The organism is Ruegeria sp. SCSIO 43209 (assembly GCF_019904295.1).
GTDB lineage: Bacteria > Pseudomonadota > Alphaproteobacteria > Rhodobacterales > Rhodobacteraceae > Ruegeria.
In genome coordinates, this window is sequence record NZ_CP065359.1 from 1 (window position 1) to 113635 (window position 113635).

112 protein-coding genes, 2 tRNA genes and 2 pseudogenes (1 of these 116 cut by a window edge) are annotated in these 113635 nt (G+C 55.4%); 73 read left to right on the forward strand and 43 right to left on the reverse strand.

The features are described from left to right. Nucleotides 1-40: 40 nt before the first annotated feature. From dnaA to recF, 3 genes are all read left to right on the forward strand, one after another. Nucleotides 41-1423 (forward strand): chromosomal replication initiator protein DnaA, encoded by a 1383-nt coding sequence (gene dnaA / locus I5192_RS00005; protein WP_223117463.1) that lies wholly within the window; start codon nt 41-43, stop codon nt 1421-1423. Between the two features lie 225 nt (nt 1424-1648). Then, the gene (dnaN, locus tag I5192_RS00010) at nt 1649-2770 is read left to right on the forward strand and encodes a DNA polymerase III subunit beta (RefSeq protein WP_010442547.1); all 1122 of its coding nucleotides are present in this window, start codon (nt 1649-1651) and stop codon (nt 2768-2770) included. A gap of 39 nt (nt 2771-2809) precedes the next feature. Next, nucleotides 2810-3907 (forward strand): DNA replication/repair protein RecF, encoded by a 1098-nt coding sequence (gene recF, locus I5192_RS00015; protein ID WP_170515653.1) that lies wholly within the window; start codon nt 2810-2812, stop codon nt 3905-3907. Here the strand turns inward: recF and I5192_RS00020 are convergent. Then, nucleotides 3904-4470, reverse strand: a complete 567-nt coding sequence (locus tag I5192_RS00020; RefSeq protein ID WP_170423365.1) for a carboxymuconolactone decarboxylase family protein — start codon at nt 4468-4470, stop codon at nt 3904-3906. The genes recF and I5192_RS00020 overlap by 4 nt on opposite strands. Nucleotides 4471-4569: 99 nt before the next feature. On the opposite strand from I5192_RS00020, the gene I5192_RS00025 reads away from it, so the two are divergent. The 3 genes from I5192_RS00025 to I5192_RS00035 all read left to right on the forward strand — a co-directional run bounded on the left by I5192_RS00025 (nt 4570) and on the right by I5192_RS00035 (nt 9104). Next, the gene (locus I5192_RS00025) at nt 4570-5142 is read left to right on the forward strand and encodes a TetR/AcrR family transcriptional regulator (RefSeq protein WP_170395383.1); all 573 of its coding nucleotides are present in this window, start codon (nt 4570-4572) and stop codon (nt 5140-5142) included. A gap of 102 nt (nt 5143-5244) precedes the next feature. Further along, nucleotides 5245-7662, forward strand: coding sequence for a DNA topoisomerase (ATP-hydrolyzing) subunit B (gene gyrB / locus I5192_RS00030; RefSeq protein WP_223117464.1), 2418 nt, complete (start codon nt 5245-5247; stop codon nt 7660-7662). Nucleotides 7663-8915: 1253 nt separating this feature from the next. Then, complete coding sequence (locus tag I5192_RS00035) at nt 8916-9104, forward strand: hypothetical protein (protein ID WP_223117465.1); 189 nt, start codon at nt 8916-8918, stop codon at nt 9102-9104. A gap of 248 nt (nt 9105-9352) precedes the next feature. Here the strand turns inward: I5192_RS00035 and I5192_RS00040 are convergent, their stop codons facing one another. After that, nucleotides 9353-10852, reverse strand: a complete 1500-nt coding sequence (locus I5192_RS00040; RefSeq protein WP_223117466.1) for a ShlB/FhaC/HecB family hemolysin secretion/activation protein — start codon at nt 10850-10852, stop codon at nt 9353-9355. A 169-nt stretch (nt 10853-11021) separates the two neighbouring features. Continuing rightward, nucleotides 11022-11321 carry a hypothetical protein gene (locus I5192_RS00045; protein WP_170513675.1) on the reverse strand — a complete coding sequence of 100 codons (300 nt, stop codon included), beginning with the start codon at nt 11319-11321 and terminating at the stop codon, nt 11022-11024. A gap of 563 nt (nt 11322-11884) precedes the next feature. On the opposite strand from I5192_RS00045, the gene I5192_RS00050 reads away from it, so the two are divergent. The 5 genes from I5192_RS00050 (at nt 11885) to I5192_RS00070 (ending at nt 18805) form a co-directional block, all read left to right on the forward strand. Then, a complete protein-coding gene (locus tag I5192_RS00050) occupies nt 11885-12406 on the forward strand; it encodes a DUF805 domain-containing protein (RefSeq protein ID WP_255611998.1) in 522 nt (173 codons plus the stop codon). Between the two features lie 74 nt (nt 12407-12480). After that, the gene (locus tag I5192_RS00055) at nt 12481-13251 is read left to right on the forward strand and encodes a hypothetical protein (RefSeq protein WP_223117467.1); all 771 of its coding nucleotides are present in this window, start codon (nt 12481-12483) and stop codon (nt 13249-13251) included. Between the two features lie 698 nt (nt 13252-13949). Beyond that, a protein-coding gene (locus I5192_RS00060) for an IS3 family transposase (RefSeq protein WP_369924169.1) occupies nt 13950-15076 on the forward strand; the annotation gives its coding sequence in 2 pieces (ribosomal slippage) (nt 13950-14196 and nt 14196-15076; 1128 coding nt in all). Nucleotides 15077-15780: 704 nt separating this feature from the next. Next, the gene (locus tag I5192_RS00065; protein ID WP_223117468.1) at nt 15781-17670 is read left to right on the forward strand and encodes an SLC13 family permease; all 1890 of its coding nucleotides are present in this window, start codon (nt 15781-15783) and stop codon (nt 17668-17670) included. A 229-nt stretch (nt 17671-17899) separates the two neighbouring features. Further along, entirely contained in the window at nt 17900-18805 is a 906-nt protein-coding gene (locus tag I5192_RS00070; protein ID WP_170626252.1) for a haloalkane dehalogenase, read from the forward strand. Between the two features lie 32 nt (nt 18806-18837). On the opposite strand, the gene I5192_RS00075 is transcribed toward I5192_RS00070, so the two are convergent. Next, nucleotides 18838-19725, reverse strand: coding sequence for a LysR family transcriptional regulator (locus I5192_RS00075; RefSeq protein ID WP_223117469.1), 888 nt, complete (start codon nt 19723-19725; stop codon nt 18838-18840). Nucleotides 19726-19829: 104 nt separating this feature from the next. On the opposite strand from I5192_RS00075, the gene I5192_RS00080 reads away from it, so the two are divergent. The 8 genes from I5192_RS00080 (at nt 19830) to I5192_RS00115 (ending at nt 25125) form a co-directional block, all read left to right on the forward strand. After that, nucleotides 19830-20120 carry a putative quinol monooxygenase gene (locus I5192_RS00080; protein ID WP_170408604.1) on the forward strand — a complete coding sequence of 97 codons (291 nt, stop codon included), beginning with the start codon at nt 19830-19832 and terminating at the stop codon, nt 20118-20120. Nucleotides 20121-20146: 26 nt separating this feature from the next. Continuing rightward, on the forward strand, nt 20147-21160 hold the full coding sequence (locus tag I5192_RS00085; protein WP_170408725.1) for a zinc-binding alcohol dehydrogenase family protein: 1014 nt from the start codon (nt 20147-20149) through the stop codon (nt 21158-21160). Next, the gene (locus I5192_RS00090) at nt 21161-21541 is read left to right on the forward strand and encodes a VOC family protein (RefSeq protein ID WP_223117470.1); all 381 of its coding nucleotides are present in this window, start codon (nt 21161-21163) and stop codon (nt 21539-21541) included. Nucleotides 21542-21686: 145 nt separating this feature from the next. Beyond that, nucleotides 21687-22070, forward strand: coding sequence for a nuclear transport factor 2 family protein (locus I5192_RS00095; protein WP_223118240.1), 384 nt, complete (start codon nt 21687-21689; stop codon nt 22068-22070). Between the two features lie 136 nt (nt 22071-22206). Beyond that, nucleotides 22207-22710: an aggregation factor core gene (locus tag I5192_RS00100; RefSeq protein WP_223117471.1), complete on the forward strand. Its 504-nt coding sequence runs from the start codon at nt 22207-22209 to the stop codon at nt 22708-22710. Between the two features lie 13 nt (nt 22711-22723). Continuing rightward, the gene (locus tag I5192_RS00105; RefSeq protein WP_223117472.1) at nt 22724-23176 is read left to right on the forward strand and encodes a TspO/MBR family protein; all 453 of its coding nucleotides are present in this window, start codon (nt 22724-22726) and stop codon (nt 23174-23176) included. Nucleotides 23177-23187: 11 nt separating this feature from the next. Then, nucleotides 23188-23742 (forward strand): CIA30 family protein, encoded by a 555-nt coding sequence (locus tag I5192_RS00110; RefSeq protein WP_170733513.1) that lies wholly within the window; start codon nt 23188-23190, stop codon nt 23740-23742. Nucleotides 23743-23952: 210 nt separating this feature from the next. Continuing rightward, nucleotides 23953-25125: an adenylate/guanylate cyclase domain-containing protein gene (locus I5192_RS00115; RefSeq protein WP_170567650.1), complete on the forward strand. Its 1173-nt coding sequence runs from the start codon at nt 23953-23955 to the stop codon at nt 25123-25125. A 351-nt stretch (nt 25126-25476) separates the two neighbouring features. Here the strand turns inward: I5192_RS00115 and I5192_RS00120 are convergent, their stop codons facing one another. Then, entirely contained in the window at nt 25477-27009 is a 1533-nt protein-coding gene (locus tag I5192_RS00120; RefSeq protein ID WP_223117473.1) for a phospholipase D family protein, read from the reverse strand. A 335-nt stretch (nt 27010-27344) separates the two neighbouring features. Here I5192_RS00120 and I5192_RS00125 point away from each other — a divergent pair, with 335 nt between their 5' ends. After that, nucleotides 27345-28112, forward strand: coding sequence for a hypothetical protein (locus I5192_RS00125; protein ID WP_255611999.1), 768 nt, complete (start codon nt 27345-27347; stop codon nt 28110-28112). A gap of 37 nt (nt 28113-28149) precedes the next feature. Here I5192_RS00125 and I5192_RS00130 read toward each other — a convergent pair whose 3' ends face one another. From I5192_RS00130 to I5192_RS00150, 5 genes are all read right to left on the reverse strand, one after another. Further along, on the reverse strand, nt 28150-28599 hold the full coding sequence (locus I5192_RS00130; protein ID WP_223117474.1) for a MarR family winged helix-turn-helix transcriptional regulator: 450 nt from the start codon (nt 28597-28599) through the stop codon (nt 28150-28152). Next, entirely contained in the window at nt 28589-29689 is a 1101-nt protein-coding gene (locus tag I5192_RS00135) for a nitroreductase family protein (RefSeq protein WP_223117475.1), read from the reverse strand. Before I5192_RS00135 ends, I5192_RS00130 begins: the two co-directional genes overlap by 11 nt. Before the next feature lie 215 nt (nt 29690-29904). Beyond that, nucleotides 29905-30582: a GntR family transcriptional regulator gene (locus I5192_RS00140; protein ID WP_170395106.1), complete on the reverse strand. Its 678-nt coding sequence runs from the start codon at nt 30580-30582 to the stop codon at nt 29905-29907. After that, nucleotides 30579-31610: a Gfo/Idh/MocA family protein gene (locus tag I5192_RS00145; protein WP_170408442.1), complete on the reverse strand. Its 1032-nt coding sequence runs from the start codon at nt 31608-31610 to the stop codon at nt 30579-30581. The genes I5192_RS00140 and I5192_RS00145 overlap by 4 nt, the downstream gene beginning before the upstream one ends. Continuing rightward, nucleotides 31607-32695, reverse strand: coding sequence for an isocitrate/isopropylmalate dehydrogenase family protein (locus I5192_RS00150; protein WP_223117476.1), 1089 nt, complete (start codon nt 32693-32695; stop codon nt 31607-31609). Before I5192_RS00150 ends, I5192_RS00145 begins: the two co-directional genes overlap by 4 nt. A 135-nt stretch (nt 32696-32830) precedes the next feature. On the opposite strand from I5192_RS00150, the gene I5192_RS00155 reads away from it, so the two are divergent. The 9 genes and pseudogenes from I5192_RS00155 to I5192_RS00190 all read left to right on the forward strand — a co-directional run bounded on the left by I5192_RS00155 (nt 32831) and on the right by I5192_RS00190 (nt 40940). After that, nucleotides 32831-33838, forward strand: a complete 1008-nt coding sequence (locus I5192_RS00155) for a tripartite tricarboxylate transporter substrate binding protein (RefSeq protein WP_170513339.1) — start codon at nt 32831-32833, stop codon at nt 33836-33838. A gap of 56 nt (nt 33839-33894) precedes the next feature. Continuing rightward, nucleotides 33895-34644 (forward strand): hypothetical protein, encoded by a 750-nt coding sequence (locus I5192_RS00160; protein ID WP_223117477.1) that lies wholly within the window; start codon nt 33895-33897, stop codon nt 34642-34644. A 4-nt stretch (nt 34645-34648) separates the two neighbouring features. Then, nucleotides 34649-36160 (forward strand): tripartite tricarboxylate transporter permease, encoded by a 1512-nt coding sequence (locus I5192_RS00165; RefSeq protein WP_170465851.1) that lies wholly within the window; start codon nt 34649-34651, stop codon nt 36158-36160. After that, nucleotides 36160-36447 carry a putative quinol monooxygenase gene (locus I5192_RS00170; protein WP_223117478.1) on the forward strand — a complete coding sequence of 96 codons (288 nt, stop codon included), beginning with the start codon at nt 36160-36162 and terminating at the stop codon, nt 36445-36447. The genes I5192_RS00165 and I5192_RS00170 overlap by 1 nt, the downstream gene beginning before the upstream one ends. Beyond that, nucleotides 36444-37244: an N-acyl homoserine lactonase family protein gene (locus I5192_RS00175; protein ID WP_223117479.1), complete on the forward strand. Its 801-nt coding sequence runs from the start codon at nt 36444-36446 to the stop codon at nt 37242-37244. Before I5192_RS00170 ends, I5192_RS00175 begins: the two co-directional genes overlap by 4 nt. Continuing rightward, on the forward strand, nt 37238-38515 hold the full coding sequence (gene otnK, locus I5192_RS00180) for a 3-oxo-tetronate kinase (protein WP_223117480.1): 1278 nt from the start codon (nt 37238-37240) through the stop codon (nt 38513-38515). Before I5192_RS00175 ends, otnK begins: the two co-directional genes overlap by 7 nt. Then, entirely contained in the window at nt 38512-39153 is a 642-nt protein-coding gene (otnC, locus tag I5192_RS00185; RefSeq protein ID WP_223117481.1) for a 3-oxo-tetronate 4-phosphate decarboxylase, read from the forward strand. The genes otnK and otnC overlap by 4 nt, the downstream gene beginning before the upstream one ends. Before the next feature lie 438 nt (nt 39154-39591). Then, nucleotides 39592-39711: pseudogene (locus I5192_RS22720) on the forward strand (hemolysin); the annotation flags it as partial. A 197-nt stretch (nt 39712-39908) separates the two neighbouring features. Continuing rightward, nucleotides 39909-40940: a GlxA family transcriptional regulator gene (locus I5192_RS00190; RefSeq protein WP_170408434.1), complete on the forward strand. Its 1032-nt coding sequence runs from the start codon at nt 39909-39911 to the stop codon at nt 40938-40940. Here I5192_RS00190 and I5192_RS00195 read toward each other — a convergent pair. The 10 genes from I5192_RS00195 to I5192_RS00240 all read right to left on the reverse strand — a co-directional run bounded on the left by I5192_RS00195 (nt 40918) and on the right by I5192_RS00240 (nt 52732). Next, nucleotides 40918-41850, reverse strand: a complete 933-nt coding sequence (locus tag I5192_RS00195; protein WP_223117482.1) for a 3-hydroxyacyl-CoA dehydrogenase NAD-binding domain-containing protein — start codon at nt 41848-41850, stop codon at nt 40918-40920. The genes I5192_RS00190 and I5192_RS00195 overlap by 23 nt on opposite strands. Next, nucleotides 41850-42590, reverse strand: a complete 741-nt coding sequence (locus I5192_RS00200; RefSeq protein ID WP_223117483.1) for an SDR family NAD(P)-dependent oxidoreductase — start codon at nt 42588-42590, stop codon at nt 41850-41852. The genes I5192_RS00195 and I5192_RS00200 overlap by 1 nt, the downstream gene beginning before the upstream one ends. Then, nucleotides 42590-44008: an aminobutyraldehyde dehydrogenase gene (locus I5192_RS00205; RefSeq protein ID WP_223117484.1), complete on the reverse strand. Its 1419-nt coding sequence runs from the start codon at nt 44006-44008 to the stop codon at nt 42590-42592. Before I5192_RS00205 ends, I5192_RS00200 begins: the two co-directional genes overlap by 1 nt. 10 nt (nt 44009-44018) lie before the next feature. Further along, a complete protein-coding gene (locus I5192_RS00210; protein WP_223117485.1) occupies nt 44019-44951 on the reverse strand; it encodes a 3-keto-5-aminohexanoate cleavage protein in 933 nt (310 codons plus the stop codon). Then, complete coding sequence (locus tag I5192_RS00215; RefSeq protein ID WP_255612000.1) at nt 44951-45718, reverse strand: SDR family NAD(P)-dependent oxidoreductase; 768 nt, start codon at nt 45716-45718, stop codon at nt 44951-44953. The genes I5192_RS00210 and I5192_RS00215 overlap by 1 nt, the downstream gene beginning before the upstream one ends. A gap of 32 nt (nt 45719-45750) precedes the next feature. Next, nucleotides 45751-47277 carry a choline-sulfatase gene (gene betC / locus I5192_RS00220; protein WP_223117486.1) on the reverse strand — a complete coding sequence of 509 codons (1527 nt, stop codon included), beginning with the start codon at nt 47275-47277 and terminating at the stop codon, nt 45751-45753. Further along, the gene (locus tag I5192_RS00225) at nt 47274-48395 is read right to left on the reverse strand and encodes an SRPBCC family protein (protein ID WP_223117487.1); all 1122 of its coding nucleotides are present in this window, start codon (nt 48393-48395) and stop codon (nt 47274-47276) included. The genes betC and I5192_RS00225 overlap by 4 nt, the downstream gene beginning before the upstream one ends. A 335-nt stretch (nt 48396-48730) precedes the next feature. Further along, entirely contained in the window at nt 48731-49630 is a 900-nt protein-coding gene (locus I5192_RS00230) for a hypothetical protein (protein WP_223117488.1), read from the reverse strand. A gap of 169 nt (nt 49631-49799) precedes the next feature. Beyond that, the gene (locus I5192_RS00235) at nt 49800-51413 is read right to left on the reverse strand and encodes a mechanosensitive ion channel family protein (protein WP_223117489.1); all 1614 of its coding nucleotides are present in this window, start codon (nt 51411-51413) and stop codon (nt 49800-49802) included. Next, entirely contained in the window at nt 51410-52732 is a 1323-nt protein-coding gene (locus I5192_RS00240; RefSeq protein ID WP_170567857.1) for a mechanosensitive ion channel family protein, read from the reverse strand. Before I5192_RS00240 ends, I5192_RS00235 begins: the two co-directional genes overlap by 4 nt. Nucleotides 52733-53694: 962 nt before the next feature. Between I5192_RS00240 and I5192_RS00245 the strand changes: the two genes are divergently transcribed. Further along, complete coding sequence (locus I5192_RS00245; RefSeq protein ID WP_223117490.1) at nt 53695-53847, forward strand: hypothetical protein; 153 nt, start codon at nt 53695-53697, stop codon at nt 53845-53847. Between the two features lie 144 nt (nt 53848-53991). Further along, nucleotides 53992-54222, forward strand: a complete 231-nt coding sequence (locus tag I5192_RS00250) for a hypothetical protein (RefSeq protein ID WP_223117491.1) — start codon at nt 53992-53994, stop codon at nt 54220-54222. A gap of 431 nt (nt 54223-54653) precedes the next feature. On the opposite strand, the pseudogene I5192_RS22400 reads toward I5192_RS00250, so the two are convergent. The 5 genes and pseudogenes from I5192_RS22400 to I5192_RS00275 all read right to left on the reverse strand — a co-directional run. Beyond that, nucleotides 54654-54830 (reverse strand): annotated as a pseudogene (locus tag I5192_RS22400) (integrase); the annotation flags it as partial. Between the two features lie 56 nt (nt 54831-54886). Further along, entirely contained in the window at nt 54887-55663 is a 777-nt protein-coding gene (locus tag I5192_RS00260; RefSeq protein ID WP_223117493.1) for a nuclease-related domain-containing protein, read from the reverse strand. A gap of 234 nt (nt 55664-55897) precedes the next feature. After that, nucleotides 55898-56335, reverse strand: coding sequence for a helix-turn-helix domain-containing protein (locus I5192_RS22725; RefSeq protein WP_370644341.1), 438 nt, complete (start codon nt 56333-56335; stop codon nt 55898-55900). A gap of 62 nt (nt 56336-56397) precedes the next feature. Further along, nucleotides 56398-56473: transfer RNA gene (locus tag I5192_RS00270), tRNA-Ala, on the reverse strand. A gap of 137 nt (nt 56474-56610) precedes the next feature. Next, nucleotides 56611-56934, reverse strand: coding sequence for a TIGR02300 family protein (locus I5192_RS00275; protein WP_170395552.1), 324 nt, complete (start codon nt 56932-56934; stop codon nt 56611-56613). Nucleotides 56935-57034: 100 nt separating this feature from the next. Between I5192_RS00275 and I5192_RS00280 the strand changes: the two genes are divergently transcribed. From I5192_RS00280 to I5192_RS00290, 3 genes are all read left to right on the forward strand, one after another. Then, entirely contained in the window at nt 57035-57727 is a 693-nt protein-coding gene (locus tag I5192_RS00280) for a M48 family metallopeptidase (protein ID WP_255612001.1), read from the forward strand. 30 nt (nt 57728-57757) lie between these two features. Continuing rightward, nucleotides 57758-58405 carry a GntR family transcriptional regulator gene (locus tag I5192_RS00285; protein ID WP_170395556.1) on the forward strand — a complete coding sequence of 216 codons (648 nt, stop codon included), beginning with the start codon at nt 57758-57760 and terminating at the stop codon, nt 58403-58405. Nucleotides 58406-58516: 111 nt separating this feature from the next. Then, nucleotides 58517-59647, forward strand: a complete 1131-nt coding sequence (locus I5192_RS00290; RefSeq protein ID WP_223117494.1) for a lytic murein transglycosylase — start codon at nt 58517-58519, stop codon at nt 59645-59647. Between the two features lie 4 nt (nt 59648-59651). Here the strand turns inward: I5192_RS00290 and I5192_RS00295 are convergent, their stop codons facing one another. Continuing rightward, nucleotides 59652-60614 carry an acetyl-CoA carboxylase carboxyltransferase subunit alpha gene (locus tag I5192_RS00295; RefSeq protein WP_170395560.1) on the reverse strand — a complete coding sequence of 321 codons (963 nt, stop codon included), beginning with the start codon at nt 60612-60614 and terminating at the stop codon, nt 59652-59654. Between I5192_RS00295 and I5192_RS00300 the strand changes: the two genes are divergently transcribed. Continuing rightward, nucleotides 60613-61569 (forward strand): GyrI-like domain-containing protein, encoded by a 957-nt coding sequence (locus I5192_RS00300; protein ID WP_255612002.1) that lies wholly within the window; start codon nt 60613-60615, stop codon nt 61567-61569. The genes I5192_RS00295 and I5192_RS00300 overlap by 2 nt on opposite strands. 1 nt (nt 61570) lies before the next feature. On the opposite strand, the gene I5192_RS00305 is transcribed toward I5192_RS00300, so the two are convergent. Further along, nucleotides 61571-62167, reverse strand: a complete 597-nt coding sequence (locus tag I5192_RS00305) for a LysE family translocator (RefSeq protein ID WP_170423576.1) — start codon at nt 62165-62167, stop codon at nt 61571-61573. A gap of 72 nt (nt 62168-62239) precedes the next feature. On the opposite strand from I5192_RS00305, the gene I5192_RS00310 reads away from it, so the two are divergent. Both I5192_RS00310 and I5192_RS00315 read left to right on the forward strand, forming a co-directional pair. Continuing rightward, nucleotides 62240-62692 (forward strand): Lrp/AsnC family transcriptional regulator, encoded by a 453-nt coding sequence (locus I5192_RS00310; RefSeq protein ID WP_170513733.1) that lies wholly within the window; start codon nt 62240-62242, stop codon nt 62690-62692. A gap of 118 nt (nt 62693-62810) precedes the next feature. After that, the gene (locus I5192_RS00315) at nt 62811-63389 is read left to right on the forward strand and encodes a PA14 domain-containing protein (RefSeq protein WP_170395568.1); all 579 of its coding nucleotides are present in this window, start codon (nt 62811-62813) and stop codon (nt 63387-63389) included. A gap of 39 nt (nt 63390-63428) precedes the next feature. On the opposite strand, the gene I5192_RS00320 is transcribed toward I5192_RS00315, so the two are convergent. Continuing rightward, complete coding sequence (locus I5192_RS00320) at nt 63429-64391, reverse strand: L-malyl-CoA/beta-methylmalyl-CoA lyase (protein WP_223117495.1); 963 nt, start codon at nt 64389-64391, stop codon at nt 63429-63431. A 295-nt stretch (nt 64392-64686) separates the two neighbouring features. On the opposite strand from I5192_RS00320, the gene dgcN reads away from it, so the two are divergent. From dgcN to I5192_RS00335, 3 genes are all read left to right on the forward strand, one after another. Continuing rightward, a complete protein-coding gene (gene dgcN, locus I5192_RS00325) occupies nt 64687-65688 on the forward strand; it encodes an N-acetyltransferase DgcN (protein WP_170395572.1) in 1002 nt (333 codons plus the stop codon). 68 nt (nt 65689-65756) lie between these two features. Continuing rightward, a complete protein-coding gene (gene dgcA / locus I5192_RS00330; RefSeq protein ID WP_170733527.1) occupies nt 65757-66722 on the forward strand; it encodes an N-acetyl-D-Glu racemase DgcA in 966 nt (321 codons plus the stop codon). A 10-nt stretch (nt 66723-66732) separates the two neighbouring features. After that, the gene (locus tag I5192_RS00335; protein WP_170512705.1) at nt 66733-67593 is read left to right on the forward strand and encodes a D-amino-acid transaminase; all 861 of its coding nucleotides are present in this window, start codon (nt 66733-66735) and stop codon (nt 67591-67593) included. Nucleotides 67594-67637: 44 nt separating this feature from the next. On the opposite strand, the gene I5192_RS00340 is transcribed toward I5192_RS00335, so the two are convergent. The 3 genes from I5192_RS00340 to I5192_RS00350 form a co-directional block, all read right to left on the reverse strand. After that, a complete protein-coding gene (locus I5192_RS00340) occupies nt 67638-67952 on the reverse strand; it encodes a DUF1244 domain-containing protein (protein ID WP_170395578.1) in 315 nt (104 codons plus the stop codon). Between the two features lie 114 nt (nt 67953-68066). Next, entirely contained in the window at nt 68067-68306 is a 240-nt protein-coding gene (locus I5192_RS00345; RefSeq protein WP_170395580.1) for a DUF6868 family protein, read from the reverse strand. Between the two features lie 87 nt (nt 68307-68393). Continuing rightward, nucleotides 68394-69131 carry an N-formylglutamate amidohydrolase gene (locus I5192_RS00350; protein ID WP_223117496.1) on the reverse strand — a complete coding sequence of 246 codons (738 nt, stop codon included), beginning with the start codon at nt 69129-69131 and terminating at the stop codon, nt 68394-68396. 118 nt (nt 69132-69249) lie between these two features. Here I5192_RS00350 and pyk point away from each other — a divergent pair, with 118 nt between their 5' ends. From pyk to rplT, 5 genes are all read left to right on the forward strand, one after another. Then, the gene (pyk, locus tag I5192_RS00355; RefSeq protein ID WP_223117497.1) at nt 69250-70695 is read left to right on the forward strand and encodes a pyruvate kinase; all 1446 of its coding nucleotides are present in this window, start codon (nt 69250-69252) and stop codon (nt 70693-70695) included. A gap of 243 nt (nt 70696-70938) precedes the next feature. Continuing rightward, nucleotides 70939-71376, forward strand: coding sequence for a universal stress protein (locus I5192_RS00360; protein WP_170395586.1), 438 nt, complete (start codon nt 70939-70941; stop codon nt 71374-71376). Nucleotides 71377-71390: 14 nt separating this feature from the next. Beyond that, complete coding sequence (locus tag I5192_RS00365; protein ID WP_170465878.1) at nt 71391-72941, forward strand: sodium:alanine symporter family protein; 1551 nt, start codon at nt 71391-71393, stop codon at nt 72939-72941. 182 nt (nt 72942-73123) lie between these two features. Beyond that, nucleotides 73124-73324: a 50S ribosomal protein L35 gene (gene rpmI / locus I5192_RS00370; RefSeq protein ID WP_010443552.1), complete on the forward strand. Its 201-nt coding sequence runs from the start codon at nt 73124-73126 to the stop codon at nt 73322-73324. Nucleotides 73325-73338: 14 nt separating this feature from the next. Then, complete coding sequence (gene rplT, locus I5192_RS00375) at nt 73339-73704, forward strand: 50S ribosomal protein L20 (RefSeq protein WP_008756009.1); 366 nt, start codon at nt 73339-73341, stop codon at nt 73702-73704. A 331-nt stretch (nt 73705-74035) separates the two neighbouring features. Here the strand turns inward: rplT and I5192_RS00380 are convergent. Beyond that, a tRNA-Ser gene (locus I5192_RS00380) sits at nt 74036-74125 on the reverse strand. A 304-nt stretch (nt 74126-74429) separates the two neighbouring features. Here I5192_RS00380 and I5192_RS00385 point away from each other — a divergent pair. Next, nucleotides 74430-75386, forward strand: coding sequence for a FecR domain-containing protein (locus I5192_RS00385; protein WP_255612003.1), 957 nt, complete (start codon nt 74430-74432; stop codon nt 75384-75386). 21 nt (nt 75387-75407) lie between these two features. Further along, nucleotides 75408-77669: a CHASE2 domain-containing protein gene (locus I5192_RS00390; RefSeq protein ID WP_223117498.1), complete on the forward strand. Its 2262-nt coding sequence runs from the start codon at nt 75408-75410 to the stop codon at nt 77667-77669. A 220-nt stretch (nt 77670-77889) separates the two neighbouring features. Here I5192_RS00390 and hemC read toward each other — a convergent pair whose 3' ends face one another. Beyond that, on the reverse strand, nt 77890-78846 hold the full coding sequence (hemC, locus tag I5192_RS00395) for a hydroxymethylbilane synthase (RefSeq protein WP_223117499.1): 957 nt from the start codon (nt 78844-78846) through the stop codon (nt 77890-77892). Between the two features lie 107 nt (nt 78847-78953). Here hemC and hemE point away from each other — a divergent pair, with 107 nt between their 5' ends. Further along, on the forward strand, nt 78954-79988 hold the full coding sequence (gene hemE / locus I5192_RS00400) for a uroporphyrinogen decarboxylase (protein ID WP_223118246.1): 1035 nt from the start codon (nt 78954-78956) through the stop codon (nt 79986-79988). A gap of 58 nt (nt 79989-80046) precedes the next feature. Here the strand turns inward: hemE and I5192_RS00405 are convergent, their stop codons facing one another. Next, complete coding sequence (locus tag I5192_RS00405) at nt 80047-81141, reverse strand: CaiB/BaiF CoA-transferase family protein (RefSeq protein WP_223117500.1); 1095 nt, start codon at nt 81139-81141, stop codon at nt 80047-80049. A 155-nt stretch (nt 81142-81296) separates the two neighbouring features. On the opposite strand from I5192_RS00405, the gene I5192_RS00410 reads away from it, so the two are divergent. The 7 genes from I5192_RS00410 to uvrC all read left to right on the forward strand — a co-directional run bounded on the left by I5192_RS00410 (nt 81297) and on the right by uvrC (nt 88590). After that, complete coding sequence (locus I5192_RS00410) at nt 81297-81812, forward strand: CoxG family protein (RefSeq protein WP_170423597.1); 516 nt, start codon at nt 81297-81299, stop codon at nt 81810-81812. 91 nt (nt 81813-81903) lie between these two features. Next, entirely contained in the window at nt 81904-82833 is a 930-nt protein-coding gene (locus I5192_RS00415; RefSeq protein ID WP_170395599.1) for an ABC transporter ATP-binding protein, read from the forward strand. Beyond that, nucleotides 82830-83591 carry an ABC transporter permease gene (locus I5192_RS00420; protein ID WP_010443573.1) on the forward strand — a complete coding sequence of 254 codons (762 nt, stop codon included), beginning with the start codon at nt 82830-82832 and terminating at the stop codon, nt 83589-83591. Before I5192_RS00415 ends, I5192_RS00420 begins: the two co-directional genes overlap by 4 nt. Nucleotides 83592-83695: 104 nt before the next feature. Next, nucleotides 83696-84493 (forward strand): S49 family peptidase, encoded by a 798-nt coding sequence (locus tag I5192_RS00425; RefSeq protein ID WP_170423599.1) that lies wholly within the window; start codon nt 83696-83698, stop codon nt 84491-84493. A 168-nt stretch (nt 84494-84661) separates the two neighbouring features. Next, nucleotides 84662-85624, forward strand: coding sequence for a calcium/sodium antiporter (locus tag I5192_RS00430; RefSeq protein WP_170395605.1), 963 nt, complete (start codon nt 84662-84664; stop codon nt 85622-85624). 21 nt (nt 85625-85645) lie between these two features. Continuing rightward, nucleotides 85646-86425 (forward strand): SDR family oxidoreductase, encoded by a 780-nt coding sequence (locus I5192_RS00435; protein WP_223117501.1) that lies wholly within the window; start codon nt 85646-85648, stop codon nt 86423-86425. A 290-nt stretch (nt 86426-86715) separates the two neighbouring features. Beyond that, entirely contained in the window at nt 86716-88590 is a 1875-nt protein-coding gene (gene uvrC / locus I5192_RS00440) for an excinuclease ABC subunit UvrC (RefSeq protein ID WP_223117502.1), read from the forward strand. Here the strand turns inward: uvrC and I5192_RS00445 are convergent. After that, a complete protein-coding gene (locus I5192_RS00445; protein ID WP_223117503.1) occupies nt 88587-89471 on the reverse strand; it encodes a DMT family transporter in 885 nt (294 codons plus the stop codon). The two genes, uvrC and I5192_RS00445, sit on opposite strands and share 4 nt — an antisense overlap. A 190-nt stretch (nt 89472-89661) precedes the next feature. On the opposite strand from I5192_RS00445, the gene pgsA reads away from it, so the two are divergent. The 3 genes from pgsA to I5192_RS00460 are packed head-to-tail and all read left to right on the forward strand — an operon-like array spanning nt 89662 to nt 91024. After that, complete coding sequence (gene pgsA / locus I5192_RS00450) at nt 89662-90330, forward strand: CDP-diacylglycerol--glycerol-3-phosphate 3-phosphatidyltransferase (protein ID WP_170395613.1); 669 nt, start codon at nt 89662-89664, stop codon at nt 90328-90330. Nucleotides 90331-90333: 3 nt separating this feature from the next. Beyond that, on the forward strand, nt 90334-90579 hold the full coding sequence (gene moaD / locus I5192_RS00455) for a molybdopterin converting factor subunit 1 (RefSeq protein ID WP_170395615.1): 246 nt from the start codon (nt 90334-90336) through the stop codon (nt 90577-90579). Nucleotide 90580: 1 nt separating this feature from the next. Continuing rightward, nucleotides 90581-91024 carry a molybdenum cofactor biosynthesis protein MoaE gene (locus I5192_RS00460; protein ID WP_223117504.1) on the forward strand — a complete coding sequence of 148 codons (444 nt, stop codon included), beginning with the start codon at nt 90581-90583 and terminating at the stop codon, nt 91022-91024. Nucleotides 91025-91029: 5 nt separating this feature from the next. Here I5192_RS00460 and I5192_RS00465 read toward each other — a convergent pair whose 3' ends face one another. The 3 genes from I5192_RS00465 to ubiA all read right to left on the reverse strand — a co-directional run bounded on the left by I5192_RS00465 (nt 91030) and on the right by ubiA (nt 94304). Further along, the gene (locus I5192_RS00465; protein WP_170395619.1) at nt 91030-91350 is read right to left on the reverse strand and encodes a hypothetical protein; all 321 of its coding nucleotides are present in this window, start codon (nt 91348-91350) and stop codon (nt 91030-91032) included. A 1-nt stretch (nt 91351) separates the two neighbouring features. After that, the gene (locus I5192_RS00470; protein ID WP_170818560.1) at nt 91352-93274 is read right to left on the reverse strand and encodes an OmpA family protein; all 1923 of its coding nucleotides are present in this window, start codon (nt 93272-93274) and stop codon (nt 91352-91354) included. A 67-nt stretch (nt 93275-93341) separates the two neighbouring features. Beyond that, nucleotides 93342-94304 carry a 4-hydroxybenzoate octaprenyltransferase gene (ubiA, locus tag I5192_RS00475; protein WP_223117505.1) on the reverse strand — a complete coding sequence of 321 codons (963 nt, stop codon included), beginning with the start codon at nt 94302-94304 and terminating at the stop codon, nt 93342-93344. Nucleotides 94305-94316: 12 nt separating this feature from the next. Between ubiA and I5192_RS00480 the strand changes: the two genes are divergently transcribed. From I5192_RS00480 to I5192_RS00520, 9 genes are all read left to right on the forward strand, one after another. After that, nucleotides 94317-95042 carry a 16S rRNA (uracil(1498)-N(3))-methyltransferase gene (locus I5192_RS00480; protein ID WP_223117506.1) on the forward strand — a complete coding sequence of 242 codons (726 nt, stop codon included), beginning with the start codon at nt 94317-94319 and terminating at the stop codon, nt 95040-95042. Next, nucleotides 95039-95887 (forward strand): GNAT family N-acetyltransferase, encoded by an 849-nt coding sequence (locus I5192_RS00485; protein WP_223117507.1) that lies wholly within the window; start codon nt 95039-95041, stop codon nt 95885-95887. Before I5192_RS00480 ends, I5192_RS00485 begins: the two co-directional genes overlap by 4 nt. Further along, the gene (locus I5192_RS00490) at nt 95884-96411 is read left to right on the forward strand and encodes a hypothetical protein (protein ID WP_170408404.1); all 528 of its coding nucleotides are present in this window, start codon (nt 95884-95886) and stop codon (nt 96409-96411) included. Before I5192_RS00485 ends, I5192_RS00490 begins: the two co-directional genes overlap by 4 nt. 67 nt (nt 96412-96478) lie before the next feature. Further along, entirely contained in the window at nt 96479-97849 is a 1371-nt protein-coding gene (locus I5192_RS00495) for a glutamate--cysteine ligase (RefSeq protein ID WP_170408403.1), read from the forward strand. Between the two features lie 70 nt (nt 97850-97919). After that, nucleotides 97920-98993, forward strand: coding sequence for a phenylalanine--tRNA ligase subunit alpha (gene pheS / locus I5192_RS00500; protein WP_010443591.1), 1074 nt, complete (start codon nt 97920-97922; stop codon nt 98991-98993). Further along, nucleotides 98990-99562 (forward strand): hypothetical protein, encoded by a 573-nt coding sequence (locus I5192_RS00505; RefSeq protein ID WP_170802325.1) that lies wholly within the window; start codon nt 98990-98992, stop codon nt 99560-99562. Before pheS ends, I5192_RS00505 begins: the two co-directional genes overlap by 4 nt. Nucleotides 99563-99857: 295 nt before the next feature. Next, a complete protein-coding gene (locus I5192_RS00510) occupies nt 99858-100661 on the forward strand; it encodes a PHB depolymerase family esterase (protein ID WP_170513226.1) in 804 nt (267 codons plus the stop codon). 78 nt (nt 100662-100739) lie between these two features. Next, entirely contained in the window at nt 100740-103136 is a 2397-nt protein-coding gene (gene pheT, locus I5192_RS00515; RefSeq protein ID WP_223117508.1) for a phenylalanine--tRNA ligase subunit beta, read from the forward strand. A gap of 80 nt (nt 103137-103216) precedes the next feature. Beyond that, the gene (locus tag I5192_RS00520; protein WP_170423625.1) at nt 103217-103663 is read left to right on the forward strand and encodes a YtoQ family protein; all 447 of its coding nucleotides are present in this window, start codon (nt 103217-103219) and stop codon (nt 103661-103663) included. A 51-nt stretch (nt 103664-103714) separates the two neighbouring features. On the opposite strand, the gene I5192_RS00525 is transcribed toward I5192_RS00520, so the two are convergent. Beyond that, nucleotides 103715-104413 carry a glutathione S-transferase family protein gene (locus tag I5192_RS00525; RefSeq protein ID WP_223117509.1) on the reverse strand — a complete coding sequence of 233 codons (699 nt, stop codon included), beginning with the start codon at nt 104411-104413 and terminating at the stop codon, nt 103715-103717. A gap of 223 nt (nt 104414-104636) precedes the next feature. Between I5192_RS00525 and I5192_RS00530 the strand changes: the two genes are divergently transcribed. Then, entirely contained in the window at nt 104637-105443 is an 807-nt protein-coding gene (locus I5192_RS00530; protein ID WP_170423629.1) for a mechanosensitive ion channel family protein, read from the forward strand. A gap of 187 nt (nt 105444-105630) precedes the next feature. Here the strand turns inward: I5192_RS00530 and ald are convergent, their stop codons facing one another. Continuing rightward, entirely contained in the window at nt 105631-106746 is a 1116-nt protein-coding gene (gene ald, locus I5192_RS00535; RefSeq protein WP_223117510.1) for an alanine dehydrogenase, read from the reverse strand. A gap of 135 nt (nt 106747-106881) precedes the next feature. Here ald and I5192_RS00540 point away from each other — a divergent pair, with 135 nt between their 5' ends. Both I5192_RS00540 and ppk2 read left to right on the forward strand, forming a co-directional pair. After that, nucleotides 106882-107340, forward strand: coding sequence for an Lrp/AsnC family transcriptional regulator (locus I5192_RS00540; RefSeq protein WP_170395646.1), 459 nt, complete (start codon nt 106882-106884; stop codon nt 107338-107340). 150 nt (nt 107341-107490) lie between these two features. Next, entirely contained in the window at nt 107491-108429 is a 939-nt protein-coding gene (ppk2, locus tag I5192_RS00545; protein WP_170395648.1) for a polyphosphate kinase 2, read from the forward strand. 51 nt (nt 108430-108480) lie between these two features. Here ppk2 and I5192_RS00550 read toward each other — a convergent pair whose 3' ends face one another. Continuing rightward, complete coding sequence (locus tag I5192_RS00550) at nt 108481-109716, reverse strand: CAP domain-containing protein (RefSeq protein ID WP_223117511.1); 1236 nt, start codon at nt 109714-109716, stop codon at nt 108481-108483. A gap of 296 nt (nt 109717-110012) precedes the next feature. Continuing rightward, on the reverse strand, nt 110013-110219 hold the full coding sequence (gene rpsU / locus I5192_RS00555) for a 30S ribosomal protein S21 (RefSeq protein WP_005614280.1): 207 nt from the start codon (nt 110217-110219) through the stop codon (nt 110013-110015). 111 nt (nt 110220-110330) lie between these two features. Between rpsU and I5192_RS00560 the strand changes: the two genes are divergently transcribed. Further along, nucleotides 110331-111023 carry a COQ9 family protein gene (locus I5192_RS00560; RefSeq protein ID WP_223117512.1) on the forward strand — a complete coding sequence of 231 codons (693 nt, stop codon included), beginning with the start codon at nt 110331-110333 and terminating at the stop codon, nt 111021-111023. 72 nt (nt 111024-111095) lie between these two features. Further along, nucleotides 111096-112082: an NAD(P)H-quinone oxidoreductase gene (locus I5192_RS00565; protein WP_223117513.1), complete on the forward strand. Its 987-nt coding sequence runs from the start codon at nt 111096-111098 to the stop codon at nt 112080-112082. A gap of 15 nt (nt 112083-112097) precedes the next feature. Here the strand turns inward: I5192_RS00565 and I5192_RS00570 are convergent, their stop codons facing one another. Then, on the reverse strand, nt 112098-112955 hold the full coding sequence (locus I5192_RS00570; RefSeq protein ID WP_170408392.1) for a DUF2189 domain-containing protein: 858 nt from the start codon (nt 112953-112955) through the stop codon (nt 112098-112100). A gap of 214 nt (nt 112956-113169) precedes the next feature. Between I5192_RS00570 and I5192_RS00575 the strand changes: the two genes are divergently transcribed. Further along, nucleotides 113170-113635, forward strand: partial view of a quinone oxidoreductase gene (locus tag I5192_RS00575; protein ID WP_223117514.1) — the 5' portion only. The gene runs 518 nt beyond the window's last position; the window shows 466 of its 984 coding nt (coding positions 1-466); it begins with the start codon at nt 113170-113172; its stop codon lies off the right edge, out of view.

The following is a 113635-nucleotide window of genomic DNA, read 5'->3' on the forward strand; positions in this document are numbered from 1 at the left end:
GCCTTAAGGCCAATAATGAATGGGATGCGTGAGGCGCCGAATGACACAAGAGAAATGGGGACAACTGCGTAGCAAATTGATGAAGGCGGTTGGGAAGAACAATTTTACCACCTGGATTGAACCCTTGGAGTTTCAGGAGTTGCAGGATGGTGTAGCGGTGTTCTCGGTGCCGACCAACTTCATGGGCAACTATGTCAGTCAGAATTTTGCGGACCTTATTCTCTATGAGTTGAACACATCGGGCGAAAAGGTTCAGCGCTTGGCATTTCGCACAGCGGCCAATTCGTCAGCCCGTCCCACATTGGTGGAAGAGCCCAAGCCGTCTCCCGCGCCAGAAACCCGGCCCGCTGTTACAGATACAGCCAACGATGCGCTTGAAGCACTACAGGCTGCGCCACTGGATCCACGGTTTACCTTTGATAGCTTTGTTGTTGGCAAACCCAACGAACTTGCACATGCCGCAGCTCGCCGCGTATCCGAGGGCGGCCCGGTAACTTTCAATCCGCTTGTTCTTTACGGTGGTGTTGGACTGGGTAAAACCCACCTGATGCACGCGATTGCGTGGGAGTTGAAAACCAAGCACCCCGAGTTGAATGTGCTTTATCTGTCAGCGGAACAGTTCATGTATCGCTTTGTGCAGGCTTTGCGTGAGCGCCGCATGATGGATTTCAAGCACTTGTTCCGTTCGGTCGATGTGCTGATGGTCGATGACGTGCAGTTCATCGCTGGCAAGGATTCGACGCAGGAAGAATTTTTCCACACGTTCAACGCGCTGGTGGATCAGAACAAGCAGATCATCATCTCGGCCGACCGCGCGCCGGGCGAGATCAAGGACCTTGAAGACCGCGTAAAGTCACGCCTGCAATGTGGCCTTGTCGTCGATCTTCATCCCACAGACTACGAATTGCGTCTGGGAATCCTGCAGAACAAAGTGCAGCAGTACAGCAGCACTTATCCCGATCTGACCATTGCTGATGGTGTATTGGAGTTCCTTGCACACCGCATCTCGACCAATGTGCGCGTGCTGGAAGGGGCGCTGACCCGCCTTTTTGCCTTTGCCTCGCTGGTCGGGCGCGAGATCGATATGGAGCTGACGCAGGATTGTCTGGCCGATGTACTGCGCGCCTCCGAGCGCAAGATCACCGTCGAAGAGATCCAGCGAAAGGTCTCGGATTATTACAACATCCGCCTCAGCGATATCATCGGCCCTAAACGCCTGCGGTCCTATGCGCGTCCGCGTCAGGTGGCGATGTATCTGTGCAAGCAACTGACCAGTCGGTCGCTACCTGAGATTGGCCGTCGATTTGGCGGGCGTGACCACACCACGGTCATGCATGGCGTGAAGCGCATCGAAGAGCTGAAGTTGACCGATGGCCAGATTGCCGAAGATGTTGAGATGCTGCGCCGGGCCTTGGAAGCCTAAACCGCACTGAATCCTTGAAAAACACCCCGGACTATTGCGTTCGGGGTGTTTTCTTGTGCGCTATTGTCCACGGTTGAGAATGATCTGGTGTGTTTCACGCGCGCTGCTCTTGACCACCGAGGCAATCCGACCCAGAAATCCGTAAAAAATCCTTGTGCCTCAGGGCTGAGACGCTAACGTGCCAGTCCCGCCTATTTCGGCACGCAAGTCAAAGGAACAGAGGGTATGAAGATCAGCATCGAACGCGGCACCCTTCTCAAGGCCGTTTCGCAGGCCCAGTCAGTTGTCGAACGTCGCAACACGATTCCCATACTTGCCAACGTGCTGATCGAGGCCGAAGGCGATCAGGCGCTGTTTCGTGCCACCGATCTGGACATCGAAGTGGTCGACAAGGCCCCCGCGCAAGTCGAGAAAGCGGGCGCTACGACTGTTGCGGCCACAACGCTACATGAGATCGTACGCAAGCTGCCCGATGGGGCGCTGGTGACCCTGACCGCAGATAGTGCAGCTGGGCGGTTGACCGTGGAAGCGGGGCGCTCGAATTTTTCTCTGGCGACGCTGCCGAAAGAAGATTTCCCGGTTATGGCGTCTTCAGAATACCAATCGAACTTTACGGCGTCGGCGGCATTGTTGCGCCGGCTGTTCGATAAATCGAAGTTTGCCATTTCCACGGAAGAGACGAGATATTATTTGAACGGCGTTTACATGCACGTTGCGGATGGTTCCGAGGGCGGCAAGGTATTGCGTTGCGTGGCGACTGATGGTCACCGCTTGGCACGGATCGATGCGGATCTGCCGGATGGTGCAGCGGATATGCCGGGCGTGATCGTGCCCCGCAAAACCGTGGGCGAACTGCGCAAGCTGCTGGATGATGACGAGATGGACATCGCCGTCTCGGTCAGCGAAACCAAGGTGCGGTTTGCAACACCTGACATCACGCTCACCTCGAAAGTGATCGACGGAACGTTCCCGGATTACACACGCGTCATCCCGCAAGGCAACACGCGCAAGTTAGAAGTGGACGCGGCTGAATTCGCGCAGGCCGTGGATCGTGTGGCGACAGTTTCGTCCGAACGGTCGCGGGCCGTCAAACTGCAGTTGGATGCGGATAAGCTGGTTCTGTCAGTGAATGCACCCGACAGTGGTGCGGCTGAGGAAGAGCTGGCAGTTGCTTACGGGGATGAGCGCCTGGAGATCGGGTTCAACGCCAAATACCTGCTCGAAATCGCGTCTCAGGTGGATCGTGAAAATGCGGTGTTTATGTTCAACTCGGCGGGTGATCCGACACTGATGCGCGAAGGCAACGACCAAAGCGCAGTATACGTCGTAATGCCGATGCGCGTCTGATTGCCTCGACTGGGTGATCTCTAACGAAAGAGAGGGGTCATGGGATTGGCCCTGACCGAGCTTACGGTCTCGCATTTTCGGTCTCATAAGCTGGCGCGCCTGTCGTTGGACGGACGGCCAGTGGCGATCCATGGGCCAAACGGGGCCGGTAAGACCAACATCCTGGAAGCGGTTTCTCTGTTCTCACCCGGGCGCGGGATGCGGCGGGCAAGCGCCGCTGAGATGACACGGCGCCCCGAGGCGCTGGGGTGGAAGCTGATTGGGCTATTGAATGCGCAAGGACAGAATTTCGAGATTGAAACCTGGTCCGAAGGTGGTGCGGCGCGGCAGGTGCGGATTGATGAGAAGACCTCAAGCCAGATTGAATTGGGAAAGCTGGCGCGGGTAGTTTGGTTAATCCCATCGATGGACCGTCTCTGGATCGAAGGGGCTGAAGGGCGACGGCGTTTCCTCGACCGGATCGCGTTGAGTTTTGATCCGGCACATGCCGAGGCATCTCTGACCTATGAAAAAGCGATGCGCGAGCGGAACCGGTTGCTGAAAGAACAAGTTCGCGATGCCCATTGGTACGCGGCGCTGGAAGGGCAGATGGCCGAGATGGGGCATCGCATCCACGCCGCGCGGTTGAGTGCGTTGGAGTATCTGCGCTCAGCACAGGATAAAGCTGAGACTGCCTTTCCGTCAGCGGATCTTGAATTGGTTCAAACCGAAGGTGCAATGCCTGAGACGGCGGAAGACTTGCGAGAAGCTTTGGATGAAAGCCGGTTTCGCGATCTGGCCGCCGGGCGGACTTTGGTCGGCCCGCATCGATCAGACCTGTATGGTGTATATTCCGCCAAGGGCGTTCCTGCCAAAGATTGCTCGACCGGTGAGCAGAAAGCACTGCTGGTATCGCTGATCCTATCAAACGCGCGAGCGTTGGCGGAGATGGTTGGAGCACCTCCTATTGTATTGCTGGATGAGGTGGCCGCGCATCTGGATGCGGGTCGGCGCGCTGCGTTGTATGATGAGATTTGTGCGCTGGGCGCACAGGCCTGGATGACGGGCACCGGGCCTGAGCTATTTGCGGAATTGGGGGATCGAGCCCAAACGCTGGTCGTTACCGAAGGCGACGAGGGCTCGGTCGTCAGCGTTTAGGCAGGCTCGCCGACTTTGCGTTCCCAAAGGAAGCCGCGCATCACTTCGTCGACCGGGGTTTTGGCCATGTGGTTGACGTAGTTCGACATGGTTTTTTGTGCCAGACCCAGTACGACATCCAGGACCGCACGGTGGGAATAGCCAGCGTCAAAGAAGGCCTGCAGCTGTTCTTCAGTCGGGTTTCCACGGGTTTCCATCACTTGCAGGGTAAAGGTGCGTAGCGCTTCCAGCTTGGCCGTGGGCAGCGGAGTTTCGTTGCGCAGCGCCTCGGTGATCTCGTCAGAGACTTTCATCATCTTTGCGATGCCGGTATGCGCAGGCACGCAGTAATGGCATTCGTTTTCGACATTGATGGTTTGCCAGACAACGGTTTTTTCGTCGTTGTTGAAATCGGTCTGCAGAAACAGGCCGTGCAGAACCTGATAGCCTTCCAGATGCTGGGGGCTTTCGGCCATTACTTTATGAAGACCGGGCAGGCGGCCGAATGCAGCCTGAGATTTCTCAAGCAGCGGCTTGGACCCTTCCGGGGCGGTTTCTAGGTCGTGAGACGGGAAATTGGCCATGTCAAAACTCCTGTTTCTGGCGCGATGAGTCGTATTTAGGGTTTCTTGAGCGATCACTCAAGTATATATTTGAGCGAACGTTCAAGAATTGGTGAAACGATGCCCCGCAAACCCTCATATGACCGAGACGCGCTTATCGCGCAGGCGCGAGATATTTTCTGGCGTCACGGTTGGGCGGGGACGTCGCTTAAGGATCTCGAGCGAGAGCTGAAGCTGAAACCGGGCAGCTTCTACGCGGCGTTCGGGTCGAAAGATGCGCTCTACGCCCTGGCGTTAGAGCGGTATACTCAGGAAGGGGTTGCCAATATGAAGGCTTTGGCGCAGGAATTGGGCCCGCTTGGTGCTCTTAAGGTGCAACCTCGTCGTGTGATCGAGGCGTCGGAGCTGCCAACAAAAGCCTGCATGTTGGCGAAGACTTATGCGGAATTGCAAGCCAAAGACCATGATTTGGCTGATCAGGCGCAAACCCACATGGCTGACATGAAAGCTTGTTTTGCGGACCTCTTTCGCAGCGCGCAGAAGGCCGGAGAAATCGCGCCAAGTCATGACCCGGATCGCTTGGCGGCGCGCTATCAATCCGACCTTCTGGGGTTGCGATTGTCAGCCGAACGGGACGATGTGAACGCGGCAGAAATTGCCGAGGATATTGCAGCAGACCTTGATCGGCTTTGATCCGCAAATTAAGCGGATCAGAACCACAAAATATGGGGGGAGCACGTGACAATCCCCACCAGAAAACGTATAAGTTACCAAAATAATATAGGTACTAACGGCATGTCCGAAGACGCACAGGCACCCCAAGAATACGGCGCTGATTCCATCAAAGTTCTCAAAGGCTTAGAGGCAGTTCGCAAACGTCCCGGTATGTATATCGGGGATACGGATGATGGTTCGGGTCTGCACCATATGGTGTACGAGGTTGTCGATAACGGAATTGACGAGGCACTGGCCGGTCATGCCGACCATGTGACTGTAAAAATTCACGCGGATTCCAGCGTTTCGGTCAGCGACAATGGACGTGGAATCCCGGTGGATATACACCCCGAGGAAGGCGTTTCAGCGGCTGAAGTCATCATGACCCAACTGCACGCTGGCGGTAAGTTCGACAGCAACTCGTACAAGGTGTCAGGCGGTCTGCATGGAGTGGGCGTCTCGGTGGTGAATGCGCTATCCGATTGGCTGGAACTGCGCATTTGGCGGGCCGGCAAGGAACATGTGGCGCGTTTTGAAGGTGGAGAGACGGCGGAACATCTGAAAGTCGTTGGCGAGTGTGGCGATCGCACGGGAACCGAGGTACGATTTCTGGCCTCGACCAACACGTTTTCGAACCTCGAATACTCGTTTGAGACGCTGGAAAAGCGCTTGCGCGAGCTGGCTTTCCTGAACTCAGGCGTGCGGATTATTCTGATCGACGAACGCCCTGCTGAGCGGCTGGAAACCGAACTGTTCTACGAGGGTGGCGTCAAAGAGTTTGTCAAATATCTCGACCGGTCCAAGACACCGGCGATGCCCGAACCGATTTATATCAAGGGCGAGCGTGACGATATCGGCGTGGAAATCGCGATGTGGTGGAATGACAGTTATCATGAGACCGTGCTGCCCTTCACCAACAACATCCCGCAGCGCGATGGCGGCACCCATGTGGCTGGCTTCCGTGGTGCACTGACCCGGACGATCAACAACTATGCTCAGTCCAGCGGGATCGCGAAGAAGGAAAAGGTCAGCTTTACCGGTGACGATGCACGCGAAGGCCTGACCTGCGTGTTGTCTGTGAAAGTGCCCGACCCGAAATTCTCGTCCCAGACCAAGGACAAGCTGGTCAGCTCTGAGGTGCGCCCGGCGGTCGAAGGTCTGATGAACGAGAAGCTGGCTGAATGGTTCGAAGAGAACCCGAGTGAGGCTAAGGGGATTGTCGGTAAGATCATCGAGGCAGCTTTAGCGCGCGAGGCCGCCCGTAAAGCTCGCGAACTGACCCGCCGCAAGACTGCGATGGATGTGAACTATCTGGCTGGTAAGCTCAAGGATTGCTCTGAAAAAGATCCGTCCAAGACCGAAGTTTTCCTGGTCGAGGGGGACTCGGCTGGTGGTTCTGCCCAGACCGGTCGGGATCGGCTGACACAAGCTGTTCTGCCTTTGCGTGGCAAAATCTTGAACGTGGAACGGGCGCGGTTTGACCGGATGTTGTCGAGCCAAGAGATCGGTAACCTCGTGATGGCGCTTGGCACCGGCATTGGCCGCGACGAATTCAACATCGAAAAACTGCGTTACCACAAAATCGTCATTATGACGGACGCAGATGTTGACGGCGCGCATATCCGCACCCTCTTGTTGACCTTCTTCTACCGGCAAATGCCAGAGTTGATCGAGGGCGGGTATCTCTACATCGCTCAACCACCACTATACAAGGTTTCTCGCGGTAAATCAGAGGTTTACTTGAAGGACCAGGCCGCGCTGGATGATTATTTGATCAATCAGGGCGTCGAAGGTGCAGTACTTAAATTAGGCTCGGGCGAGGAAATCATCGGCCAGGACCTGACCCGCGTAGTGGATGAAGCGCGCCAGCTGAAGCGAGTGCTGGACGCCTTCCCAACGCATTATCCGCGCCATATTCTGGAGCAGGCTGCTGTAGCCGGTGCCTTCGTGCCCGGCGCTGTTGATTCCGATTTGCAGGGCGTGGCCGACAAGGTCGCGGCGCGCCTTGACTTGATTGCACTGGAATACGAACGCGGCTGGCAAGGCCGCATCACACAGGATCACGGCATCCGCCTCGCGCGCATCCTGCGCGGTGTGGAAGAAGTGCGCACACTGGACGGCCCCATGTTGCGCTCGGGTGAGGCCCGTAAAACCGGCAGTTTCACCCAAAGCCTGCAAGAGGTCTACAACACCCCCGCAACGTTGGTGCGTCGCGATCGGGGTCAAGTCATACACGGCCCGCTCGACCTGCTGCGCGCGATTCTGGAGGAGGGCGAAAAGGGCTTGTCGCTGCAACGCTACAAAGGTTTGGGAGAGATGAACCCCGATCAACTCTGGGAAACAACGCTGGACCCGGACGCACGGACCCTGTTGCAAGTACGCGTGGATGATATGGTCGAGGCCGATGATCTGTTCACCAAGCTCATGGGCGATGTGGTAGAGCCGCGTCGTGAATTCATTCAAAAGAATGCTCTTAGTGTGGAGAATTTGGATTTTTGAGCGGTTGTAGGTTTGCGCATAACACTTCGCACACCCCATAAATTTGCGCAGTTCGCCCACAGTTTTGCGCTGCGCGATTGTCGGCATTGGCGACGAATTCAATCAGTTTTGGCCTAGTCGTTGTGGTTTCGACCCTTTGCATTTCTCAATCCCGCAAAGGGCCACTCTAAGGAAACTTGGATTCTCGCGAAGGTCTGCGATGCGCAGAAAGCTGACATTGCAAAGTTGCCGTTCAAAGTTTCGCTTGCCCGACCTGACCGTCCCAGATGGTCGGAGGCTCTTCTTGGAAGTGCGGCACTTTAGATTGTTGGCCTAATTGAGGCAAATTTAGGTACAGAGCATTTTTGGGCTACGTCAGCCAACGTAAACGCCAGGGAATATGGGCAATACGAAATCCAATTATCCAGATGACAATTGACGAACTATTGGTCGACTAATCTCATTGTCCGAGTAAAACCTACCATGCGAGCTTCAGCGCTGCTTTCGTTTGACCGAAATAATGCATCCAGAATGTTTTGGATGCCTTGCAGGCACATCCCTTGCCATAGCGTCCACGTTTCCGAGGTGCCGCAACGCTCCGTTGTTCAGCAATACGCCTCGCCCAGCATCAAACCGGCGCTGTCCAAATCCGCTGGCAACGCATTCCCAGTCTTCCTTGGCCGCCGCGTTGCGGAATCTCGGTAGGTCGTGCGGGTCATGTCGTCCAGGTGTTGCTGCGACGTGATCGTGTTTCTTCGCATTACTTTGGTGGGTTAAATGGTGGGTCACTTGTGTTGTGCTGGGTTGCTGGACACCACCGGTTGTCGGCCTCGGCTTGGGGCGCATGATTGTCACGACGCCTTGAGGTTTCGGATGTCCTGGGACGGCCACGTGAGTTGCCGTCGGTTTCGGTGTCAACTGTGGAACCTGGCTAGGAACCGCCGTGGGAACCTGATTGGGGGTTGCGGTTGGGACAAGCGGGGGTGTCGCCGTAGTACCGCTGGGTTGCGGAACACGGCCGGGCACTGCGACCGGAATCTGGTTTGGTGTTGCAGTCGGGACGAGCGGTGGCACAGCAGTTTGTCCAGTGGGCTGAGGTGGGACCTGACCAGGAACTGCGACTGGTATTTGGTTTGGCGTTGCGGTTGGCACAAGTGGCGGTACCGCTGTTGGGCCGGTAGGTTGAGGCGGAACCTGGCCAGGGATAGCTATCGGAACTTGATTAGGAGTTGCAGTCGGAACTTGCGGCGGCACCGCGGTAGGACCGGTAGCCAATGGTGGAACCTGATTGGGAACGGCTGTCGGAACCCGGTTTGGTGTCGCGTTTGGTGCCAAAGGCGGAGTTAGCGTCGGCGCTACTATCGGTGTGGGAACCTGACCAGGAACCGCTATTGGTGTCGCAATTGGAACCTGACCGGGAATTGCGTTCGGAACCGCGCCCGGAGCAAGGACTGGAACAGTAACGGACGTGGGTGTTTGCTGCGTTCCCTTAAGCGGCAACTGATTTGCCACCGGCTGAGTTGGGCCAGTAACTTGATTACCTGCCCCTTGCCCACCAGCCTGCCCGCATCCTTGGCTCGACTGGTGCGGGTTCCCTACGCCTCGGCACCACCCGTAGTGATTTCCGCGGGCAACGACCTGAGTAGCGGCCAGTTCTGCAATCAAACAAGCTGCAGTAAGTAAAACAATGCGGTTCCGTTTCATAACATCCTCACCAACTTGTTGTCAGAGCAAGATACGCGCCAGGATCGCCAGATTCGGTTAAAGGGCCGTCTCTCAAAGGGACACCGACGTATCCGGACAGAAATAGGTTTCGCTTGAACTCGATGTCCAAACCCAGACCTGTGGATGCCAGCGTAGCATTATCAACTTCAAAACTCGCAGGGTCATTGTTCGAGATGTAACCCACGTCGAAAAAGGCAAAGGGCGTTAGCCGATGAATGCTCTGAGAGCTGGGGAAGTAGGAGTGAGATACTTCGAATATCGCAGAAATCCCGGAATCACCGTCTACTTCGTCAAATCGATATCCGCGCAAAGCATAACGATCACCAAGGAAGTACTCTTCAACAGAGGGCAACCGGTCTGTTGTGTACTGCCCCCAAATCTCGGTGCGCCAAGCTGTGTTGGGCGACAAGCCCGTAAGTGGGCTTTCGTATCCGACGCCGCCTCGTAGATGCCAGAAAGAAGAGTCCCCGTCGTCAAAACTCGCGTCTGTCGTGTCGTTGTCATTGTCACCAAAAGATAAGGTTAGCCCCGCTTCCAGAGCTTGTCCCTTTGGATAGTTTTGCCCGTAAAGATACGTAAGGCCAACGACATTCGCGTCACTGGATAGTGGAACGCCACCACTGACTGAATCCGCTTTTGAAAGGCGATAGTCCAGCAGAAGATACCCATAACGGGCCACATCGCGGATCACGGGGTAACCCATCGCGACTGTGAAGTTCTCGCCGTCAATATCTGTTCTCGCAAAGTCCCCCGAGAGGTCACGTTTTGCGTTTATGTTCCCGTAGAAGATCTCACCGTATAGACCATTGCTGTTCAGCGGCGTGCGATAGGTAAGTGCGCCCCACAATGAGTGTTCATCGTCTTTGTCCCAATTGTAATTGCCTGATCCCTCAAATCGCAGCAAATCTCCGACGGTCAGCGTCGAATAAAACTCTTGTACGACATAAAAACTAAGCGCTTCTCCAAGCTCACGCGGAGGGTTGTCGAGTGTCGCACTACCGGCTTGTTTTCGCAGTGGCTCTCCCAATACTCTCAGCCGAGCACCAGTCTGATCCGGGTAATCAAGTTCGGTCGACAATTCCAAGTCAGGTATGTCCTCGGCCAGCATCACTGCCCGCTCAAATCGTTTCAGCGTTATGGGATAGGAGGTGGTGAGGGGCTGAAAAATCTTCTCTAGTGTTTGAAACGTACGCGTATCTACACCTTCAATTTCGATGGTTTGAATGCGCCCTTCATCAACAATTATGCTCTGCCCATCGGGACCGGGCCAGGCTTCAGCCAAAAAATAACCGTCTTCTCGGTAGATCTGAGTGATCGTTGATGCGACCTCCACCGCTGTGATGCGCCCTGACCGATTGAAGGCCAATTGACCGGCAAAAGTTAACAGCTCATCCGTATCATACACCGTTACGCCGTTGACTGAGTGCTGTGATGCTATGTCCCAGGTTTGTGCAATGCTGTATTTTGGAACCGAAACAATGGCCACAAAAGTGCAAATGATCGCAATTACAACTGAGTTGGTTACGGGCATTTTCTACAACCTTTGCATGATTGAGAATGTTAGAGCCTAATCCTATTACGAGGTTTGAATGTCTGAGCTTGCCGTTATTCAAATTTGATCACGACTGGTGCTTTCGAGATACACAGCAAACAGACTACAATGCGCCTTCGTCGCCCAGGAACTCGATACCAGCGGTCGCGCCATCACTGTAGGCAATGCAATTCCAAGGAGCACGATCCTCGCCAACACCGACAGTGACTTGTGTTCCAGCCTCGCTAAACGCGGATGAGAGCACAACGACTTGCGAATTGTTCGTCGTGTTGGCTACATCTCGCAAACATGCTTGCTGAGCCGGTGTGAGCTCGGCGGACGCACTGGATGTACTCGTGTCGTCACAGGCCGCAAGCATTGCGAAACAAGTTGCGCCTGAAATCATCACCATCTTGTTGGTCATTTTCTTCTCCCTCTGGGTCCGTTGAAATTAGTGAAATTGGATGCGTTTATTTGAAGCTCTCGCGTCTGCGCAGCCAATAGAACTTACCTCGATCCTTTGACTATCTTTCCCAAAACTTGCCGCGTGGGGCTTGCTCGGCGGAACAACATTTCGTTGACCATCGGGGCCGCCGACAATGTGCGAAGGCCGAATGACGACACTGGCGAAAGCTAGAACAAACTCTGGAAAGAGGGGGAGTACGTTAAGCTTCAGCATCGCGTCCTCCCAATGCTTGATCTTTGTTTGAGGGCCTCCGACCGCCAGCACTCACTCCAGCAGTCGGAAGGGCCCGACAAATCGGGCGACAGCGACATCAACGGAGGTAAAATGAAAGTTATGTCGAATTCGCATGTTTGAATCTATTTTTTCATAAATCAACATTTTTTCCGCGCGTAAATTTCTCTACGCTCTCGTACGATAGGCCTCTGCATTCAAACAAAAAGGTAAGTGAGAGCATCCATACAGGCGAGTTTGTTCTTCTAGGTGGCGAAACGTTTTGAGGCCGCACAGAGATTAAGAAAGGAATGAAAATGGGATTTATTGAGGCCGTTAAAACGTGTTTTTCAAAATACTTCCAGTTCTCCGGCCGGGCTATACGTTCAGAATACTGGTGGTTCTTCTTGTTTGTGGTTCTAGTGAGTGCTGCTTTGGCTGTGCTGGATACGATCCTATTCGGGACTAACCCCGAGACAGGGCAAGGATCTCGGGTTCTGTCCTCTGTTTTTCAACTGGCTGTTCTCATACCTATGCTGGCCGCCGGTTGGCGAAGGCTGCATGATACAGGACGACCTGGCTGGTATTTGCTGCTGCCGATGGCGCTCAGCATTACAACGCTTTTTGTTATGCTGGGTGGCGTGGCGTTCTTTTCGGTATTGGAGCAAGGGACCGAGAACCCTGACGCATTACGAGGACCCGCGGCAGTCCTGGGCGTGACCGGTATTGTTGTTGTCTCAATTCTTCAATTGGTTCTGTCCATTCTGATGATCTGGTGGTTGACGCGCCCTTCGGAAGAAGGCGCAAACGAATACGGCGAACCTGTTTCCTGACCTGGTTGCCGGGGCAATTGGCCGGAATCTCAGGCTGAATGACAGTGCGAACCGTAACACCATGGAGAGAGAAAATGAGTTTCAAAACGATTTCCACTGGGACGCTAATGATGGTTATGGCGACCACTGCATCAGCGGAGTGGTCGTTCAACTCTGGGCCTATTCCCAATGCATTTATTCAAACCGGAAACATGACGCTGGAACTTCAGTGTAACCGTATTCGCTTTGCTCCGGCTGGATATGAGGACAGCCAGGACATTACGGACAAGCAGGGGCTTTCCATTCGTTTCTTGAAGAACGGAGCCACCGAAGTTGGAGCATTTCAGGTTGGCGCAGAAAACGCTGCCGTACAGATCGTTGATAACTATCCCGTCGAAGTTAGTTTCAATAGTCAAGAGGACTATGGTTTTGTACTGGGCCAGCTTGCGGCCAATGCATCTGTTAACCTGTCGATGATTGATCAAGATGTCAGCTACGGAATCTTTGACATGAAAGGTTCCAGCGCGGCAATTCGGTCCCTTCGTTCCGCCTGCGATTCAGATCCTAGCCAGCGGTCCTCCTACGAACCCCCCGAAGGCATCGTATATTGTGGTGGCGGAGCGATAGAGCGCGTGATCGAACCCGTAATTTTGGACAACTCGGGGGAAGAGTGGGACGCGCGAGTAACAGTCAACGGCGAGTCGATCAGAGCCATGACTGCTTACAGTTACTTCGGAAATTCTGAGCCGCCAGCCGGATTTGTCGTGGCCCTGCTTGGGGAGGACAGGTCCGAGTTTCTGATTTTTAACGAAGGCTCGGCAAACTGGCTGGAATATGGGGACTACCGATATGATCAGTGCAATTGATACCTTGTGCCAACCAGCTTTCCAAATAGCGCGTCAGATGAAGTGTTTGGTCGCCGGGATTGTGCTTGCTTCGGGCCTTGTTTGGACCTCACCAGATGTCGCGGCTGATGTATCGCGCCTTCCGCCCGGTTTGCAGGCGAAGGTTGATCTGGCGGCACGAGCCTGTGCGGAATTCAACGACGCTCAATTTGACTTAGATTGGGGTGCGGTTGAAAAGGTCGATCTCGACGGAGACCTACAACGCGATTGGGTTCTGAATGAGTCCGGTCTTGCGTGTTCAAGCGCCGCCTCTCTTTTTTGCGAAACGGGGGGTGCATGTCGCACTTCCTGGTAGAAGAGGAGGCTCATTCCTTGCTCAATCAAGGCTGGACTGTTGCTGATTTGGGCGTCAACGCATTGTCCTCGCAAACGTCCATGGATCCAATTGCGACGGAATAAATCCCACGTCATGCGTCAGCGCCAGTGCTTGGGATGGCCAAGCAAACACTTGGCGCTCGTCTGCTTGTTATTGGGAGTAAGTTGCATCTGGGCATCGCAGATAAACCTGAGAGCCTGTTTGTTCAACGAGTTCTATGTAGCATGCAAACTTATGGGCAAATCGTGCAGACTTATGCGCAAATACCGCGCAGAGTTGAAGTGGTCCCAGGAAACCGGACAGTCAGCTAAGGTGTTTCCCGAACCTTTGAAGGGATACGAACATGGCAAAGCGCCGGAACTTTACAGATCAGTTTAAGGCCAAGGTGGCGTTGGAAGCGCTGCGTGGCGACAAGACCGTGCAGGAGATCGCGGCGAAGCATCAGTTGCACCCAAATCAGGTCAGCACATGGAAGCGGCAGGCCATCGAGGGCATGGCCGATGTGTTCTCGGGTGGCAAGCAGAGCGGCCCGACCGAGGCGGAAGTAAAGGAACTTCACGCCAAGATCGGGAGGCTGGCGGTCGAGAACGATTTTTTGTCGGAAGGGCTGAAGCGATGAGCCCTGGAAAGAAACGCGCGATGATCAACCGGGATCACCCCAAGCTGAGCATCAGCCAGCAGTGCAAGCTGGTGAGCCTGAGCCGGTCGGCGTTCTACTACACGCCCGCCGGGATCGACGCCGACACGCTGTCGATGATGAAAGAGATCGACCGGGTGTTCACCAAATACCCATTCTTCGGGTCGCGCCAGATCGCGGCCTATCTGCGCCGGGAAGGCATTGTTGTTGGCCGCCATCGCGTCAGGCGATTGATGGCGAAGATGGGTCTTGAAGCGGTCTACAAGCGCCCACGAACCAGCCAGCCGCATCCTCAGCACCCGGTCTTCCCGTATCTGCTGAGGAAGATGGTGATTGACCGACCGAACCAGGTCTGGTGCGCCGATATCACCTTTGTGCCAGTCAGAAATGGCTTCCTCTATCTGGTGGCAATCATGGACTGGGCGACGCGCAAGGTGCTGAGCTGGCGGTTGTCGAACACGATGCACGCCGACTTCTGCGTCGAAGCACTGAGCGAGGCCATCGCCAGGTACGGCCCGCCTGAGATCATGAACACAGATCAGGGATCGCAGTTCACCGGATCGGCCTGGATCACGACGCTGACCGAGGCGGGCGTGCGCATCTCGATGGACGGGCGCGGGCGTTACCTCGACAACATCTTCATCGAACGCCTCTGGCGATCCCTGAAGCAGGAGGCCATCTATCTCGAAGAAATCAATGAAGGCTTCCGGGCCCGTCGTGTCATCAAGGGCTGGATGGCATTCTATAACACCAGCCGACCCCATTCCGCGCTTGATCGGCAGACGCCGGACGACGCATATTGGGCAGGCTTGGAAGAGCGACACGCAGCATGAAACCTAAACCCGATACACCTTAGAAACGCTGCAAACCTGTCCGAAAAGATGGGACCACTTCAAGTTATGGGCGAACTTCCAAGATTTTTTTAATGAAATCAATGTCGGCATTGCAGCGTTATGAGCGCCCCTACAGCGGTTTGTAGGGGCGCGAATAGCATTGCATTTCGTCTAAAGAATTGCGTATTTGGCATCCAAAGATAATTCTGCACAGTGCAAATTTTAGTTGGATTCATGCCATGATCGTGGCTCACGTGAAGCTTGAAGTCTGCCGCTTCCAGCTCAATGCGGCCTTTCGCGGTGCGACCCGCAACAGTATTCCGCAGTAGAGAAGATCAGGATCGTGCTGGACGGCCTAAAAGGCGAGGACAGCAATGCAGAGCTGAGCCGTCGTGAGGGCATCGCGCAGAGCGTTCCCTACTTGGCAAGTATAATTGACTGGATATGAATGATAACGATACGGAAAATCCATTTGTGTGTATTTTAGAAAGTGTGAAAGTTCATTTCGCATTGTGATGCTTAGTTAGGCTTATGAATTTGTCATCTACCTCTCTTTGGGTTGGCAGAATCCAGGTTTCAGCAGATACCGCGCCCGAAAAAGCGAGCCGCGTAAGCAAGCCCAATGTCTATTGGCCTTATCTGCCGCGCAGAGTTGGTCCTTCGTATTTGCTGGTAGTCAGGTAACGTTAGTTTGGGAGTAAGATATGGAATTACCAACACTAACGTACGAAATGATAGCCGTGCTGAGTCTATTGTCTTTTACGGTCTTACTTTTTGTTACCGAAATCATACGGATCGATGTTGCAGCAATTCTTGTTATGGTTTTGCTTGGCGCACTGAGCTATCTACCGGGGCTGGGTAATCTAGCCGATGTATCTAAGCTCTTTGAAGGTTTCTCCTCCAACGCTGTGATGTCCATCATCGCAGTTATGGTAATTGGGGCGGGGCTTGATAAGACTGGACTTATGTCAAAGGTTGCGGCCTTGATCCTCAAGAATGGTGGCACGACAGAGGCCCGGATAATCCCCATAATATCAACAACGGTTGGTGTCATCAGTTCCTTCATGCAGAACGTCGGAGCTGCTGCGCTTTTTCTGCCTGTTGTCAGCCGCATCTCAGCACGTACGGAAATCCCGATGAGCAGGTTGCTGATGCCCATGGGGTTTTGCGCGATACTGGGTGGTACCATCACATTAGTCGGGTCGTCCCCCCTCATCCTGTTGAATGACCTGATTGTTTCGGCAAACTCATCCCTTCCTGCTGACCAGCAAATGGAGACATTTGGGCTGTTTTCAGTCACGCCTATCGGTGTGATGTTGGTGCTGACTGGGGTGCTTTACTTTGTGCTCTTTGGTCGTTGGGTTCTCCCTGCGCAGCGGGATCGTGGAGAAGACGCAAGCTCAGCGCGGTCCATGCAGACCTATGTCGAAAACACCTATGGGCTAAGGGCTGATATGTTCGAGATACGTGTTCCTGAAGGCTCGATCATCATTGGGCAAACGCTCGCAGATCTAATGGTAGCCCATAACATGTACATTCTTGGCACGTCCTATCGTGGCCACAAGGTCATCGCGCCGATGGCTGATACCAAGATCGAAGCCCCGGCGCGGCTCGCAGTGCTTGGCCTGCGTCGGGTGGTTGAGCATCAGTTTGCTGAGCCTTACGGCTTGGAGATCCTGCCCCAACTAGATGTCTTTGCGGATGATTTCGCCGCGACGCAGTCTGGGGTGGCCGAGGTTGTTATTCCGCCCGGTTCTTCAGTGATCGGCCAAACTCCGATTGATCTGCGCCTCCGTCAGACACATGGTTTGTCTCTGCTGGCCATTCAGCGCGGCGAAGAAACACTGAGCCATGTAGAAACCGAAGATCATTCAGCAACGCATATCGGACAAGTCCCTTTGCAGGCCGGTGATACGTGTGTGGTGCACGTGCAGTGGGATCGTCTGACACGACTGAAGTCAGACAGGGATTTCGTCGTTGTCACCTCGGACTTTCCCCAGGAAGAGTTGCGGCCGCACAAGGTCGGCTGGGCGCTTGCCTTCTTCCTAATAGCGTTGAGCCTAATTCTGTTTTCAGATCTGCGCTTGTCGTTGTGCCTATTAATTGGCGCTGTTGGCATGGTGTTGAGCAGGGTGCTCTCGATTGACGAAGCCTACGAGTCGATTAGTTGGAGTACAGTTTTTCTACTCGCTTCACTGATCCCGTTGGGCCAGGCAGTCCAGAACACCGGCACTGCGGATTGGATTGCCGCGCATGTGTTGGCCCTCCTGAAGGGTTGGCCGATCTGGTCGTTGCAAGCAGGAATAGCCGTTTTGGCAACGGCATTCACCCTGGTCATGTCCAACGTAGGTGCGACCGTCCTGCTGGTGCCGTTAGCGGTTTCTATTGCGATATCGGCGGGTGGTAACCCGGCTGTATTTGCCCTCACAGTAGCAATTTCAACGTCCAACTCATTTTTGATCCCAACACACCAGGTGAACGCGTTGATCATGGGCCCAGCAGGCTACCGGGTGGTGGATTTCGTTCGCTCCGGTGGAATCATGTCTCTCCTTTTCTTGGTTGTCTCAATGACCGGGCTTGCGATTTTCTTCTGAGCCGCCTCTCGGCGATCCGTACAGAAGAACTCGCAATATAAGGTTTTTGAGACCAAATTTTTGGGCGCGGATTCAAAACGTCTGCAAAAAGGGCCTCCTCCGCGAGGGACCGAAGTAATGTGTACAACTCAACCAAACCTGATGTCGGTATACGCTGGAACTGGACCGTTCTTGTTTTATCGATCACTGTTATTGGACCAAGACCGTCGGCATTTTTGGAGAGTTCACGATGAAGTTCCTTCGTACACCGGACCATCGGTTTGACGGGCTGCCAGATTTCAACTTTGGCCCGAACTATCTTGATGTGGATGACACCGAGGGAAGTCTTCTCCGACTGCATTATTTGGACGAGGGACCGGCTCATGCATCACCAGTATTGTTGATGCATGGAGAGCCAACCTGGTGCTTCCTTTACCGGCGCATGATTCCGTTATTCAAGGACGCTGGCCATCGAGTTCTGGCTCCTGATTTGATTGGGTTTGGAAGGTCGGATAAACCAACAGAGCGATCCGATTACACCTACCAACGCCATGTAGACTGGATGTCCGAGTGGTTGCGGAAAGTTGACCTGACGGGCATCACGTTGGTTTGCCAGGACTGGGGTGGTCTAATAGGCTTGCGGTTGGTTGCGAGTATGCCCGAGCGGTTCTCGCGCGTAGTTGTGGCAAACACGGCCTTGCCCACCGGTGACGCACCCTTGAGTGAGGCATTTCTTTCATGGCGGGAATACTCGCAGTCCGTGCCTGAATTTAATTCGGGACGCATTGTATTCGGCGGCACATCATCCAAGATTTCCGATGAAGAAGTCGCAGCATACAACGCACCGTTCCCAGATGCGCGCTATCTGGCAGGCGCTCGAGAGTTTCCAGTGTTGGTGCCCGACTCGCCCGACAATCCAGCTTCAGAAGCCAACCGAGCCGCATGGAAAACCTTCAAGACCCTCAACACTCCGTTTCTGACTGTTTTTGGAGATGATGACAGGGTCATGGCGGGAGTAGACAAACTGTTCCAAAAGTCGATCCCTGGGGCAGTTGGTCAAAATCATACAGTTGTGCCAAAAGCCGGGCATTTCATTCAAGAAGATGCCGGCACAGAGCTAGCACATGCGACTTTGAAATTCATTGAGCAGACATAGCAGCCATCAGATTAGTGTCTTCCCCTGCGGCCTCAACTCACACCAAATTTGCGACGCAAATGCTCAGCTATGGCTGTTATGCGACGTGGTTGGGCCCGGCTCGGTGGAAACATCATTTGCAAAGGTTTCGGCGGTGGGAGGAAGTCGCGCAAGACAGAAACAAGTCTGCCAGATCGAACATCGTCGCCGACATCCAGCTCGGACTTCAATACGATCCCATGGCCTGCAATCGCCCAATCGCGGATGAGTGAACCATCATTGACTATTCGATTTCCCTTTACCGATACGCGCTGGGCATTTGGTCCTGATCCAAACTCCCAAACGTTGTCGATCATGTCGCCAAACCTCATGATCAAGCAGTTGTGGTTTAATAGATCTTCTGGTTTTTCAGGCGTTCCAAATGAGGCCAGGTAACTTGGGGACGCACAAACGAAACGTTGGTAGCTTCCCAGATTTCGCAACCTGAGCGAGCTGTCTGTGATGTTGCCGAAGCGAACGGCGAGGTCAAAACCCTGGCCTACGAGGTCGACATAACCGTCCGAGAGGGACAGTTCGATTGAGACGGCAGGGTTCTTTTCGGTGAATTCGGCAATAACCTTGGAGACAATGCTCCGTCCCAAGTCAATGGGCGCGCTTATGCGAATTGGACCAGACAGAGTTTCGGCGCCGTGCCGAACAAGTGTGTCCAAGTCCGCAACCTCACTGAGAACGTTTCTTGCTCCATTAGCGAGTGTCCGGCCTTCTTCGGTCAGGCTAATGGAACGGGTGGTGCGGTTGAACAAAACCACGCCGTAATGTGCCTCCAGAGCCGCGAGCCGTTCGGACACTGTCGTACTCGACAACCCTGTCTCGCGCGCCGCGGCCACCAGACTGCCTTTCTCGGCTATGGTCAGAAACAAGCGAAGATTGTCTAAAAGCATTAAACGGAATTTCCGGATTATATGTTCGATCTTGCCCTGTTTATCCCGAAGGAGCTGCGGCGTAAATCTTGCGCATCGCTCAATAACACAAGGGATCTATTCCAATGGCCAAGCTGACAATCGTCGCCAACATCAAAGCCAACCCTGACAAAATTGACCTCGTAAAGGCCGAGCTGATCAAGCTCATCGACATAACCCGAGCCGAAGAGGGTTGCATCAACTATGACCTGCACCAGGACAACGACAACCCGGCTCATTTCGTGTTCTACGAAAATTGGGAAAGCCGAGAGCTTTGGCAAACCCACATGGGTGCTCAGCACCTTGCGGCTTACCTGGAAGCAACAGAAGGCGCCGTTGCAGAATTCGCCCTAAATGAGATGACAGTCATCGGTTGATAAAGAACCGGACAAAGGAGCACGTTATGAAAGCCGTGGGATACCTAAAGACAGGGTCGATTGATCGGGCGGACGCCTTAATCGACTTCGAGGCCGATAAACCGACGCCGAAAGGGCACGACTTGTTGGTGAAGGTGCAGGCCGTGTCAGTGAACCCAGTCGATACGAAAATTCGTCAAAAACGTGCTCCTGTAGGTCCAGCACCAGATATTCTGGGGTGGGACGCAGTAGGGATCGTCGAAGCAGTTGGCGAAGCGGTTGAGACTTTCAGTCTGGGAGATACAGTTTGGTACGCCGGGGCAATAAACCGGTCGGGAACCAATGCCGAGTTTCATCTGGTGGATGAACGTATCGTCGGGTCAGCGCCAAAGTCCATACCTGCAAAAGCAGCTGCGGCGATGCCGCTAACGACGCTTACTGCTTTTGAGATGCTGTTCGACCGCTTGCGGGTCCAAGATGCCGTTTCCGGCGGAACCAATACGTTGCTGGTTATTGGTGGCGCAGGCGGTGTAGGGTCAATCACCATTCAATTAGCACGGGCCCTCACTGACATGACAGTGATAGCGACGGCGTCCCGACCCGAGACACAAGACTGGGTTCGAGAGTTAGGTGCACACCAAGTCATCAACCACGCGGAACCTTTTGGCTCACAACTCAAGGCTCTCGGTATCGACAGCGTGGATTTCATCTATTCGACAAACCATTCCCAGCTTTATGCGTCCCAAGCTGGAGAGGTGATGACGCCCCAAGGTCGCTTTGGGTTGATCGATGATCCTGAGACCTTCGACATCGCGCCGTTCAAACCCAAATCGATCTCATTGCATTGGGAGTTCATGTACACTCGGTCGCTTTTTGGGACTGGAGATATGAATCGTCAAAGCGAAATCCTGAATCAGGTCGGCGGTTTGATAGACAATGGAAAGATCAGATCCACAGCAACCGATACACTTGGTAGGATCAATGCTGCAAACTTAAAGAAAGCGCATGCTATCCTTGAAAGCGGTAAGGCCAAAGGAAAACTCGTGCTTGAGGGTTTTTAGATGAGAATTGAGCGGCTGGATCATGTGAATATCGTGACGACTAGGTTGCCTGAGATGGTTACTTGGTATGAAAAGGTCCTGGGTTTGAAACCCGGGGCCCGGCCCGATTTTCCGTTTCCCGGAGCATGGTTGTATGCGGGTAATCACGCCGTGGTTCATCTTGTGGGTCACGAAGGAACACCTAACGTTGGCTCTGAAGTGAGGCTCAAGCTCGAGCATTTTGCGCTCTCAGCCACGGGGTTGAGCGCATTCGAAGAAAAACTGATCTCGAGTCAGATCCAGTATCGCAAAACTGAAGTCCCTGGGGCTGGAATGGTGCAAGTCCATGTGGCCGATCCTGATGGAAATCACATTCACATAGACTTTGAAGAAACCGAATAAGTGGCTAACCCGCGAAATAGTCGCAACGCAAAATCAAGCCGGTAACTTCTTGCCGATTAGGGAATGAGGTCCTTGCCGGGTTGCTTCCAAGACTTGCGTGGGACAACATTTTTTGGGCGGTGCAAACGTCGATTTGGAGATCAGTATGCCGGACCTCAAAACTAACAAGAAAAACGTCATCGCTTTCTACGAAATGATGTTCAACGAGTGTCGACCTGCCGAGGCCATAGATATCTTTGTTGGGGAAACCTATACGCAGCACAACCCGCATGTTGGCGACGGAAAGCAAGCCTTTGTTGAGTACTTCGAGCGCATGGCCGCCGAATACCCGGGAAAGCGTGTGGACATCAAACGTGCGTTTGCTGAAGGCGATCACGTTGTTCTGCATTGCCATCAAATCTGGCCCGATGGTCTCGAGTACGCAGGGATTGATATTTTTCGCCTGGATGCTGATGGCAAGGTTGTCGAACACTGGGACGTTCTTCAGGAAGTTCCAGCAAACAGCGAGAATGACAATGGTATGTTTTGACTTCGTCGTTCTGACAGCGGTGCATGGAACTTCGAATGGGCCTGTCAGCTAAACCACCATAGTCAAAGGGCATAAGTCTGATCCAAGAGATCCGCCGAAGCGTATCTATCAAGAACCAATAAGGAAGGAGATAAATATGCTCCCGAAGAGTATTCTTGCGGCGACCCTTGGACTATTTGCAGCCACTTCGCTTCAAGCCGGAGTTCAAATTCGCTTCATAGAAGGCGCACCCAAAGACCGTTTTGTTCTGACAAATGTCGGATCGTGCGAAGTAGAAACCTCGACCGTTAAAATTGACTTGTCGCAATCTGCTGGACGTCTGATTTTCGACGTTACCGAAAAAGGCGCGGGTGTAGAGGTATTCCAACCGCTCGAATTCGTTGAGGGTGCGGATGCACTGCGTCAATTTCCTTCGGTCGTGGACGGGCAGAATACAATTGAACTTGAGATCGTTTCCCTCGCAGCCGGGGACAAATTAGCCTTTACCATCGATGTGGACGACACGATCGGGCAACGCGAAATCACCGTAACGGAGTCGGAGATCGAAGGCGCCACGGTGTCATATACCGACGCGGATGAGACCAGTACTGCGACCTTCTCTTCCGAAGCGCTTGTCAACGTGACGACCAAGGGCTGCTGAAAGCTATCCCACAATGTCGAATTGGATGGTCCGCATAGCATTTCTTGCGCCCGTGTTGGGAGGCGGCATCCTGATCGGGATATTGACCGCGCCTGGCGATTGGTATGCGCAGCTTTCTAAACCTGCTTTCAATCCACCAAATTGGATATTTGGCCCGGTCTGGACGGTGCTTTATGTCTTGATCGCCATGGCGGGTTCACGCCAGTTCGAAACAGACCGAAGCTCGACTGCCATGAAGCTGTGGTGGGCACAGATGGGTCTGAACTTTTTGTGGTCCCCAACCTTTTTCGTAATGCAACTACCGTGGATTGCCTTTGTGATCATTGTCGCGTTGCTGATTGTGATCGTCATGTTCATCGCTCTGGTCAGGAGCTCGGATCAGGTTTCCGCACTAGCCTTCCTGCCGTACTTTGCATGGGTCGCATTTGCCACTGTCTTGAACCTTTCTATTGCAATACTGAACTGAGAAAAAACGATATGCGTGGAAACTTCGCTGGGCTTGTTTCAGGTCTTGTTATCATCGGATCTATAATGGCACAGGCTGATGAAAATCTTGCAGAAGACTTCTCCAAGTCTCCGGAGACGAGTTGGGACTACGTTGCCGACACCGTCATGGGAGGAGTTTCTTCAGGACAGGTGCAGTTTCGTTCGGAACGTGATGTTGCGTTCGCCCGGTTGACCGGAACTGTCAGCACAAAAAACAACGGCGGCTTTATCCAGTTCCGACGCAAGTTGTCTGATCGACCAGATGAGGGTGTATCGGGCGTCAGGCTGTTGGTACGGGGGAATGGCGAGCAATACTTCGTCCACCTCAGGACACGTGGCACGGTGCTTCCATGGCAATACTATCAGGCCGCGTTCGCAACTTCTGACAACTGGACCGAAGTCTGGTTACCTCTCCCAGGCTTCAAAGCTTCAGGTGCCATGTTGCGCGCTATTCCCGTTGCTGACGAAATCACCTCAGTTGGAGTTGTAGCCTACGGGAGAGATCACGAGGCCCGCGTAGATGTCAGCGAGATTGGTTTCTATTGAAGGTTTCCCAAGAGAGGGCTGCAATCTTCAAATAGGTCTGTTTGGAACCGCGCGGGATCTAAATTTACAAACCATCTTCCCGATGGAATACATTCCGTTGATGCCCGAGCATCAATTTGGACAGGTCTGATCAGGCTGCTCAACAACAGCAACCGACATTGCCAATCCAATTGTCTTTGCTCATCGTTTTCAAGCGACTAAATTGGGTCCATGGAAGAAGTCACTCGACTGACCGAATGGATGATTACAGAAGGTCGTCGCTCCGGTGATCCTGTAAGGGTGGTGTCACAGTTTTGTTCCTCCTTGATCGAAGCCGGAGTGCCGCTATGGCGGGCAAACATTGGCCAGCGCTTTGCCAACCCATTGCTTATTGCCTGGGGGGTAGTTTGGACGCCTGAAGGCACCGACAGCTACGACGTCACGCATGAGACGATGTTGACAGATGGTTATGTCGGGAGTTCATTCGAGTATATTCTTGCGAACAGAAAGCCACTTCACAAAAGTCTTCGGCGACTGGACTTGGAAACAGAGCATTCATCCTATCTTGAATTTGCAGAGCAGGGCGGCACCGACTACTACGCTACTTTGCTCTATTACGGCGATGGATCGCTGCATGGATGTACGTTCGTTACTCAGGCAAAGGATGGATTCTCGCCCGAACATCTTAGGCTGATTGAAGCGGCCTTACCGGCCCTTTCTTCCGCCTTGGAACCTGTCACGATGCGAAAATCGTCTAAAGGTCTGCTTCGAACTTATTTAGGAGATGGACCTTCCGAGGCCGTCTGGAGCGGCAATATAAAGCGCGGAGAGCGAACAACTTTGGATGCCGTGGTGATGTTCTCTGATCTGCGAGGCTTTACAGCACTTTCCGAGACCTCTCCGGAAGAAGATATCTTCGACACGCTTAGCGACTATTTTGATCTGGTGGTTAAAGCCGTAGAGGACAACGGTGGAGACGTCCTCAAGTTCATGGGCGATGGCATCCTGTCGATCTTTACTATTGAAGCGCAAAAAGACCATGCCGACCGCTGCAGAATGGCGGCTCTTGCAGCGCAGAGTGTGCTGAGTGGTTTGAACGATCTCAACACCAGACGAGACGGGTTTCAAAAACCGCCTTTGGATGTTGGTATTGGAATTAACGTCGGGCAGGTCAGCTATGGTAATATCGGCAGCCCCGGCAGGCTTGATTTCACAGTTCTGGGCGGGGCGGTGAACGTTGCAAGCCGAATTGAAGGTTTAACAAAAGCAATTGGTCGGAGGGTGTTGGCGACGTCAGCCGTTGCAAGTGCTGCTCCGAGCATGTTCGTTAGCTGTGGGGATCACGAAATACGTGGCCTTGCGCAGCCCATTGAATTGTTCTTTCTCACTGAAGTTGCACAATAATCAGCTATAGTTATTCAAAACAATCTACCTTCGGCATCTTACGAGATTAGACGATCGCTAGAAATGAAACACAAAGCGCAAAAATCCACTAAGGCGCGGCAAGCTGAACCTAACTGTTTGAGTAACCGGAAAACGGGACTTGCCCGTTGTCGTTCAGCTTCCCTGGAATGATGAACATGGCCATTGACTTTGGTAGCAGGCATTTTCCCGCCAGCATTTGATAAAATGAATATCTAGTCTGTATTAAGAATTGGATATTGGGAAATATCTGCGACTGATGACCTATGTCTTTTCTGCCGCCATCTTCGCAGGCGCCGGTGACGGCCAAGCGATCAAGTAGTTTGCAGAAACCTAAAGCTGGGACCCAATTGGTAAAATACTTAATAGCCCGGCAACTATGTGATCCCAGGCCGATCCTGTCGGCTCGAATTGGTATTCAAGAATGGTGCCATCATTGGCTCTTGTCGTCCATTTAAGCTGGCCAGCTTGCTCGAGCGTCACGTTATATGTGTATGCGGGTAGTGCGTCGTCCAAGGCTCCCATCGTCTGCGCAGTCAATGCTGGAGAGTCAATCAGAATTCCCATCTCGGTGTTGATGTTGACAGATCGCGGATCCCAGTTGAATGAACCCACGAATAAGTACTGGTCATCAATTGCAAATGCCTTGGAGTGCAGGCCTGACCTGGATTGAGCCCAGTTAATACCGCGGCGTTGGACTTGATAAGCGTCGGGTCGCAGCTCGTAGAGTTCTACTCCACCGCGTAGTAGTGCTCGGCGTTTCTTGGCGTAGTGTGCGTAAACGGGTGCGACGTCGTTAGATGCAAGTGAATTGGTTACAACCTTTACGTCGACCCCACGGTTCTCGAGTTCGGTCAGCCATTTCACACCGTTGTTGCGCGGCACGAAGTAGGCGGACACGATGTTCACTTCACTGCTGGCATTCTCAAAGTACGGAAGCAATTGAGATGCAAGAACGGGACCTGAGTTCTCGAGGCCCGCGGCCTTTGAAGGCGGATCAGCATAAAGTTTCGCTGGCAGCCAATCCAGTAACAGGGCGCCATCCGCGAAGTTCTCTTTTGCCGACTTTCTGAGCGCTGCGCCGTACTGCGTTTGCTTCGCTTCCTCGACGAGTTCATTCAACCTGCTGCGTGCATCGCTCAGGTCAAATTCTTCGGGTTCTCCGACAACCACGCGAGCCGGAACTGCGAATTCGCTGTTCCAGTAAGCGTCAAAGCTACGTGACACTTCGCGTACAACTGGGCCTGCGGCCAGCACATCCAGATCAGCATAGTTCATTTCTTCCCGCGCCAAAAAATACTCGGCACCGATGTTTCTCCCACCCACAATCGTGAACACGTTGTCTGCTGTCATGGACTTGTTGTGCATTCTGCGATTGATGCGTTTGAAATCAGTCAGACCCGCGATCAAAAGGCTCTGATCTCGCCAGAACGGGTTGAATAGCCTTATTTCAATGTTTTTGTGATTGTCCAACGCAGCGGTCATCGCGTCGTAGCCCGACGTATCCATATCATCCAACAACAGCCTGACACGAACACCCCGATCCGCCGCTTGCAATAGGCTGGCAGCGAACAGGTGACCGGTTGGGTCGTCGTGCAGAAGATAGTATTGCGCGTCTATCGTTCGCTCGGCCGCAGTGGCCAACAACAGCCGTGATACGAGCGCTTCTTCTCCATCACTGATCAGCTTGATGCCTGACCGACCGTCTTTAGGATCCCCAAGGCGATTGGCCGCCTGACCCAGAGCCGTGCTGGAATTTGCCGGTAGCGCAGCTGATACCGTCTTTTCATACGTGCGGGTTTTCGGAGCGCAAGCGACAAGAAACAGCGCGCAACAAACACTAATCACGAACTTCCATTGCGCCATAGACTTCCTCCAACCCCATGTCCTAGGTGACTACGCCCGAGCGTGCGATTGCAAGTTTGTTCTATGAAGCCTGAGGTTGTTTCGTTCGCTGGTGTTGATTTCGTAACTCTCACAAGCGCCATGTTGTTGGTTTGCGATTTCGACACTCCCCTGTTCCAACGGACTATGGCAGAACCCAGATGCGTTGAACCACACCGCTCGTAACCAGTTTCCGTGTTATAAGTCTCTGATCAGGTAAAATGATGCTCTCTGATTTTGGAAGTTTAGGTGCTCTTAGCATTGACGTGTTACGATTCCGCCCCACAGTTTTGACGCAGATTTTCGGAGCATCCTGAGTGTTTGTGAGGACCACCGCCTTATTGATTTTTGCTGTGTCGATCCCGGCCACGGCATTGCAGCTTCGCGAAACAGGGCGTTATGAACTTAATCAGCCCGCAAGTCTTGACTACGATCCGACCTTTTGTGGGTTGTGGATTGCGAACGAGGGGCCCGAGGCAATTCTCGTTACATTGCAAGGTGATGAATTGCGCCGTATATCCAGCGATCTCTTTCGGATCAAAGCAATTGCTGTTGAAGGGGATCACTTGTTGCTGGGCGATGGTCTCGGCAGTCTTCAACGTGTCACCAAGGACGGATCGCGCCTGGGAGCACCCTTCGAATTGGAAGGTGGTTTCGCGGATACGGAAGGAATTGCGATCAACGCCAAGGGACAGATCGTGACCGTAGAGGATGACCCCGAACGGTTGTCGTGGTTCACCTCAGAGGGTGCTTTGACGGCGAGGTTGGATACCATGAAGCTCTCTCCTCCCTTGAGTGAGGCGCAGGGCATCGCGATTGATCCGCGTACAGGCCACATGTTGATTGTTGATGACTGGGAAGGGTCAAACAGCCTGTATGAGTTCACGGCAGATGGCCAGCTTCTCGCCCAGCAAAGCTTGTTGGAGTTCGGAACCGACCCAGAAGGCATCGCCATTAGGCCGGGATCCAACCAACTGTTCGTGGCATTCGATGGCGGCGCGAAGATTGTGACATTTGACTACACGCCCACTTTGCCTGAAGGATCGCTGCCGCTCCCGCCGGGCGCGGATTGCATGATGTTCTGAAAATTTAGTTGCTTGCTTCGGCTGGCGCAGGTTTCGGCTAGTCGCGCTCGCTGTCCAAAGTTTCGCGTATGAACGTCAGATTAGGCAATGATTCATGGAACGGTTCAGGCCCGATTTCGGACAAAACTGGAGCCAGGGATTCCGACATCCGCTCCATACAAGCTTTCAAAAACTCCGCGCCTTGCGGTGTAGGCCGAGCAATTTTCGAACGCTTGTCATTGGGGTTGGCCTCAAGAGTAATCAGGTTATGATTTTCAAGACTGGAGAGCATGTGCGTCATCGAAGTTTTAGGCACTTGAAACGCGTTCGAAAGTTGCTGTGGAGTTTCACCCTCGGGGCGCCGTACCAGATGGCCCAAAATTCCGAATTGAGTCGCCGTCATTCTACCAGGCAAGAACGCTTCCAGCTTGGTCGAGATCAACTGATTGATGATCCCGACTTCGGTGAAGAACCGGTAAACTTCCTTGGTCTCATCTTCAGGCTTCATTCAGAATTCGTGTCTCCAGCGGCCAGCGGGGTGTGGCAATTGGTTCAGGTCCATACCCCAAACGCAGCAACATTTGCACCGTGTGGTCCGGTGACGCAAGAAGCTCATGCGCCAGAGCGTATTCATCGGCCATCTCAGGATATTCCTGAAGGGCCTGGCTGACAGGATGAACGCCTAGGCCCATTTCGGTTGTCTTCAGGTAGAAACGCATCAACTGACGTCCTGCATCAAGTTGATCGCTTCGCGTATTTGTGGCTGTCGCGAGGACTGCGTATTGCGGTGTCGCGTCTAGCATAGCGAAGTAGTCTTGCATGTGCGCCTGAGTGCCTGGGTGATCAACGTTCATCAGGGTCTCATTGTCCAATAGGCCAGTAAGTCGCAGCGTTTCCAGCATGGGATCACGCAGTTCAATCCCGTCTGGGTTTGCGTTGATTTCTGCTTTGCCGATCCGCATCAGGTCGACGGATTCTCTAAGGGTCTGTGGAGTTCGCATTTCGATTTCAAAAGCGCGTTTTGTGAGGTCTCGAATACGGGCCACTAGATCCTCATCGGAAATCAGAGTGGCATAGTTTTCAAGGACCGATATTTCCGCCTCAGAGAGCCGCTGTTCAGTGTACGGTTCTTTATTTGAATGTCGGTTGAGGATTTGATCTGAGAGTGGATCGGATGCCCCGCCAGATACAAACATCGCTTCTGCGATAGGTCCGTCATTCCCATCTGGCAGTAACTCGACCTCAGTATCAAACCCGTGAGCACCTGCTGCCAGAACCATCGTTTCAACAAATGCACCGAGGCCAATATAGAGCTGGCGGTGGTAAGGATCGGTTTCCGGAAGCTCGCGATCTGTATCACGGTGGATCCGCACCTTGTCTTGCCCAACCAACTCGATCAGCCAAGGTTGCAAATTGTGCGGATTGGGGGCGAGAATTGCGTAGGACAAAGCAGCCTTGCGTGGGTCATCATACGGTTTCGGCGTCCACGGAGCTAAAGCTTCATGGGGTGTACGTGTCGTGAGAAACCCAGCCGCGCCCGTTGCCGCCAGTATTGTGCCTCCGCCTAGAATCTTGAGAAAACGTCTTCGGTTTGGCATCTTGACTCTCCAATAGTACGATATCGAACTAAATTAATACGAAATCGTACCATTTCAACCCCAATCGATGCAGTGATTGTTTGAGCGACTAGAAAAAAGAATATCAGAGCAGCCGGAGGCAACTGCGGGTTGCCGTTATCGACAAGTATTCGGAGCGCCTTTAGTACCGGAAATAAGCAGTTACTTTAGTTGACTAACGACCGGATACGAGAAGATCAGAGGCTGTTGAGCCGATGCTTTTCGAGTATCTCGCAAAGCATAGCCTTGGCTTGCAGCCTGTGTTCTCGATGACGTTCACGGGCGACATCCGGACGACCTTCACTAATCGCTTGGAAAACAACCCGATGATCTTCATTGGATTTGACGGGCAGGGGTCTGATGAACAAGGTCGTTGCGCGCGCGCGGCGCACCTGGTCGCTCATCATGGCGACAATCGCTTCGACCCGTTTGTTGCCGCCCAACCGAACGAGCTCTTGATGAAATAACTCATCGGCCTCGGCCCAGGCTTCAAGATCTTCGGCTTCGATGGCTCGGTCCATCTTCGCAATTGATCCAGCAAGTACCGAAAGTTCATCTTCTGAATAACCCGCTTCGGCAGCGCGTTGTGCAGCGAGGCTCTCGAGCTCCGTCAGGATGTCGTAGATTTCACGCATATCGTCTGATGAAACCGGCAGTATCCGCACGCCTTTGCGGGGCCGCATCTCCAACAACCCCTTGCTTTCTAACATCAGCGCAGCTTCCCGTATCGGGGTGCGGGACATACCAAGGGTTTCGGCGAGTTCCGACTCCAGGTGGTCCGTTCCGGCTGCAAGTTCGCCGGACAGGATCATCTGCCGCAAATCCCTAACGGCGCGTTGCGTATTGGAAAGAGTTTTTGCGTCTTGACCCTTCACGGCGTCTCCAGGTTGATCTTTCGTCCCTCCGCAGCCGAGAGATAGATGCTCTCTTCGATGCGGATCACGTCCAAATAGTCTCGAGCCGTGTTTTCCAGCGGCGTGCCCTTTACAAGGCCTGAAACGACGTGACTTTGCAAGGCGTGGACGCAATCGCCGCCAAATCCATTATGATCGCTTGGAGGTAGAATTTGCTGCTGCGCCTGCTTTCCAAAAGCGCGGAGTTCAACTGAACCATCGCCGTTAAGAACCAATGATCCTGTTGTTCCTTCAATGAGGGCTTCACCCATAGTTTGACGCAGGTTTTTGGCGCTGTGGTCAAGACACCTGTTCCCATCGAACAGAGCTTTCAAACCATTGGGATGATCAAACAGGATATAGCCGGCATCCTCACCCGCGATAATGGGGTTCACTTGGCGCAAGTCCGCATAAACTGCGCTGGGCGCATCGAACAAGAATCGGAATGTGTCTACCCAGTGAACTGCTGTTTCATGAACCAGGAAACGCGGCATGTCCTGAAAATACGGCTGCCGGTCAAGATAGGCGCGTGGTCCTTGTCCGTCGCCAGGCCGAAGCCGGAAAGTAGCTTGTAGAGGTGTACCAATTCGACCCTCGGTCATCGCCTCTTTGATCGCGCGATACCAAGGTTGAAAGCGAAAGTTCTCGTGTACAACAATAGTTGCTCCTACCGCTTCGGCCTCTGAAACAATTTTCTCAGCTTCATGCAACGACATGCAGAAAGGTTTTTGGCAGATCAACCACTTTATTCCAGAGTGCAGCGCCGTTCGGATGGCATCGGCCTGCGCCACAGGCGGGAGGATGATGTCAACGAGATCTGGTTTTTCCGCCTCCAGCATTTTTGACAGATCATCGTAAGCGGCCAGTCCTGTTTCTTTCGCCTTTTTGATGTCACGGTTGCAGGATGCAATCGGAACCGCTCCGGGCATTCGAGACCAGCTTTCGTAGTGGAACTTGCTGAAATACCCCGCACCTACGCACGCGACCGTGATGGCTTGTTGAGTATTCATGCCAGCAATGCTTCCAATACCGATGAGGCTGCGTCCTGCGTTCCGGCTGTGCCACCTAGGTCACGCGTCAGGTTTTGACCGCTCTCAGTCACCTTTTCCACGGCTTCCCGTAAACGTTCGCCATCTTTGGACAGTTCTGGATGATTATGGGTCAACCCTAACCATTCAAGCATCATTGCTGCAGACAGGATCATCGCGAAAGGATTGGCAATGTCTTGTCCCGCAATGTCCGGAGCAGAGCCGTGACAGGGTTGGAACACGGCGTGGTTCAACCCGATATCTGCTGAAGGAGCCAATCCAAGACCGCCCATAAGGCCGGCGCCAAGGTCAGAAAGGATGTCGCCGAACATGTTTTCAGTCACCAAAACATCGAATTCCCAAGGCTTCTGCACCATCCAAAGCGCAGTGGCATCAACATAAGCATGGTCTGCCCGCAATTTGGGATGGCGAGCGGCTTCAGCGTCAAACATCGATCTGAAGAATGCAAAGGCGCGGAACACATTGGCCTTGTCGACACAGGTAACCCGCCCCTTGCCACGCCCTGAAGCCTTTCGGTTTTTGGCAAGTTCAAACGCGAACCGGAATAGCTTTTCAGATATCTCGCGCGTGATCAAAAGGGTTTCACGTGCCTCGTCTTCGGTGACTTCCCCCGCGCCTTGAGTGAAGAACAACCCTTCAGTGCTTTCACGAATCAAGACAAAGTCGATCTCTTTTCCGGGAGGCAGCGCCAAGGGGGTCATTTGTCCGCTGCTAACCTTTACCGGACGCACGCCGGCAAAAAGGCCGAGCTGCTTCCGCAGGTCGATCTGTGGTGAAATCTCGGTTCCGTCAGGGTAGCGAACATCCGGCAAACCCATTGCAGATAGCAGAATCGCATCAGCCTTGCGTGCAGTTTCAAGTGAACCAGTCGGAAACGATTCTCCAGTTTTGGCGTAGTGGGCTGCGCCCGCCGGAGCGTCTGTAAACACCAGTTCGTAGGAAGGACTGCCGCGCGAGAGCTGACGCAGAATTTCAAGCGTAGGGGCCATAATTTCCGGGCCGATTCCGTCCCCGTGGAACACTGCCACATCATAACTTTTCTTCATCTTAGCCCGCTTCCTTCCCGTTTCGCATTCATAGCGCGATAGCAGCTTTCACTACAGTCCGTTGACAACGCATTCTTTAATGTATACGCAAATAAATGCAATAATAAACGCAAAGATGTTTGGGAGGACTTGGAAATGAAACTGAAGTTAGGGCAGTTGGCGGCTGCAGCCGTGATTGCAACCGGGATTTCAGGGGCTGCTACCGCGCAGGATTACCCTTACCGTGATATCACCACAGCTGTGGTCTGGGGGGCCGGTGGCGGCACGGACACGATCAACCGAATGATCATGGCCGAAATGGAAAAACACCTTCCAGTCTCGATCAATGTGATCAACCAAACCGGTGGGGTCGCAGGCTCCAACGGCATGGTCTACGTCATGAACCAACCAGACGATGGCTACACATTGGTTGGTCTGTCTGAATCGAACGTCACCGCTGCTGTGCAGGGAGGTTGGGATAAGAAATTTGACTTTTGGTATCCGTTTATTGTTGGCGGATCACCCGATCTGATCTCGGTTCCGGCGGACAGCCCTTACAACACTCTGGAAGAACTGGTCGACGCTGCCAAAGCCGCTCCTGGCACTATTCCCGCTGCCGCGTCCGGCGCGGGTTCGATCCACCACTTGAATCTTCTCGCCATCGAGAAAGGGTCCGGTGCAGAGTTCAAGTTTGTTCCATACAAAGGCTCAGCGCCCGGGCAGGAAGCGGCGATAGCAGGTGAGGTTGCGTTGGTTGTGACTTCGCTGGCTGAACAAGCTCCTTTGATCGAAGGCGGACAATTGAAGCCACTTGCGATGTTGACACCGGAAGATGCGCAGATTGCCGGAGCTACAGTGCCATCTGCCTTTGGCATCTATGACGGTCTCGACAAGTATCTGCCGCTAAAACAAGCCATCGGATTCGCCGTTCACAGCTCGGCTGGAGATGATGTGAAGGCGGCCCTCGGCGATGCGTTCGAGCAGGCGATTGCATCCGATACCGTCGCTGAATGGGCTGAGGCAAACAATTATGATGTCGGTGGTCAACACGGCGAAGAAGCTCAAGAATTGTTTGCGAACCTTGAGGCTACTTTTGCCTATACCTTGCAAGATTTGGGCGCTGCCACGGTCGATCCAGCCTCGCTGGGTATCGAGAAGCCCTAATCCGATCAACTTTGGAAGGGCGCGTCTGATCGCGCCCTTTCCTCCAGGAGGCAGGCATGGACAAAATCGACGAAACACTGGTCATGCGGACCCGCGATTTCTGGGCTGCGATTGTTCTAATAACAGTGTCCGTCTTTTTCCTTTGGAAGACGTTGGACATCCCACTTTGGGGTGAAAACCGCGCAGGTGTAAGTGGGTCGGACTGGTACAACTCGGCTGCAATTGTACCGTTGTTCATCTTCTGTGGATTGCTTGTGTTGTCCTTCGTCTTGCTGGCTAATTCGATCCGCTCAGGTGGAGCCCAGAACGCACTCACGGCTTTGGGGATTGGATGGGATAAGTCGGAAGCCTATCGAGCAACAACAATAGGCCTGATCCTTCTTGCATACGTCGTCGGGCTGGTTCCCAGAGTGGACTTCATATTGTGCTCGGGGTTACTGATTACAGCTTTGACTTACGGCTACTACGGCGGTCACGCGCGGCGTGCTTTGGTAGCCTGTATCGCAGTTGTTTCTGCCGGGGTTTTTGCGTTCGCCGTGTTTCCCGCGCAGGCGGAATGGAATGCACACGGTGATGATTGGTTTACACTGGCCCTATGGGTCTCGCTATCACTTGTGGTGTTGACCAAAGCGGCTTCCGAACGCGTTTTGCGGTTTGTGCCAGTCGTCGCAATACTGGCCCCGCTGATCCTCGTCTGCGCGATGGCCTTTATTTTCCGACAGAACGTGCCCGCGCGCGGGGGGCTGATCTTCAAGCAAATCGAATACCACTACTACGTGACGCTTCGTCCGTTATGGAAAGACTGACCGGATGGACTTTATCCTTTCGCAACTGGCTGGGTTTGGGACCGCATTCGTTGGTCTGGCAGTGGACCCGCTGACCTATCTGTATTTGATTGCTTCCGTGTTCCTAGGCATCACGTTCGGCGCATTGCCCGGCCTGACCGCAACGCTGGCAGTGACGATCCTGACGGGATTTTTCGGCAACAAGATCCCATTGGACTATTCGCTTATCGCTTTGCTCGGGGCCTATGTCGGCGCGATTTACGGCGGCTCTTACCCGTCTATTCTGCTGAACATACCTGGCACAGCAGCCAGCGCGGCGACGGCCATGGATGGCTACCCTCTGGCCAAAGCAGGTCGCGGGGGCGAAGCACTTGGTCTGACCACAACGGCCAGCTTTATCGGTACGGTTATCGGGACGATCACGCTTTTGATTTTTGTCTGGGCACTGCTTTTGGTTTCGAAGAACATCGCGAGTCCGGAAAAAGCACTCTTGGCTCTGTTTGGCATCCTTCTATCTGGCACACTTATGAGCGAGGATCTGGTGATCAAGGGATGGATCGCCGGTCTGATCGGGCTTGCAATGTCTATGGTGGGGCTCGATCCGCTTCTGTCTGAGCCGCGCTATACTTTCGGCTGGTCTTACTTGTTGAGCGGGTTTCAGGTCGTGCCAGTTTTGATGGGGGCCTTCGCCATCCCCCAAATTATCGACGGCTTGAGGCACGTTGAGGCCGGGAAAGTTCTGGCCCTGAAAGGTCGCATCCTTCCGAACCTACGCTCCATCCGACGCTACCTGCCCACCATTGGCCGGTCAGGAGTGATTGGGACCGGGGTAGGAGCGCTTCCTGGCGTCGGCGAAGATGTCGCCGGTTGGGTCAGCTACGGTGTCGGCAAGACCGTATCTGCTGAGGGCGATAAGTTTGGAAAAGGGTCATTGGAAGGTCTGCTATGCTCTGAAACAGCAAACAACGCCTGCATTGGGGGCGCGCTAATCCCGCTTTTGGTTTTGGGCATTCCCGGTTCACCACCCGCCGCGGCTTTGATGGGGGCTTTCAAGATCAACAACGTGATCCCGGGCCCCACGATAGACCCCGAGATCATTCTGCGCGTAGTCGCAATCCTAGTGCTGGCATCCCTGACTATGTTCTTGATGGGCCTGTTCACTGCTCGGGTCTTTATCAAAATACTCGCCATACCGCAGACCATCTTCTTGCCGGTTGTGATGGTTCTGACAACAATCGGGTCCTTCAGCGTCGGTGGTGGCATCAATGATCTCTACCTGATGCTTGGTGTCGGCGCCGTTGCCTATTTTATGAACCTGATGAAGTACCCAATCGCTCCATTGGTCATTGGGGTTATACTTGGAAGCCTGTTTGACGAAACTTTCCGCCGGTCGCTGTTCTTGTCGGACGGGGATCTTTCGGTCTTCTTTTCGCGACCCGGTGCGGCCATTCTACTTGTGCTCAACGTTGGTTTGATCCTCAGCCAACTGCCCATGGCAAAGCGCGCTTTCTCACGTTTGAAAGGACTTTCCGTCTGATGTTTGTGGTTACCGTCACCTTCACTCTCAAGCCCGGTACGAGAGAAACCTTTTTGCCGCTAATGGTCGAAAACGCTTCAACCTCTCTGCGTGAAGAACCCGGATGCCAGCAGTTTGACGTTTGCCTCGGCGACGATCCCGAGACAGTTTTTCTCTATGAGGTTTATCATGACAGCGTGGCGTTCTCCGCCCACCTAGAAAGCGCGCATTTCCAGTCCTTCGATACGGCTGTGGCTGATATGATCGCCACCAAGACTGTTCAACAGTATTCCGAGGTCATCCGATGAACGATTGGGAAATTCACGCCGTGAAATACGCGGATCGCAATGCCCGCACTCGACGCGACAGCTTCATATTGGATGACAATCACGATGCACCTCACGCGATGGACTATTTCGTTTGGGTGCTCAAGCGTGGCAACAAAGTTATTCTGGTCGATACCGGATACGACGGCGACGAGGCAGCCGCCCGTGGTCGTCCCATTGCGATGGACCCACGCGAGGCTTTGCGCCCATTGGACATCATGCCCGAAGCGGTGACCGAGGTTATCGTGACCCATCTCCATTATGACCACGCTGGGGGGCTGCATATGTTCCCAAATGCGAAGTTGCACATGCAATCGGCGGAAATGGCCTTCGCCACAGGTCCCTGCATGTGCCACGACCACTTACGCGCGCCTTTCTCGGCGGGCCATATCTGCGAGGTCGTAAAGCGCCTCTATACAGGCAAGGTCGTGTTCTACGACGGAGAGGCCGAGATAGCAGATGGGGTGACCGTACACTGTATCGGCGGGCATTCGAGGGGGTTGCAATGTGTTCGTGTAAGAACAGCAGCCGGGTGGATGGTTCTGGCCTCGGATGCCTCGCATTACTACGAGAATTTCATGGCGCGAAAAGCTTTTCCCATCGTTGTCGATTTGCAGGACATGATGGATGGTTTCAAGACCCTAGAGAGGTTGGCCTCACATCCTCGACTTATCGTGCCCGGCCATGATCCACTTGTGCGCGAGATTTTTCCCGTCGGAGCAGCACCGCACATCCATAGGCTGGATCCAGGGCCGACGAAGGACATTAAGATATGCTAATCGGCGTCATAGCGGACGATTTCACTGGTGCGAGCGACATTGCGAACACCTTGGCAAAGGGCGTCGAGCCGGAAGGTGGGTTAAGAACCGCGCAGTTTCCAGGTATTCCGGATACCCCGGCCGACAAAGAGATCGAAGCGGGTGTCGTCTCACTCAAGAGCCGCACTGCACCTGTCGAAGAAGCTGTTGCGGACGGCCTGCGAGCCCTGCGATGGCTTAAAGATCAAGGATGCCGCCAGTTCATCTTCAAGTATTGCTCGACCTTTGATTCCACTAGGCGGGGAAATATCGGCCCGGTTGCGGAAGCGTTGGCCAACGAACTGGGCGCGCAAAAGGTGGTTTTCTGTCCAGCATTTCCGACAACGGGGCGCACCATCTATCACGGCCATCTATTTGTGCTTGGCAAGCTGTTGAACGAGTCCGGGATGGAAAATCAACCTCTTACTCCGATGACGGATGCGGACATCAGGCGGTGGTTGCAGTATCAGGCCCAAGAAGCGGTTGGGTTGGTTTCAATTGACGCCGTGACGCAAGGACCAGAGGCGATTGCTACTGCTTTGCGGAACGTCGACGAACGCTTTGTGATCGGTGATGCGATTTCGGACGAGGATTTGCTGGCCTGGGGCGAGGCTCTGAAGGATGCCCAGCTCATTACTGGGGGATCTGGGATAGCGCTGGGGCTACCCAAGAACTTCGTCAGAAGAGCTTCGTCCAAAAGAGGTGGCAGTGTATTCACAGGTATCGCTGGGCCCGCCGCTATCCTTGCAGGGTCTTGCTCAGGTGCGACCCGTGGTCAGATCGATGTTCATGCTAAATCCCATCCGACCTTCGCCATTGACGTTCCGGGTGTTATGTCCGGGGATGTGACTACGCAAACGCTTCTGGATTTCTTTGAAACGCATCCGGGTCAGGCACCGCTCGCCTATTCATCGGGAAGCCCGGATGATGTGCGCGCGGTACAAGGTCAATTTGGCCAAGAAGCCGTGGCGGAAAAGCTGGACAATCTCTTTGCAGATACCGCGCGCGAGCTTGTTCAGAAGAGCTACAAGCGATTGGTGGTTGCCGGAGGGGAGACGTCGGGAGCTGTCGCCAAGGCTGTCTCTGAGGCACTGGGATCACCGGCCATGTCACTAGGGCCAGAGATCGACCCGGGCGTACCAGTCTTGAGCGTTGGAAAAACTGAACCCATTGCGCTGGCTCTAAAGTCTGGAAACTTCGGCGCTCCGGACTTTTTCGCTAGGGCGCTCAAAATGATGGAGGCCGGCAAATGAGTTCTAAAGAACAGGCGCTGCGAAAGCAGATGTCGGACCTGTGTGCATCGCTGTTTGCGCGCGGATTTTCCGTCGGCACTGCTGGCAACGTCTCTGCGCGTCTGCACGACGGCATCCTCATGACACCAACCAATTCCACCTTGGGCGATATCGACCCCGAGCGCATCGCTAAGATTGATTTGGATGGCAACCACGTCTCCGGCGACAAGCCGACCAAGGAGGTCTTTCTGCATCAAGCCTTCTATGAGACGAGGCCACAAGCTGGTGCAGTGGTGCATCTGCATTCGACCTGGGCCACTGCACTGTCGTGTCTGGAAGACACCGATCCAGACGACTGTATTCCACCGCTTACGCCATATGTGGTTATGCGTGTCGGCACAGTCAAACTGGTTCCATACGTCAAGCCGGGCGACCCGACGTCCGGTGATTTGATCCGTGAACTGGACGGCAATTATAGTGCTGTTCTGCTGGCCAATCACGGACCCGTCGTATCGGGAAAGGACCTCTTCTCAGCGATCTGTGCGGCAGAAGAGTTAGAAGAAACAGCCAAGCTGCTCGTGACACTGCGCGGCCTGCCAACCCGCCTACTGGATGCAGAACAAGTCGCAGAACTCAAAGAGACTTTCGGAAGGATTTGATCTGGCACCAAAATGGTGCGTGTGCAAACTATCGGGCAAATCGTGCAAAGTTATCCGGTGACTTACCTCAGCAGATCTCAAGCGATACAACCCAGCAAACGATTGGCGGAGAACGAGTTTTTTATAAGGCCACGTTCACCACTATAGACGGTACTGATAACTATGTCCTCTACCCTTTAGAGGTATCGACGACAGCGGGTGACTATTATGGCGGGGCAAGTAGCTGGTTCTTTTCGACGACCGGGCCTTGCTAGAAGGCGTTCCGCTTGCATTAGCCAGCATAAGCACAAACAATCCGAACAAGATGAATTACGTATGCTTTGTCGATGGAACGCAATCGAAACAGCCACAAGTAGCGTAATTGTTGAAGGCCTCTCAGGCGGTGATGAGATGATCCAGGCGGATGGGAGACCAGTTAAGATTTGATGGGTTGGCGCTCATGATGTGAGCCTTGCAGAATGCCTTGCAAATCAGAAGCTTTGGCCTGTGAAGACTGATATGAATGCGCTTGGACGCGGAATCCCGAATTGTGATCTCTTTGTCTCGCAACAACACTAAGTTTCTAGCGGCCAAAACGGACTTTCGCCGCGGTGGAACGAATGTCGGTTTTTTGGATTTCAGAAACTTAATGAGCGCTGATCTCCCGCGGTTTTTTCCCCTTGTTTATGCTGTGTTTGCCTTAGTAATTGGACTTTTTTTGAACCAGTGGTAAGTTCATTGTTGACAATTTTGGACTCCATTTTACAGAATCGGCCATGATCCATCCAATTGATCGCACGCTAGATATCGTTGTCCTGGTGAGTCCGCATTTCAATGTTTCGGCGACTACGTCTTTCGTGGATCCTTTCAGAATAGCCAATTACCTGACAGGTTCGGCTCGATTTTCTTGGACCTATGTCTCGGACCTCGGTGGACCAGTTGAGTCTAGTAGCGGCCTAGTCGTTGACACTGCCCCATTGGCGGCCGTGACTGGGCGCAAGCCCTGGCTGGTTCTGGTGAGTACAAGTTGGTCACCTGAACGTCACGGAACATCTCAGTTTAAGGTGGCCCTTCAGAAGTGGGAGGCGTGCGGGGCAATCGTTGGCGGCTTGGATACTGGTGCGATTGTTCTTGCGGCTGCTGGACTGCTTAAAGGCAAGACAGCGACGGTTCACTATGAGCACATCGATGCCTTTGCTGAAATGGCCCATGATACCACAGTGTCAGAGAACATGATTGTTATGGATGGAAAGATGTTCACTTGTTGCGGGGGTTCCGCAGCGACCGATCTGGGTTTGCGGTTTGTGCACTCTGTCGATGGCGAGAGTATCGCCAATGCATCTGCGCGATATCTTTTTCATCACAATGTACGCGGTGAGGGCCAATCACAGAACCCCAAAGACGTGGAGCCACTGGGGTATGTCACCTCTGGGGTGGTAAGGGACGCGATCGACTTGATGGAGGCGCATTTGGAAGCCACTTTGTCGATCCCTGAAATATCAGCGAGGTTGAAGATTTCGCAACGACAACTTAGCAGATTGTTTCAGCAATATGTCCAGAAGTCGCCGATCGAGTACTACCGTGACATACGCCTTGATCGCGCGCGTGGACTAGTAACCCAAACAGAGCTGAAATTCAGCGAGATTGCAGAAGCCTCAGGATTTAACGGGCAAGTTCATTTCAGCCGGGCATATCGAAGCCGTTTTGGCCTCACACCAACTGCAGACCGTATTGAAGGCCGCACGCCATTCGAGTTCCGCGCTTGGCCAATGTTCAAGCCAGATATTAAGTCCGAAGGTGTTGGGTAGCTTTTTGCATCGCCATAAGCATCTTGTCGCGTTGCGCTGATAACTCTTCGGTACTTTGCCCCTGAGTTTGATCGTTAATGCCATCGACCAGTTTATTGATGACATCCTCATCAAGACGAGGGTTGCCCAGGTCGTCCCACCAGCCATTGAATGTATCCTTGAAATGGTCACAGAAGGCCCGCAGACCGCCGTCGCCTGCACCCAGGTGGAAAAGCGTCGTCGGACCCATCGCGGCCCACCGCAATCCGGGGCCGGCCCACATCGCTTTATCGATGTCTTCGACACTGGCAACGCCTTCAATCGCCATATGGACGGCCTCGCGCCATACTGCAGCTTGTAAGCGGTTTGCGACGTGTCCGGGCATGCCCTTCTTGATCCGGATCGTGACTTTGCCCAGGTCTTCGTAGAACGTCTCTGTTCGGTTCAGAACATCTGAACCGGTGGCGTCGTTCGCCGTCAACTCGACCAGCGGAATGAGATGTGGCGGGTTGAACGGATGACCTAAGATGAGCTTACTCGGATCGCGCCATCCCTGTTGGAGAGCCTCGAGTGTTAGGCCGGATGTTGAGCTTGAAACTATTGCATCAGCGCTCAACTCTGGCTCAACTTCCGCATAGGTGGAATGTTTGATCGGCAACCGCTCGGGCACATTCTCCTGAATGAACTGCGCGTTTCGCACGGCCTCAGCTGCGGTCGGTGCGAAGGTGATCGCATCTCGGGTGGCGTGGCCAACTTGGCCCAATTCTTCCAACGCAGGCCACGCCTTTTCAATGTATTTACGGACGGATGCTTCAGCGTTCGGATCGGGATCAAATACGGTCACACTGCGACCCGACGCGAGGAACAGCGCTGCCCAGCTTGCCCCGATGACACCGGCTCCGAGAATGGCGGTTCTTTCGATTTCCGACATCAGAACAGTCCCGGATTCAGGGGGGAGGCCGCAGTCATACCACCGTCTACAGTGAACAGTTGGCCAGTCGCAAAAGACGACTCGTCAGAAGCTAGCCAAACAGCCATCGCAGCAATGTCTGCGGGCTTACCAAAGCGTTTGACCGCATGGCGTGCCAGCGCGTCTGATCTAGCCTTTTCTGGGTCATGGGCGAGTTCGAATGCTGCGTCCAGCATGCCCGTCTCAATCCATCCCGGGCAGATTGCATTGCAGCGCACCGCAGGTCCATGGTCCACCGCGATAGAGCGTGTAAGCCCATGCACAAACGCTTTTGAAGCATTGTAGAGCGCCATCGATGGGTCAGCGGCATTGCCCGAGATCGAACCAATGTTGATGATCGAACCACCCTGAGACATTTTCGGAATAAAGGCGCGGCAACAGTTAAAAACGCCTCGTGCGTTTACTCCCATCACCAAATCCCAATCCGCGTCTGTGCTTTCGGTCACTGTTTTTTCGACCTGAACGCCGGCGTTGTTTACCAGGATATCTACCAGGCCGATTGTTCGGGCAGTACGTGCAACCGCTTCGGGATTGGATACATCCAGCGTGTACCAGGTTACTTGATCCGGTAGAGCATCTGGTTGAGGGCCGCGCCCGCAGGTGGCGACAGCCGCACCTTCGGCTGCGAAGGCCTCAACGATGCCGCGACCAATGCCCTGTTTGCCGCCTGTAACAAAGGCGCGTTTTCCCGCTAACCGCATCAATGTGCCACCATAACGTGACGGACTGCGGTGTAAGCATCCAGCGCATAGACAGACATATCGCTGCCCGTGCCCGAGCCCTTCATCGCGGCCCATGGCATCTCGGGGGTCGCAACCCCATGCGTGTTTACCCAGGTGAATCCATAGCGCAACTTGGACGTCATTTGCATTGCTCTCCCAACATCTCGTGTCCAAACCGATGAGGCCAACCCGTAAGGTCCGTTGTTGGCGATCTTCAACGCATGTTCTGCCTCAGAAAACCGAGAGACAGTTACAACGGGTCCAAAAACCTCATTGCAGGCAATCTCTGCAGTGTTGTCGACATTTGCGATGACTGTCGGCTGGTAGAAAAAGCCGTCTTCTTCGCCAGACACCCCACCGGAAACGATTTCAGAGCTGCTGCGCGCGCGATCCACAAAACCCGCTACACGATCCCGCTGTGTCGCAGAGACAAGCGGGCCCATTTCCGTTCCTTGAGCTTTCGGTGCACCGATCTGGATCTGGCCAACCTGATCGGCAATCGCGGCCACAAGTTTGTCGTAAACTCTGTCTGCAACCATCACGCGGCAAGGCTGTGCGCAGTCCTGACCGGCATTGAAGTAGCTGCCATATCGGATCGTCTCGGCCACAGCATCGAGATCAGCATCATCAAAGACAATGACTGGCGCCTTGCCGCCCAATTCCAGATGAACGTGTTTAATTTTCTGGGAAGCAGCCCGCATTGCAGCCATGCCTGTCGCCGGAGAACCCGTAACACTGATCCCTTCCATCTGTGGGCTGTTCATCAGGGCATTCCCCACGCCGGGCCCGCGACCATGGATCACGTTAAGCACGCCTTTTGGCAGAACATCTTGTAACAGTTCTGCAAGTCGCAGAGTAGATAGCGGCGTGATCTCGGACGGTTTCAACACCACCGAACATCCTGCCGCAATTGGTGCAGCAATCTTCCAGGACGCCATCATCAGCGGGTAGTTCCAAGGGGCGATGGCGGCGACAGGGCCAATGGGGTCGCGCCGGATCATCGACGTATGACCCGCGACATACTCTCCAGAGGCAGACCCCATCATGGTGCGCGCAGCCCCGGCGAAAAAGTGAAAGACATCAATCGTCAGCGGCATTTCATCATCATGAGCCGATGGCCAGGGTTTTCCCACATCTAGGCTCTCAAGTTCTGCCAACTCCTGGCTGTTCGCCTCGATAACATCAGCTATCTGAAGCAAGATTGTAGCGCGTTCTGCAGGGGTCGTAACCGAAAAGGTCTCAAATGCCTCTGCTGAGCCGCGCACCGCCGCCTCGATCTGTGCATCGCTGGCTTCTTTTGCGGTACCAATAACCTCTCCTGTTGCAGGGTTCAGGATGTTCAAGGCGTCGCCGGTGCCTTCAACCATTTCGCCGTTGATCAACATGTTCGTCTGCATATGCGTCTCCTCAGAAGCCAACCTGATCGCCGCCTTTTAGTGCGAGCCGCATGCGCGCTTCTGCTGGCGTCGCGACCGTAAGGCCAAGGTTTTCAACGATTGATCGGATGCGCGTGACCTGTTCCGCGTTAGATTTTGCCAACTCACCCTTGCCGATGAACAGGCTGTCTTCGAGACCGACACGCAGGTTACCGCCCCGCATGGCGCTTTGGGTCGCAAATGGCATTTGGTGACGACCAGCGGCAAGGACCGACCATTCGTAATTCTCTGCTCCGAACAGCTTATCGGCTGTGTTGTGCATGTGGGTCAGATGGTCGGCATCTGCGCCAACGCCACCCAAGATGCCAAATACCATCTGAATGAAAAATGGCGGTTTGATCAGGCCCTGATCCACGAACCATTTGACGTTGTAGAGATGTCCAAGATCATAGCATTCGAACTCGAACTTGGTGCCGTGATCTCCACCAAGTTTTTCGATGGCGTAACGAATTGTTTTGAAAGTGTTGGGAAAGATAAAGTCTTCCGTCATCTCCAAAAATGGTCGTTCCCAGTCGTGCAGAAACTCGGTGTATTTCTGCAGCATCGGAAAGATACCAAAGTTCATGGATCCCATGTTGAGCGATGCCATCTCTGGGCTGGTAGATGTCGCCGCCCGCAGCCGCTCATCCATCGTCATCCCCAAGCCGCCGCCGGTCGAGACATTCATCACAACATCGGTGGACTGCTTGATTACGGGTAGAAACTGCTTGAACAGCTCAGGTCGGGGATCGGGTTTTCCTGTCTCCGGGTGCCGTGCGTGCAGGTGAATGATTGATGCCCCTGCCTGGGCCGCCTCAATACTGGCCGTCGCAATCTCGGCCGGTGTAATCGGCAGATGCGGAGACATTGACGGCGTATGGATGCCTCCGGTCGGCGCGCAAGTGATAATGACTGGCTTGGGCATCAGAGCTTCATCTGCTGCACTTGTGCAGACAGCCCCCCGTCCAGAACCCACAACTGGCCAGAGGCATAGCGCGCCTCGTCCGAGGCAAGCCAGTTGACCAAATTTGCAATATCCTCGGGCGTCCCGTAGGTCCGCATTGGATGAACATCGCGCACGGCCTTTTGCAGCGTTTCAATGTTGCCACCTCCTCCGCCGGATCCATCGCCGTTGAAGAAGCTCTGCAGCATTGGAGTGTCGATATAGCCAGGGCAGATGGCATTCACCCGGATACCTTCTGGGCCATGATCGCAAGCCATTGCGCGGGTCAAAGCGTGAACTGCACCCTTGGTCGCGCAATAGGCCGCAAGCCCAGGGTCTGCGATGAACCCGTCGTAGGAGCCAAAGTTGATAAGGCTTGCGCTATTCCCTGTCTTCGCCGCTTCGCGCATTAGGGGGAGGGCGTATTTCGAGGTCAGGAAAGTGCCTGTGGAGTTTACGGCAAAGCTTTGGTTCCATTCCTCCAGCGTAGTCTCCTCAACCGTTTTTTCGATCTCGATCCCCGCCGCGTTCACTAGGATGTCCAACTTTCCGTGTGCGGCGCGCACATGATCCATCGCCGCAACCGAGTCTGCTTCTTGAGTCACATCCAGCTTAACAAAATGACTGCCGTCGTCGTCGTGTTGATCTAACGACCCTTCCGGTGTGAGATCAGCGGCAAATACCGTTGCGCCTTCTCTTAGAAACCGAGCGACAATCGCGCGCCCGATTCCACCGCGGGCACCAGTCACGAGAGCAACTTTTCCGTTCAGCATCATTGGTTTCAATCCTTCAATGGCGGATAGCGGTAGCGGCGTGCAGCCACTGTCCAATCCATATTGTTGCGTACATACTGCTGACTTGCATCGGACGGCGGGTTGTAGTCCCAAGGCTCGCTGGCACCGGCCTCCATCGCGGCATGTAATGCACGGCGCGATTTTTGCGTGGCGATTATCTTCTTTCGCAAAGCACTGCCGTCCCACCGTTCGGCGACTTCGGCTGCAAAACGAGTTTTCGCGTCGGAGTAGCTTGGGTCCGAAGCTAAATTCTTCGTTTCCATCGGGTCAGCACTCAGGTCATAGAGCTGCGGTGGGTCGCTATCACAATGAATATATTTTAAGGGCCCGCGCCGGATCATGATCACAGGATAGCCCGTCATCTCGGCACAATATTCTCCGATCGCCTCATCAACTGGATCTTCTTCACCCCGAGCCAAAGGCATAAGGCTACGACCGTCGATCGGCTCTCCGATCATCGTCTCATCACCGCCGCCGATGTCGATAAATGTCGGCAACAGATCGACCAGTGACACCGCATTCTGCGCCGTCCCAACCGCAATGCCCGGCCCGGCCATGACTAACGGAACTCGCGCGGAGTGCTCAAAGAAGTTCATTTTGTACCACAGCCCACGTTCACCCAGCATGTCGCCATGGTCGGCTGTGACAATCACAATGGTGCTGTCCAACTCGCCCGTTTCTTCGAGGGTTTGAACCAGCTCTCCGATTTTGCTGTCGAAGTAACTGACGTTTGCCAGGTAGGCATGGCGCGCGCGCAGGATTACTTCCTCGGTCAGTGGCACATAAGACGCTTCGATCCCATCCAATAAACGTCGTGAAAAGGGGTCTTGATCCTCCAACGCGGGCACAAACGCGGGCAAGTCAATTTCATCTTCCGCATACAGGTTCCACCATTCTGGTCGGGCTACATATGGATCGTGCGGGTGAATGAAGCTTGCAACCATCGCAAAAGGCGCGTCATTGCCAAGCGCTTTGTCTCGGGCCGCATCGAACAGCCAGCGTTTGGCAGCAAAACCGACCTCGTCGTCATAGTCGATCTGGAAAGTCGCGTGGGCAACGCCGCTTTCCTTCACCGTTTGCATGTTGTGATACCACTTGTCGATCCGCTCGTCCGGGACCTCCCAATCCGGGGTCCACGCGAAATCAGCAGGATAGATGTCGGTTGTCACACGATCCTCAAATCCATGCATCTGATCCGGTCCGACAAAATGCATCTTGCCTGCCAAACATGTACGATAGCCCAGCGATTTCAGATAATGCGCAAATGTCGGCACCGAAGCCTTGAACTCGGATGCATTGTCGTAAGCTGCGATGCGACTGATGTGCTGACCCGACATAAAGGAAAACCGTGAAGGCGCACAGAGAGGGGAATTGCAGTAAGCTGCATCGAAGCGCATGCCGCGCGCGGCCAACGCGTCAAGATGTGGCGTCTTGGCGACCTTATGCCCGTACGCCCCTGTGAAATGCGGAGCCAATTGGTCCGCCATGACCACAAGGATGTTTGGCCGCGTCACGTGGCACCTTTTGCGTAAGCGTCCAAGACTAAGCCATGGAAGTGATGAACGGCGTGCTCGGACTTGCCAGACCCATCCGGGTCATTGACGATTCGACCTTGGGTGAACGCAGGCGTTTTCATCCCGCGCTGTACGCTTTCGACGAGGCTGATATCTTCGACCTGAAGTACCTCGTCCAGATAGCGAATTGCATCCAGCTCCATCGCGTCAGGTTCCGGCGTCTCAAGGAAGAAGTCGTAAGTTTCAAGCGTCCGATCTGGCCCAACAGGGATAATGTTCAACACGATCATGCTGGACCGTCCCGGATATCGCATCAGGCAAGTGGTAGGATAGAGCCACCAAACCGCGTGGGTTTTTACCGTGGCGTTCGAGACGTCATAGGCGGTATTTGGACTGTTGCCTGCGTCAGCCATATGGCTGGAGTAAATGCCGTAGGTCGTAACCTTGTAGGTACCCATATCCACGAGGTCACAAAAATCCTTATGGGCCGTAGGGCAATGATAGCACTCAAGGAAATTGTCCACGACGTTCTTCCAATTCGACTTGATGTCGTAGGTCAGACGGTGGCCAAAAGTGAGTTGATCCACATCCGGTGCCCAATGGCGCACCTCGGTTTCCAGGTTTCCGGATTGCTCTGACAAAGAGGCAGCAGTCGGATCCAAATTGACAAAAACAAAGCCGCAAAATTCTTCAACCTGTACAGCATCGAGACAAATCTCATCCTTGTTGAAGTCTTCGAGGTTTTCAGTATGTGGCGCACGCGCCAATTGCCCGTCGAGTTTATAGACCCAGGCATGATAGGGGCACATAATCCGTGTGGTATTGCCTTCGCCTGATAGCAGTTCATGGGCACGGTGTTTGCATACGTTGTAAAAGGCGCGAAGCTTACCCTCTTTGTCACGCACGACCGCAATAGGCTGACCGGCAACATCCACCGTTACATATGATCCCGGCTCACGTGTTTTCTCGACATGACACACCCATTGCCAAGTTTTGGAGAGGATGGAGCGAAGGTCTGCGTCAAACCACTTGCGCTCGGTGTAGGCAGCGGCCTGCAATGAGCTGGAGCGTGATGGGTCAGCATGATAGCCAAAGAAAATTGCACCTGAATCAGTCATGATAGCGTCTCCGATGTTAGGTTAAATCTATTGCGCGTGGGATTCGAAGCTATGTTTAATCAGCCGCTAGTTTGATTATTTTCGCTAAGCATTTGGCTTTCGGGGACACCGTATTAACCCATCAAGCACTGCGTTTAGCTGACAAGCGAATGCTGGGCCCTTGACTGCATCTGTTATGCGGTCATTCGTGCACACTGCAGGAATCGGCAAAATGGGCTCGGTGCAGACCTTCGCTGCGTTCCAGCTAACAGACCTCTTTGCGGACAAAGCGGACGTTCGAATTCAGACGCAATAATAACTCCGCGCACAATTGGCAAACCGGCTCAAGGCTGTGATCAGAACCTGACCCTAAACGCCAGCCCAACCAATGGCGCTGTTTCATAGGTCTGACGACTAATTTCCGCTCCATTCGCATCATCTAGCGTCAGGCGGCCGTCAAATTCTGCGCCTGCAAATACGCTCAATGAAACTCCAGGATTTGGGTTGTATCCAACGGAAAGTACGACGGGGATACTCTTGTCTTCGCCCACCCCGTCCTGCGCGAGACCTTCCCCATCTAACCTGAATCGAATTCTCTCCGATCGTGCGGTTAAGGAAAGATCTATGGTCTCAGTCAACGTATAGCTCAGGGTCAACCCGGGGCCTTGTGTCGCACCAATCCCTGAGCCAGTGTTCAAGTTCCAGCGATCATTTAGGTCCCAATCGATCAGCAGGGCCGGAAAAAAATCTGTACCACCATCGTCAAATTGAGAGAACGCGCCAAAGGCCGGTCCTATCGTCAGACGCTCGTTAAGTTGCCAAGCAATACCCGCAAAAACACCGTAGGTCCTGCCATCAGATGAGGAAGCTCCACTTTGATAATCCCACCTGATCTGCGGTGACACAAAAACTGTTGCTGTATCGCTCGCACGAAATCGCAGGGGAACAGAAACGCGAAAGTCACGGATGTTCTCCCATGGCTGATTGTTCGATTGACTAAAGCTATAATCCAGCTTGCCGAAGCTGGTTGAAAGCCCAATGGAGTTTCCTCCTTCCAGATTGTAAAGTGCGGTAGCACGTAGAAATGCTCGGCTTGCAGAGAATTCACCGCCGTCACTCAAATCCGCGTCCCCCTGAAACGCAGCAAGTCCATCAACCTGATACGCCCAACCTAGCCGGGGCTGCGCGGCTGAAGGTGACGCTGCAAATCCTAGAGAAATAGCTCCAAAGCAGCACGTCAGAAAAAGGTTTTTCATTTGGCATTTCCCACGTGACGCTGATTCCTTTTGAGTTGCCATTCCTGAACGAGCGTTTCAAGCCCCTAATGGTCGGCTCTGTGGACTGCGGAGACATGGCTACTCAATGACATATTTATACAATACGAAGCTTAAGCACTGACACTGATAACCTATAGCTGAATGCAGTTTATTCAGCATGATGAGCAAGCTTGCCGTCCCATTCCTCTGACGAAACTTTGGGTTCCGGCGGGTCCGCAATGTACGACGGTGTCATTATCTGTGTTCCGTTTTCATTAAACACATCGACAATGTTTTCGCGCAAATCGGACAAAATCTTAGGCAAGCTCGATCCGCGCGAAGTGTATGCGTTGATCTCATAATTGATTGCGTAGTCAGCCAGCTGCGTCCAAAGCACAAAAGGTTCAGGGTTCTTTCTTAACCCTTGAGTACGATGAGCTGCCTCTATCAGCATCGCTTTGATTTTCTTTGGTGGCTCCTCGTATCCGATCCCTACTGTCGTGTGAACCAACAGCCCTCGACCATCCACTTTGCGCGAATAGTTTACGACTTCGGAGTTGAGCAGCTGTGCATTTGGAATGCTAATCATCTCGTTCTTTATCGACTTAATGAGTGTTTCCATCAGTTTGATCTCGGTTACATCCCCAATCTTGTCGCCAACCTGAATTCGATCACCGACATTGGTACTGCGTCTATAGATGACAAACAGACCGGCCATCATATTCGAGACGACCGTGTTCGACCCTAACGATACCATGATACCGGCAAGGATAGTCAGGCCTTGGAAGGCTCGAGAGTCAGATCCGGGAATATAAGGGTAGGCAAACACCAGCGCGATAACAATCAGCAAAGCCCTGCACAGCATTTTTGTTGGTGCAATCCAATGATCTTCAAAATCTTTCAGTTGGAAAGCGCCGCTCTCGACGTTGTCGAAAAAAAGATCGAGGCCTCGAATTCCCAACCGTGTCACAGCTGCGATGATTGCGAGCATGATCAAGTTGGGGATATATTCAACAATTGCCAAAACGACGGTTACGAGCGGCTCGCTGACATACTTCAAGAGGATCTGGGCAATGCCCTGGGTCTCGGCAAAGGAGAGCAGCACCAATGAAAGGTAGTAGTAGAAAAAGAACAGAAACAGGACCCACATCAATATGTGTATTGAATAGACGATAATCGACGCGATTGCCCTGCTTCTCAAGAGCGATTTCGTGGCTTCCTCAACACCTTCAGCTCTCTTTTCCAAGATGTTTCTAAAGTAGTCTAATAACATTCGCCGTTTCGCAAAAAACGCATAAGAAGTGAGGGCAAAGACTGCTGTCCAAGCAAAGGCAGCCATCGCACTATCTACTCTGCCCTCATTGGACCGAGCATCTCGGTATTGAAGGATTGCAGCCTCAATCGCTTCGGACTGAAGCCCAGCTAGAACTTCAATAGCCATTTGTTCGTGCTCTGCATCAGCTTGGGTGGTTATCGTAACCATCTGCCCGTCAACGCGTATCATTTTCCCAAATTCGGCGTCCGATATCTCAAGCTGAACTGAAGCTTTCGCAGATGCATCGGCGACTTGAGCGATCCGCTCCTCAATTTTTCTCGCTCGTTCGGTTGCGGGCAGCGCACTTGAACCGCGAACCACGAACAATTCTTCGCCATCCACTATGACCGGCGCAATAAACTCGGGATCCTCTCTCTCTTCAGCCGGTGCGAGGATTTCTTCAGACTGAGCAAGCGCTACAGTGCAGGAAAATAGAAGAGGCAGTAACCATAGCGTAAGAGCCCTCATGATTTTGCTCCTTCTGCGGGAATAATATGCACATCGCGTTGCGGGAACGGTATAGATATGCCTTCTTTATCAAACCGCTCTTTTGCTTGACCGGTCAGGTCCCAATAAACGGTCCAATAGTCATCAGACTTGGACCATGGACGGCAGAAGATGTTGACGGAGTTGTCTCCCAACTCACCCACGAAAATTTCTGGTTCTGGTGCCTTCAGACAAAGCTGGTGATGCGCAACCAAGTCTTTGAGCACTTCAATTGCTTGGGCAGCGTTGTCCGAATAGGCGATGCCAAAGACCAGATCGACCCGACGTTCTTCGGATGCACTTACATTGGTAATGACATCCCCCCAAATCTTGCTGTTCGGAACTATAATAATCTGGTTGTCGAATGTTCTGATCTTGGTTGAAACCACCGACATCTCATCCACAAACCCAGATGAACCGCCCACTTGGATATAGTCGCCAGTGTCGAATGGCTTGAGGACCATGATCATCAGACCGCTTGCGAGGTTTCCCAGCGTTTCCTGCAATGCGAAACCTAGGATGAACGACAAACCACCGAGCACGGCAAAAAGCGGTGTGACGTTAACTCCGAACAAAGCTAAAACGACGAGTATACCAAGGACGAAAACGGCCCAGTATACGGCGGTGGCAATGAAGCGTTTCAGCATTCTGGAGATAGTTGGAATTTTGTTCAGACCCCGTTCAGTGACCCGGCGCACCATCCGAGCAATGAACATCATGGCCCAAACTGCCAACAAAACACCCAGACCGGCCATCAGCAGGCCTACGCCACCATCCCACGAGAACAACCAGGCCCAAGCGTTCTGAAAAAGCGTTTGAAGGTCGGTAGTTTTTAGGGCTCCCGTTTTCAACGCGAGAATATAGTCAGAATGTGGTTCTAGATCTTCCGCCTTCGCGCCTTTCAGGGCCCATGCTTCGAGCACCAGACGATAGTTGTTGAGAGTTTCTGATCCAGAGTCGTTCAAAGAGGACAACTGAGAGCGCAAGTTGTCTTCCCGAGCTCCGCTCGCCGACCGAAGTTGCAAGTTTACTTGCGCGACTTCTTCGAGCCGAGAGCGCACATAACTCTGCCAAGTACCAGCGACTTGGGAAAGCTCTTCCGCGGTTAGGGGAACAAGTAGGATCTCGAGATCGTCAGCCGCAATCATCTCATCAACGACTGCATTTTTTAGATCGTCATTCTCGACTTCCACAGCCTCTTGGTCGGCCTCAGTCTCTTGCGCGCCGGCAGGAAAAGCACTCGCTAATGCCGTGAACCAAATGAATGACCAAATCTTCAACGTTCTCAGTGCTCGTCTCATCTGTCTGTCCCTTACTTCTTTAACGGTCGAAGAGAGCACACACAGATGCAACAAATCCAGACTTATGTTTATGTTTGAATATTTCCTTGTGACGAACCCCACGGATTTTTGGGTCGCCGTAGATATAGAGAACCTCTCAAATTCGCGGAACCACAGATCTGCGAATGAAACAGAAATTTCCGCAAAGGGGTCATAGACTTGCCGTGCACGTAGAATTGGGAGCCTTTTCCATTAGACCCATTAAACCGAGAATAACGGCCTCCTGGCGACACCACTCACTTGCGTCTCCAGGAGGCAACCAGACAAGTCTGGCGAATGCGCGAGCAACAGAGGTAATACAAATTCGCCACGCATTCGAATACTTGAATCTAAAATACAACAAATCAAGTAATTTTACGCGCGCCAAAAAGTTTGCTCTCGCGTGCATGAGAAATTCTTGTTTATTCCAGCTTACACGTCCGCTTCAGAAAACGTGGCGGCGCTGTGCAGATGGCGGGTGACGAACTTTGACTGTAGCGAACAGAATTTGCGCTCATGCCAACTTGGTTGACTAACAGCGGCCAACCGCACATTCGACTTAGTCTGGCCAGTCCCATGGTCAGACTAAATCCCCGCGTTGCCCATCATCCCAGATAGAGGTGACGCGGGGAACTTTGATCCATCTTTCAATCAGTACCGTAACACCAACACCCCAAAACTACCGCCCGCGTTGTTAACCTGGTTTCCCTCCGAACGATGCGGGTTTTTTTTGGGGGGGATGGGGATATAATGAGTTTCCATTTTGCAGAGCGACCGACTGGACCTTCTACTTCTGGTTTGGTCGATGGCGCACGTGTTGGCCTCATTACCACCTGCTTTTCAAACCATTCGAAAGGACGCAGCCATTCATTTTAGTTTGAAGATTCGCGTTTTCGGTTTTCCCTCACATCTTCATTCTGCAATATTATAATGGGATTGTTCCTATGAAAACGACAACTAAGACCCTTGTTGCCGCTGCCGTTCTTGCATGCGGAGCAACCGTAGGACATGCTAAGGACAAAAATATTCTGCCAAAAGACAACGCAGAGTTCGTAAACTATGGCGAGGAATCCGGCTGGAATGTGTTTGTGGATTAGAGCCGAAATACTTGCCTGATCGAACGGGTGGATGAAAATACCAACGTTGTTCAAATGGGTCTGACCCCAGACAAAGATTTTGGCTACATGGGTGTTTTTACAAAGGCAGACATCGAATTTGAGGATGATAAAGTCTAGCTGCTCATGGACAACAAATTATACTATGGCGATACAACAGCGGCGCCACCTAATTTGGCGGACGGGTACAAAGGCGGTTATCTCATTGCCAACAATCCCGACTTCGTCACAGACGTGATGGAGCGCGAAACCATGATTGTAATGCCACAGTCTATTTTTGCCTTCGAATTAAGCCTTGCTGGCACCAAGAAGGCAATTGAAGCGGCGCGTGAGTGCAATGCTTCTCTGACCAACTGATCGGTGTCGATACTTCAAGGCCGTCCACTTTGTGGGCGGCTTCGTTTGTGACTGCGCGAACCCTGTGTATCGAGGAAGCCTATAATCGATTTCAGGCTTCAATTTCGATCAACTCTGTTTTGTAACTTAGATAGTTTGTCCCTTTGTTCCAAAATAACTTCTTAGAGGCGCAAAAATACGTCCGCTTCGGGCTCGAAGGGGACGTTCGCCTCACTTTACATGAGTGACTGCTTACTTCCCCAAGCACTCACATGGGAGTGAGCGATGACGCCCCAGTTACTGACCTGAGCCCGATGATCCTTGCGGGAGATTCAACTCAATCGACGACGATGGTGACGCTCGTCTCGGCTCGAAAGTCCGGTGGAAAGTCATCACTTATGCGACAATTGCCAATCACGAAATGCGGACGACTCTTGCTGCTCGCTCAATCTTCAAACGTCGATCTTTTCTGCGATATTCAGCGCGTCTTCCAATTCAACGCCAAGATATCGAACTGTGCTGTCAACCTTGGTGTGGCCAAGCAAAAGCTGCACCGCGCGTAGATTACCTGTTTTCCGGTAGATCAGTGCCGCTTTTGTGCATCTCAGCGAATGCGTGCCGTATTTGCTCAATTGAGGGAGGGCTTAAGCTGAACCGAAAAACGGACAGCATTTTCTCCAACCTTCTAAGTAGCCTTTCGTGTTCCCCGGCACTTGGGAAATTCCACGCACCCAAAGAAAGCACTACCCGATTTCCTGTTAGTGCGTTTGACCATATTAGCGCCGCATCTCGGGCAAGATGTTCGGCCTATTCGCCCGCTAGGCCTGTCTGTCGAGCTTTTTACTTTGGAAGCAGCCATCCTCTCCAGGTTTTTCAGGTGTTCTTTCTTCGTCTCCCTGCTGTTTTCCAATGCTATGTTGCGTAGTTTCGCTACGTACGCGGTCACTTGTACGTCCGAGAGTGCAATCTTCTTCTCGACTGCAATTAGCCTTCCGAGGTCTTGCAGTCCCCAAGCGACGCTTTCTGGCATCGCCGTTTTTGGTCGGGCCGAGCCCGTAAACACCACAAAGTTGTGTAAAAGACTTTCCTCAATACCCAAGATGACTTGGACGGCCTTCACGTGGGCATAGTTCTGCCGAAGCGGATTTTGAAAACTGCGGCGCTTGCCGCCTTTTAGCACTTGGGTCCAACTACGTTGGTCGGAACTGCCAAAAATCCAACCGGACATGTTCTTTGTCTCAACAACAAAGATGCCATAGCGAGAGATCAGGAGATGGTCGATCTGAGTAGTGCCACCGGCTACGGGAAGCGTTAAATCGGACAAGACCTGATAGTCTTTTTCGTTCAATACTGATGTGAGTGCTGAATGCACCCGACGTTCACCTCTGGCGCCTTTTCTTTCAGGTGTATTGTAACTTGCTTCAAGTGCCCAAAAAGCGGATTTCAACAGGAATTTTAGCATAACAATTCAAACCATTCCTTTGTTGAAGTTGATCTAACGCTGCACTGCTGTGCACCAGGCTCAGAATTTGAATGGACATTTTGTTACTTGGGTTTTTTGAAGTGCGACCTCTTGTTAGCGGGCGCCAAAAGGTTGTTAGATTATGACAAATCTGGTGCACCCTAAGTGCAAAGAAGATAGATTGTTTTGAGCAATGCGCACCAAACAAGAGCCTTTATACATCTCGAAGAAAAGCTATTGTCGAGCACTAAGTATCCGATACACGGACGCCCGACCTATACCCAGCCTACGCGAGATTTCCGTAGCGCCGATCCCTTCACTTGCAAGAGCAATCACATCAACCGACTTTGCCTTTGCCGTAGGTTTGCGACCCTTGTACTTACGCGTCTTTGCCTTATCTAGTACTACCGCAAAGTACTTATACACCTGTGTGCGCAGTTCGCCGTGGTTCATGCCCGATGCTTCTATGTGCTTTGTTATTGTGTCGCCGCACACTGCAAGACGCCGTGCCAGAGTACCAGCCTCTTTAGGGCGTCGAGTACGTAAAGACACCCGAAGGGTCCTACGTGTGGTGCATGGTCTAGTGTGGGGTTTTGGTCTTGTGTCGGGCAGTGGCCAACGGAAGTAATAGATGCCGTGTCTGGACAGTGAGAGATACGCATGCAGCTTCATTTTGTGTCACGCCTGTGTGTCACACCGCTCTAATGCTTGCTATCAGTTGTATTGTTAGGTTTTGGTGGAGCCTAGGGGAGTCGAACCCCTGACCTCTTGCATGCCATGCAAGCGCTCTCCCAACTGAGCTAAGGCCCCATAAAGGTACCGTCGTAACGGTGGACGGACGTTTATGAGACGCCGTCGATGAGTGCAAGTCCTAAAATCGGAATCGGCAAAAAATTCAGACCGACTTCGCGGACCGGGTCGAGGCGGCGGGGCCGCCTCGGGATCCATCAGTTTTCGTCTTCTGACGACATGTCCTTTATATCGTCTAGTGAAACGTTGTCGCTGTCGTCATCGTCGTCTAGCAGATCGTCGTCCAATTCGACATCGACATTATCGTCATCATCCAAAACGATGTCTTCGTCCGACGACGCTTCGCGCGCCTTGACCGATGCGGCATCTTCAGCATCCGCGGCGATCATCCGGCTTTTTCCGGTATCCAGCTCCACGACCTCGCCGGTATAGGGGCTGACGATCGGGTCCTTGTTCAGGTCGTAAAAACGTTTGCCGGTTGTCGGGCAGACACGCTTTACGCCCCATTCTTCCTTGGGCATATCAAATCCCCTTGATATCAGGTGAATCTCATCAATGATTCAGGTCACCTGCCACATGCGGCAGGCACTGTCAAAGCCTTTGCGCAAAGGAGGCCCACCCATGGGGCGACACGCATTGCCCGGAACGCCTCCGGTGCCACTGACACTGCGCAAATCGGCGCGCGCACGGCGGATCAGTTTGCGAATTTCCCAATTGGATGGACGGGTTACGCTGACCTACCCGACAGGGGTGGCTGAAGCCGAAGCGCTGGATTTTGCACAACAGAAAGAGGGTTGGATCCGCGGGCACCTGCAGGATCGACCCAGCATTGAAGCAGTTGGCGTAGGGCAGTTCATTCCGATCGAGGGTACGGCGCGGCGAATCGTTCCTGCATCGGGGCGGAGGGTCTTGCTGAGTGGCGATGCGATCGGGGTTCCGCCCGGTGCTGAAGCACGGCGACTAGCGCGGTTTCTAAAAGAGCTTGCCCGCGATCGTCTGACCGGTGCGTGCGATGATTACGCGGCGATGCTGGGGCGGTCGTACAGTAGCCTTACTTTGCGCGATACGCGTTCGCGCTGGGGGTCGTGCAGTTCTGCGGGCGGGTTGATGTTCTCGTGGCGGTTGATCCTCGCCCCGACAGAGGTTCTCCATTATGTGGCCGCGCATGAAGTGGCGCATCTTGCCGAAATGAACCACTCACCTGCGTTCTGGGCGCAGGTCGAGCGTATTTTTGGCCCTTACAAAGAACCACGCCGCTGGCTGCGAGACAACGGGGCTGAACTGCACAGATATCGCTTCGACTCCGTCGCTTGACCTCGGCGCGATTTGTGATCACATAAACTCATGTTAACCTCACGCCCCGCCGAGTCTCATACGGCAACCCATGATCGCGTTTATCGCGCCCTCAGATCCCGCATCATGCATGGAGAGATTGCCCCGGGGCAGGCGTTGACACTGCGCGGGATTGGCAAGGAATTCGGTGTGTCGATGACTCCGGCGCGCGAGGCGGTGCGGCGTCTGGCGGCAGAAGGTGCTTTGTTCCTGTCCACCTCCGGTCGGGTATCAACGCCGGAACTCACGCGCGATCGGATCGAAGAGCTGGCGGCGCTGCGCGCGCTGCTTGAGGTTGAACTGGCCAGCCGGGCCCTGCCGCGCGCGCATATGGCGCTGATTGACCGGTTGCAAAGCATCAACATGGCAGTAGCCGAGATGGTCACGAAACGCGATGCAGTGGGATATATCCGTGCAAATCTGGAATTTCACCGCACGCTGTATCTACGCGCACAGGCCCCCGCGATGCTTGCCATGGCCGAAACCGTCTGGCTGCAGCTGGGTCCCACGATGCGTGCCCTATACGGTCGGTTGCGGAGGACCGAGCCACCGCACTACCATCGTCTGATCATCGCAGCGCTCAAGGCCGGGGATGAGCCTGGATTGCGACTAGCAGTGCGTTCGGATGTGACCCAGGGCTTGCGGCTGCTTGTGACCTGAGCGGCTTGTTGCCCATCTTCCAATTCAGTTGATTTCGGATGTCGCTTTGCTGGCTTGAGCGACCGGGCTGCGCTATTCTGAACGCAAATCACAACAAGAGCAGATTTAACCATGATTAATCGAAGAGTGTTTTCCTTAGGGCTTGGTTCAACCCTGTTGACGGCCTGTTCCACAGGCACCGCACCCAACAGTGCTCCGGCTTCGCGGATGCGTGCGGTTCCGAACGCAGGATGGGATGCCTGGGTGGCCAGTTTCAAAAACCGGGCAGCGTCACAGGGCATTTCACAAACGACCCTCAACCGGGCGTTTCAAGGCGCAGGATATTTGCCTGAAGTGATCGAACGCGATCGCAATCAGGTCGAATTCAAACGCTCGCTTGAGGATTATCTGGCGATTGCTGCCTCGGAAGAACGGATCAACACTGGCAAGCAAATGCTTGTGCGGCATGCAGGAACCCTGTCGCAGATCGAAGCCCAATACGGTGTCGACAAAGAGGTCGTCGTGGCTGTTTGGGGCCTGGAAAGCCGCTATGGCGCACGGCGGGGCGATGTACCGGTGATCTCGGCAACGTCGACTCTGGCCTATGACGGGCGGCGCGGAGCGTTTTTTGAGAAGCAACTGGTGGCAGCGCTGAAGATCATTCAAGAGGGCGATACGACCCCGGCTAACATGACCGGCAGCTGGGCCGGAGCGATGGGCCACACACAGTTCATTCCGACGTCTTACCTTGCTTATGCGGTCGATTTCACCGGCGACGGGCGGCGCGATATCTGGTCCGATGACCCAGCAGATTCACTTGCGTCAACGGCGGCTTATCTGGCACGTGCCGGTTGGGTGCGAGGGCAGCCTTGGGGCGGTGAAGTGGGCACGGTTTCGGGCACGCCGGCGGCAGTGCTGCAACCGCAGACGCCCGGCCCACGTATTGCTGTGTTCCGCAATTTTCAGGTGATCAAGCGCTACAACAATTCGGACAGCTACGCGATCGGCGTGGGTCATCTTTCTGATCGCATTGCTGGCGGCGCGCCGTTCCAAGCGTCATTCGGGCCGGATGCGACCGGTTTGACGCTGGAGGATCGTAAAGAACTGCAGCGCCGCCTGACATCCGCAGGCTATGACACACAAGGCGCAGATGGTGTTATCGGCAAGAATACTGAGGCGGCAATTAGCGCCTACCAGCGCGCCAACGGGTTGTCCGTGACTGGCCAGCCTTCGGTGGCTCTGTTGCAGCGGTTGGGTGGCTGACGGGTTAAGCCGCCAGCCCTTTCGAACCGATATCCAGGAACTTCTGACGGCGGTCCTTGATCAGGGCTGCCGCGTCTTTCCCATCAAGCTCTTCCAGCATCGAGGCAATTGCAGACCGCACGGCTTCGACCGCCGCCGGGCGGTTGCGATGTGCACCGCCCTTGGGCTCGGTGATGATGTGGTCACAAACGCCCAGCTTGTGCAGATCCTGAGCGGTAAGGCGCAACGCCTCGGCGGCCTCGCGCATCTTCTCGGCATCTTTCCACAGGATCGACGCGCAGCCTTCGGGCGAAATCACCGAGTAGACCGAATGCTCCAGCATCGCTACGCGGTTCGCAGTCGCAAAGGCGACCGCGCCACCCGAACCACCTTCGCCGATGATTACGGACACCAAAGGAACGCCAATCTTTAGGCACATCTCGGTTGAGCGCGCGATCGCCTCGGACTGGCCACGTTCTTCCGCCCCCTTGCCGGGATAGGCCCCAGCTGTATCGATCAAGGTGATTACCGGCAGGCCAAAGCGGCCTGCCATTTCCATCAGGCGTACAGCCTTGCGATAGCCCTCGGGGCGGGCCATGCCGAAATTGCGTTCAATCCGCGATTTGGTATCGCTGCCTTTTTCGTGGCCAATCACCATGACGGGTTGATCGTTGAACCGCGCCAGACCGCCAATTACCGCCAGATCGTCGGCAAAGTTCCGGTCACCTGCCAGTGGGGTGAATTCGGTAAACAGCGCATCCACGTAATCGTTGCAGTGTGGACGTTCAGGATGACGCGCCACCTGACATTTCCGCCATGGGGTCAGATCGGCATACAGCTCGTCCAGAAGCTTGGCGGCCTTGGCATCCAGCGCGGCGGCCTCTTCCGTCACATCCATTTCTTCATTGGCACGGGCCAGCGCGCGCAGCTCTTCAGCTTTGCCTTCGATCTCGGCCAGCGGTTTTTCGAAATCCAGATACTGGGTCATGACGCCTCTCAACGCGGAAGTTCCCTGCTATATGACCAAAGGTGGTCCGGGATGCAACTCAGCAAGATTTGTGGTCGCGGAATATGCGACCACGGACGGGCAAAGAGAAGGAAGGATACCGAAGGCCGCCAGCTACGAAGATCGCGTGTTGCGCGTGTTGGCCTACATCCATGATCACCCCGCCGGGGATCTGTCGCTGGATGCTTTGGCCGAGGTCGCAGCCATATCGCGGTTTCACTGGCATCGCGTGTTTCGCGCCATTACTGGCGAGACCTGCGCGCAGGCCACCCGTCGGATACGCCTGCACCGTGCCGCCTGCTGGCTGGTGCAAACAGACAGACCGGTTACGCGGATCGCGACCGACATTGGCTATCCGAACCAAAAATCCTTTGCGCGGGGCTTTTCCGAGGCCTACGGCAGCAGCCCCACCGCGTTTCGACGTGCGGGGCAAATACTGCCGGCCCATCCAATGTTCAAAACCGGAGGATATCCGATGCATCCCGTAACAACCCGAACCGAACCGTCCCGCCGAGTCATAGCGCTGCCACATAAAGGGGCGTATGCCGAGATTGGCCGCAGCTTTGAGGCCTTTGGTGCCCTGTGCGAATCCCGCAAGCTGTGGCCGCAAGTCGGCCCGATGATCGGGCTGTATCTCGACAGTCCGGACGATGTGCCCGAGGATGATTTACGCAGTTTTGCAGATGCTGAATTCTGCGGTGATGATACGCCCGAGGGGATGGAAGACCTTGAAATTCCGGGTGGCAAAACAGCGGTGCTGACCTTCAAGGGCCCTTATTCCGGCCTTCACGGCGCGTATCAGACATTATTTGGCAATTGGTTGCCCGAGTCTGGCGAAGAACCTGCGGACCATCCGTGTTATGAGATCTATCTCAACGATCCACGAGAAACGGCCCCCGAGGATATGTTGACAGAAATTTGCCTGCCGCTCAGGTAACCTAATTCGGCCACAGCACCGGATAGAGCGAGGCCACAAGCAGGGCCGCCATCGTCCAGTTGAATACCAGCAATCGGTGCGGGTTCGTCAGGATTCGCGCCATTTGCTGTCCAAGAACCGTCCAGGTGCTGACCGAGGGTAGGTTAATGGCGCCGAACACCAGCGCGACCAGCAGAATCGCGTTGATCGTTTGGTCGGGCGCATAGGCGGCTGTCGCGGTCAGCGCCATCGCCCAGGCTTTTGGGTTGACCCATTGGAAGGCTGCAGCTTGCAGAAACGTCATCGGGGTGCCCGCAGCATCGGCACCTTTTGCGGGCGCTGCATGGGCGATTTTCCATGCCAGATACAGCAGATACAGAACCGAAAGAACTTTCAACACGGTATGACTAATCGGATACCGGTCAAAGACCTGAACCAGCCCCGCCCCCACCAGAAGCACCATAAAGGTGAAGCCCAAACCGATACCCAGCATATGCGGGATCGTGCGGCGAAAGCCGAAATTCGCACCTGATGCCATCAGCATAAGGTTGTTGGGGCCTGGAGTGATTGACGAGACAAAAGCAAACGCGATCAGGGCCATCAGGATATCGTAGGTCATGGCTGCATTTTCTCGCTGAACCCGGCAAATGAAATTGCGTATTCGTGCGTTCAAAGGTTAATGTTGCAATAAATGGCGAAGATTGATCAGATCAACCAACATATATTGCAAGAGCTTTCGCGGGACGGTCGCATCAGCAACCTCGATCTTGCCGAGCGGGTGGGCCTGTCGCCCTCCGCTTGCTTGCGCCGGGTGCAGGAGCTTGAGCGGGCAGGGATCATTTCCGGCTACCGAGCAGTGCTGAACCCGGCGGCGCTGGGGGTGGGTTTCGTTGCCTATATCGGCGTTGGTCTGGGCGAGCACACAAAAGCGGCGCAGGAAGGGTTCGAAAGGGCCTTGCAACAAGCGCCCGAAGTGGTGGAATGTCACAACATCACCGGCACGATCGAATACCTGTTACGGGTCGAATGTGCCGATCTGCCTTCCTACAAAACCTTCCACACCGAGGTGCTGGGTACACTGCCGCATGTGACCTCGATCACCTCATATGTTGTGATGGGATCGCCTAAGGATATGCGTGCGTGACCATTAAAAAGTGATTTTTAACCATCTTGCGAGGTCAAAGTTCAGCGCCTAGTGTCATCTCAACAGGATCGTCGGCAGGGATTAACCCCGAAGCAGGCGCAAATTCAGGGAGTAGACCATGACATTTTTCCGCACCGGAGCGCTGGTGGCTGCCTTGGCAATGTTTGCCGGCGCTGCGACAGCAGCACCTTTGAAGTTACAGCCAGCTAGCCCTCAGCCCAGCCCAAAAGCCGGCTTGAACGTAAAATACAGTTGGGAAGGTAACCCGCCTCGCAAAATCCAGAACCTCTCGAAGGTCAATCATCTATTGAAGAAGGCAAAGCCGGGTCAGCCCCTCAGAGGTTTGGACTACAGAGACACGAACGAAGGTGACCCTGTCCTGACCTACAATCAGGCGTTCAATGTTGCCGCGGAAATCAGCGGATATATCCGCTTTGATTCACCCGGAGTTTACGAGCTTGAGACCTGGTCGAACGATGGGATTGACGCCTGGGTCGGCGGTCAGCAGATCGGCTATGTCAACGGCCGTCAGGGCTGCGAAGCCAACCAACGCACCGAGGTCGAGGTGCCGCAGGCGGGTTGGTATCCAATCAAAATCAAGTATTTTCAGAAATACGGTACATCCTGCCTGATGATGAAATCAGGAAAGAAGGGTGAGCGTTTCACATGGACACCAAACAATGTATTTGGACGCTGATCAGATCGATTGGGGCGCTCAGCTGAGCGCCCTTTTTTCTTAGCTACCCGCCGCGATTAATTCCGCCTGCGCCACAATAACCTCGGCTTGCTTAATCGAAGCGATATCGACCAAACGCCCTTTGTAGACCGTCGCGCCTTCGCCGTTGGCTTTTGCCCGTTCCATGGCAGCCAGAATCTCTCGCGCTTCGGACACTGCTTCATCCGACGGTGTGAAGACCTGATTGGCCAATGCGATTTGCTTGGGGTGGATGGCCCATTTGCCGACCATCCCCAGTGTGGCAGACCGTTTGGCCTGCGCGATATAGCCCTCATCATCCGAAAAATTGCCGAACGGACCATCCACCGGCAGCACGCCATGGGTGCGGCAGGCGGCGACAATTGCGGCCTGCGCCCAGTGCCACGGATCGGACCAGTGCTTCTCACCCTCGCGCAGCATATAGTAGTTTTCCTGCGTACCCCCGATGCCGGTTGTCTGCATGCCCATTGAGGCTGCAAAATCTGCGGCGCCAAGGCTCATGGCCTGCAGGCGCGGGGATGAGGCTGCGATTTCTTCGACATGCGCCAGTCCGGCGGCGGATTCGATGATCACTTCGAATGAAATTGGCTTGGTTCGGCCCTTGGCACGCTCGATTGCGGTAACCAGAGCGTCTACGGCATAGACATCGGCCGCGCAGCCTACCTTGGGGATCATGATCTGATCCAGACGGTCGCCTGCCTGTTCCAGCACATCAACCACGTCACGGTACCAATAGGGTGTATCCAGCCCATTGATCCGAACCGATATGTATTTATTGCCCCAATCGACTGTGTTCAGCGCCTCGATTACGTTAGCGCGAGCGGTATCCTTGTCGGAAGGAGCCACCGAATCTTCTAGATCCAGATTAATGACGTCTGCAGCTGATGCAGCCATCTTGGGAAATAGCTTGGTGTTCGAGCCCGGGCCAAACAGTTGGCAGCGATTGGGCCGGGCCGGAGCGGCAGGTTGGATGCGGAAGCTCATTTGGACCTCATGCGAGTAAGGAAATTGCGTTTAGGGTTGGTCATGGGATATTAAATTGCGCAATGCTGCGCAAGCTTGATTGTGCATATGCGGCAATGCGTATGCAGCAAGATTGAAGATACTGGCAAAATGGGGTGCTTAAAGTTTGATCAGTTTAAAAACTTCGAACAATCTTGTGTAAGAATGCCCAAATTCGCAAAAACTTCCCGCTGTGGGCTGGCAGGCAAGAAGAATTTGAGAAACCCTCGTCAAAACGGTTCTCTAGCTTAAGCCAGAATCAAAGGAGTGCACCGCAATGATCGAGACACCGTACCTGTTGTTTTTGGGCGATGCGCCCGACTTGTTGGCGGCCAAAGTGGCCATTGGTATCCGGGACTGGCGTCCTGAGAATGCCGTGGGTCAAATAAGGCTGGATGGTTGCAAGACTGATTTGGGTCTTACCGAAATGACACTTGCCGAAGGTAAAGCTGCTGGTGCCAAGACTCTTGTCATTGGTGTTGCCAACCGGGGTGGTGTCATCAGTGAGGCCTGGAAAGAGGTTCTTATCGCAGCGCTGGAGATGGGTTATGATCTGGCGTCGGGCCTGCACAACCTGCTGCGCGACGAAGGCGATCTGGTTGCTGCGGCGCAGACTCACGGCTGCACGTTGCACGACGTCCGTGTGCCGACCGTAGGATATCCTATCGCAAACGGCCGCAAGCGTACCGGTAAGCGGTGCCTGGCCGTTGGAACCGACTGCTCTGCCGGCAAGATGTACACTGCGATGTCCATGGACGCTGAAATGCGCAAACGCGGCATGAAATCCACCTTCCGGGCCACCGGTCAGACCGGAATTCTGGTCACGGGTCAGGGCGTCCCGCTGGATGCGGTTATCGCCGATTTCATGGCGGGATCCGTTGAGTATTTGACACCGGACAATGATCCGGATCACTGGGATCACATCGAAGGGCAGGGCTCTTTGTTCCATGTGTCCTATTCTGGCGTGACCATGGCGCTGATCCATGGCGGTCAGCCCGACGCGCTGATCCTGTGCCACGAGCCGACCCGGACCCATATGCGAGGATTGCCTGAGTATTCACTGCCGACGCTGGAGCAGTTGCGCGACACAGCACTGCCGCTGGCGCGCGTGGCAAACCCAGAGTGTCAGGTTGCAGGAGTGTCGATCAACACCCAGCATCTGAGCGAAGACGACGCACACGCATACATCGCCAAGGTTGAGACCGAGATGGGTATCCCAGCAACCGATCCTTACCGGTTTGGTGCCGGTAAACTGGTGGATGCGCTGGCCGCACTGTGATCTAAGCAGGTTGCCGATCGCCCCTTGCTGTCGGCAACAGACACCACTTTCGATGAAAGGTTGAACGCGTGCAGATTGACGTTTCCCGCGATGTATTTCGGCTGGCGCAGGTATTCACTATCTCGCGCGGCTCACGGACCGAGGCAAAGGTCCTGACGGTTCGGATCTCGGATGGTGTGCATCATGGTTGGGGCGAATGCGTGCCCTATGCGCGCTATGACGAAACGCTGGATTCAGTCGAGGCCGAGATTGCCGGCCTGCCCGACGTATTCTCTCGCTATTCCCTGATGGATCTGCTGCCTGCCGGCGCGGCTCGGAATGCAGTGGATTGCGCGCTTTGGGACCTTGAGGCGAAACGCTCCGGCAAACGGGCGTGGGAGCTGGCGGAACTTGCCGCACCGGGGCCTGAAGTTACGGCCTATACTCTTTCCCTGGACACTCCCGAGGCAATGCAGGCACAGGCGGCAGAAAATGCGTTCCGACCCTTGTTGAAGATCAAACTTGGTACACCGGACGACATGCCCCGGCTTGAGGCCGTGCGGGCTGGTGCGCCGGAGTCCAAAATCATTATCGACGCCAATGAGGGTTGGTCTGCTGAAGTGTACGCCGATCTTGCGCCGCATCTTGTGCGACTGGGCGTTGCTCTGGTTGAACAACCTCTGCCAGCCGGTGAGGATGATGCGCTGATCGGTATGGATCGTCCGGTGCCGGTATGTGCCGACGAATCCTGTCACGATCGGGCCAGCTTGCCTAAGTTAAAGGGCAAATATGATGTGGTGAACATCAAACTCGACAAGACCGGCGGTCTGACCGAGGCGCTGGAGCTGCGCAAGGCCGCGCTGGCCGAGGGCTATGGCATCATGGTCGGATGCATGGTTGGAAGTTCGCTGGCTATGGCACCTGCGACGCTGGTGGCGCAGGGCGCGATGGTGACAGACCTTGACGGACCGCTTTTGTTGGCAGAAGACCGCGACACACCCCTGATTTTTGATGACGCCGGAGTGCATCCGCCCAAAGCGGCACTTTGGGGCTGAGGAGAAGAACATGACCCGCACCGTTTATGTGAATGGCGAATACCTGCCTGAAACCGAGGCAAGCGTCTCGATCTTTGATCGGGGTTTCTTGTTTGCAGACGCCGTCTATGAAGTAACCAGTGTGCTGGATGGTAAGCTGGTCGATTTCGAAGGCCACGCGGTGCGCCTGAAACGCTCGCTGGACGAGTTACAGATGGCTGAACCCTGCAGCAAGGATGAACTTCTGGAAATCCATCGCAAACTGGTCGAGCTGAACGACATCGACGAAGGGCTGATCTATCTACAGGTTTCGCGCGGCAGTGACGGCGACCGGGATTTTGTGTTTCCGTCAGCGGATACCAAGCCTACGCTGGTTTTGTTCACGCAGAATAAGCCAGGTCTGGCCGACAGCCCCGCGTCGAAGAAAGGGGCCAAGGTCATTTCGATCGATGACATCCGTTGGGGCCGCCGCGATATCAAAACCGTGCAGCTGCTGTATCCGTCCATGGGCAAGATGATGGCGAAGGCGGCTGGCTGTGACGATGCGTGGCTGGTTGAAGATGGCTATGTCACCGAAGGCACCAGCAACAACGCCTATTTCGTCAAGAACGGCAAGATCGTCACCCGCCCGCTGTCCAACGACATTCTGCACGGCATCACCCGCAAGGCGGTTTTGCGCATGGCAGCCGAGGCGCAGATGGAGATTGAGGAGCGCCTGTTCACCATCGACGAGGCGAAAGAGGCGGATGAAGCCTTCACCACTTCGGCCAGCGCTTTTGTCATGCCGGTGGTTGAGATTGATGGCGTGGCACTGGGTGATGGCACGCCGGGCCCGATTGCCAAACGCCTTCGCGAGATCTATCTGGACGAAAGCCGAAAGGCCGCAATCTAAAGCAAAGGCCCGCCAAAACGGCGGGCTTTTTCGTTTTCGGGGCGTCAGCCTTTTTTCGTGACGTTCTCTTCAAACGCGACCTTGAAGGCGGCTTGTTTCTCGGCGTTCGCTTCGGTTTGGTAGTTGGCCTTCCACTCATCCATGGTCATGCCATAGAAAATCTCGCGCGCTTCGTTTTTGTCCATGTCGATGCCCTTGGCATTGGCGGCTTCCTGATACCAGCGCGACAGGCAATTACGGCAGAACCCGGTCAGATTCATCATATCGATGTTCTGTACGTCGGTGCGATCCTGCATCAGATGCTGCTGCAAACGGCGAAACGCTGCGGCCTGAAGTTCGATTTCAGTTTGCTTGTCCATTGTCGGGCTCCGAATGATTGTCTTGCGATCTGGACCTGACCTAGCAATCCGTGGGCCATGTTACAACGAACAGGAGAGGCCCTAAGGCCCCTTGGAACGTCAGGTTTGGATGCTTTATGCCAGTTTGAGGGCCAACCACGGCACAAGGCAAAAAATGATTGTCAGGATTTTGTAGTTCGCAAGATACCTGAAATAGGCCCTCTTTACGTCGGCCCGCTCCATTTGGAACATTCTGCCATGTACGCCTGCGATCCAGTCCTGCATGATGATGATCATCAGCGTGCTGAACAACAAAACCGCAATGTTAAGGGCGGTCATCCAGCCGAAGACAGTTGTCAGGAATTCCTGAGTCATGGTCGTCTCCTTTCCCTTAATATATGGGTGTCAGTATATTGGCTCACAATATTTCGAGGATCGGAAGCGGCATGAAGTGACCTTACGTTATAGTCCGCTATCGTTCAGTGCATCCTGCAGAATAACGGCCAATCGTTCGGCCCAGCTGCGTTGCCCGTAATGATCCGCAATCAGATCATTACGCAGCTCGATCAGTGCATTAGGACGGCCGAAACTGCTGCAATGCTTGTCGATCGCATCGCCGGGTAGCACACCTGTATAGGGTTCATTTACGCCAACGCACAGATCATCCTCGGCGTTCAACCGGTTGATCAGCGGGCGCGAGAACCGCTCATCCGGTGTGTGCAAGACGCCGATGTGCCACGGCCGAGGATCGCGGCCACGGAGCTGGCGCGTAAAGGAATGCATCGAGATGATGACCGCATGCGGCAAGGCCGCAAGCTGTGCCAGCGCATCGTGATAGGGCCGGTAACACATATTTAGACGACGCTCACGCTCGGTCGCATCTGCGTGGCGGTTACCAGGAATGATCGAACCGTCATAGAGCTTCATCAGCAGCGTTGGATCGTCCTCGCCCCGGTTGGGGTCAATTACGAGGCGCGAGAAGTTGGCTGCGATTACGGGGGCGTTCAGGACCTCACCCAGATGCTTTGAGACCTCGTAGGCGCCCACGTCATAAGCGATATGGCGTTCCATATCTTCGCGCGGCAGGCCCAGGTTTCCGCCGTTGATATCGGGCGGCACCATGTTGGTGGCGTGGTCGCAAGTAATCAGCCAACGCGACGGGCGATCCGCGCCGTGAACAAAAAACGGAGAGTATGTCATGAGCCTGTCATCTTGTTTGCCGCAGGTGTAGGACAGTTGCGTTGGAAAGGGAATTGCGCAATAAGCAGCCTGAGCAATGTTTGCGGTAACATTTACGCGTTTGAGGAGAGCCTGATCAATGCGACGCCTGAGAAATGTGAAAATCGTGGCGACGCTGGGACCGGCGTCCAATGACTATGACACCATCCGTGCGCTGCATGAGGCCGGGGCCGATGTATTCCGGCTGAACATGAGCCATGGCAGCCACGATGAGATTCGCGAGAGGCACCGTATAATCCGGCAGATCGAAAAGGATCTGGAAAGCCCGATCGCGATTCTGGCCGATCTGCAGGGGCCAAAGCTGCGCGTTGGCGTGTTTGCAAATGATGCGGAAGAACTGGAGGAGGGCGCCGCATTCCGTCTGGATCTTGATCCGGCAGCCGGGGATATCACCCGGGTCTGCCTGCCACATCCCGAAATTTTTGCCGCTTTGGAACCGGGTGCACGCCTGCTGGTCAATGACGGAAAGATTCGTCTTATCGTGCAGGATTGCGGACAAGATTTTGCACATTGCAGAGTCGAAGTCGGCGGCACGATTTCGAACCGCAAGGGCGTAAACGTGCCTGATGTGGTTCTGCCGTTGGCTGCGCTGTCCGCCAAGGATCGCGACGATCTGGAATTTGTCTGCCAACTGGGCGTCGACTGGCTGGCGCTGAGCTTTGTTCAGCGTGCCAAGGATGTGTTCGAAGCGCGGGCTCTGGCGGATGGCCGTGCATCGATCCTGTCGAAGATCGAAAAACCTGCTGCGGTCGAAGCATTTGACGATATCCTTGACGCTTCGGACGGGATCATGGTCGCACGGGGTGATCTGGGCGTTGAACTGCCTGTTTCGGCAGTCCCCCCGATCCAGAAACGTCTGGTGCGTAAATGCCGTACAGCCGCGAAGCCCGTGATTGTCGCAACCCAGATGCTGGAAAGCATGATCGAAAGCCCGATGCCCACAAGGGCCGAGGTTTCGGACGTGGCCACCGCCATCTACGAAGGCACCGATGCGATCATGCTCAGTGCAGAATCGGCTGCGGGTTCTTATCCCATCGAGGCGGTTCAGACGATGAACAAAGTTGCCATCGAAGTTGAAGCTGACCCGACTTATACACAGATTATTGCCGCCTCACGCACTGCCAAAGGCACAACCATCGCGGACGGGATCGTGGCAGCAGCGCGTGAGATCGCAGAAAAAACCGACATCAAAGCCATCTGCTGCTTCACCCAAAGCGGGACCACCGCATTGCTTACTGCCCGCGAGCGTCCCGGTGTGCCTATCATCGCGATGACTCCCGCCACCGGCACCGCTCGCAGGCTATGCCTGAGCTGGGGCTGTCATTGCGTCTTAACCCCTGAACAGGAGCGGTTCAAAGGCGCGGTCGTCAGCGCCGCTCGCGCCGCCCGATCGGGTGGTTTCGCCGCTGAAACTGATCAGATTGTGGTCACCGCCGGCGTCCCTTTCAATGTTCCTGGCACCACCAACATCTTACGTATCGCCCCTTGTGATGAACGGCTGATCTACAACACTGATCCGGGCTAAGCCCGGATCACCACTACTAATTTCAGTTTGATACCAGGCGTATGCCTAATATTTGGGCATATAATAATATTTATTTACAGTACCTTAGAAGTTTGAGGGTTGTATCCAGCAATAATCTCTCTGTTTTTGCGTGTTTTTTCGGGATACTTGCCCTTAGGGCGGTCTACTCAAGCAAGTTCCAGGTTCCGGCTGCCCTGCCGGGGGCGAGGGCCCCGGCCAAAGCAACAATAACGGAGGAACGGCATGACAACGAAAATTGTCATAGGACTGGACGGGACAGAAACCGGAGAACGCGCGATCGCCTTTGCCAAAGACTTGGCCGGGCGTATCGGTTCATGCGAGCTTCTGGCGGTTTACGTCATCGAATGGTCTCCTTTCACATTCCAGACACCAGAAGAGAACGCCCTACGCCACAAACGGCGCGAAGAAGAGGTTGCGTTAGCTACGTCACGGATCATCGAGCCAGCGGTTGAAGCGTTGAAGGCTGCAGGATTCGAGGCGCGCGGCATCGTCCGTCACGGAGATGTGGCGGAAACGCTGAATGCAATCACGGTTGAAAACGGTGGCTCCCAGATCGTTGTGGGTCGGGCCTCGGCAGATGGGTTTAAAAAACGCCTGTTTGGCAGTTCGACCCAGAACCTTGTCATGCACGCCGATGTTCCGGTTACGGTCGTGAACTGAGGGGAGAGATTATGATGAATATTCAGAACAAACTGAGTCTGGCAGCACTTGCCGCTCTGGTTGCGAGCCCCACTGCCGCACAGGAGGCGGTCGGTTTGGACGATAAAATCAACCAGGCCTTTGCTGATTTCACCGGGCCTTTCGTCAGCTTTATTTTTGCCCCGTTTCCGGGCACCGGGTTCCCTTGGATCGTGGGTTGGCTGGTGATCGCCGCGACCGTCTTCACGCTTTATTTTGCCTTTGTACAATTGCGTTTCTTCGGTCATGCGATCAGCCTTGTGAAAGGTGACTATTCTGATCCCAATGATGCGGGTGAAGTTAGCCACTTTCAGGCGCTGGCAACGGCGCTGTCCGGTACAGTTGGCCTCGGTAATATTGCTGGTGTTGCGGTCGCCGTCGGTATCGGCGGGCCAGGTGCAACTTTTTGGATGATTGTCGCAGGCCTGTTGGGCATGGCGTCGAAATTCACCGAATGTACGCTGGGTGTAAAGTACCGCAACGAATATGATGACGGCACCGTTTCTGGTGGTCCAATGTATTATATGTCGAAAGGGTTCAACGAACTGGGCCTGCCGGGCGGTAAAATTCTGGCCGTTCTGTTCTCGATCTTCTGCATCCTTGGCGCGCTTGGTGGGGGCAATATGTTCCAGGCCAATCAGGCGCATCAGCAGATCGCAGGCATCGTCGGAGATTACCCGGGCTGGATCACTGGCCTGGTCTTTGCAGGCATCGTCTTTGCAGTGATCGTGGGCGGCCTGAAATCCATCGCGCGCGTGACTGAGAAAGTCGTTCCTTTCATGGGCGTGATGTATGTGGCCGCGGCGCTGGTGATCATCCTGATGAACGCGGATCAGATCGGTTGGGCCTTTGGCCAGATCTTCGCAGGAGCCTTCACCGGTCTTGGTGTTGCTGGCGGTATGGTCGGCGCATTGATCCAGGGCTTCCGGCGTGCGGCGTTCTCGAACGAAGCGGGCGTTGGTTCTGCGGCGATTGCCCACTCGGCGGTTCGCACCAAAGAACCGATCACCGAAGGGTTCGTGTCGCTGCTGGAGCCGTTCATTGATACGGTTGTGATCTGTACCATGACCGCGTTGGTGATCATTATCACGCAGCAGCTGATCGTCGATCCGGAGACCGGAAACTATATGCTGAACGAAGCCGGTAATGCCATCGCAACGGTTGACGGAAACTCGGGCGTCAGCCTGACTTCAGCCGCCTTTGGCAGCGCGTTCAGTTGGTTCCCTTACGTTTTGGCAATCGCAGTAGTTCTGTTCGCCTTCTCGACCATGATCAGCTGGTCCTACTACGGCCTCAAGGCCTGGACCTACCTGTTCGGTGAGGGTCACACCAAGGAACTGGTGTTCAAGGTCATCTTCTGCATCTTCGTAGTCATCGGTGCAGCGGCCAACCTTGGCCCCGTTATCGACTTCTCGGATGCGGCGATCTTTGCCATGGCGGTTGTGAACGTCTTCGCGCTCTACTTCCTGATGAAAGTGGTACGTCAGGAACTGGCGTCCTACGCCGAACGGCTGAAGAGTGGCGAAATCCGCAAATTCGAACATTAATCCAAACTACCGGGGCGGCGCGCGTCGCCCCGGTGCCTAGCCAGCCTGCAAAAAGCGCAGATTCTGGCCCAAACCCCCTTGCCAGTATGACCGAACTTGCGTAAACGGCGCTTCTGATCGCGTGACCGGCCGAGATGGCATGCCGAGTCGCGTTTGAAACCGAACCCCGAAAGGAGACGGAAATGCCTAAGATGAAGACAAAGTCGAGCGCCAAAAAGCGCTTTAAGGTGACTGCGACCGGTAAGGTCCTTGCTGGCCAGGCCGGCAAACGGCACGGCATGATCAAGCGGACCAAGAAATTCATCCGCGACGCCCGTGGCAACACCACCCTGTCCGCCCCCGACGCCAAGATCGTCAAGGGCTACATGCCCTACGACCGCTAAGAGGAGATTAAGAGATGTCCCGCGTTAAAGGTGGAACCGTAACTCACGCCCGTCACAAGAAGGTCATCAAGGCTGCCAAAGGTTACTATGGCCGCCGCAAGAGCACCTTCAAGGTTGCCCGTCAGGCCGTAGACAAGGCCAACCAGTACGCAACCCGCGACCGCAAGAACCGCAAGCGCAACTTCCGCGCGCTGTGGATCCAGCGTATCAACGCCGCTGTCCGTTCGCATGACGAGGCACTGACATATTCCCGCTTCATTAACGGCCTGAACCTGGCCGGTATCGAAGTGGACCGCAAAGTTCTGGCCGACCTGGCTGTGCACGAACCGGAAGCGTTCGGCGCGATCGTCGCCAAAGCACAGGCCGCGCTGGCTGCCTGAACCTCTTTCGAGAGACAGTGAATGAAAGGCCGTCCCAGTTGGGACGGCCTTTTTTTGAATCCGTAACGGGTGTCGATTGCGCCAGTTTGCCAAATTGAGCTTTCTAGGGCGACGAAGATAGATATCTCACCGCCTCCAACATCCTGGGCTGAATTGTACTGCAGACAACGCACCAAGCTCCGGCATCAGGGTGCAATGGTTGATGCGAGCGATCCAATCCGCCTTGAGAAATGGTAGTGTGCAACGCCCGTGAAATGCCGTGAATTCAGTGGGATGACTTTATGAGATCGTTCAGACCATGGCAGGCATCGCAGGTGATGCCCGGTATGGGTGGCGGAGACGAAGGGATTCGAACCCTCGAGACGGTTTCCCGCCTACTCCCTTAGCAGGGGAGCGCCTTCGACCACTCGGCCACGTCTCCGCTGGCCGGTATATCCTTGCCTGTCATCCAGATACAAGGCGATTTTCTATGTCTGGAAAATTTTTCTGAATACCGATGATCAAACCCACAAGAAGGAGCGCTGGGGCTACCGGAAGCAGGGGTGCGAAACCCCCGAAATGCTGAAAAACATGCAAAACCTTGCCAACTCCACCTGTTCTGGCGCATATTTGTCTAGTTTTAAGGCTCTAATAACTATTCAGATTTAGCTTTCTGAGGCGACAGATATCGGGCGTGGGGTGTTTGGCACCCTGGTAGGTACCTTTTGGGGGAAGGGGACTTGGGTTTGGCCTGGTTGAAATTGTTTTGTGTTTTCTTGGTTCTAGCGACGCTGCCTGCGTCGGCCATCGCATCAATCGGAAAAGTGCTCAGTGCTAAACCGGGCGCGGATATTATCCGGGCCGGTAAAAAGATACGCTTGCGTGAAGGGATGGATGTTGTTTCAGGCGATACTATTTCGACCGACAGATCAGGCGTGGTTCAATTGGTGTTCGTAGATGAAACCAAGATCGCGGTTGGTCCGAACGCGCGAATGATCCTGGATGTCTCGATGCTGCGAGGCAATCGGAAGGCAAAAAACTTCACCGTGCAGGCGCTGGGCGGCAGTTTCCGTTTCATTTCGGGCAAAAGCAGAAAGCGCGCTTATTCGATCAAAACGCCCGATGCCACCATGGCCGTGCGGGGAACGACATTTGACATGTGGATTACATCCGGCAGCCAAAGCGCGATGCTGGTAATCGAGGGCACCGTTCAGATGTGCGGCCGACGCGGGTCGTGCCGGTCGGCAAGCCGACAGTGCAGTCTCTTTGCGACCGGTTCGGGCGGTCAGGTGGGGCGCCCGATAGATCAGGAGCAGTATGACAAAGCGCTAAAAGGTGGTTTCCCCTTCATACGCTCGCAAACGCAACTGCTGCCACCGTTTCGGGTGAGTGCCGAAGGGTGTTCGGGCAGACAGGCTCAGGCCCTAAAGATTGAATCTGAAAGGCCAGAGCGGCGCGAAGCGCGGCGGCAAACGGAACAAGGTCGTTCTGAGGTGTCGGCGGCCCGCGAAAGCGGGCGATCCGAAGCGCCAGACCGGGCCTCAGCCAGCGCCGAAGGGCGTTCTGGGACATCAGCGCGCGCAGGTGTAAGCGCCTCGGGTGAAACGAGAACATCCGTAAACGCATCCAGTGGAAATAGCGGTGGATCGGGTGTCAGGGCAACGGCGACGGCAGGTAACGCTTCAGCGATAGCTGGTTGGTAGCATCAGGTTACATATATTTTCATGTTCCCCTGCGCCTGGAAGGTGAACGTGGTGGGTAAGATAAGAGACAAAATTGGGCATCGATTAGTATTCAGGCTTGTAGGCTTGGGGCTGATCTTGATGGGCTGCTTCATTAGGGTCGCGGATCCGTATCCCGTTCAAATGTCCAGATTGATTTACTTCGATATCCTGCAGCGGATTTCACCACGGGCCTACAACCCGGATCTGCCGGTCCGCGTAGTAGATATTGATGAAAGGTCTCTGGCAGAATGGGGCCAATGGCCTTGGCCTCGTACCCTGTTGGGTCAGATGGTCGAACGATTGGGCGAATACGGTGCCGCTGCGATTGCCTTTGATATGCTGTTTGCCGAGCCCGACCGATACTCTCCGATGCGACTGTTGCAAGACCCGACCTTGTCCGGACTATTGCAGGTGGATCAGGCCGCGATCGATCTGGACAATGACGTCAGATTTGGGGACGAAGTTGCGAAATGGCCAGTGGTTCTGGGTGTGGCAGCCCGGCAAACCGATAGCGGTTCGGCCATTGTACCGAAGGCGGGGTTAGTCGAAATCGGAGAGAACCCCGCAGCTGGCCTTGTCAGCGTTGCCCACTGGACCTCTCTGGCACCGCCATTGGGGGAAGAAGCGGCCGGGATCGGGGGTGTTAATGTTTCGCCCCAAGGAAGTTTGGGTGTGGTGCGACGGGTCCCTGTGCTTTGGTCCGGGCCCAACGGTGTATTACCTGCGCTTGGGGTTGAAGCCCTGCGGGTGGCCATGGGCGAATCCGTTTATTTTGCCGAAGGATCGCAGGACGAGATCGGCATCATGCTTGAGGTTGGTCTGGGTGATTTTGTGCTGCCGACCACCGAGAATGGCGAGATCTGGGTGCGTTACAGGCGGGACAATCCTGGCCTCTATCTGTCGGCCGATGATGTCATGCGCAGCGGTAGTGATCCAACGCTTCAGTCAGAGATAGAAGGACGGATCATTCTGGTCGGCACCTCTGCGGCGGGCTTGTTCGATATACGCGAAACGGCACTGGGTGAATCTGTTCCCGGTGTTTCGATCCACGCCCAGATTATCGAACAGATCATCCTTGGCGATGTGCTGAGCAGATCGGATGTTACCTCTGCACTTGAGCTGCTGGCGTTCGTGATCCTGGGCGTCGTTGTCACAGTGGTCATGTCCAACTATGGGGCGGTCGCTTCTTTTGCTGCAGGCGGTGTGGCCGCATCGGCCGTGATTGCCATCAGTTGGTTGGCGTTCCAGAACCAGTCGGTTCTGTTTGATGCGACCTTCCCTTTGGCCGGAGGTATGGCCAATTTCGGGCTTCTGGCCGGGTACCTCTTTGTTTCGACCGAGCGGGAGAAGCGGGTGATCCGCCAGACTTTCTCGCATTATGTCGCACCGGAAATCCTCGATGAGATGGAGGCCAACGGGCATCAGCTGCAATTGGGAGGTGAATCTCAGGAGATCACGGTGATGTTTTCGGACATTCGGGGCTTCACGCCATTGTCCGAGTCTGTATCAGCCACCGATCTGGTGGCCTTGCTGAATGCGCTGTTCTCAGAGATCGGGGATCAGATTCTGGTCGAGCGTGGAACGATCGACAAGTTCATCGGCGATGCGGTTATGGCTTTTTGGAATGCACCGCTGCCCGTGGATGATCACCCGTGCCGCGCTGCTTTGGCCGCGCTGAAGATGCGCGGCGCGTTAGATAAGTTCAACACTTTGCCCATCATGCGCGGGCGTCCTCCGATCGCTCTGGCGACAGGCTGCGCAACCGGAGTCGCCTGCGTAGGCAATATCGGCTCGCGGCGCCGGTTCAATTATACAGTAATCGGAGATGTGGTGAATGTGGCAGCGCGGATCGAACAAAACTGCCGACATGTGGATTATGATATTCTGGTCTCAGACTCTATTCGCCGTCTCACCAATTCTGATCTTGCGCTGCTAGAGGCGGGCTTCGTGGATTTGAAAGGCAAAAGCGAGCCAGAACCTGTTTATGTACTGGTCGGAGATCGGGAAGTTGCAGGCAGTGCATCGTTTCAAAAGCTGCAGACCGCACACATAGGTCTACTAGAGGCGATACGCGCACGGGAATCACAGACCGTAGTCGCTGGGTTGTGCAAGGAATGCGCCAAGCATGCGATGGCGGTTGAGCCAGGTTTGGCATCATTCTATCGCGCGCTACCGGGGCGCATGGCGGATTTCCGATCAGAGGTGCTTCATGCGCGGCCGGTGTTTAGTCATCATCATGGTCTGCGCGAAGGTGCAGAGTAAGTACTTCGCCATATGCTTTAGAAAAGAGAACGGGGCGCTGTTGAAAATCAACTGCGCCCCGCCGGAAGTATCAATCTCGCCCCCTCGAATACCATCTAAAACAACACGGGCTAAAACTTTCGATATATTCGAGATCGACCTTCTGTCCCCATATTTAACGAATTCGGCAGGGTAGACAGTGAAGAAGTTCACATTACCCTGAAATTGTTTAAATTTTTTCTTAGCGCCAGTCGAAAAACCCTGGTCCGGCCTGTTTCAGCAGAGAGACGGCCATCGACTGACCCAGTTTTGCGCCGTCTTCGAGCGCTCCGGTGGCCTCTTCGCTGATCGCCTCGGAACCGTCCGGGCGCAGAACTTCTCCACGCAGATGCAGTTGGCCATCTTGGACTTGTGCCAGACCGGCGATCGGTGTTTCGCATGAGCCATCCAGCCCGGCCAGCAGGCTGCGTTCAGCCGCAAGGCGTTGGCTTGTTTCGACATGATGAATCGCCGCCAGCATCTCGGCGGTGCGGTTATCGTCGCTGCGCCGTTCAATGCCGATGGTGCCCTGCGCAATGGCAGGTAGCATGTCATCAGGTGATATGGCAGTCGCGGGGACGTCTTTCATATCCAAGCGGCGCAATCCGGCCATGGCCAGAAAGGTACAATCGGCCACGCCATCGGCCAGCTTCTTCAGGCGAGTCTGAACATTGCCGCGAAACTCGACCACTTTCAGATCGGGCCGCCGATTCAGCAACTGCGCCCGGCGGCGCAACGATGAAGTCCCGACAACTGCGCCCACTGGCAGATCGTGAATCGAACTCAGAGTCGGCGAGATAAACGCATCGCGCACATCCTCGCGCGGCAGGAATGTATCCAGCACCAGCCCGTCAGGCTGTTCGACGGGCATGTCCTTGGTCGAATGTACGGCGATGTCGATCTCACCTTTCAGCATCGCCTCTTCGATTTCCTTGGTGAACAGACCCTTGTTGCCAATCTCTTTCAGCGGCCGGTCCGCGTCGATCATGGCGCGGTTGTCACCGGTGGTCTTGATAACCACGATCTCAAACGCGTCCTCAGGCAGGTCGAAAGCGGCGCCAAGTCTCTGACGGGTTTCATAGGCCTGCGCCAGCGCCAGCGGAGATCCACGGGTGCCGATTTTCAGAGGCGATGCGGGGGTAGGCAATATCAGACTCATGTGCACAGCTTTAGTCGCGTCACATTGCCCTGACAATGGGGGCAGAGCTTGACAAATTGCCACTGAGGGCCGACGCGTTGCACCAAACCGGAACACTGGGGGCACGAATGGCCGAGACAAAGAAATTGCTACGGGCGCTGGCGGGGGAAGTGCAGGATGTGCCGCCGATCTGGATGATGCGACAGGCCGGGAGGTATTTGCCTGAATATCGTGCAACGCGCGCACAGGCCGGAGATTTCCTGTCTCTTTGCTATAACCCCGAGCTTGCCGCCGAAGTCACGCTTCAGCCCATTCGCCGCTACGGCTTTGATGCCGCGATCCTGTTTGCTGATATCCTGCTTGTGCCGCAGGCGCTGGGTGCGGATTTGTGGTTTTTCACCGGCGAAGGTCCTCGCCTTTCGACAATTACACGGCAGTCGGAGTTTGATGCGCTGAAGCCCGTTGAAGCAATTCATGAGACGCTTTCTCCGGTGTATGAAACCGTGCGCATCCTTTCTCGCGAGCTTCCTTCTGAGACTACTTTGATTGGCTTTGCTGGCGCGCCTTGGACAGTGGCGACCTACATGATCGCCGGACGGGGTACCCCGGATCAGGGGCCAGCCCATGCGCTGCGCGAAGAAAATACTGCGCTGTTCGAGGCGCTGTTGGATCGGATCACGGCCGCGACAATTGAATACCTGTCTGCCCAAATCGAGGCAGGGGCCGAGGTTGTCAAAATATTTGATAGTTGGGCGGGATCATTGAAGGGCGAAGCGTTTCAGAAATACGCCGTAGAACCCTGTCGCGAGATTACTGCTGCCATAAAGGCCCGCCATCCGGGCATTCCCGTCATCGGTTTCCCACGCGAAGCGGATCAGGGTTACATCGGTTTCGCCAAGGCCACCGGTGTGGATTGTGTCGCGCTGGACAATTCTGTGTCGCCCGAATGGGCTGCTGCGAATGTGCAAGTCGATGGGTGTGTGCAGGGCAATCTGGCTTCATCGCATATGGTGACAGGCGGGCAAGCGCTTGTCGATGAGACGCGGCGGATTGTCGAAGCCTTCTCAAAAGGACCGCATATCTTCAATTTGGGTCATGGTATTACGCCAGATGCGGACCCTGAGAACGTTCAATTGATGATCGATACAGTGCGCGGGCGGTAAGCCTGGCGAGGGGGGCAGCCCCCTCTTGGCCTGCGGCCAATTCACCCCCGAGGTATTTTTAGCCAGATGAAGCGGGAGGAAGTTCGTTCAAAATCTCATTTGTATGCTCTCCGCGTTTGGGGCTGGGCCGCGGTTGCCAGTTGTAGGTTGAGAATCTAGGAGCGGCTGCGGCTTGACGTGTTTCGTCGTGGTCGATCCATGTTTGGCGAGCCGAATTCATAGGGTGATCCCGTGCTTCTTGTGGACTTAGGACCGGCGCAACGCAGGCGTCTGTCCCCTGGAATAGCGCCGCCCATTCGTCGCGCGGTTTTCTGGCAAAGACTTCGCTCAACCGTTCTGTCAGGTTGGGCCACGCGGTCTGGTCGTATTGCTGAGCGAACTCCGCATCATCGCTGAGCCCGAGGATGTCCAGGAAGTGAGCATAGAATTTTGGCTCTAGACACTGAACTGAGATGAAGCCGCCATCTGCGCAGGCGTAGGTTCGGCTCCAATGCGGTCCGTCAAGCAGGCTTTGACCCCGGGTGTCGGACAGGTTGCCGGTTTGGCGCAGGCTCATCAGCAAATTCATCATGTGTGCCGAGCCATCGTAGATGGCGGCGTCCACCACCGTGCCTTTGCCTGTGCTTCGGGCATTCAGAAGCCCGGCGAGCAGACCTGCAACCAGATACATCGCACCACCGCCGATATCCCCGACTAGTGTTGCGGGCGTCAAAGGCGGTTGGCCGGGCGGCGACGCGTAGGATAAAGCCCCTGAAAGGGCGATATAGTTGAGATCATGGCCCGCTGTCTCAGAAAGTGGGCTATGCTGCCCCCAGCCTGTCATTCGGCCATAGACCAGCTTTGGGTTCAGGTGATGACAGTCTTCCGGCCCCAGCCCCAGCTTTTCCATCACGCCGGGGCGAAAACCCTCGATCAGCGCATCAGCCGTTGCGATCAGCCGTTTTGCAACGCTAAGGTCCTGCGGGTCTTTGAGGTCCAGCGCAATTGATCGTTTGCCGCGATCCAGCAGCGAACGTTCAGGCATACCCGGAGTGACGGCGGACCCTTTGCGATGGATGGTAATGATATCGGCGCCCATATCCGCCAGCAGCATGGCCGCGAAGGGGGCTGGGCCCAGCCCTTCGATTTCGATGATGCGTATGCCGTGCAGCATGTCTTCCTCCTGCGGCGCAGGGTTTCTGTTGGGCGGAACGAATGCAAGCGAAGAATCCCGATCCAGTGCCTTAGTTTGTGCAAACTGGTTGCCTGCATCGATGTTTCAGGGCTAGGTCTTTGTGGTCTGCCGTAGGATTAAAAAGAGGTTGAGAGATGCAGTTAAGCGATACCCGTGAAATTCAGGCGCCGCCTGCCGCCGTTTACGCTGCGTTGCTGGACCCTGAAGTATTAAAAGCCTGCATCAGCGGCGCGCAGGAGATTACCGGTGATCCAACCGAGGGGTATAATGCGACTGTGGTGCAAAAGGTTGGCCCTGTGAAGGCGACTTTCAAAGGCACTGTGACCATGTCCGACATGGTTGAGCCTGAACGCCTGACCATCGCTGGTGAGGGCAAGGGGGGCGCTGCAGGCTTTGCCAAGGGAAGCGCTGATGTAACCTTCGCGCCCAGCGAGGCTGGTGGCACCCTTCTGACCTACGAGGTCGAGGCTAAGGTGGGTGGCAAACTGGCTCAGCTGGGCAGCCGCCTGATTGATGGGTTTGCCAAGAAGATGGCCGATCAGTTTTTCGCCAATCTTCAAGAATATTTCGAAGGTCCGCCACCGCAAGAAGACGCTGCCGAAGAAGAGACCAAGTCAGGCTGGCTAGGTCGCCTGACGGGACGAGACTGAACCCTGCGCACACGCGCATGGCACTGTGCGGAATTGGACTGTTCGACGATGGTCCGTCACGATAGGTTGCGGGGTCAGAACGAGGGTACGCATGACGACCATATTGTCGATCCGGGATTTGCGGAAGTCTTATGCCGATGGGTTTGAGGCGCTGAAAGGTGTGTCTCTGGACATTGAAGAAGGTGAGATTCTAGCGCTGTTGGGCCCCAATGGGGCGGGTAAAACAACGCTGATCTCGACTGTGTGCGGTATTACCACGCCGACTTCGGGCTCGGTCACCGTAGGTGGCCATGACATCCAGACCGAGTATCGCGCGGCCCGCAAGATGATTGGGCTGGTGCCGCAGGAAATCGCGCTGGAACCGTTCGAGAAGGTCTGGAACACTGTCCGCTTTTCACGCGGGCTGTTCGGTCATAGCGGAGACAACGCTAGGATCGAGGAAATCCTGCGCAAGCTGTCCCTATGGGACAAACGCCGTAACGCAATCAAGGAACTATCCGGAGGCATGAAGCGACGTGTGCTGATCGCGAAAGCCTTGGCGCATGAGCCAAGGGTGCTGTTTCTGGATGAACCCACCGCCGGCGTAGATGTCGAGCTACGTAAGGACATGTGGGAGATCGTGGCCGAATTGAAGCAGGCTGGTGTCACCATCATCCTGACCACTCACTACATCGAGGAAGCCGAGGCAATCGCCGACCGTGTGGGTGTCATCGACAAGGGTGAGCTTTTGCTCGTGCAGGACAAAGACACATTGATGGCGCAGATGGGCAAAAAGCAGATTGAGGTCATGTTGACCGAGCCCATTTTATCCGTTCCCGACGTTCTGTCCGATCATCAACTGACGCTCAATGGTGCAGGCGATGCGCTGATCTATACTTACGACACCAATGCCGAGCGCACGGGCATCACCACTCTTCTCAATGATGTTGCACAGGCCGGTCTAGTGCTGCGTGATGTGCAGACGCGGCAATCGAGCCTTGAAGAGATTTTCGTCAACCTCGTGTCCGGAGAACCCGCATGAACTGGTCCGCTATTGCTGCCATCTACCGGTTTGAAATGGCCCGATTCTTTCGCACACTGGCGCAGAGTTTTTTGTCTCCGGTCCTGTCGACCTCGCTTTATTTCGTGGTGTTTGGCACTGCCATCGGCAGTCGCATTCAAGAGATCGAAGGCGTGTCCTACGGGGCCTTCATTGTGCCGGGTCTGATCATGTTGTCCGTAGTGATGCTATCAATCTCGAACGCGTCCTTTGGCATCTACTTCCCCAAATTCTTGGGTACGATTTATGAGTTACTTTCAGCCCCCATCAATTTCATCGAGATTGTGATTGGTTATGTGGGCGCGGCCGCAACTAAGGCACTGTTTGTAGGTCTTGTCATTCTGGCCACTGCGACGTTCTTTGTGGACATTCGCATTGAACACCCGTTTGCTATGGCGGCTTTCCTGATCCTGTCCTGCCTCAGCTTTTCCTTGCTGGGTTTCATCGTGGGTATCTGGGCGGGTAATTTTGAACAGATGTCGCTTGTCCCCCAGCTTGTTGTGACGCCCCTGATTTTTCTGGGTGGGACGTTTTACTCGATCTCGATGCTACCTCCGCTTTGGCAGACGATCACTCTGTTCAACCCTGTGGTTTATCTGATTTCCGGGTTCCGCTGGTCATTCTACGGTATCGCAGATGTCCCGATATTTTGGAGCCTTCTGGCCATACTGGCCTTCACCGGAATATGCCTCGCGATCATTGGCTGGATCTTCAAAACCGGTTGGCGCATCCGCAGCTAGGGCGTTGCATTTTTGCCCATCAGGTGTGTGAAATTGGTTCACGTCGCGTTTATGGCGCTTCGGGTCTCTTGTTTACGGCTCCGGCGCGCTCTACATCGGCTTCCATGAAACTCAGCCTGCCCTTCATGAAAAAGCCGCCACTTGTGGCCGTTGTTCGCCTGTCCGGTGCCATTGGAATGGCCGGGCGAGGGTCGATGAACGCGACCGCTCTGGCACCGGTGTTGGAGAAAGCCTTTCGCAAGGGCAAGCCCGCTGCGGTCGCGCTGGAGATCAATTCGCCGGGCGGCTCCCCCGTTCAAAGCTCATTGATCGGTGCGCGTATCCAGCGACTGGCGGAAGAGCTTAAGATCCCTGTTTACGCTTTCGTCGAAGACGTGGCGGCTTCGGGTGGATATTGGTTGGCGGTTTCAGCGGATGAGATTTGGGCCGATGACAGTTCGGTTTTGGGGTCGATCGGCGTGATATCGTCGGGATTTGGCGCGCATGTTTTTCTGGCACGTCAGGGCTTTGAACGACGCGTACATACTGCGGGTCAGTCGAAATCAATGCTCGACCCGTTTGCTCCGGAAAAGAAAGAAGACATTGCACGGCTCAAAGTGCTGCTGGGCGATATCCACGAGAATTTCATAACCCATGTGAAATCTCGCCGGGACGGCAAGCTGGACAGCAGCGCTGATCTGTTCAATGGCGAGGTCTGGCTGGCCCGTCGCGCGCAACAGCTGGGCTTGATTGATGGTATTGCCCATCTGAAGCCCAAGATGCAGGAGAAGTTTGGCGACAAAGTCAGGTTCCGCCGCTATGGCCTGCGCAAACCGATCTGGTCGCGCTTCGGCGCGACGCTGGCGCAGGATGCCATAGCCGGTATTGAGGAGCGCGCTGCCTACGCGCGTTTCGGGTTGTAGAGTGATCATCAAAGCAGTCACCTTGTTCCTGATCGCCATGGGCGTTCTGGCGATGTTCGGCAAGCTACGCTTTCCTGGACAGAAACGATTGAGTTCTGCGAAATGTCCGCGTTGTGGGCGGTTTAGGATCGGCAAAGGCCCGTGTCCTTGCGAAGAAGGAGGCCGTGGATGACGGCATGGCTGTTCTCCGGCCTCGGGCTGCTGATCCTGTTGTTGGCAGGCGACGCGCTGGTGCGAGGGGCCGTGAACCTCAGCCTGCGGTTGGGGGTTCCCGCCCTGATCGTCAGCCTGACAATAGTTGCCTTTGGAACTTCGGCCCCTGAGCTGCTGATTGCAATCAGCGCCATCAAGGAAAACGCGCCGGGCATTGCGTTGGGTAACGTGGTGGGCTCGAATACAGCGAATATCTTGCTGGTTCTGGGATTGCCCGCGCTTCTGGCGACCTTGCACACAAGTGAGTGCGACAGCCGCAAGAACTACATCTTCATGCTTCTGGCGTCGGTGTTATTTATCGGGTTGGCTTTTTGCGGGGTCTTTAATCTGCTCAGCGGGGCAATTTTGCTGGCTGCGTTGGCTCTGATCCTCGGCAACGCGTTTCGCGAAGCACATGCGCACCGTAAAGCCTGTGGTGAAGCTTGCGCCGATGAGGACGAGCTTGAGGGTCTTGAGGAAGCAGATCCTGACATGCCTTATTGGAAGGTGGCGATCTACCTGATCCTCGGCTTGATCGGACTGCCAATGGGTGCGCATCTGCTGGTCGAAAATGCGACCGTCATTGCCCGGAACTATGGTGTGAGCGAAACAGTGATCGGCCTTACGCTGATCGCGGTGGGTACGTCCCTGCCGGAACTGTCGACAACCGTCATGGCTGCCCTGAGGCGACAAGCGGATGTGGCACTGGGTAACGTCATCGGATCGAACATGTTCAATCTGCTGGCCATTGTCGGCATTACGACCTTGTTTGGGCGTATTCCCGTCGATCCTGAATTCCTGCGTTTCGATCTGTGGGTGATGCTCGGCGCGTCGCTCTTGTTGGTTCCTTTTGTATTCTTCAAGAAAGATATCACACGCGTCTGGGGCCTGATCTTGACAGCGCTCTATGTGATCTATGTTGCAAGCCTGTTAGCCTGACCTGACGAGGAGAATGAGCCCATGACCCGAGCATTGGTGACCGGTGCCGGTAAACGCCTTGGTCGTGCCATGGCGCTGTATTTGGCGCAGCGCGGAATGGATGTCGTTGTGCACTATTCCAGTTCGGATCAGGCCGCGCGTGAAACGGTTGATGAGGTTCAGGCGCTGGGCCGAAGGTCAGTTGCGCTGCAGGCCGATCTGCTTGATGAGGGGCAAGTCAGCTCATTGCTGCCGCGTGCAGCTGAGGCGCTGGGTGGTCCGATCACCTGTCTGGTCAACAATGCATCGATATTTGAGTATGACAATATACACACAGCTACCCGCCAAAGCTGGGATCGGCATCTCGACAGCAATCTGCGCGCACCATTCGTACTGACCCAAGCCATGGCCGAGCAGGGGTTGCAGTCGGAGCTTGATGATCAGGGAGAGCCTCTGGCGATTGGGCTGATCGTGAACATGGTGGATATGCGGGTGCGTAAACTGACGCCTGAGTTCATGTCATACACGATTGCCAAGATGGGGTTGTGGGCCTTGACCCGGACTGCAGCGCAGGCTCTGACACCCGCAATCCGTGTGAACGCGATCGGCCCCGGTCCAACGCTGCAGGGTCATCGCCAAAGTGATGCTCATTTTAGCGCTCAGCGGCAGAACACGATTCTGGAGCGCGGCGCGAACCCGTCGGATATTACTGCTGCGCTGGGATACTTTCTGGATGCACATGCCGTTACGGGGCAGCTTCTTTGCGTCGATGGTGGGCAACATTTGGGTTGGCAAACACCCGATGTTCTTGGTGTAGAATAAGTAAATCTGCTGCAAGTTTTGCACTGCTCTCGTTCCTGTTATCTGAACGTTACAAAAATGTCTTAATTTTCATACACTTGTCTCAGATCAACAAATTTATCGTTTAAAAACAATACCATAATTTCCTGCCTATTTTTTGTGCAGATCAACGAATAGGCAAGGATTCAAGGGAAAATCACGATGCCCCTAAAGTTATCTGCACAGTTATCCACAGAAGTCGTGGATTTGTTTTCTCTTGATCTGAAGCGCACAAGATTGCAGCCATGGTCAGAGAATCATATCTCAGACTCATGACCGCCAGTACCGATTCCGAATCGCCGACCCAAGCCACCGGCTATGCCTGCATTCAGCGTTATGTGAAAACGCTGGACAGCTCGCCGGGTGTGTATCGGATGTTGGATGGGGACAGCCGAGTTCTTTACGTAGGTAAAGCGCGAAACCTGAAGGCGCGGGTATCGAACTACACGCGCCCGGGGCACTCGGGTCGGATCGAGAAAATGATCGCCGCAACTGCCTCGATGATGTTTCTGACCACTCGGACCGAGACCGAGGCGCTGCTGCTGGAACAGAACCTGATCAAGCAGCTCAAGCCCAAATACAACGTATTGTTGCGGGATGACAAAAGCTTCCCGAATATTCTGGTCGCCAAGGATCATGCCTTTCCGCAGATCAAAAAGCACCGAGGGGCGAAGAAAGAAAAGGGGGCTTATTTTGGCCCCTTCGCCAGTGCAGGCGCGGTGAACAGGACGCTGAACCAGCTGCAAAAGGCGTTCCTGCTGCGGAACTGTTCGGATTCCATGTTCGATAGCCGGACCCGGCCGTGCCTGCTCTATCAGATCAAGCGATGTTCTGGGCCGTGCGTCGGACTGATCTCGGAAGCCGATTATCGTGAAAGCGTTAAGGATGCCGAAAGGTTCCTGTCAGGCCGATCTACCAAAGTGCAGGAAGATCTCGCCCAGCAGATGATGGCTGCCTCCGAGGCGATGGAGTTCGAACGAGCCGCCGGTTTGCGCGACCGTATCCGGGCGCTGACGCAGGTGCAGACGTCTCAGGGCATCAATCCCCGCGGCGTGGCCGAGGCTGACGTCATTGGCCTCTACATGGACAGCGGTCAAGCCTGCGTTCAGGTGTTCTTCATCCGCGCCAACCAGAACTGGGGTAACCGCGATTTCTATCCGCGCGTCGGCCCGGATGTGTCACAGGCTGAGGCGATGGAAGCGTTTCTGGGCCAATTCTACGACAATAAGGAACCACCCCGGCAGTTGATCCTGTCTGATGCGATCGAGAATGCCGATCTGATGCAGGAGGCATTGTCGGAAAAAGCTGGACGCAAGGTGGAAATCCTGGTGCCCCAACGCGGTGAAAAGCAGGAACTGATCGCTGGTGCCTTGCGCAACGCACGTGAATCGCTGGCCCGGCGGATGTCGGAAAGTGCCACGCAGGCCAAATTGCTACGCGGTGTGGCCGAGGCCTTTGATCTGGACGCGCCGCCGAACCGGATCGAGGTTTACGACAACTCTCACATTCAAGGCACCAATGCCGTGGGTGGCATGATCGTCGCGGGCCCAGAGGGGTTCATGAAAAACGCCTATCGCAAGTTCAACATCCGCGGCGATGATCTAACCCCCGGCGATGACTTCGGCATGATGAAAGAGGTCCTGACCCGCCGTTTTACGCGCCTGCAAAAGGAAGATCCGGATCGGGACAAAGGGCATTGGCCCGATCTGCTGCTGATCGACGGTGGTGCAGGGCAGGTGAGCGTCGTGAATGAGATCATGGCCCAGCACGGGGTCGAGGATATCCCGATGGTCGGTGTCGCTAAGGGTGTCGATCGCGATCACGGCAAGGAAGAATTCCACCGCATCGGGCAGCGCCCTTTTGCGCTGAAACGCAACGATCCCGTATTGTACTTTATCCAGCGCTTGCGGGATGAGGCGCATCGCTTTGCCATCGGCACCCATCGCGCGAAACGCGCCAAGGCGGTTGGTGCAACGCCACTGGACGAAATCCCCGGCGTCGGGGCCGCGCGCAAACGCGCCCTGCTGACTCATTTCGGCAGCGCCAAAGCGGTGAGCCGAGCCAATTTGGCGGATCTTAAAGCCGTCGAGGGGATTTCAGCCGGGTTGGCGCAGAAGGTCTATGACTTCTTCCATGACAAGGGCTAGGCTTTTCGCCCCCGCCAAAGGATATAGAGGCCCGACGCCACGATGAGGCCGCAGCCAATCCACATGGTCTGATCCAATCGCTCGCCAAACATCACCACGCCCAAGCCGATACCGAACAACAGCCGCGAATAGCGAAACGGCGTCACAGATGAGACCTCGCCGGTGCGCATCGCCTTCATCAGCGCGGCATAGGCCATGACTCCCATCACAATCGCCCCGCCCATGTGCAGGCTGACATTAGGCGTCAGAGTTTGCAGCGATGTTCCTTCCCAGAATCGATAAGCCAAACCCGCGACAATGATGCAGAGGAAGCCATAGAACCCCAGAACCTCAGTGCCCAGTGTTGCGGGCGCGGCGCGGCTGGCCAGATCGCGCCCCGCAAAGCCGAGCATCCCCAGCACGGCAAGGATTGACAGGGCCGAGAAGCTGTCTCCGGTCGGTTGGATGATGATCACAACGCCAACAAGACCGATCAAAATGGCGCTCCATCGCCGCCAGCCGACGGATTCACCAAAGAACAACGCGGCCCCTGCGACGACAACCAGTGGTGTGGCCTGAAGGATCACCGTAGCCGAGGACAGTGGCGTCAAAGCGATCGCCAATACATAGAAAAGCCGTCCTAGGATCTCGAAGACCACACGTACCTTCATCGGGCGCGACAACACGTCGGGCTGGAACAGACGCGTGCTACGTACTGTGGCAACCGCTGCGTAGATTACTGCACCGCCCGCACCGAAGAGAACAAGCACTTGCCAGATCGGGATCGACGCCGAAGCCGCCTTAAGCAGCGCATCCTCCAGCGCGAACAGTGCCATTGCGGCGACCATCCAGGCGCTGCCGATCAGATTTGACCGGGGATCGGTTTGAATATGCGGTGTCATGTCAGCTCTGGGGTGTTGTCTGGTTGGCCAGCCGACAATCTGACGCCAAAGCAATCAAGTGCCAAGATGAAACCTGTAATGTGACCACCGCTGCGACGCTTTGACTTTTAAGACAGCAAACGCTTGTGCTGGGTCAGTTTTTTAAGACCCTGTCTTTTCTGTCTTGAACCGGCGATGTAGGGTCCAAGCCATGAAATGGAACCTGCCGAATATTCTGACTGTACTGCGCCTTGTGGCGGCCCCCGGTCTCGCCGTGATGTTTCTGTATTTCACCCGTCCCTATGCGGATTGGTTTGCTTTGATTCTGTTCCTGTCAGCGGCGATCACCGATTGGTTCGACGGGTATCTGGCGCGCGCCTGGAAACAGGAAACGAAGATTGGCGCCATGCTGGATCCCATTGCCGACAAGGCAATGGTGGTAATCGCGCTGATGATATTGGTGGGCTATTCGACTGAACACTGGACACCATGGCTGGTCCTGCCCGCTACAGTGATCCTGTTTCGCGAAGTCTTTGTCTCAGGCTTGCGAGAGTATCTGGGCGATGTGGCCGGAACCCTGAAGGTCACCAAGCTAGCCAAGTGGAAAACGACGGCACAGATGGTAGCGATCGCGATCCTGTTCTCGCAGGGGATATTCGAGCACCATTTTGTGATGGCCACGTTTGGCATGGATGCGACAACCATTGATCAGGTTCTGGCAGGGCAGGTCGAGGACCTGAACAACATCCGCTGGCATCTTGAGGCCATGTTCTGGTCAGGTCGTATCGGGCTATGGCTGCTCTGGATTGCCGCGACGCTGACATTGATCACAGGCTATGACTACCTACGTAAAGCCATGCCCCACCTGAAGGAGAGCTAACCGATGAACGTGCTGTATTTCGCTTGGGTGCGCGAACGCATCGGCCTGCCGAAAGAGAAGATTGAAACTGAGGCCGCAACAGTCAGCGATTTGGTCGCGGAACTGAGCGCGCGTGAGGATCGCTATGCTGCTGCCTTTGCCGATCTGTCGGCCTTGCGCGTGGCGCTGGACCAAGAGCTTTCGGATTTTGACGCCCCACTGACCGGCGTGCGCGAGGTTGCGTTCTTTCCGCCCATGACGGGTGGCTAGAATGCGGATCGTCGTGCAGGAGGCCCCGTTCGATCTGGGGGCCGAAGCCAACGCTTTTGCCGCCGGGGACGATGCCAACGGGGCCATCGTGACCTTCACAGGCGTTGTGCGCGATCTGGCTTCGGGCGATCTGGATGTGATGGAGATCGAGCACTATCCCGGCATGACCGAACGCGCCCTAACCAAGATCGCGGAAGAGGCGCAAGCCCGTTGGTCACTGGGCAACGTTCTGGTGATCCACCGCCACGGAAGGCTTGCTCCGGGTGACCGTATCATGATGGTCGCCACCGCCGCACCGCACCGCAAAGATGCGTTTGAGGCGGCGGAATATCTGATGGATTACCTTAAATCTCGCGCGCCATTCTGGAAGAAGGAAATCACCACGTCCGGAGCAGAATGGGTGGTTGCCAAGGACGAGGATGAAGACGCGCTGACCCGCTGGTAGGGTGCCTAGTCTGCGTTGTTGATCCGCCCGCGCATCTCTTCGGCTTCCTGCCGCGCGGCGCGCAGCCCTTCCATTGCGGCATTCAACTCGGCTTCGGTTTGCGTCAGCTGGTTGGTTAGCTCTGCCTCACGCTGCTGAAGATATGTGATTGCCTGATCGCGTGTTTCTTCGGCCTCGTGCAGCTCCTGACTCATGCGGTCCAGATCGGCTACGTCGCTTTGGCGAACACGGGACAGCCGATGCGCCAGCCAGTTGGCGAACCAACCCATGCAGAAAGCTGCGAACAGGATGATGGCTGTGGCGATGATGAATTCTGTTCTGTTCAACTTACTGGTCCTCTGAGCCTGCATCCGGTGCGTCGGTTTCAGGTGTCTCGATTTCGGCCTCAGATTCGGCCTCGGCTTCCATCGCCTCCAGCCCGGTCAGGGTGTTGGCCACGGGTTCAGGACGGATCAGGCGAAACTCGATGCGGCGGTTCTCTTCGCGGCCTTCTTCGGTTTCGTTATCGGCGATGGGCTGCGTCTCGCCATACCCGACCGCAGAAAAGCTTGAGGTCGGCACGCGCCGTCCGCGCAATTCGTTCAGGATCGACTGTGCGCGCGACTGGCTGAGCTGCTGGTTCATCTCTTCACGGCCCTGACTGTCGGTATGGCCCTGAATCTCCAACCGGATGGGGCCACATTCGCGCAGGATGTCAGCGATCTGGTTCAGGGCATCGCGCGAGTCGGCGGCTACTGTGGCTGAACCCGGTTCGAACGCAATCTTTCTGGCGGCCTGTACCTCTGCCAGCTGCTCTTCGCAGACCTCAGGGTCGGGTGGCGCGTCGGCGGGTGCGGGCGGCTCCTGATAGGTGATTGACAGGGTGTAATCCTGCGCCTCGCCCAGCTTGTCCGACAGCATGCCGGCGATCCGGGCCTTGGCGTCGGGATCATGGCTGATGCCCGACAGTGCTACATTGTCCGGCGTAACGGTCAGGGCGCCATTGTGCAGTTGCGACAGTGCCTCCAGCCCGGCCAAGACACGTATGGGCCAATCCGCGGGCAGGTCCGGTGCAATCCGGGTGGCTGTGTGCACCTGCAATGATCCAAAGGCGGCACGTGCAAAGCTGTCGGTCATTTCACGCAGCGTTTCGTCACTCAGACGGCCACGCAGTTGAACCAAACCCTCAGGGCTACGTGTTGCGACGAATTCAATAGGCCCAGTCGGGTCATCTGGTTCGGGTTCAGGAAGAATTGCATGCAAGGCGAAAACCTCGGGTAGCGTATTTTCGAGCTCTCCCACGATGCGGTCGAACTCCAAAGGGTTAGTCCCTTGTGTGGCAACTAGAGTGATATCTGCATCCGACAGAGTAACTGAACCCTGACCAAGTTCGGATAGCGCACGAATGCTGAGCTGCGCTGCATTCGCCCAACGCGGAGACGGTACGCCTAGCCCAATGGTGCAGGAATAGGGGCCGGTTAATCCGGCCTCTTGTGCCGCAGCGACGATGATGTCGCGCGCAACTTCATCCTGGGCCGAGCACGCATCAAACTGCCCGCCATCCTCATCTATCAGATAGCGCAGCGTGAATGGTGTGATTACCGGGCGAGGTGCCGAAATCGAAAGGCCGATTCGCAGACCTGGTGGCGCGGCGCGGCTCAGGTCTTGTTCCAGCTGGTCTTTCTCTTGCTGGCTATCGGCAATGGCCGTGATACGCACCAACCCTGGGCTGGCAGATATCTTGGCCCGTGGCAAATCCGAGAGCGCTTCGATCGCATAGTCGATTGCCTGATCCCATCCGTCTGGCTTGGGATAGTCGGCACTTTCCATCAGGTCCGAGACTGACGCGTCCCGATCAAGGCGTTGCAGCCTGTCTACCAGATCATCGCGATCCAGAGCCGCAGGTACTAGCCCGATAATCGAAATTCCACTGTCATTGCGCAAGATCTCGGTAGAAAAGCGGGGCGGTGTCAGATCGGCCGTGGGAGCAACCTCCATCTCGTCAATGACGCGCGAGGTGTCGACCTCGGTGCCCGCAGCGATCAGGGCGTTGAATCGGGTCGCCTCAGTCGGGGCCGTGCCGGTCAGAACGACACGCAGGCCGTCGGATTCGACTTCGGCCCAATCATGGCCCTGCAAGTTCAAGGCCTTTCGCACGGCCAGTTCCGAGGCGTCTTCGATCTTGCTGACCGCAAATCCAGCGACCACCAGCGATAGCACGGCGGACACCGCGAAAATCAACGCAACAGCTAGGGCGTAAGGCAGACGCATGGGCGAAATCGAGACTCCTCGGGCGGTTGGTTCCGGGACTCATACAGAGCGCAGCACAGAGGTGCAATCAGAGGAAAAGGGCGACGCTGAGGAAGATCAGCGGAATCAAGCCGGTGTCACGATTGGCCCGGAAAAGCTGTAGCAATTTGGCGTTGTCCTCCGTGTCCAGCCCCCGCAATTGCCAGGCCAGATGCCACCCCATCGCCCAAGGCCCGCCAAGGGCGACCGCCAAAGCAAGAACCGATGTCCCGGGCAAAGCCGCGTCGATAATTGCAAAGGCCATTAGACTGACGGTTCCAATCAGAAAATACTTGAGCCAACGGGCGGTATCGGTGCCAAACAGGCGCGCAGTGGACTTGATGCCAATCAGCTCGTCATCCTCGGCATCCTGATGGGCGTAGATCGTGTCGTAGAACAAAGTCCAGGCGATTCCTGACAGATAAAGCATGATCGCAGGCCAGCCTACGGTGCCGGTATGTGCTGCCCAGGCCAGCAATGCGCCCCAGTTGAAGGCCAGCCCCAGAAAAATCTGCGGCCACCACGTAAAACGTTTCGCATAGGGATAGATGGTAACAGGCAGCAAAGACAGAACCCCCATCGCAATCGCGGCCCGGTTGAAGGTCAGAAGGATGGCCAGGGCCAACAGACATTGCAGCACCATCCAGAATACCGCCTGACGGACACTCACCTGACCCGAGGGAATCGGGCGCGACCTTGTGCGTTCGACCTTCCCGTCAAACTCTCGATCGGTGATGTCATTCCACGTACAGCCCGCGCCGCGCATCAAAAACGCGCCGATCGCACACCCAACGGCGATCCAAAGATCCCCCCACCGTGGAGTGCCGTCGCTCAGGATGGCCAGCGCCAGACCCCACCAGCAGGGGATCAGCAGCAACCATGTGCCGATAGGTCGGTCCGCGCGGCTGAGCCGCAGGTAAGGGCGGGTGAAGGCAGGCGCGTGGGTGTCGACCCAATTGCCGGTTACGGCATCGGCGACCTGACCGTCTGGTGTTGGGGCATTGCCTTGCATATGTAGGGTCTCATGAATGCGAAGATCAGACTGTATGTAGAGCACCCTTTGGGTCCGGGGCAATCGGTTCCTTTGACGCGTGAGCAGGCGCACTACCTGTTCGGCGTCATGCGCCTGTCGGTTGGGGGCCGGGTCGCCCTGTTCAATGGCAGCGATGGCGAGTGGCAGGCAGAGGTAGCAGAAGCGGGCAAACGAGGCGGAATCCTGTCGTGCGTGGAGCAATCGAAACCTCTGCAATTACCGCCCGATCTGTGGCTTCTCTTTGCACCGATCAAGAAGGCGCGGACCGATTTCATCGTTGAAAAAGCAGCTGAAATGGGGGCCGCGCGGATCATACCGGTGCAGACCGAATTCACCAACTCCGAGCGCATTCGGCAGGATCGCTTGCAGGCCCACGCAATTGAGGCGGCCGAACAATGTGGCGGCACTTTTGTGCCTGAGGTCGCTGACCTCCAGCGATTGGATCGTATCCTGGGCGCGTGGCCCGATGATCGCCAATTGATGTTCTGTGACGAGGCTGAAGCCGGCTCGGCCCTGCGCATGGCAGAGAATGAGAAAGGCAAGCCGTGGGCGATCCTGATCGGCCCCGAGGGCGGGTTTTCCGAGCCCGAACGCAAACGGTTGGCGGAGCTACCATTTACCCATGTGGTCAGCCTCGGCCCACGCATCCTGCGCGCCGATACAGCAGCCGTTGCGGCGATGACAATGTGGCAGCAAGCGTTGGGAGATTGGACGTGACGTGGCAATTGGCGCAGGAAACGGACCTGTCCAGGATCGACTCGTTTTTGTCCCAACATATCCAAACATCGATGTTCCCTTTGGCCAATCTACGGGATTTTGGCCTGTGCGGTACGCATCCCCGGTCGTTGAATGCATGGACACTTGGCAGCCCGTTGCGTGCGGTCTTCGCCATAACAAATGAAGGCATGATCCTGCTGCAATGTCCCGACTGTTCGGATACCGAACTTGCCGCAGCGATTGACCTTATTCGAGGCCGGGCCCTGTTCGGCATCGCGGCTGAGGCAACGCAAGCTCGTCGGATAATGCGGTTGGCAGGTTGGGAAGGGCGACCCGCGACCCTGAACAGCGATGAGCCGGGGTTTTCCCTGGCGCTGGATCGACTTCAAATACCGGATTTCAGTGGGGCAGATCTCATGCCGCTTACTGATGTAGACCGTTCGGTCCTTGAAGACTGGCGGGAAAGCTACCTCATCGAAGCCATGGATTTTGATCCTTTGCGCGCACAGACGCAGGCTGGGAAGGACATCAAGACCTATATCGAGCGGGATTCGCATCGAGTTTTGCTACATAACGGCCTACCGGTCAGCATGACCGGCTTCAACGCTCGCTTGCCTGAAGTGGTGCAGATCGGCGGTGTCTACACACCACCCGATTTACGAGGGCGGGGCTATGCGCGTTTGGCTGTTGCCCTGCAACTGGTTGAGGCGCGCGACGCGGGAGTTTCCAGAGCTGTCCTCTTTGCGGCTTCCGATGCGGCCGCGCGTGCCTATATATCCATTGGGTTCCAGCCTGCAGGTCAATACTCGCTGATCCTGTTCAAAAACCCGGAGGACGTGGCATGAGTTTCTTTCGACCCGAAGCCAAACTGGCCCTGTGGCGCTGGCGCGAAGTGCTGGTTGCAGGGTTTGTTCTGATCCTCGGCCTCAGCTGGATCAGCGGCCCCGGCGGATTGCTGGCGTGGTTGGGGTGGCTGCTGATCGTCGTCTCGATGGCACTGGCGGTGATCGGAGTGCAACGCGCGCGCTTTCGCAATGGTGCGGGAGGACCGGGTGTGGTGACTATTGATGAAGGCCAGATCACCTATCTGGGCCCGCTCGACGGCGGCATCGTTGCAGCCCGCGAAATCGAGCGGTTGGCGTTGGATCCGACCTCGCAACCTGCGCATTGGGTTTTGGATCAGCCGGGGCAGCCGACCCTTCACATTCCGGTGAACGCCGAAGGGGCCGAGGCACTGTTTGATGTGTTCTCAGCACTTCCGGGGCTTAAAACCGAGCAAATGCTGTCGGAACTCAACGGTCGTGCGGCACATCCGGTGGTGATCTGGGAACGCACGCCGTCACGGCCTGCGCACCTTAGGCTGCATTGACACTGGCGCGGTTTGCGCTCAGGACTGACCGCCAAGACAGACACATCAGGATCGGAGCACGGGTCACATGTCCATCCCCCAGTCCGGCGGCGGACCGATCGAACGCCATGAGCAACTGGCCGAATATCTGGAATCGGGCTGCAAGCCCAAGGAAGATTGGCGCATCGGAACCGAGCATGAGAAGTTCGGCTATTGCAAAGACACTCTGAAACCTCTGCCGTTTGAAGGCAAACGGTCGATTGTGGCCGTGCTGGAAGGTCTGCGAGACCGCCATGGCTGGGCCGAAGTGCGTGAAGCTGGACATTTAATCGGGCTTGAGAAGGACGGCGCGAACGTCAGCCTGGAACCAGGCGGTGCGTTGGAACTGTCCGGCGCTCCGCTCGAGACAATTCATGAAACGTGTGATGAGGTGAACACTCACCTGCGTGAAGTGAAGGATATCGCCGATGAGATCGGTGTAGGCTTTATTGGTCTGGGCGCAGCCCCGATCTGGACCCATGAAGAGATGCCGTTGATGCCTAAGGGCCGTTACCGGCTGATGAACGATTATATGGAGAAAGTCGGCACCATGGGCCGCGCCATGATGCGGCGCACCTGCACGGTTCAGGTCAATATCGACTTCGGGTCCGAGGCCGACATGGTGCAGAAGCTGCGCGTCGCGCTGGCCCTTCAGCCGGTCGCGACGGCGCTGTTTGCGAACTCTCCGTTTTTCGAGGGCAAGGTGAACGGCCAGAAAAGCTGGCGCAGTTATATCTGGCGGCATCTGGACGATGCACGGACGGGCATGCTGCCCTTTGTGTTCGAAGAAGGCTTCGGGTTCGAACGCTATGTACAATATGCGCTCGATGTACCGATGTATTTCGTCTATCGCGACGGCCAGTATATCAACGCGCTGGGCATGTCGTTCCGCGACTTCCTGCAGGGCAAACTGCCTGCACTGCCCGGTGAGACGCCGACTCTGTCCGATTGGGCCGATCACCTGACCACGGCATTTCCCGAAGCGCGGATCAAGAAATTCATGGAGATGCGCGGTGCCGATGGTGGCCCATGGCGTCGCCTATGCGCTCTGCCTGCATTCTGGGTTGGTCTGACCTATGACCAAACCGCGCTGGATGCCGCTTGGGATCTGGTCAAAGGCTGGGATGCCGAGACGCGCGAAGCGCTGCGGGTTGAGGCTGCCAAGGATGGTCTGCAAGCACAGGTTGGCAACATCAACATGCATGATCTGGCGCGCGAAGTGGTCTCGATTGCCGAGGCTGGTCTGGCGTCGCGCGCCCGCCCCGGCGCAGGTGGTCTGGTGCAGGACGAGACGCATTTCCTGAACGCGCTAAAGGACAGCATCGATACGGGCAAGGTTCCCGCTGATGAGTTGCTGGATCACTACAATGGCGACTGGAATGGCGACCTGACCCGGATTTATCCCGAATACAGCTATTGATCCCCACCGTCCTGCTTGCATTCGCGGGGCGGGGCCGATAGCAGGTTGGCGACCAAATTCAGAGGGCGTCATGGACGATCTTAAGGCAAAATATCTGGGCCAAATCGCCGAAGCTGGCGATGAAAACGCGCTTGAGGCGATCCGCGTCGCTGCCGTGGGCAAAAAAGGCGAGGTCGCGCTGAAGATGCGCGAGTTGGGCAAGATGACCCCCGAAGAGCGTCAGGTCGCAGGCCCCGCGCTTAATGCCTTGAAGGATGAGATCAACTCGGCCCTGTCGGCCAAGAAAGCAGCGCTGGCCGATGCCGCGCTGGATGAACGTCTGCGCACCGAATGGCTGGATGTCACCCTGCCGACTCGCGCGCGCCGTCAGGGCTCGATCCACCCGGTCAGCCAGGCGACCGAGGAACTGACCGCGATCTTTGCCGAACTGGGTTTCTCTGTGGCCGAAGGTCCGCGGATCGAAACCGACTGGCACAACTTCGACGCCCTGAACATCCCCGGCCACCACCCCGCGCGGGCCGAGATGGACACGTTCTACATGCACCGCGCCGAGGGCGACAATCGCCCGCCGCACGTGCTGCGCACCCATACTTCGCCAGTGCAGATCCGCTCGATGGAACTGCAGGGCGCGCCGATCCGCGTGATCTGCCCGGGCGGTGTCTACCGCGCCGACTATGACCAGACACACACGCCGATGTTCCATCAGGTCGAGGGGCTGGCCATCGACAAGGATATCTCGATGGCGAACCTGAAATGGGTTCTGGAAGAGTTCGTGAAAGCGTTCTTTGAGGTCGACGATGTCGAGCTGCGCTTCCGTGCCTCGCACTTCCCATTCACCGAGCCATCGGCCGAGGTCGATATCCGCTGTTCCTGGGACAATGGTCAGCTGAAGATCGGCGAGGGCGACGACTGGATGGAGATTCTGGGTTCCGGCATGGTCCATCCCAAGGTGATCGCCGCCGGTGGCATCGACCCCGAGGTTTATCAGGGCTTTGCGTTCGGGATTGGGATCGACCGTCTGGCGATGCTGAAATATGGCATTCCTGATCTGCGGGCGTTCTTTGATAGCGACCTGCGCTGGCTGCGGCACTACGGCTTTGCAGCGCTGGATATGCCGAACCTGCATGGTGGTTTGTCGCGGTGACAATTTCAATTGGCGCTGTGTCTGGTGGTTGGTCTTGGCTGGAGATAGCGCAGATCACACTTCCACCGTTTGTAGCGCTTTTTAGTGCTATTTGCTTGTTTTTTGCTCAGCGGAGGTCTGATCGAGAGCAACACCTAAGGGAGAAGAGATCAGTCATTTATGCGGAGTATCTCTCCGTGCTTATGGACCGCAATGTGAGCAGAGCATCAGTTTCGGCTACAGATTTTTTTGAACAAGCAAACAGGCTCACCAATCTACACAGTTTGATAGTAGTGGTGGCTCCAAAAGACGTTGTTCAGGCGTCCAAGAAAATGTTTGGAGCAGCCTTGGTTAGAGGCATGGAAAGAGCAAATGCTAAAGAGCCAGATATTGATGTAGATGCCGATAAAAGTGTTTTGGAGAACTATCTCGCCAATCATAGCGACCTGAAGAAACTTGGCGAAAGAGATCAGGAATTTCACGACGCATATCAGAAGCTGGTTACAACCATGCGGTCAGACTTGCTTTCCGGTACTAAAGTAGACAATTTCCTGGCTGACGAAGCGTTCGCTAACAAAGCTCTGAGCTAATTTAGCGTCTGAATTTAAGGCCAACTGGCCGCCGCGCGATCGCCAGACCGCCCGCACGGGCTGGCGATTTGTCTCCGTTAGCGCTCCGTTTGAACGTTTCGCGGATTTGGCTGGCATAAAGTACTCAACACAAACCTTTGATGGCCACCCCGGGGTCTGGCGATAGCGCGGCTTTGTGATTTGATCCGTTGTAGGGTGGGGTTTCACCCCGCCGTAGGGCGGTTGGTGGGGTGAAACCCCACCCTACACCAATAAGTTATGTGACAGCGCGGCAGACGTCGCTAGGCTCCGGCTTATGATCTATCGACTGCTTTTTCTTCTGCTGACCGCGACTCCGGCCTTTGCGATGGGGCCGTGGAAATCTGACTGCCACGGCGATACCGCCTGTGAGGTTGGCGACCGCTCGTATCATGTGCTGGAACCCGATGGTTGGGATGGCGTAACGCCTCTGCCTGTGCTGTTGCACTTCCACGGTTGGGCGCGGCAGGGCGATGTAGTGGTGAACCATGAACGCATCGCCGGAGCGACCAAGCTGCGCGATGTGCTGTTGGTGGCTCCGAATGGGCTGGGCAAAAGTTGGAACTTCTGGACTGCTGATACCGCAGACGTGCCGTTCGCAGATCGCGTGCTTGAGGACGTCGCCAAACGCTATCCCATTGATCCTGAGCGTATCTATGTCTCGGGCTATTCTTATGGCGGCGCAATGGCATGGCGCTATGTCTGCCAGTCGGGCAATGACATCGCCGCGCTGTTGGCGGTTGCGGGCTCGATCCGCCAGACCGAGGACTGCCCGGAAGCCCCGCGCGAGGTGCGCCATGTGCATGGGCTGGACGATACGGTGATGGATTTTCCCTTTGGCCCGGACGGCGATACGACCTATCCGGTGGCGCTGTGGAAGGCCAAGTTCAACTGCAACGGCGCGACCCCGCGCGGGGATTGGAGCGTGAAGCCGTTCCTGACGCTCAGCCGGGTAGAGTGGACCGATTGCGCGCAAGGGCAGGTGACACTGGACACCCATCCCGGCGGGCACTTTATTCCCCACGGCTGGATCGGCTGGCAGCTGGACGAGCTTTTGGGTCGCACCCCCACCTATCCGTGAGCCGCAGCGCTTGCACCTCGGCGCAATCTTTGCCATTGCCTGTGCCGACTGAATGTTTGCCGAAAAAGGCCCGCTGCAATGAAATTCACTCTGTCCTGGCTGAAAGACCACCTCGATACGGATGCGTCGGTTGATGAGATCGCCGAAGCGCTGACCGATCTCGGGCTTGAGGTCGAAGAGATCGTCAACCCGGCGGACCGTCTGGCGGGCTTTACGCTGGGCCATGTGAAACATGCCGAGAAGCACCCGGACGCCGATAAGCTGCGCGTTTGCACGGTTGAAACCGACGAGGGCGATCTGCAGATCATTTGCGGCGCGCCCAATGCGCGCGAAGGCATCACCGTGGTGGTTTGTAAACCGGGTATGTATATTCCCGGCCTGGATATCACCATCAGCGTCGGCAAGATCCGTGGCGTCGAGAGCTTTGGCATGATGGCATCCGAGCGCGAGCTTGAGCTGTCGGATGAACACGACGGGATTATCGAGCTGCCCTCGGGTGAGGTCGGTGATCGGTTTGTCGATTGGTTGGCTGAGAACGATCCGTCAAAAGTTGATCCGATGATCGAGATCGCGATCACGCCGAACCGCCCGGATGCGCTGGGTGTTGCGGGTATTGCGCGAGATCTGGCTGCACGTGGATTGGGCACGCTGAAGGTGCATGACTATGTCCCCGTGCCGGGGGACTTTGAAAGCCCGATCAAAGTGTCGATTGATGAAGATACGCTGGATGGCGCGCCGCATTTCACCGGTCGGCTTATCAGGGGCGTCAAAAACGGCCCCAGCCCGCAATGGCTGCAGGACCAGTTGAAGGCGATTGGTCTGCGTCCGATCTCGGCCTTGGTGGATATCACCAACTATATGACCTTCGATCACAACCGCCCGCTGCACGTATTCGATGCCGACAAGGTGCAGGGTAACCTACGCGTTCACCGTGCCAAAGGTGGCGAGAAGCTGGTTGCACTGGATGAGAAAGAATACACACTACAGCCCGGCATGATGGTAATTTCGGACGACGAAGGCCCGGAATCTATCGCGGGCATCATGGGCGGCGAGGAAACCGGTTGTACCGAGGAGACCGTGAACGTTTTCCTTGAAAGTGCGTTCTGGGATCATGTGCAGATCGCCCTCACAGGTCGGGCGCTGAAGATAAACTCGGACGCGCGGTATCGATTCGAACGTGGTGTTGATCCGGAATACACGCGCGAAGGGTTGGAGCATGCGACGCAGATGATCTTGGATATCTGCGGCGGTGAAGCCTCGAATGTGGTCGAGGCGGGCAAAGCGCCGAACCACGCGCGGGCCTACAAACTGGACGCGGCGCGCGTGCAGTCCTTGGTCGGGATGGAGATTCCGGAAAGCGAGCAGAGGCAGACACTGACCCGTTTGGGCTTTCGTCTGGATGGCGAGATGGCGCATGTGCCCAGCTGGCGACCCGATATCATGGGGGAGGCCGATCTGGTGGAAGAGGTTGCGCGGATCGCTTCTCTGACCAAGTTGCAGGGTATTCCGCTGCCGCGTACGACGGCGGGTATCCCCAAACCGGTCATGACAGCCACGCAGCGTCGCCAGTCGATGGCGCGCCGGACCTGTGCAGCGCTGGGGTATAATGAATGTGTGTCTTACACCTTCATCGATCAGGCCTCGGCGGCGCTGTTCGGCGGCGGTGACGCAGCAACCATGTTGGAAAACCCGATCTCGTCCGAGATGAGCCATATGCGCCCTGATCTGCTGCCTGGTTTGCTACAAGCGGCGGCGCGCAATCAGGCACGGGGTTATGCCGATCTGGCCTTGTTCGAGGTCGGGCCGGTGTTCCACGATGGTGAGCCGGGGGATCAACAGACACAGATTACCGGCCTGATGGTTGGGCGTAGCGGTCCCAAGGATGTGCACGGTGCGTCCCGCCCGGTGGACTTGTTCGACGCGAAGGCCGACGCTGAGGCGGTGCTTGCCGCCATTGGTGCGCCTGCCAAGGTTCAGATCCTTCGTGGCGGCGATGCCTGGTGGCACCCGGGTCGGCACGGCAAGATTTGTCTGGGCCCCAAAAAGGTTCTGGGCGTTTTTGGTGAATTGCATCCGCGCGTGTTGCAGGCGTTGGATATCAAGGGTCCGGCAATGGCGTTCACCATCTGGCCGGATCAGGTGCCGATGCCACGTAAATCCGGTGCGACCCGTTCTGCCTTGGAATTGCGCGACCTGCAGGCGGTCGAGCGCGATTTCGCCTTTGTTGTAAATGCGGATATCGAAGCTCTGACGTTGGTCAATGCGGCAGCGGGTGCTGATAAGGCTCTGATCGAGGACGTGCGCGTCTTTGACGAATTCATTGGCGGTAGCGTCGGCGAGGGCAAGAAGTCTCTGGCCATTACCGTAAGGCTCCAGCCGTCGGACGCGACCCTGAAGGAAAAGGATATCGAGGCGGTCAGCACCAAGATTGTCGAAAAAGTGATGAAAGCCACTGGCGGCGTCTTGCGGGGATGAGTTGGTTTTCGCCTCCGGCGGGAGTATTTTTGAAATGATAAAGGGGCCATTGCGCCCCTTTTTCACGGGAGGAGAGAAAAATGCTGAAGGTCTATTTGTCCGGTGAGATTCACACGGATTGGCGCGAGCAGATCATTGCGGGCGCCGATGGGTTGGATGTTGAGTTCAGTAGCCCGGTCACCGATCACGGTGCTTCGGACGATTGCGGTGTCACGATCTTGGGGGCCGAGCCGAACAAGTACTGGCACGATCACAAGGGTGCCATGGTCAACGCGATCCGGACCCGCAAGGGCATATCAGACGCGGATGTTGTGGTTGTACGCTTTGGGGACAAATACAAGCAGTGGAACGCGGCATTTGACGCGGGCTATGCGGCAGCACTGGGCAAGTCGATCATTGTTCTGCACGGGGCTGATCATCAGCACGCGCTGAAAGAAGTAGATGCAGCAGCACTCGCCGTCGCTGAAGAACCCGCGCAAGTTGTTGAGATCTTGCGCTACGTTCTAACAGGCGCGCTGCCTGGGTAACCCGATGGCCCGTGGCGGCGGATTTGGATCCCGCCGCACAGGCCTTGTGTATCAATCCCGTGAGGGGATGTTCAGTCCTCTTTGCACTGCGGGTCGATCCAGGAACCTATCCAGATAGCGCGTAACGTTGCCATAGCTTTCCCAGCCTATGACATCCTTGACGCCGTAATAATCTAAACCGCGCAGCCACGGCGCGATTGCGATATCGGCGATCGAGAATTCTCCGGCGATCCAGTCTTCGCCGTCCAGTTGCCGGTCGAGAACGTTCAGCAGGCGTTTGGCCTCGGACACGTAGCGTTCGCGCGGGCGGGGGTCTTCGATTTCAGCCCCTGCGAATTTGTGGAAATACCCAAGCTGGCCAAACATTGGTCCGATACCGCCCATCTGGAACATAACCCATTGGGTGACCCGGTGCTTGTCGCCTTTGTTCTGACCCAGCAGCTTACCGCTCTTTTCAGCGAGGTACAGAAGGATTGCACCGCTTTCGAACAAAGCCAACGGAGCATCGTCGGGCCCGTTGGGATCAATGATCGCCGGGATCTTGTTGTTCGGGTTCAGCGAAAGAAACTCCGGGCTTTTGACATCTGCATCGGCCAGTGTGACACGATGTGCCTCATAAGGCAGGCCGGTTTCTTCCAGCATGATCGACGCCTTTACCCCGTTGGGTGTGGGGAAGGAATAAAGCTGAATCCGCTCGGGGAACTGTGGGGACCATTTATTCATGATCGGGAATTGGATTGTGTCCAGCATGATGGGCTCCTTTTATCGCGCCTGTCTCGGTCAATCTGGTAATTTGTGGCGCTTTTGTAAGGTCCAATTCTGTGCGTGATCGGTCAGTCGATGTTTGCTGGGGAACAGCAGGGGGGAAAACTCGGAAATCCCGCACCTAGACCTGCGCGCAAAATTAGCCCAGACTTTTCAGCGATCCCGCGCCAAAAGGCGCGGGTTTGCTGTTGGCGCAAAGGAGAAGCGTGTGGAAGATGTCGTAACACAGGTGGGCGCATTTGGTCCGCTGATCATGAGCGCGATCAAAGCGTTGATCGTTCTGGTATTGGGTTGGATCGTTGCCGGAGCCATTAGCGGTCTGGTGCGGCGGCGGATCAACGCCACGCCACATATCGACCCGACTTTGGGGAATTTCGTTGCGAGCCTCGTGAAATGGGTGCTGCTGGCGATTGTCTTTGTCGCCGTTCTGGGCATTTTCGGAATCGAGGCGACCAGCATCGTGGCCATTCTGGGTGCCGCATCCCTGGCCATCGGTTTGGCGCTGCAGGGAACACTCAGCGATCTGGCCGCGGGCGTGATGCTGGTGGTGTTCCGGCCCTATAAGCTGGGCCAATATGTCGATATTGGTGGCACAGCGGGTACTGTGAAAGACCTGAACCTGTTCACGACCGAGCTGGTGACGCCGGACAACGTGCAGATCATCGTGCCAAACGGTCAGGCTTGGGGTTCGGTGATCACCAACTATTCCGCCCATGACACCCGCCGGGTCGATCTGGTGTTTGGCATCGACTACGGCGATAGCGCGGATGAGGCTATGAACATCATCCTTGATGTGGCCAAAGCTGACGATCGTATCATGGCTGATCCTGAGCCCTGGGTGCGGGTGACAAATCTTGGGGATAGTTCGGTTGATCTGACCGCGCGCCTGTGGTGCGCAGCGGCTGACTATTGGGATGTGAAGTTTGAACTTACCAAAGCGATCAAAGAAGCGTTTGACGCCAAAGGCGTATCCATCCCGTATCCGCATTCTGTGGAGATTCACAAAGAGGCGTAAGCCTCCCGCCCGTCGATCGGGCATTGAAATGCCCTCTTCCGGTTGGGCCGGGCACCGCGCTAAGGCGCGGTGCTTTTTTGCGCGAACCTTGGTCCAGAAAAAACAGCGCCGCGCTATTGGCGCGGCGCTGGGCCCAAGTCTGTAAAGCGTCCCTTGGAAAAGGACGCTTTCAGAGGCGGGAGCGCTCTTAGTTCAACAGAGTTGTTGGATCGACAGAGGCGATGTTGAGGGCGGTGCCCACCGCTTCGTAAGTCAGCTTGCCGGCGTGGACGTTCAAACCTGCCAGCAGGTGTGCGTCGTCCTTACAGGCCTGCTTCCAGCCCTTGCTTGCCAGCGACAACATAAACGGCATGGTTGCGTTGCCCAGTGCGATGGTCGAAGTCCGGGCAACCGCACCGGGCATGTTGGCGACGCAGTAGTGCATGATGCCGTCAACTTCGTAAACCGGATCGGCGTGGGTGGTGGCTTTCGAGGTTTCAAAACAGCCGCCCTGATCGATCGCAACGTCTACCAGAGCCGCGCCGGGCTTCATGGTCGACAGCTGTTCGCGCGAGATCAGTTTGGGAGCAGCTGCGCCCGGGATCAGGACCGCACCGATGACCAGGTCGGCATCCTGGATCAGCTCGGCTGTCGCACCAGCGGTTGAATACTGGTTCTTGAAGGTTCCGCCGAACACATCGTCCAGATAGCGGAGACGCGGCAGCGAACGGTCCAGTACGGTCACATCCGCGCCCATGCCTGCGGCAATCTTCGCTGCGTGGGTGCCTACGACACCTCCGCCGATGACGATCACTTTGGCAGGGCCTACACCCGGTACACCACCCATCAGAACGCCGCGGCCACCGTTGGCCTTTTGCAGAGTCCAGGACCCGACTTGCGGAGCCAAGCGACCGGCAACCTCGGACATCGGCGCCAGCAGCGGCAGGCCGCCATTGGAGTCAGTCACGGTCTCATAGGCAATCGCGGTGCAGCCGGATTCCAGCAGATCGTGGGTCTGGTCTGGATCGGGTGCCAGGTGCAGATAGGTGAACAGCAACTGACCTTCGCGCAGTATTTTGCGCTCGACCGCCTGAGGCTCCTTGACCTTGACGATCATATCAGCCGTGGCGAACACTTCTTCTGCAGTGTCGACGATGCGGGCACCTGCCGCTACATAAGCATCGTTATCAAAGCCCGAGCCCATCCCGGCACCGGTTTCGATAATGACTTCGTGACCGCGGGCCACAGCTTCGCCAGCAGCGTTCGGGGTCATCCCGACGCGGAATTCCTGAGGTTTGATTTCCTTGGGGCAGCCGATTTTCATGTGAGACTCCATTCATAAACTGCCTAAATTATGGGCATAAATTGGCGCAATTTTTGTGAAACCCCACTTGCTAAACACACAATCTTCGGGAAAATATTCGAGGTATAGGCAACTTGACGCAATGGATGTGCGCAAATGACGATTGACGCAACAGATCGGAAGATTCTGGCAGCCCTGCAGCGCAAAGGGCGGATGTCAAATTCGGAATTGTCCGAACAGGCGAATCTATCCCCTTCGGCCTGCCACCGGCGCGTGCAGCGACTTGAGGCTGAGGGTTATATCAAGGACTACGTCGCCCTGTTGGATGCACGGAAGTTGAACGTTCCAACCACTGTGTTTGTCGAGATCACGTTGCAGGGTCAGGCGGAAGAAGTGCTGGAGGCGTTTGAAAAAGCCGTAGCACGGATTCCGGATGTGCTGGAATGCCATTTGATGGCGGGCACGGCGGACTACATTCTAAAGGTCGTCGCAGAAAATACCGAGGATTTTGCTCGCATTCATCGGCAATACCTGTCGCGCTTGCCTGGGGTGGCGCAGATGCAAAGCTCATTTGCTTTGCGCACGGTGTTCAAAACCACGGCCTTGCCTGTCTGAAACCAACTATTGGGGTTAGCCTTGCGTCAATTCTGCCGCTTGTATCTGTCGTGCGGTCGGGCCAAAATCCATGTTTCCGACCTTATGTACGACCTCGGCACTTTGCGCTGACACTCCGTGGTTACACTGGCCGTGTACGGTCCGAACCCGATGAACGATAAGGAGCAGACCTTGGCTTACGAAAACAACAGCACGCCGAAAGATTGGCTGGAAGCTGAACTGGAAGACACGCTGGACGAAGATTTCGAGATCGAATTCAGCGAACCCATGCTTTCGATGGAAGTGCGCAAGATTTACAAGGACCAGCATCCTGACATGCTGGATCGCAAGGTCTATTTTCGCAACCTTTTGCGGCTGCAGGCTGAACTTATCAAAGTTCAGGATTGGGTGGTCCATACAGGGGCCAAGGTCTGTATTCTATTTGAAGGGCGCGACAGCGCCGGTAAAGGGGGCGTGATCAAGCGGATCACGCAGCGTTTGAACCCTCGTGTAGCGCGTGTGGTCGCCTTGCCTGCACCCAGCCGACGCGAACAAAGCCAGTGGTATTTTCAGCGCTACGTGCCCCATTTGCCTGCGGCCGGTGAGATCGTGTTCTTCGATCGGTCCTGGTACAACCGCGCTGGTGTTGAACGCGTGATGGGATTTGCCAACGAGGATCAGGTCGAACAGTTCTTTCAGGACGTTCCTGAATTCGAACGGATGCTGGTGCGGTCGGGGATTATCCTGCTGAAATACTGGTTCTCGATTACAGACGAAGAACAGCAATTGCGATTCCTGATGCGTATTCACGATCCGATGAAGCAGTGGAAACTGTCACCGATGGATCTGGAATCCCGCATCCGGTGGGAGGCATACACCAAGGCCAAAGAGGATATGTTCTTTCGCACCAACATATCCGAGGCGCCTTGGTATATTGTTGAAGGCAACGACAAGAAACGCGAACGGCTCAATTGTATCGAGCACCTGCTGACCAAGATCCCCTATGAGGATGTGCCGCAGGAAAAGGTCAATCTGCCGGATCGGCGCTATAACCCCGAATACGAACGGCGCATTTTGCCGGATGAGCTACACGTGCCTAAGATATATTGATTTGGCAGGAAAGTGGTGCGGGAAAAGGATCCCCGCACCTGAACGGTTTGATTAACCCCAATCAAATCCGCAGTTCGTTTCGAAAACAAACACGCCGCACATGTCGTCATTCATGTCTTCGACTGTGGCTTCAACGGTTTCGATCATGTCGTCAGCGAAGTCGGTGTCGAACACCAGATCGAAATCATCCATCTCCGGGGTCGTGTCAGCCTGCTGCAACGGAGACCATTCGAACTGGTCAAATTGGGCTTGCAGCGCATTAACAAACGCTTCGATCCCGGCAAGGAAGGCCTGAACGTCAAAGCAGTCCGCGCCCGGTGCAGCATTGTCAACGACAACTTCAGGTGTTTCTGGCTCGGGTTCTTCGACCTCGGTGACGTCGGTCTCCGGAGTTTCGGGTTCCTCGACCTCGACGACGTCAGTATTCGGCACATCGGGTTCCGGGTCTTCAACTTCAGTCACATCGGTATCAGGCGTTTCCGGCTCTTCAGTTTCGGTCACGTCTGTTTCTGGAGTCTCCTCAACCGGGTCCTCGGTCTCGGTAACCTCAGTTTCTGGCGTTTCGTCTGCCGGTTGCTCGGTTTCCGTCACATCGGTGTCGGGTGTTTCGTCCGATGGTTCTTCGGTTTCGGTGACGTCTTCCTCCGGGGTCTCCTCTGCCGGTTCTTCGGTATCGGGAACTTCCGCTACCGGTGTTTCGTCAACTGGTTCCTCAGTCTCGGTCACATCGGTTTCCGGCACTTCTGGTTCGGTCGGGGTGGTAACCTCTTCCTCTTCTGGCTCAACAACTTCTTCAACTGGAGGCGTCACCGGCGGGGTGGTGCCGCCGTTATCAAGATCGACATCGCCCTGAGTCGCCGCAAAGTTCTGCGTCACCATGACAGCGTCGTACCCCTGCATGTCGCCTTCTTCGATCCCGATGCCGATATATTTGAAATCGGGGTTCAGAATGTTGGCGCGGTGACCGGGGCTATTCATCAGGTTCTGGTGCAACTGGGCGACATCATCGCTGATACCGGGTGCGCCACGCTCGGATTGCCAGGCGATGTTTTCTCCGGTGCGCCAGCTCCCGGACAGGTCGAACCCTGCGGCTTGCATCCGTTGGGTCGCGGATGAACCACCCTGACCGGTGTGGCTGAACCGGTCGGTATCCAGCATCCAGCTGCTGTGGTCCTCGGAAGATTCGTTCAGGTTGCGTTCAAGTTCCAGGGGATCAAGACCGCGGGATGTGCGCTCTTGGTTGATCAGCGCGAGCATTTCGCGCTCGACCGTACTTGCTGTCGACATCAGTGCCTCCGTTTTTGGTTATGTCTGAGTGGACGGCCTCACTTACAGACGATCAAAGAACGCTGAATAGGGCGGGTACGGCGATGGGCGTTTTTCGGCGGCAGAATGCAACCGAACGGCGATTCGCTGCGCTGTAAAATGCCGACTGCGGCGATTGCATCAAAATCGGCAGGTTGCCGCGAGGGTAAAGCCGGGATTTGGCGGGATCATCCGCCCTGAAAACGACAAACCCCCGGGCAGGGCCTCGGGGGTCGTCAAATAGTGTCATCCAAAGCTGGACGAGTCGCAGGAAGCTCTTAGAGCAAACCTTCGCGCTGTGCTTTCTTACGTGCCAGTTTACGGGCACGGCGGATCGCTTCAGCTTTCTCGCGCGCTTTTTTCTCGGACGGTTTCTCGAAATGTTGCTTCAGCTTCATTTCACGGAACACGCCTTCGCGCTGCAGCTTTTTCTTCAGGGCACGAAGCGCCTGATCGACGTTATTGTCGCGAACACTAACCTGCATGTGGTTGTCACCACCTTTCTAGATAGAGTTGCAAGGATTTGCAGGAAGTGGCCGTATAGCAAAGCACGCCTAACTTGTCTAGTACTGGACCCGCAGCCTCGGAGACCCGACATGACAGCAACCTATGAAGACACCAAAGAGCAGCTTCTCGAAGCGATTCTGAACCATGTGCCGTTCGACGGCTGGTCGGAAACCAGCTTTCGTGCGGCCATCAGCGATTGCGATCTGGAGCCCGCGCTGGCCCGAGCGATCTGTCCGCGTGGTGCCGTCGATCTGGCACTGGCCTTTCATGCGCGTGGGGATGCCGCGATGTTGGAGCGGTTGAAATCCGAAGACCTGAGCGGGCTGAAATTCCGTGAAAAGATCGCCGCCACCGTCCGCTTCCGCCTGCAGGCGGTCGAAGACAAAGAAGCAGTGCGCCGAGGTATGACTTTGTTCGCGTTGCCGATCCATGCCGCGGATGGGGCCAAGGCGGTCTGGGGCACCTGTGACCAGATCTGGACAGCGCTTGGCGATACTTCGGACGACGTGAACTGGTACACCAAACGTGCCACTCTGTCGGGCGTCTATTCTTCGACACTGTTGTATTGGCTGGGTGATGACAGCCCGGATTATCAGGCGACATGGGAATTCCTGGATCGGCGGATCGAGGGCGTAATGCAGTTTGAAAAGTTCAAGGCGCAGGTGAATGGCAACCCGCTGCTGAAACCGTTTCTGGCCGTCCCCAACTGGCTTGCGGGTCTGGTGAAGGCTCCGACGAAGTTGCCCGACAACCTGCCCGGTTCGCTGTCATCGGGAAAATAGTCGCAGCGTTTCCACTTGCCGCTGGGCCTCTGCGTTTTCGCCTGCTAGGCATTGGGCAAAGGAGATATGCCCATGACCCAGACAATGCGCGCTGTCGAGATCACTGAAGCTGGTGGCCCGGACGTTCTGCAACTGACGGAACGCCCGATGCCGGAACCGGCAGAGGGTCAAGTGGTTCTGAAAGTCGCGTACGCCGGGGTGAACCGTCCTGATGCGCTGCAGCGGGCAGGGGCGTATGATCCACCTCCCGGTGCAAGCGATTTGCCGGGGCTAGAGGCCTCGGGCGAGGTCATCGCCATCGGCTCGGGTGTCGAAGGTCTGGTCGTTGGCGATCAGGTTTGCGCCCTGTTGCCCGGCGGCGGTTATGCTGAATATGTCGCAACGCCCGCCGCCCATTGCCTGCCTGTGCCTGCGGGTATGGGTTTGAAAGAAGCTGCCTGCCTGCCCGAAACCTTCTTTACTGTTTGGTCCAATGTCTTCACCCGTGGCGGCTTGAAACCGGGGGAACGGTTTCTGGTCCATGGCGGTTCCAGCGGGATCGGCACGACGGCCATTCAGCTGGCCAATGCGTTTGGCGCCCGCGTCTTTGCAACCGCCGGGTCGGCTGAGAAATGTGAGGCTTGTATCAAGCTAGGTGCCGAAAAGGCGATCAACTATCGCGACGAAGATTTCGTGGCTGCGATGCGCGCCGAGGGCGGGGCGAACCTGATCCTGGACATGGTCGGTGGTGATTATATCCCGCGCAACATCAAGGCTTTGGCGGAAGACGGGCGGCTGGTTCAGATCGCTTTCCTGCAAGGTCCGGTGGTCGAACTGAACTTTGCGCTGATGATGGTGAAACGCCTCACCCTGACTGGCAGCACCTTGCGCCCGCAAAGCGATTTGGCCAAGGCGCGCATCGCGCAAGACTTGCGTGAAGCCGTGTGGCCATTGCTTGAGGCCGGGAAGGTCGCACCGGTGATGGATTCAGAATTCGATCTTTCTGATGCCGCCGCTGCACATGCGCGGATGGAAGCATCGGGCCACATTGGCAAGATCGTTCTGAAGGTCTCTGGTTAAGCTGCTGCCATGTAGTCAGGCGACCGCCCGGCGATACAGGTGCCATGTGGCGTGGCCTAGAACGGGCATGACGACGATCAGCCCCAGCAACATCGGGATCGCGCCCAGTACCAACATCGCGGCCACAATGGCCCCCCAGGTCAAGATCACACCCGGGTTCTGACGCAAGACCCTGACCGAGGTTACGACGGCCACGGGAACGCCCACTTTGCGATCCAGCAACAGCGGAAAGCTGACCACGCTTAGCGCCAATGCGACCAGTGCAAACAGGAAACCGGTGGCGGTGCCGATGATGATCATGCTCCAGCCTGCTCCGGTGGTGAACACTTCTGTCACGAATGCCATGGCCGAAGCCGGAGGTTCTGGCCCTAGGGTTTGCGCGTAGATGCCTTGCGCGACCATCAGCCAGATCATCAATAGCATGACCAGATAGAAGCCCAATGCCAGTATGGCTCCGAAGGAAGGCGAACGGAATACGCCGAACGCGTCCAGCCAATGAACGTCTCCGCCCTGTTCCCTCTTGCGACTGATCTCATAAAGCCCGACGGCGGCGACCGGCCCGATCAGGGCAAAGCCCATGACAAGCGGGGCCAGCAGGGGCACCATGTCTTTGTTGAGCCCGATACCGAACATCAGCAGACCTGCGATTGGATAGATCAGAACGACAAAGATCGCATCGGCCCGGGTTTCGAGAAAATCGTTATATCCAGCTTTCAGGCATTCGCGCAGATCCTGCAGGGTCAGCGTATGCACCGTCGGCAGAGCCTGAACATCCGCGCTGCCGATCTCGGTCACGGATTCAGTGACATGATCGCTGGTTGCCCGCAGATTTCGGGCGACCCAGGTGATTGGGTTACCGATTGTCTTGTCCATGTTCATCCCCTTTTCTGGCGTGGGTGCGCCGCGGGATGCATCCGGCGTGGCAATTCGCGTGACCGGATCAGCCGGCAACGTCTGCCCAATTACAACGTCTCGATGCATTATAGCACATATTGCGAAATTTTGCCCGATCACCCTTGCAGAGCCGGAAGGATTGCTCTGCCGCACAGGCGTGTTAGCTTTGTTTCCACAGGCAAGGGAGGCATTCATGCAGCAGACAGCACGCACAGTCGTCATACACGAATCCGGCGGCCCCGAGGTTCTTCGGATTGAGGATCGCCCGCTTGGCGATCCCGGCCCGGGTGAGGTGCGCATTCGCCATCATGCCTGCGGATTGAATTTCATCGATGTGTACCAGCGTACCGGCCTTTATCCGCTGGAGTTGCCTCATGCGTTGGGAATGGAAGCGGCCGGAGTCGTTGAGGCGGTAGGCGAAGGCGTTACGCATCTTGCTCCCGGCCAACGCGCGGCCTATGCCGCAGGACCATCGGGAGCATATTCCGAAGCGCGCGTGATGCCTGCAGCACAGGTTTGTCCGCTGCCCGAGAGTATCTCGTTCCGCACCGCAGCGGCCATGATGCTAAAGGGCATGACGGTTGAATACCTGTTTCACCGCACAACGCCGCTGCGGCGCGGAGATACCGTGTTGTTCCACGCGGCTGCCGGAGGTGTGG

Excerpts from the sequence above, each read along its gene's own strand:
- hemC (WP_223117499.1), bottom strand. The coding sequence starts at position 78,846 with ATGAGTCTGATATTGCCTACCCCCGCATCGCCTCTGAAAATCGGCACC.
- I5192_RS00025 (WP_170395383.1), top strand. The coding sequence starts at position 4,570 with ATGCCCCGCAAACCCTCATATGACCGAGACGCGCTTATCGCGCAGGCG.
- I5192_RS00105 (WP_223117472.1), top strand. The coding sequence starts at position 22,724 with ATGTCGAATTGGATGGTCCGCATAGCATTTCTTGCGCCCGTGTTGGGA.
- moaD (WP_170395615.1), top strand. The coding sequence starts at position 90,334 with ATGAACGTGCTGTATTTCGCTTGGGTGCGCGAACGCATCGGCCTGCCG.
- I5192_RS00320 (WP_223117495.1), bottom strand. The coding sequence starts at position 64,391 with ATGAGCTTCCGCATCCAACCTGCCGCTCCGGCCCGGCCCAATCGCTGC.
- I5192_RS00570 (WP_170408392.1), bottom strand. The coding sequence starts at position 112,955 with ATGGACAAGACAATCGGTAACCCAATCACCTGGGTCGCCCGAAATCTG.
- I5192_RS00075 (WP_223117469.1), bottom strand. The coding sequence starts at position 19,725 with ATGCTTTTAGACAATCTTCGCTTGTTTCTGACCATAGCCGAGAAAGGC.
- I5192_RS00335 (WP_170512705.1), top strand. The coding sequence starts at position 66,733 with ATGACCCGCACCGTTTATGTGAATGGCGAATACCTGCCTGAAACCGAG.
- I5192_RS00020 (WP_170423365.1), bottom strand. The coding sequence starts at position 4,470 with ATGGCCAATTTCCCGTCTCACGACCTAGAAACCGCCCCGGAAGGGTCC.
- I5192_RS00170 (WP_223117478.1), top strand. The coding sequence starts at position 36,160 with ATGTTTGTGGTTACCGTCACCTTCACTCTCAAGCCCGGTACGAGAGAA.
- I5192_RS00540 (WP_170395646.1), top strand. The coding sequence starts at position 106,882 with ATGACGATTGACGCAACAGATCGGAAGATTCTGGCAGCCCTGCAGCGC.
- I5192_RS00190 (WP_170408434.1), top strand. The coding sequence starts at position 39,909 with ATGATCCATCCAATTGATCGCACGCTAGATATCGTTGTCCTGGTGAGT.
- I5192_RS00480 (WP_223117506.1), top strand. The coding sequence starts at position 94,317 with ATGAATGCGAAGATCAGACTGTATGTAGAGCACCCTTTGGGTCCGGGG.
- I5192_RS00095 (WP_223118240.1), top strand. The coding sequence starts at position 21,687 with ATGCCGGACCTCAAAACTAACAAGAAAAACGTCATCGCTTTCTACGAA.
- I5192_RS00520 (WP_170423625.1), top strand. The coding sequence starts at position 103,217 with ATGCTGAAGGTCTATTTGTCCGGTGAGATTCACACGGATTGGCGCGAG.
- I5192_RS00145 (WP_170408442.1), bottom strand. The coding sequence starts at position 31,610 with ATGAATACTCAACAAGCCATCACGGTCGCGTGCGTAGGTGCGGGGTAT.
- I5192_RS00115 (WP_170567650.1), top strand. The coding sequence starts at position 23,953 with ATGGAAGAAGTCACTCGACTGACCGAATGGATGATTACAGAAGGTCGT.
- I5192_RS00360 (WP_170395586.1), top strand. The coding sequence starts at position 70,939 with ATGACAACGAAAATTGTCATAGGACTGGACGGGACAGAAACCGGAGAA.
- I5192_RS00120 (WP_223117473.1), bottom strand. The coding sequence starts at position 27,009 with ATGGCGCAATGGAAGTTCGTGATTAGTGTTTGTTGCGCGCTGTTTCTT.
- otnC (WP_223117481.1), top strand. The coding sequence starts at position 38,512 with ATGAGTTCTAAAGAACAGGCGCTGCGAAAGCAGATGTCGGACCTGTGT.
- I5192_RS00230 (WP_223117488.1), bottom strand. The coding sequence starts at position 49,630 with ATGAAAAACCTTTTTCTGACGTGCTGCTTTGGAGCTATTTCTCTAGGA.
- I5192_RS00340 (WP_170395578.1), bottom strand. The coding sequence starts at position 67,952 with ATGGACAAGCAAACTGAAATCGAACTTCAGGCCGCAGCGTTTCGCCGT.
- I5192_RS00130 (WP_223117474.1), bottom strand. The coding sequence starts at position 28,599 with ATGAAGCCTGAAGATGAGACCAAGGAAGTTTACCGGTTCTTCACCGAA.
- I5192_RS00085 (WP_170408725.1), top strand. The coding sequence starts at position 20,147 with ATGAAAGCCGTGGGATACCTAAAGACAGGGTCGATTGATCGGGCGGAC.
- I5192_RS00565 (WP_223117513.1), top strand. The coding sequence starts at position 111,096 with ATGACCCAGACAATGCGCGCTGTCGAGATCACTGAAGCTGGTGGCCCG.
- dgcN (WP_170395572.1), top strand. The coding sequence starts at position 64,687 with ATGATCGAGACACCGTACCTGTTGTTTTTGGGCGATGCGCCCGACTTG.
- pgsA (WP_170395613.1), top strand. The coding sequence starts at position 89,662 with ATGAAATGGAACCTGCCGAATATTCTGACTGTACTGCGCCTTGTGGCG.
- I5192_RS00470 (WP_170818560.1), bottom strand. The coding sequence starts at position 93,274 with ATGCGTCTGCCTTACGCCCTAGCTGTTGCGTTGATTTTCGCGGTGTCC.
- I5192_RS00280 (WP_255612001.1), top strand. The coding sequence starts at position 57,035 with ATGGGGCGACACGCATTGCCCGGAACGCCTCCGGTGCCACTGACACTG.
- I5192_RS00175 (WP_223117479.1), top strand. The coding sequence starts at position 36,444 with ATGAACGATTGGGAAATTCACGCCGTGAAATACGCGGATCGCAATGCC.
- I5192_RS00205 (WP_223117484.1), bottom strand. The coding sequence starts at position 44,008 with ATGCAGACGAACATGTTGATCAACGGCGAAATGGTTGAAGGCACCGGC.
- I5192_RS00420 (WP_010443573.1), top strand. The coding sequence starts at position 82,830 with ATGAACTGGTCCGCTATTGCTGCCATCTACCGGTTTGAAATGGCCCGA.
- I5192_RS00405 (WP_223117500.1), bottom strand. The coding sequence starts at position 81,141 with ATGCTGCACGGCATACGCATCATCGAAATCGAAGGGCTGGGCCCAGCC.
- I5192_RS00415 (WP_170395599.1), top strand. The coding sequence starts at position 81,904 with ATGACGACCATATTGTCGATCCGGGATTTGCGGAAGTCTTATGCCGAT.
- dnaN (WP_010442547.1), top strand. The coding sequence starts at position 1,649 with ATGAAGATCAGCATCGAACGCGGCACCCTTCTCAAGGCCGTTTCGCAG.
- I5192_RS00165 (WP_170465851.1), top strand. The coding sequence starts at position 34,649 with ATGGACTTTATCCTTTCGCAACTGGCTGGGTTTGGGACCGCATTCGTT.
- I5192_RS00295 (WP_170395560.1), bottom strand. The coding sequence starts at position 60,614 with ATGACCCAGTATCTGGATTTCGAAAAACCGCTGGCCGAGATCGAAGGC.
- uvrC (WP_223117502.1), top strand. The coding sequence starts at position 86,716 with ATGACCGCCAGTACCGATTCCGAATCGCCGACCCAAGCCACCGGCTAT.
- I5192_RS00195 (WP_223117482.1), bottom strand. The coding sequence starts at position 41,850 with ATGTCGGAAATCGAAAGAACCGCCATTCTCGGAGCCGGTGTCATCGGG.
- I5192_RS00055 (WP_223117467.1), top strand. The coding sequence starts at position 12,481 with ATGAGTTTCAAAACGATTTCCACTGGGACGCTAATGATGGTTATGGCG.
- I5192_RS00080 (WP_170408604.1), top strand. The coding sequence starts at position 19,830 with ATGGCCAAGCTGACAATCGTCGCCAACATCAAAGCCAACCCTGACAAA.
- I5192_RS00550 (WP_223117511.1), bottom strand. The coding sequence starts at position 109,716 with ATGTCGACAGCAAGTACGGTCGAGCGCGAAATGCTCGCGCTGATCAAC.
- I5192_RS00495 (WP_170408403.1), top strand. The coding sequence starts at position 96,479 with ATGTCCATCCCCCAGTCCGGCGGCGGACCGATCGAACGCCATGAGCAA.
- rpmI (WP_010443552.1), top strand. The coding sequence starts at position 73,124 with ATGCCTAAGATGAAGACAAAGTCGAGCGCCAAAAAGCGCTTTAAGGTG.
- ubiA (WP_223117505.1), bottom strand. The coding sequence starts at position 94,304 with ATGCAAGGCAATGCCCCAACACCAGACGGTCAGGTCGCCGATGCCGTA.
- I5192_RS00150 (WP_223117476.1), bottom strand. The coding sequence starts at position 32,695 with ATGAAGAAAAGTTATGATGTGGCAGTGTTCCACGGGGACGGAATCGGC.
- I5192_RS00235 (WP_223117489.1), bottom strand. The coding sequence starts at position 51,413 with ATGAGGGCTCTTACGCTATGGTTACTGCCTCTTCTATTTTCCTGCACT.
- hemE (WP_223118246.1), top strand. The coding sequence starts at position 78,954 with ATGGCCGAGACAAAGAAATTGCTACGGGCGCTGGCGGGGGAAGTGCAG.
- I5192_RS00345 (WP_170395580.1), bottom strand. The coding sequence starts at position 68,306 with ATGACTCAGGAATTCCTGACAACTGTCTTCGGCTGGATGACCGCCCTT.
- I5192_RS00035 (WP_223117465.1), top strand. The coding sequence starts at position 8,916 with ATGGTGGAACCTGATTGGGAACGGCTGTCGGAACCCGGTTTGGTGTCG.
- I5192_RS00070 (WP_170626252.1), top strand. The coding sequence starts at position 17,900 with ATGAAGTTCCTTCGTACACCGGACCATCGGTTTGACGGGCTGCCAGAT.
- I5192_RS00425 (WP_170423599.1), top strand. The coding sequence starts at position 83,696 with ATGAAACTCAGCCTGCCCTTCATGAAAAAGCCGCCACTTGTGGCCGTT.
- I5192_RS00435 (WP_223117501.1), top strand. The coding sequence starts at position 85,646 with ATGACCCGAGCATTGGTGACCGGTGCCGGTAAACGCCTTGGTCGTGCC.
- I5192_RS00350 (WP_223117496.1), bottom strand. The coding sequence starts at position 69,131 with ATGACATACTCTCCGTTTTTTGTTCACGGCGCGGATCGCCCGTCGCGT.
- I5192_RS00160 (WP_223117477.1), top strand. The coding sequence starts at position 33,895 with ATGGACAAAATCGACGAAACACTGGTCATGCGGACCCGCGATTTCTGG.
- I5192_RS00390 (WP_223117498.1), top strand. The coding sequence starts at position 75,408 with ATGTTCCCCTGCGCCTGGAAGGTGAACGTGGTGGGTAAGATAAGAGAC.
- I5192_RS00305 (WP_170423576.1), bottom strand. The coding sequence starts at position 62,167 with ATGACCTACGATATCCTGATGGCCCTGATCGCGTTTGCTTTTGTCTCG.
- otnK (WP_223117480.1), top strand. The coding sequence starts at position 37,238 with ATGCTAATCGGCGTCATAGCGGACGATTTCACTGGTGCGAGCGACATT.
- I5192_RS00510 (WP_170513226.1), top strand. The coding sequence starts at position 99,858 with ATGATCTATCGACTGCTTTTTCTTCTGCTGACCGCGACTCCGGCCTTT.
- recF (WP_170515653.1), top strand. The coding sequence starts at position 2,810 with ATGGGATTGGCCCTGACCGAGCTTACGGTCTCGCATTTTCGGTCTCAT.
- I5192_RS00315 (WP_170395568.1), top strand. The coding sequence starts at position 62,811 with ATGACATTTTTCCGCACCGGAGCGCTGGTGGCTGCCTTGGCAATGTTT.
- rpsU (WP_005614280.1), bottom strand. The coding sequence starts at position 110,219 with ATGCAGGTTAGTGTTCGCGACAATAACGTCGATCAGGCGCTTCGTGCC.
- I5192_RS00560 (WP_223117512.1), top strand. The coding sequence starts at position 110,331 with ATGACAGCAACCTATGAAGACACCAAAGAGCAGCTTCTCGAAGCGATT.
- I5192_RS00250 (WP_223117491.1), top strand. The coding sequence starts at position 53,992 with ATGGACAACAAATTATACTATGGCGATACAACAGCGGCGCCACCTAAT.
- pyk (WP_223117497.1), top strand. The coding sequence starts at position 69,250 with ATGCGACGCCTGAGAAATGTGAAAATCGTGGCGACGCTGGGACCGGCG.
- I5192_RS00285 (WP_170395556.1), top strand. The coding sequence starts at position 57,758 with ATGTTAACCTCACGCCCCGCCGAGTCTCATACGGCAACCCATGATCGC.
- I5192_RS00210 (WP_223117485.1), bottom strand. The coding sequence starts at position 44,951 with ATGCCCAAGCCAGTCATTATCACTTGCGCGCCGACCGGAGGCATCCAT.
- I5192_RS00135 (WP_223117475.1), bottom strand. The coding sequence starts at position 29,689 with ATGCCAAACCGAAGACGTTTTCTCAAGATTCTAGGCGGAGGCACAATA.
- I5192_RS00365 (WP_170465878.1), top strand. The coding sequence starts at position 71,391 with ATGAATATTCAGAACAAACTGAGTCTGGCAGCACTTGCCGCTCTGGTT.
- I5192_RS00460 (WP_223117504.1), top strand. The coding sequence starts at position 90,581 with ATGCGGATCGTCGTGCAGGAGGCCCCGTTCGATCTGGGGGCCGAAGCC.
- pheT (WP_223117508.1), top strand. The coding sequence starts at position 100,740 with ATGAAATTCACTCTGTCCTGGCTGAAAGACCACCTCGATACGGATGCG.
- I5192_RS00245 (WP_223117490.1), top strand. The coding sequence starts at position 53,695 with ATGAAAACGACAACTAAGACCCTTGTTGCCGCTGCCGTTCTTGCATGC.
- I5192_RS00225 (WP_223117487.1), bottom strand. The coding sequence starts at position 48,395 with ATGACTGATTCAGGTGCAATTTTCTTTGGCTATCATGCTGACCCATCA.
- dnaA (WP_223117463.1), top strand. The coding sequence starts at position 41 with ATGACACAAGAGAAATGGGGACAACTGCGTAGCAAATTGATGAAGGCG.
- ald (WP_223117510.1), bottom strand. The coding sequence starts at position 106,746 with ATGAAAATCGGCTGCCCCAAGGAAATCAAACCTCAGGAATTCCGCGTC.
- I5192_RS00100 (WP_223117471.1), top strand. The coding sequence starts at position 22,207 with ATGCTCCCGAAGAGTATTCTTGCGGCGACCCTTGGACTATTTGCAGCC.
- I5192_RS00525 (WP_223117509.1), bottom strand. The coding sequence starts at position 104,413 with ATGCTGGACACAATCCAATTCCCGATCATGAATAAATGGTCCCCACAG.
- I5192_RS00240 (WP_170567857.1), bottom strand. The coding sequence starts at position 52,732 with ATGAGACGAGCACTGAGAACGTTGAAGATTTGGTCATTCATTTGGTTC.
- I5192_RS00155 (WP_170513339.1), top strand. The coding sequence starts at position 32,831 with ATGAAACTGAAGTTAGGGCAGTTGGCGGCTGCAGCCGTGATTGCAACC.
- I5192_RS00200 (WP_223117483.1), bottom strand. The coding sequence starts at position 42,590 with ATGCGGTTAGCGGGAAAACGCGCCTTTGTTACAGGCGGCAAACAGGGC.
- I5192_RS00260 (WP_223117493.1), bottom strand. The coding sequence starts at position 55,663 with ATGCTAAAATTCCTGTTGAAATCCGCTTTTTGGGCACTTGAAGCAAGT.
- I5192_RS00290 (WP_223117494.1), top strand. The coding sequence starts at position 58,517 with ATGATTAATCGAAGAGTGTTTTCCTTAGGGCTTGGTTCAACCCTGTTG.
- I5192_RS00065 (WP_223117468.1), top strand. The coding sequence starts at position 15,781 with ATGGAATTACCAACACTAACGTACGAAATGATAGCCGTGCTGAGTCTA.
- I5192_RS00275 (WP_170395552.1), bottom strand. The coding sequence starts at position 56,934 with ATGCCCAAGGAAGAATGGGGCGTAAAGCGTGTCTGCCCGACAACCGGC.
- I5192_RS00050 (WP_255611998.1), top strand. The coding sequence starts at position 11,885 with ATGAAAATGGGATTTATTGAGGCCGTTAAAACGTGTTTTTCAAAATAC.
- I5192_RS00300 (WP_255612002.1), top strand. The coding sequence starts at position 60,613 with ATGACGCCTCTCAACGCGGAAGTTCCCTGCTATATGACCAAAGGTGGT.
- I5192_RS00110 (WP_170733513.1), top strand. The coding sequence starts at position 23,188 with ATGCGTGGAAACTTCGCTGGGCTTGTTTCAGGTCTTGTTATCATCGGA.
- gyrB (WP_223117464.1), top strand. The coding sequence starts at position 5,245 with ATGTCCGAAGACGCACAGGCACCCCAAGAATACGGCGCTGATTCCATC.
- I5192_RS00310 (WP_170513733.1), top strand. The coding sequence starts at position 62,240 with ATGGCGAAGATTGATCAGATCAACCAACATATATTGCAAGAGCTTTCG.
- rplT (WP_008756009.1), top strand. The coding sequence starts at position 73,339 with ATGTCCCGCGTTAAAGGTGGAACCGTAACTCACGCCCGTCACAAGAAG.
- I5192_RS22725 (WP_370644341.1), bottom strand. The coding sequence starts at position 56,335 with ATGAAGCTGCATGCGTATCTCTCACTGTCCAGACACGGCATCTATTAC.
- I5192_RS00430 (WP_170395605.1), top strand. The coding sequence starts at position 84,662 with ATGACGGCATGGCTGTTCTCCGGCCTCGGGCTGCTGATCCTGTTGTTG.
- I5192_RS00490 (WP_170408404.1), top strand. The coding sequence starts at position 95,884 with ATGAGTTTCTTTCGACCCGAAGCCAAACTGGCCCTGTGGCGCTGGCGC.
- I5192_RS00045 (WP_170513675.1), bottom strand. The coding sequence starts at position 11,321 with ATGACCAACAAGATGGTGATGATTTCAGGCGCAACTTGTTTCGCAATG.
- I5192_RS00090 (WP_223117470.1), top strand. The coding sequence starts at position 21,161 with ATGAGAATTGAGCGGCTGGATCATGTGAATATCGTGACGACTAGGTTG.
- pheS (WP_010443591.1), top strand. The coding sequence starts at position 97,920 with ATGGACGATCTTAAGGCAAAATATCTGGGCCAAATCGCCGAAGCTGGC.
- I5192_RS00410 (WP_170423597.1), top strand. The coding sequence starts at position 81,297 with ATGCAGTTAAGCGATACCCGTGAAATTCAGGCGCCGCCTGCCGCCGTT.
- I5192_RS00445 (WP_223117503.1), bottom strand. The coding sequence starts at position 89,471 with ATGACACCGCATATTCAAACCGATCCCCGGTCAAATCTGATCGGCAGC.
- ppk2 (WP_170395648.1), top strand. The coding sequence starts at position 107,491 with ATGAACGATAAGGAGCAGACCTTGGCTTACGAAAACAACAGCACGCCG.